The sequence below is a fragment of the Sinomonas soli genome (genome assembly GCF_054782415.1).
The window spans coordinates 117,979-230,421 of record NZ_BAAGSN010000003.1 but is presented as its reverse complement, the minus strand read 5'-3'; the positions used below and the strand labels follow the sequence as shown (position 1 = coordinate 230,421).

The following is a 112,443-nucleotide window of genomic DNA, read 5'->3' as shown; positions in this document are numbered from 1 at the left end:
CGGGACGCCTCCGCAAGCACCTCGTCATCCCTCGTGAGAAGGAACGCGTTGAGGGTGTCGGCCTTGTCCAGCGCGTCGATGCGCTCGAGGTACATCTGGGTGAGCTCACGGCTGCTGAGCTTCCCCTCACGGATGGCACGGGCCTGCTCCGTCAGCGGCGCGGCCACCTCTGCGGCGTGCGGACCAGTCTCCGCCACCCGCGGCGGGACGACCTCCAACCTGCTGGCTTGCGTCATGATTGCCTCCTCGTGTTCCCCGCTGCCGCGGCTCGGCATGGGGTTCAGAAGGAAATCTAGGCCTCTATGATCCGTGGCACATCGGCAGAAGTACGTAGTCCGGCGGCGGAAGAGCAGCAGGGCCCCCAGGTGCTCGCGGTGCGATCGACATCACCGGGCAGCGCAGGCAGCGGCCTCAGACACGGGCGCCGCGAAGGGGGCGAGTCCGCGTGGTACCGGATCGGTGGACACACGAAAAGACCCCTTCCCGATCCGCGTTTCCGTGGATCAGGAAGGGGTTGTGGTGCGCCCCCCGGGACTCGAACCCGGAACCCATTGATTAAGAGTCAATTGCTCTGCCAGTTGAGCTAGAGGCGCATCTTTGCTGCGGTCTGGGCGACCGTTTCCGGCCCGTCTCCGTGCCCCGCAACGACATGAAACTCTACAGGACGTCTTTCGAAAAGCGAAATCGATCGGGAGGCCGCACGAGTGAGGTGCCCCACACCCTGCTCGGGCCGCGCTCCCTTCTCGAGGCCCTGGGCCGACTGCGGCTAGGCTCGGTCCGTGACCACGACTGGACCCTCCCGCCGACTCGCGGCGGGCGATGCCGCCCCGGCCTTCTCGCTCCCCGACTCCGATGGAGGGACCACCTCCCTCGCGGACTTCGCGGGACAGAGGACCGTCCTCTACTTCTACCCGCAGGCCAACACGCCGGCGTGCACCCAGCAGGCCTGCGACTTCCGCGACAGCCTCGCGGCGATCTCCGGAGCAGGCCTTACCGTGGTGGGCATCTCCCCGGATCCGGCCGAGGCGGTGCGCCGATTCGCTGCAGAGCAGCACCTCGGATTCGCGCTGCTCGCCGACGAGGACCACAGAGTCGCCGAGGCCTACGGAGCCTGGGGCGAGAAGGTCAACTACGGGCGGACCTACCAGGGCCTCATCCGGTCCACGTTCGTCATCGGCACCGACGGGCGGATCGAGCTCGCGCAGTACAACGTGCGGGCCAAGGGCCACGTCGCCAAGCTCCAGCGGGACCTGAAGATCCTCCCGGTACACTGATCGAGTTGCCCCGCCAGAGGCGGGGTGCCGCGCGAGTGGTGGAATTGGCAGACACGCAGGATTTAGGTTCCTGTGTCTTCGGACGTGAGGGTTCAAGTCCCTCCTCGCGCACCGCCTCCGGCCCCAGTCCGGCCTCCTGAAGGCCGCCCGGCCGAGCAGGACGACACCCAGGGACACAAGGGCGCCGGACATGCGGCGGGAAGCGAAAGGCGTGGAACAGGTCGTGAGTGGCGCGCGGACCATGAGGCGGAGGGAACTGCTCCAGGCAGCGGCGGCGGCGGTCCTCCTGACCGGGTGCACGCCCTCGCCCAATCCCAAGCCCTCGCCCAGCGCGAGCGGCTCTGCCGCCCCGAGCGCGTCCTTCACCTTCGCCACGCCCGCCCCGCCGATCGCACTCGACCCCGCCGTCACCGCCGACATCGAGTCGTGGCGCGTCACGCGCCAGGTCCTTGAATGCCTCGTGACGAGCGATCCCGACACGGGCTCCCCCGCCCCGTCCCTCGCGACCACGTGGACGCAGAGCGCAGACCTCCTCTCCTGGACCTTCACCCTCCGGGAGGGCGTCACCTTCCACGACGGGACCCCGTTCAACGCGGCAGCCGTGAAGGCCAACTTCGACCGCTGGTACGCGTTCTCGCCGCAGTTCCGTTCGAATCACACCGGGCTCGCCTTCACCGCAGTGTTCAAGGCGCACTCCGACCAGGCCTCCCTGTCGCTCTACAAGCGGTGCACGGTGCTCGGCGAGCACGAGGTCCGCATCGAGCTCACGCAGCCGCTCACGAGCTTCCTCGCCGCGATGACCACCCCCGCCTTCGCCATCTCCTCTCCCGCCGCGCTCAAGGCCAGCACTGCCGACGTCGAGGACCAGCCCTCGTCCGGGACGAAGATCTCCCGCTACGCCCAGCACCCCGTGGGCACCGGTCCGTTCCGGTTCCGGCAGTGGACCAAGGACTCGGTAGTCCTGGAGTCCTCCCCCACCTACTGGGGTGCGCACGGCCAGATCGCCCAGCTCACCCTCGTCGTCTACGACACGCCCCAGGCGCGGCTGCAGGCGCTTCTGGCCGGGACCATCGACGGCTACGACGCGGTGACCGTCGAGAACATCGAGACCCTCGTGCGCAAGGGCCTGCAGGTGGTGCGACGCGACCCGTTCTCGGTCATGTACCTGGGGATGAACCAGGCCGTGCCGCTCCTGCAGAACGACAAGGTGCGCCAGGCCATCGCGATGGGCATCAACAAGGACGCGGTCATCAAGCCATTCTTCCTCGAGGACACGAAGGCCGCCTCCCAGTTCGTGCCGCCCAAGCTCAGCGGCTTCAACGCCTCGGGCGGCTTCCCGTCCTACGACCCGGAGAAGGCCAAGCGGCTGCTGAGCGAGGCCGGATACAAGGGCGAGGAGCTGCCCTTCTACTACCCGCTCAACGTCACGCGGCTCTACCTGCCGGACCCCGAGAAGGTCTACGCCGAGCTCTCCGCCCAGCTGACGCTGCTCGGCCTGAACATCAAGCCGGTCCCCGTCGACTGGGAGGACGGGTACCTGCAGAAGGTCACGACGGCGGGCGACCACGCCTTCCACCTGCTGGGCCGCTACGGGAGCTACAGCGACCCCGATGACTTCCTCGCACCCCTCTTCGGTGCGAAGAACGGCGAGTTCGGGTTCTTCGACGCACAGATCTTCAGCAAGATCGAACGCGCCCGGGGACTGCCGGACGGCAACGACCGGACGCAGGCCTACCAGAACATCAACGGCCAGATCGGCTCGAGCGCCCCTGCAGTGCCGATCGCCTACCCGATCTCCGCGGTGGCGGTGTCCGCACGGGTGGCGACCTACCCGGCATCGCCCGTCCTCAACGAGACGTTCAACCACGTGACCCTCGCCGCGGGCGCGTAGGCGCACCGAAAAAATGTGGCGGGGGGGTCTTGACTGTGACCCTTCAGGGATTTAGCGATCGGGGCGGCCGGGGGATATTCTGCCACTGGTCCATTTGTGCAGGGAGACTTCAGTGACCTTCATTTCCACCACCCGATCTGCCGATGTCGTTCTGGTCGGCGGGGGCATCATGAGCGCCACCCTTGGCGCTTTCCTCAAGAAGCTCGAACCGAGCTGGAACATCGTGCTCTTCGAGCGCCTCGACGAGGTGGGGCTCGAAAGCTCGGACCCCTGGAACAACGCCGGGACGGGGCACTCCGCGTACTGCGAGCTCAACTACACGCCTCAGGCCAAGGACGGCTCGGTGAACCCCGCGAAGGCGCTGGGGATCAACGAGGGCTTCCAGCTCTCGCGCCAGTTCTGGTCCCACCTCGTAGGCGACGGCAGCATCTCGGACCCGTCCGGGTTCATCCACAACGTGCCGCACATGAGCTTCGTCATCGGCGACGCCCATGCGGACTTCCTCCGCACGCGCTACGAGGCGCTCCACCCGAACCCCCTCTTCTCCACCATGGAGTACAGCGAGGACCCGGCCCAGATCGCCGCGTGGGCCCCGCTGATCATGGAGGGCCGCGGCGCCGGGCGCGTCGCGGCGACCCGGGTGGCCGAGGGCACCGACGTCGACTTCGGCCAGCTCACCCGTGAGCTGGTCCACTTCCTCGCCGGCAACGGCGTCGAGGTGAACTACGGCACTGACGTGTCGGGCCTCGAGCGCGCCCGGGGCGGCTGGAACGTCTCGACGCGGCACAAGGCCTCGGGCGAGCGCGGCAGCATCCACGCCAAGTTCGTCTTCGTCGGCGCCGGCGGCGGAGCGCTCCACCTCCTCCAGGATTCCGGCATCGCCGAGAGCAAGGGCTACGGCGGGTTCCCCGTCTCCGGCCAGTTCCTGCGCAGCACCGACGAGTCGATCGCGCTGCGGCACGACGCCAAGGTCTACGGCCAGGCCTCGGTCGGGGCGCCGCCGATGTCCGTTCCGCATCTGGACACGCGCTACGTCAACGGCAAGCGCTCGCTGCTGTTCGGCCCGTACGCCGGCTTCTCCACGAACTTCCTCAAGAACGGCTCCCTCTGGGACCTCCCGCTCTCCATCCGGCCCGGCAACATCATCCCGATGCTCGCGGTCGCGAAGGACAACATGGACCTGACGGCCTACCTCGTCAAGGAGGTCGCCAAGGGCCACGAGAAGAAGATCGAGGCGCTGCGGGAGTACTACCCCGACGCCTCGGCGGAAGGCTGGGAGCTCATCACGGCCGGCCAGCGCGTGCAGATCATCAAGAAGGACCAGGCCAAGGGCGGCGTACTGCAGTTCGGCACCGAGGTCATCACCGCGCGGGACGGCTCGATCGGCGCACTCCTCGGCGCCTCCCCCGGCGCGTCGACGGCCGTTCCGATCATGCTCGAGCTCATGCAGCGCGCGTTCCCGAAGAACTTCAAGGGCTGGGAGCCGAAGCTGAGCGAGATGATGCCCGGGTACGGCATCAAGCTCAACGACCACCCGGACCTCGCCGCCGAGATCGCCGCGAGCACCTCGGCAGCCCTCGGGCTCGCGGCCCCGGCCCACTAGGCCAGCGTCCGTTTCCGGCCCGCGTCCTCTCGCCTGAGGACGCGGGCCATTTCGCTACCAGTCCACGACTCCCGGCCACCGTCCCCGGAACGGCCGGCCTCATGTGAAAGGGCCACCGATGTTCCGGCTCGCCCGCCTGTCCATGGCGAACAGGGCGCTCATCGCGCTCATCATGGTCTTCGCCTCGGTCTTCGGGGTCATCACGGCGACGAGCCTCAAGCAGGAGCTCATCCCGTCCATCGAGTTCCCCCAGCTCACCGTGGTCACCTCGATGGCCGGCGCCTCGCCGGACGTGGTGGACAAGCAGATCGGCCAGCCGCTGGAGAAGTCGCTCCAGGCCGTCGAGGGGCTTGAGAGCAGCGCCTCGACCTCCCGCACCGGGGTCTCGACGATCCGGCTCTCGTTCCAGTACGGGACCAACCTGGACCGCGCGCGGAACCAGATCGACCGCGCCATCTCCAACGTCAAGTCCCAGCTGCCCGCCGACGCCTCCCCCAACACACTCGCCGGCAGCATCAGCGACTTCCCCATCGTCTTCATCGCCGCGTCCTCGGACAGGCCGCTCAGCCAGCTGGACACCCAGCTCATCCAGCAGGCCGTTCCGAAGCTCACGAAGATCGACGGCGTCCGCAGCGTGGACGTGACCGGAGGCGCCACGCAGCACCTCCAGATCCAGCCGGACCCGGCCGCGATGGCGGGCCGCGGCGTCGACATCGCCTCGATCCGCACAGCCCTGCAGAACAACGGCGCCCTCGTGCCGATCGGGACGGTCACCGACCAGGGGAAGTCCCTCTCGCTCCAGGCTGGCAGCCCGGTCGACTCGACCGATGCCGTCAAGTCGCTGCCGCTCACCGGGGCGAAGCAGCCGACGACGATCGGCGACGTCGCCTCCGTGACCATCGAGGACGATGCCCCGACGTCGATCACCCGGACCGACGGCAAGCCGACCCTCGCCCTGTCCGTGACGAAGAAGCCCGACGGGGACACGGTGGCGATCTCCCACGCGGTGCGTGACGCCCTCCCCCAGCTGGCCTCCGACCTCGGCTCGAACGCAAAGCTCACCACGGTGTTCGACCAGGCGCCGTTCATCGAGAAGTCGATCCGGGACCTGACCACCGAGGGCGCCCTCGGCCTCGGCTTCGCCGTCCTGACCATCCTCGTCTTCCTGCTCTCGGTCCGCTCGACCCTCGTCACCGCGGTCTCGATCCCCCTCTCGCTCCTCATCACGTTCATCGGGCTGTTCGCCGCCGGGTACTCGCTGAACATCCTCACGCTCGGCGCGCTGACGATCGCGATCGGCCGCGTCGTGGACGACTCGATCGTGGTCATCGAGAACATCAAGAGGCACCTGAGCTACGGCGAGGAGAAGACGACGGCGATCCTCAACGCCGTGCGCGAGGTCGCCGGCGCCGTGACCGCCTCCACGCTCACCACGGTGGCCGTCTTCCTGCCGATCGCCTTCGTCGGGAACCTCGCCGGAGAGCTGTTCCGGCCCTTCGCGCTCACCGTCACGATCGCGCTGCTCGCCTCGCTCGTCGTCGCCCTCACGATCGTTCCCGTGCTCGCGTACTGGTTCCTCGGCCACCGGCCCGCGGCTGGGCGGGACCGGGCCGAGATCGAGGCAGAGGCCCACGAGAAGGAGCGGCGCAGCGCCCTGCAGCGCGGCTACCTCCCGGTCCTCCACGCCACCCAGCGGCGGCCCGTCGTCACGCTCGTGGCCGGCGCGCTCCTCCTCGTGGGCACCTTCGCCCTCGCGCCGCTCCTGCCCACCAACCTGCTCGGGAACACCGGCCAGAACAACTTCACCGTCACGCAGAAGCTCGCTCCCGGCACGAGCCTGGACGCCACGAGCGCCGCGGCGGCCAAGGTGGAGGACGCGCTCAAGGGCGTGGACGGCATCCAGACCGTCCAGGTGACGATCGGAAACTCGACGACCGGCTTCAGCGCCTTCCTGTCCTCGGGCGCCTCCAACGCCACCTTCACGGTGATCACGGACGAGTCCAAGGACCAGGTGGCGCTGCAGCAGCAGGTGCGCGACGCCGTCGGCCGCCTCTCCGGGGTCGGCACGGTCTCGGTGGGCAGCCAGCAGAGCGGTTTCGGCACGGCCTCGACCGTCGACGTGACCGTGAAGGCGCCCGACTCGGCCTCGCTCGCGAAGGCCAACGACGCGGTCGTGGCGGCGCTCAAGGACGTCCCCGGCGCGACGGACGTGACGAGCAACCTCGTGGCGGCCCAGCCGGTGGTCCAGGTCAAGGTGGACCGCGCGAAGGCCGCGGCCGCCGGCCTTAACGAGCAGCAGGTCAGCACGGCGCTGGCCACGACGGTGAGCCCGGTCCCGGCCGGAACGGTGCGTTTCGACACGACCGACTACCCCGTGCGGATCGGCAAGGGCACGCAGTTCCAGAGCATCGGAGCGGTCCGGGCCATCCCGATCCCGGGCGCGCCGGGCGGCCTCACGCTGGGCCAGATCGCCTCCGTGGAGGCCGTGGACGTCCCGGTGACCGTCACCAGCACCGCGGGGCAGCGCACCGCGACCGTCTCCGTGACGCCCGGCGACGCGAACCTCGGCTCGGTGAGCGGCGAGGTCTCCAAGCGGGTGGCCGCGCTGGCGCTCGACGGCGGGGCGACCGCGTCGGTGGGCGGTGCCGCAAGCCAGCAGGCGCAGTCGTTCCAGCAGCTCGGCCTCGCGCTGCTCGCCGCGATCGCGATCGTGTACGTGATTATGGTCGCCGCGTTCAAGAGCCTGCTCCAGCCGCTCGTCCTCCTGGTCTCGGTGCCGTTCGCCGCGACCGGGGCGATCCTGCTGCTCCTGGTGACCCGGATTCCCCTCGGGCTGCCCTCGCTCATCGGCCTGCTCATGCTCGTGGGCATCGTCGTGACGAACGCCATTGTGCTCATCGACCTCATCAACCAGTACCGCCGCCCCCAGGGGGGACGCCCGGCCCTGCCGCTCGCAGAGGCGATCGAGCAGGGCGCGCGCCAGCGGCTCCGTCCGATCCTCATGACGGCCCTCGCGACCATCTTCGCCCTGACCCCCATGGCCCTGGGCCTCACGGGCGGCGGCGGGTTCATCGCCCAGCCGCTCGCCGTCGTCGTGATCGGCGGGCTCGTCTCCTCCACCGCGCTCACGCTCGTGCTGGTCCCGGTCCTGTACCGGCTCGTGGAGGGCGGGCTCGAGCGGCGGAGGCTGCTGCGCGACCTCAAGCGCACTCCCCTGCCCGAGCCGGCGGAGGAGGACGCCGCCGAGCCCGAGGGCGACTGGACCACCGGAGCCGTTCCGCGGGTGAGCGGGCGGCGCGCCGCGAAGGACTGATCCCCGGCCGCGGGAATGTCCGGCGGCGGTCCCCCGTTGAGATAGATGCAAATGCATTTATCTAGCCGGGCGACCGCCGCTCGGGTCCGATGAAAGGTCGTTTCATGCAGTTCGGCATCTTCAGCGTCGGCGACGTCACCCTCGACCCCACGACGGGCCACCTGCCCACCGAGGGCGAGCGGATCCAGGCGATCGTCAAGATCGCCAAGCACGCCGAGGAGGTGGGCCTCGACGTCTTCGCGACCGGCGAGCACCACAACCCGCCGTTCTACCCGAGCTCCCCCACCACGCTGCTGGGCTACATCGGCGCGCAGACCGAGAAGCTCATCCTCTCCACCACGACGACGCTCATCACCACCAATGACCCGGTGAAGATCGCCGAGGACTTCGGCATGCTCCAGCACCTCGTGGGCGGCCGCACCGACCTCGTGCTGGGGCGCGGCAACACGGCCCCCGTCTACCCCTGGTTCGGCAAGAACCCCCAGGACTCCCTCGAGCTGACGATCGAGAACTACGCGCTCCTGCGCCGCCTCTGGGACGAGGAGGTGGTCACCTGGACCGGCAAGTTCCGCACCCCGCTGCACAGCTTCACGGCAACTCCCCGCCCGCTCGACGGCGTGGCCCCCTTCGTGTGGCACGGCTCGATCCGCACCCCGCAGATCGCTGAGCTCGCCGCCTACTACGGGGACGGATTCTTTGCCAACAACATCTTCTGGCCGAAGGAGCACTACATCCGGCTCATCAACCTGTACCGCGAGCGGTTCGAGCACTACGGCCACGGCAGGGCGCACCAGGCGATCGTGGGCCTCGGCGGACAGTTCTTCATCCGCCCGAACTCCCAGGACGCCAAGCGCGAATTCCGGCCTTACTTCGACAACGCCCCCGTATACGGCCACGGCCCCTCGATGGAGGACTTCACCGCCCAGACCCCGCTGACCGTGGGCAGCCCGGCCGAGTTCGTCGAGAAGACGCTCGCCTTCCGCGACTACTTCGGCGACTACCAGCGCCAGCTGTTCCTCGTGGACCACGCCGGGCTGCCGCTCAAGACCGTCCTCGAGCAGCTCGACCTCCTCGGCGAGGTGCTCCCGGAGCTCCGGGCGGGCTTCGCGGAGGGACGCCCCGCGGACGTCCCGGAGGCCCCGACGCATGCGGCACGGGTGGCGGCGCGGCGCGCCGAGGAGTCCGCGGCCGGCGAGGCCATGGCAGAGGCTGCGGCCCAGTGACCGCCCAGACGCCCGCTCCCCGGGCCCCTGCCCCCTCGGTCCGCGAGGTGTCCGAGGCCTGGGAGTCCCTCTTCCGCGCCCAGGTCGCGGTGATGCGCCGGCTCCAACGCGATCCCGCGTTCCGGACGCTCGGCATCAACAGCTACGACGTGCTCTTCACCCTCAGCCGGTGCGAGGGTCGCGGACTCCGGCTCAACGAGCTCAACGACCACGTGCTCCTCGCGCAGTCGAGCCTCTCCCGCCTCGTGGAGCGGCTCGAGCGGCAGGGGCTCGTGGCGCGGGAGAGCACCCCCGCCGACGGCCGCGGCGTCGTCGTCCGCCTCACCGAGGAGGGCGCCCGCGTCCAGCGGGAGGTGGGCCGCGCCCACGTGCGCGAGATCAACCGGATCATGGGAGGGGCGCTCGACGCCGGCGACCTCGCCTCGCTGCGGGACCTCACCACGCGCGTGCGCGAGCATGTTGTGGCGGAGCACCCGCTCTGAGGCCGACGACGGCGGCCCGGCTCGGCCGACCCGGGCCGCCGCCTGCTGCCGCCGTCGGCGGCGGCGGGCCGCTCAGCCGAGCGCCACGAGCGCGGCGGGATCCTCGGCGGGCAGGTCGGCGGCCTCGGCCGTGACGGTGAGCCGGTTGAGCGTGAGCCGTCCCCCGACGGTCGAGAGGAACGCCGTGTCCGAGGAGTCCCGTCCGGCCGTGATCCGCAGCATCGAGGCCCGAGGTGCCAGCCCGGTGGGATCGAGCACGCGCCACGCGCCGTCGACGAACGCCTCCGCGACGGCGTGGAAGTCCATGGGCCGCAGGCCTGGGGCGTAGACGGCGGCGAGCCGGGCGGGGACGTCCTTGGCACGCAGGAGGGCGATGGCCAGGTGGGCGAAGTCCCGGCAGACGCCCCGGCGGTGCAGGAGCGTCTCGACGGCCCCGTCGGTCCCCCGCGAGGCCCCGCTGGCATAGGCGAGCTGGGCATTGACCCAGTCCCGCACGGCCTGGACGAGCTCGAGCCCGGCAAGCGAGCCGAAGTGCGCGTACGAGGTGGGCAGGAGGCGGTCGCTCTCCGCATAGCGGCTGGGGCGGACGTAGCGGATGAGCTCCATCTCGTCGACCGGCTCGGGGGCGCCCGTCCCCTCGACCACCGCACGGTAGTCGACCTCGACCTCCGTGGGCTCGGCGAGTTCGAGGACATGGAAGCGGCCTCCGTGGCCGTCGAGGAGCTCCCGCGGTTCCACCGTCCGGCCTCCGGCCGTCACCATGAGCTCCTCCTCGAACGAGGTGTAGCCGGGGACGCGGGCCACGGCTATGGCCATGGCCAGCTTGGTCTGCGGCGCGGTCGTGAACTTCAGGTGGGCACCGACGGTGCGCTGCATGGGGCTCCAGGAGGGCTAGGACTGCGTGAAGGCCAGCGACATGATCATGCGCTGCGCGTCGGCGAAGTCGCCCGAGTCGCGGACGTAGGCCGACGCCTGAGCAAGGGTATCGAATGAGGACAGCGGCGCAACCTGGGCCTGGGGCGACGGGGGGACTACCTCGACGGTGTCCGCGAACGAGTACCCGCCGATCCCGGCGGGGCCCGGGACGATGTTGACGAGCCGGCAGGCCTTCCCGTCCTGGGCCGAGGTGGCGAGGGCCGTGAGACCGAACGAGCCGAAGTACTTGTAGCCCTGGATCACCCGGAACACGAAGCGCGGGGTGATGACGGCGGGCCCGTCCGTGAACGGCACCGTGACGGGGACGCTGTTCAGCACGGAGTAGGGCTTGGCCTGCGCCGGGTCGCACGGTGCGGACGTGGGGACGGGCAGGCCGGTCTGGAGTGCCGCGACGAAGGTGCCGTCCCCCTTCTTGACCTCGATGTGCAGCGAGCCGGGCGCGGCGCCGGCTGCCGGGTCGGTGCTCTGGACGATCCAGTCCGCGGGCAGCTCGAACCTGACCTTCTTCGCCGGGTCCGTGTAGGTCTTCCAGGTGGCGCTCGTGGCGCCGGGCGACGGCGTTCCGGCGCCAGTCGCGGTCGCGGAGCCGCTCGGGGTGGGGCCCCCTGCGCTCGGGCCGCCCGGCGCGGCGGAGGCCGTCCCTGCGCTCGGCACACCGGTCCAGACGGGGGCGCCGGCGCCGGCGCCGCAGCCGGCGAGGAGCGCGGCGACCGCGAGCGCCGCGATCCCGCCGACGGCGCGGGAAGCACGGCCAGTGCGGGGCGCACCTACCTCGCCGACTTCGCCCGCAGCGCGCGGCCCTCTGCGGGCGAGCTGCGGGGAGCTGCGCGGCGGCTCTGGACTGCTGGCGGCGACCATGGTCCAACCCTAGCGAAGCCGCCCTCCCGTAGGCTGTCGCCATGCCCGATGAGCACCGCCCCGCTGCCCACCCGGAGGCCCCGGCAGCGGCCGGCCCCGCCACCGCTCCTCTCCCCCACGAGGTGGCCGACTGGCGCCTGCGCGTCTTCTCGCTGTACGAGGGCGTCCGGGCGGCGGCACCCCGCGCGGGCCACGAGCTGTGGCGGCACGGGCGCGACGACCTGTTCGCCACCCACCCCGCATCACCCCTGCCTCCGCACCGCCGTGCAGGCTTCCGTGGCCTGCCCGTCGCACCCTACGACCCCGCCTACCGCTTCGACACCCTGCTCCTGCCCGAGGGGGCAGGTCAGGAGCGGCGCGTCGCGACCGGCACCGACGGCGTCGTCACGTTCGTCCGCATCGGCACCTTCGAGCTGCCCGGCCTCGGCAGCCTCGCCGCGTGGGAGCACATCGGGTACGGCGGCGGGCTGTTCGTGCCGTTCCGCGACGCCACGGCGGGCCGCCCGGGCGGCTCCTACGGGGCGGGGCGGTACCTCCTCGACTCCATCAAGGGTGCCTTCCTCGGCACAGGCCGCGCCGACGCGGCCGGGCCGGCCGACACCACCAGCGGCGTGACCTACACCCTGGACTTCAATTTCGCCTACAACCCGAGCTGCGCGTACGACGAGGCCTGGGCATGCCCGCTGCCCGGCCCCGAGAACCGGCTGGAGGCGGAGATCCCGGTCGGCGAGCTCGCACCGTCGGAATCGTGAGCTCCCGGGTCTGCGCGGCGGAGCAGTTGCACCGCGGCGGCACCTTAGCAGCACCCACGGACGTTCCCGCTGGTTGACACCCGGCTGTGACGCCTGCCATAGTGTGGGACGTGAACCTGTCAGACAGCCTTACACGCGGACAGCAGGACAGCGCAACGCCGCGCCGGCCGCTCGTCCGCGTGAGCGCCGCGGAGGCTGTCCTTGCCGACCTCCGCGCCGACATCGAGGCGGGCTCCGTGCCCGTGGGCGGGAAGCTCCCCTCGGAGGCCGCCCTGGCCGCTCGCTACGGCGTCAGCCGGTCGGTCGTGCGCGAGGCCCTCCGCTCGTGCGCGGCGCTCGGCCTCACCCAGACGCATACCGGCAAGGGAACCTTCGTCGTCTCCGCACGCGCCACCGGAGACCTCGTGCTGGGCCGCTACTCGGCCCGGGACCTCACCGAGGCCCGCCCGCACATCGAGGTGCCCGCCGCCGGGCTGGCCGCGCTGCGGCGCACCGAGGAGGACCTCGCAACCCTCAAGGGCATCGTCGCCGAGACTGCCGCCGAGGACGACCCGGCGGCCCGCGTGGCGCTCGAGGCGGTCTTCCACGGCACCATCGCCAAGGCCAGCGGTAACCGCGTCTTCGAGGACGTCCTCTCCGACCTGCGCGAGGCGCTGGCCCACCAGTCCGAGACCCTCAACCTCCTCGCGGACCGCCAGGCCGCCTCCGACCGCGAACACGAGGAGATCCTCGAGGCCATCGAGGCCGAATCCGCGGAGCGGGCCGAGGCCGCGATGGCCAGGCACCTCGCCGCCGTCGACGAGGCCGTCGAACGGCTCGGCCAGCGGTGACGGTTCCGTCCGCCGCCGGGGCGCCCTGATCCCTACCGCCCCTGACAGTCCCCCCTACCCCGACCCCAAGCGAGCCATGACCTCCTCTGCCCCCTCGTCCACGCACAGCTCCGCCGCAACCGCCGCGGCGGCCCCTGCGCTTCCCGTCCATGTCCCCCTCGCCGTCCAGATCCGCGGCGGCGCGGTCGAGGGCGTGCACTACGGGACCGTCGCCGCCACGGACGGCGAGGGCGCGCTGCTCTGGGGCGCGGGCAGCCCCGAGGCCCCGTTCTTCCCCCGCTCGGCCCTCAAGCCGCTCCAGGCCGTCGCGATGGTCCGCGCCGGGCTCTCCCTGCCCGATGAGCTGCTGGCCCTCGCGGCAGCGAGCCATTCCGGCGGCGCCGCCCATCGCGAGGGCACCCGGCGGATCCTCTCGCTCCACGGCCTCGACGAGACGGTGCTCGCGAACACGACCGACCTGCCCTACGGGGTCCGCGAGCGCGAGGAGTGGATCGCCGCGGGCGGCCATGCGGACCGTGTGTGCCAGAACTGCTCCGGCAAGCATGCCGCCATGGCGGCCGTGTGCACCCTCAACGACTGGCCCACCGCGGGCTACCTCGCACCGACGCATCCCCTCCAGCGGCTCATTGCCGCCACCGTGGCGGACCTGACGGGCGAGGAGCCGGCAGGCTGGACCACCGACGGCTGCGGCACCCCGCTGCCGGCGGTCAGCCTGGTCGGCATGGCCCGCGCCTACGGCAGGATCGCGCGCGCCGCCGCAGACGGGAACGGGAGCCCGGAGGCCGCCGTCGGCCGCGCCATGAGCCTCCACCCGGAGATGGTGGCCGGCGACGGCAGGGACGTCACCGCCCTCATGCGCGCGGTGCCGGGCGCCGTGGCGAAGGACGGCTTCGAGGGCGTCCAGCTCGTGGGCCTGCCCGACGGGCGCGCTGTCGGGGTCAAGGTCGCCGACGGCGGAGACCGCGCCCGGATGCCGATCGCCGTGCGCGCGCTCGCCGCGCTGGGACTCCCCGAGGCCCGCGAGGGCGGCTCGCTCGCACCCCTCGCCACGCAGCCCGTGCTCGGCGGGGGCCGTCGCGTCGGCGTCCTCACCGCGCTCGACGACGGCCTCCCGCCCGCCGCGGTCTAGTCACCGCAGCGCAGCCCCCTTCCCCGCCCAGCCGTTCTCCCTCCCCTCCTGCCAGACCAGACCCCGCCAGACCAGACCCCGCCCTGCCAGAAAGGCACCACCATGGCCTCCCCCACCACCGCCGCAGAAGACGCCGCGGTCGCACGCGACGACCAGTCGGGCCCCACGGGCGCCGAGCTCGGCCCGGACGTGCCCGAGGGCTTCCGTTCCGAGCACGACCTGCTGGGCGACCGGCTCGTCCCCGACCAGGCGTACTGGGGCGTGCACACCCTCCGCGCCGTGGAGAACTTCCCCATCACGGGGCGCCGGCTCTCCACCAACCCCCATCTCGTGCGGGGGCTCGCCGCGGTCAAGCTCGCGGCCGCCCGGGCCAACCGCGAACTCGGACTGCTCGACGGCGAGCGGTCCGACGCGATTGAGGCCGCCTGCCAGGAGATCCTCGGCGGCTCGCTCCTCGACGAATTCGTCGTGGACGTCATCCAGGGCGGCGCCGGCACGTCGTCGAACATGAACGCCAACGAGGTCATCGCCAACCGCGCCCTCGAGGTCCTGGGACGGCGCAAGGGCGACTACGCGGCCCTGCACCCCAACGACCACGTCAACCTCAGCCAGTCGACCAACGACGTCTACCCCACTGCGGTGCGCGTCGCCACGGTGTTCGGCATCGAGGACCTTCTCGCGGCGCTCGTTGCGCTCGAGGACGCGTTCGCCGCGAAGGCGTGCGAGTTCCGCACGGTCGTGAAGATGGGGCGCACCCAGCTCCAGGACGCGGTCCCCATGACCCTGGGCCAGGAATTCGGGACCTACGCCGTGACCATCGGCGAGGACCGCGAGCGCCTGCGCGAGGCCTCCGGCCTGATCCACGAGATCAACCTCGGGGCTACGGCCATCGGCACCGGCCTCAACGCCCCCGCCGGCTACGCCGAGGCCGCCTGCCGGCACCTCGGCGAGGTCACGGGACTGCCGCTCGTGACCGCCGTCGACCTCATCGAGGCCACCCAGGACATGGGCGCATTCGTCCACCTCTCCGGCGTGCTCAAGCGGGTTGCGGTCAAGCTCTCCAAGATCTGCAACGACCTCCGGCTGCTCTCCTCGGGGCCGCGCGCCGGGCTCGCCGAGATCACCCTGCCGGCGGTCCAGTCCGGTTCCTCGATCATGCCAGGCAAGATCAACCCGGTGATCCCGGAGGTGGTCAACCAGGTCGCGTTCGAGGTGATCGGCAACGACGTCACCATCACCATGGCGGCCGAGGGCGGGCAGCTGCAGCTCAACGCCTTCGAGCCGATCATCGTCCACAGCCTGCATGAGAGCATCACGCACCTCACGGCCGCGTGCCACACGCTCGCCGACCGCTGCGTGAGCGGGATCACCGCCAACGTGGAGCGGCTGCGCAGCACCGTCGAGCAGTCCATCGGGCTCGTCACCGCGCTCAACCCGTATCTCGGGTACGCTCAGGCGACTGCCATCGCCCAGGAGGCGCTCGCGACCGGCCGCGGAGTCGCCGAGCTCGTCCTCGAGCGCGGGCTCCTCACGGCAGACCGTCTCGACGAGCTCCTCCGCCCGGAGCGGCTCGCCAACCTCGGCGCCTGAGCGCGCCCCACCGTCCAGGGCGCTCGGCCGGCCCACCGCCCGCCAGCACCCCCACGCTCCCCTCGCACCCTTTCCCACCCCGGAACGTCCCCCTGACACCGAAAGGGACCCATGTCCTCCTCACAGCCCCAGCCTCCCAGCACCACGGAAGTCGCCGATCATCTCGAGGACCACGGCCATGCCCATGTGGCTGACCATGTGATCCATGCCGAAGATGCCGGCTACCACAAGGGCCTCAAGGCACGCCAGATCCAGATGATCGCCATCGGCGGCGCGATCGGCACCGGCCTGTTCCTCGGCGCCGGCGGCCGCCTGGCCGCGGCCGGGCCCTCGCTCGTGTTCGCGTACGCGATCTGCGGCGCGTTCGTCTTCCTCATCCTCCGGGCCCTCGGCGAGCTCGTCCTCCACCGGCCCTCCTCCGGCTCCTTCGTCTCCTACGCCCGCGAGTTCTTCGGCGAGAAGGCCGCCTACATCTCCGGCTGGTTCTACTGGATCAACTGGGCCATGACCACCATCGTGGACACCACCGCCGCGGCCCTCTACATGCACTTCTTCGGCAAGTACGTCCCCTGGATCTCCTCAGTGCCCCAGTGGGCCTGGGCCCTGATCGCCCTCGTGCTCGTCCTGGCCCTGAACCTGGTCTCCGTGAAGGTCTTCGGCGAGATGGAATTCTGGTTCGCCCTGATCAAGGTCGCCGCCCTGCTCGCCTTCCTCGCCCTGGGCATCTACTTCGTCCTCTTCGGCACCCCCACCGGCGCCACCACCGGCCTGACCCTCATCTCCGACCACGGCGGCCTCTTCCCCATGGGCCTGGCCCCGATGATCCTGCTCATGCAGGGCGTCGTCTTCGCCTACGCCTCGGTCGAGCTCGTCGGCACCGCCGCGGGCGAGACCCAGAACCCGGAGAAGATCATGCCCCGCGCCATCAACTCGGTCGTGGTGCGCATCGCCGTCTTCTACGTCGGCTCCGTGATCCTGCTCTCGCTGCTGCTGCCCTACACCGCCTACCAGAAGGGCGTGAGCCCCTTCGTGACGTTCTTCGGCTCCATCGGCGTCGGCGGCGTGGACGTGATCATGAACCTCGTCGTCCTCACCGCCGCCCTGTCCTCCCTCAACGCCGGCCTCTACTCCACCGGGCGCATCCTGCGCTCCATGGCCGCCGCCGGCTCCGCCCCCAAGTTCGCCCTGCGCATGAACAAGGCCGGCGTCCCCTACGGCGGCATCGCCATCACCGCCGTCGTCTCCCTCCTGGGCGTCCCGCTGAACTACCTCGTCCCCGCCGACGCCTTCGAGATCGTCCTCAACGTCGCCTCCGTCGGCATCATCTCCACGTGGTTCACGATCGTGGTCTGCCAGATCCAGCTCCACCGCTGGGCCAAGAAGGGCTGGACCACCCGCCCCGCGTTTCGCATGCCCGGCGCCCCCTACACCGGCTACGTCACGCTCGTGTTCCTCGTCGCCGTCTTCATCATGGTGCTCGTCGACTCCCCGTGGACGCTCCTGGCCACCGCCGTGGCCTGCGTCCTCATGGTCCTCGGCTGGTACGCCTCCCGCGAGCGGATCCACGAGATCGCCGCGGCCCGGGACGGGTTCACCGGCGCAGCCCCTGTCGTCGCCAACCGGACCCGGCGGGACTAGCCTCCCGCACACGAGGCGATGGCCGACGACGGCGCCGCACCGCGCCGTCGTCGGCCCGCTTTTGTTGGGGGCTGGCCTCGCCTCTGGGCACCCCCCCGACGGCCGGACGCCACGATGGCCTGCCCCGCGTGGGAAGGGTCACACCGACGGCACAGCACAGCCACAGCGCAGCGTGAAAGGGTGAAGGGCATGGAGAATCCGCAGACCCCGCCCGAGGCCGCTGTGGACCGCTCCGCTCCGGCCAGCGCCCGGGGCCTGCGCGGGGCGGTCCAGGCCATGCTTCCCGCGTCCCTGCAGCGGTTGCGGCCGCTGCGCCGCGGCTGGTCACTGCGGAAGAGCTGGCGTGTGCCCGTGGTCCGCCAGCTCACTCGGTTCACCGGGGTCGGCGTCGTCTGCACACTCAGCTCGCTCGCCCTCTATGCGCTGTGCCGTCCGTGGCTCGGGGCGCAGACCGCGAACGCGGTGGCCCTCATCATCACCTCGGTGATGAACACGTCCCTCAACCGCCGCTTCACCTTCTTGGTCCGGGGTACCGCGAAGCTCGCCCAGGACCACCTCAATGGCCTCGTGGCCCTCGCCGTCGCCCTGCTGCTCACCGCGGGGAGCCTCGAGGGCCTGCACTGGGTGCAGCCCGACGCCGGCGTCGTGGCAGAGCTCTGGACCACGACCATCGCCGGCTGGGTGGCGACCGCGGTCCGCTTCAGCCTCCTGCGCCACTGGATCTTCCGCCGCGCCCGCAACGCCTGAGGCCTAGCCCGGCGACCGGGCCCGAGTGCCTGTTGCGAGAAGTGTCGGACCCCTCTTCTAGAGTGAGGCCATGGCGTGGGAAGACAGCTTCGACTGCTCCGCTGACGAACCGGTCGGCGAACCTCTTACGCCTCCTCCCTCGCTTCTGGCGGCTTGGGAGGAACGGGACCGCCGAGAGCCGGCGCTGGCACCGTCCGCGCGCACGGCGGCCCGGCTGGACCAGGCCGATCGGCTGGTGGACACGCTCAAGGAGCTCGATGCTGAGGAGGCCCGGCTCGCCGCCGAGCGGGCCCGGGTCCTCGCGGCCCTGACGGCCTCGGTGGGCGGGGATTCGTTGGACCCGGTCCGCCGGGCCGACGCCCCCAGTATCGCGGCTTCGGAGGTCGCCGCAGGCCTGAAGATCTCCCAGCGGACCGCGCGGGCACAGGTCGCCGAGGCCCTCGAGCTCACTGGCGGAGGACTGGAGCGGCGTCCTCGGGGCCATGGAGAGGGGACGCCTTCCGCGCCGGCGCGCCCTGGCGATCGTGGCGGCAGCGCTGCGCGTGCCCGCCGAGCGGCGTGCCGCCTTCGCCGCCGCCCTCGCGCAGGCCTGCCCACCGGATCCGGAACGCATCCCGTCGCTGGGGGCACTGGGCAGGGGGCTGCGCCGGCTCGTGGAGGACTACGTTACGGAACCGCTGAGCATCCGCAAACGCGAAGCGGCCGCGCGCCGGCGCATCGATGTGGACCCGGCGCCGGACGGCATGTGCTGGCTCACCGCGTACCTGCCGCTCGAGGTCGGCGCGGCGATCGACACGAGGCTCGAGGCGCTCGCCCGCTCGCTGCAGTCGCCCACCGAGCCCCGAGGCATCGGCCAGCTCCGCCTGGACGTCTTCGCTGACCTGCTCATGGGTGCTGACTGCGCCCCGGCGATGGTGAACGGGCGAGGAACCCCGAGCACAGGGGGCACAGGGACCGATACCCCCTGCCGCACGCCGGGCGGGACCCGCACCGAACTCATCGTCACCGTCCCGGCCGGGACGCTGCGAGGCGACTCGGAGGCCTCTGGCGAGATCATCGGGTACGGTCCGATCGACGCCGATGCGGTGCGGCTCATGGCCGCCGAGGCCGCGACATGGAGCCGGATGTGGGTCGATCCCGCCGATGGCGCCCCCGTCGCGCTGGGCCGGCGGCGCTACACGCCGACCCTCGCCATGCGCCGACAGCTCGGAGCACGCGACGCCGCCTGCCGCTTCCCGGGATGCGATGTCCCGGCGGCCGCCGCCGAGGCGGACCACACCGACGAATGGGCCGACGGCGGCACAACGGACCTGGCCAACCTGGCCCTGCTCTGCCGCGAGCACCACCGTCTCAAGTCTCTCGGCTACTGGAGGGTCCGGCAGCTCGGCCCGTCGCGGCACGGGCCCTCCCGCGCCGGTGCGGCGCGAGACCGCGGCACGGCGGCCGAGCCGCGGCATCGCGTCGCCTCGTCCGCCCCCACGGGATCCCCTCCCGCAATGCCGGCTGCCACCCGCTCGCCTTCGGTGGCCGCCCGGTCAGGGATCCTCGAGTGGACGTCGCCGACAGGGCAGAGACACCTCAGCTACCCCGAACCGGATCCTCCGCCGCCGTTCTGACGGCGCAGTCCTGACGGCGCAGTCCTGACTGCGCAAATCCTGACGGCGCAGCCCTGACGGCGCAGTCCTGACTCAGAGTTCGCTCTGAGGACGTCGTTCCGATCACGACCTCGCACCCGCAGCTCCGCCAACGGCAGGCCGTCCTTCCCGGGGCGGCGAACGTCATTCCCGGCGCGGCTACCGTCATTCCCGGCGCGGCTACCGTCATTCCCGGCGCGGCTACCGGTGGGCGATGCCGACCACCGCGGCGTAGGCCTCCTCCACCGCCTCCGCGGCCCGGGCGAGGTCCGGGGCCTCGATGGTGCCGGGCAGGGTGAAGCGCACTGCCGTCAGGGCGACCTCGGGATCGATGCCCATGGCGAGCAGCACCGACGAGGGCTCGCTCGACCCGGCAGCGCACGCGGACCCGGACGAGCACACCACGCCGCGGCGCTCGAGCTCGAGCAGCACCGACTCGCCGCTGACGCGCGGGAAGCAGAACGAGGCACTCCCTGGCAGCCGCTCGGTGGGGTGTCCGGTCAGGATCGCGTCGGGGACGAGCTCCAGGACGCGGGCGATGAAGGCGTCGCGCAGGGACGAGAGGCGGGCCGACACCGTCGTGCGCTCGGCCTCGGCGAGGCGCAGCGCGGTGGCGAGGGCCACGGCTCCGGCGACGTTCTCGGTGCCGGAGCGCCGGCCCCGCTCCTGGCCGCCGCCATCGAGGACGGGCTCGAGGGCGAGGCGGCCGGCGGCGTAGAGCGCGCCGACGCCCTTGGGCGCCCCGAGCTTATGCCCGGATATGCTCAGCGCGTCCACACCGAGCGCGCGCACGTCCAGCGGCAGCCAGCCGGCAGCCTGAACCGCGTCGGTGTGGAACGGCACCGCGGCGCCGCGGGCCACGGCAGCGAGCTCGGCAACGGGCTGCACCGTTCCCACCTCGTTGTTGGCAAACATGACCGACGCGACCGCCGTCTCCGGGCCCACGACGGCGGCGAGCGCCTCCGGCGCGACGCGCCCCGCGTCGTCGGCCGCCAGCACGTCGACGGAGAAGCCGTGCAGCCGGGCAAGGGCCCGCGCGGACTCGAGGACCGCCGGGTGCTCGACGGCGCTGACGACGACGCGCGACCGCCTCGGGTCCGCGGCTCGCCGGGCCAGGGCGATCCCCTTCACCGCGAGGTTGTCCGCCTCGGTGCCGCCCGAGGTGAACGTGATCTCGGCGCCCCTGCATCCGAGCACGCCGGCCACCTCGTCGCGCGCCGCCTCGAGCGCGTCGCGCGCGCGGGCCCCGAGTTCGTGGTGGCTCGAGGCGTTGCCGAAGTCGCCGGTGAGTAAGGGCCACATGGCCTCGAGGACTTCGCGGCGCACCGGGGTGGTGGCGGCGGCGTCGAGGTAGATCATGGCGTGCCGATGACCACGTCGAGGCCGAGGTCGAGGTTGACCACCGAGTGGGTGAGCGCCCCGACGGAGATGACGTCGACCCCGGTGGCCGCGATGGCGGCGACGGTGCCGAGGGTGACGCCGCCGCTGGCCTCGACAATCGCCCGGCCCCCGATGAGCTCGACGCCCGCGCGCAGGTCCTCGAGTGCGAAGTTGTCCAGCATGACCGTGTCCACGCCGGCGGCGAGGACGGGCTCGATCTGCTCGATGCGGTCGACCTCGACCTCGACGTGGGTCGTGTGCCCGAGCCGGGCGCGCACGCCCTGGAGGGCCTCGGTGAGCCTGACGGGGTCGCCGCCGGTGAGCACGGCGAGGTGGTTGTCCTTGGCCATGACGGCGTCGGAGAGGCTGAACCGATGGTTGCGGCCGCCGCCGCACCGCACGGCGTACCGTTCGAGCTCGCGCAGCCCCGGCGTCGTCTTGCGGGTGTCGACGATCCGCGCTCGGGTCCCGGCGGTCCGCGCGACGTACTCGGCTGTGAGGGCCGCGATGGCGCTCATGCGCTGCACGAGGTTGAGCACCACGCGTTCGGCGGTGAGGATCGCCTGCGCCCTGCCGGTGACCCGGGCCAGGACGGCGCCGGCCGTGAAGGCCTCGCCCTCCCTGGTGAGGAGCTCGACGGACGCGTCGGCGTCGTGGAACCTGAAGCCGGCCTCGACGATGGGACCGCCCGAGAAGACGCCGGCTACCCGGGCCCGCAGCTCGGCCGTAGCGGTCGCGTCGGCGGGGATCAGCAGGAGGGAGGTGAGGTCGCCGCTCGGGGCGTCCTCGGCGTACGCCGCCTCGAGCACCCGCCGCACGGCGCCCGGAGCCAGCGGGATGGGCGGAAGCGGTGGCGCGGTCGGCGCGCCGCCGCGGGCGGTGCTGGTGGCCTCTGCGGTGTGGGTCATGTCAGGCGGTCCTTCCGAGGAGTGCATGCTGGGAGGCGGGCGCCTCGGTAGCGGCGGCCCCGCCCGGGCGGCGCATGACAACCGGACGCGGCGTCCCGTGCGCCGCGTCCTCTCGCGCCGAGCTGCCGAGCGGGGCGGGGAGACGCCGGTCGGGGAAGTCGAGCCGGAAGTGCGCCCCGACGGACTCCTCCCGGGCCTCCGCCGCGGCGGCAAGGAGACGTCCGAGGAGGAGCAGGTGGGCGGTCTCCGGGTCGTCGGCGGTCCATCCGCGGAGCGTACGGGTCAGGCGCACGAGGCCGCTGCTGTCGCGGATGACCCCGCCGTCCGCCTGCATCGCATCGGCGACGAGTGCCCGCCCCGCCTCCTCCGGGAGCGCCCGGGCGTCCTCGGCCGGGAAGGCGTCCACGAGGTGCGCGTCGGCAACGTCCGGACCGCCCCACCCGCGCGGGGAGGAGCCGGAGCGAGCGGCCGAGAGTGCGTGCCGCACGGCGCGCCCGGCGAAGACGACACCCTCGAGCAGCGAGTTCGAGGCGAGGCGGTTGGCTCCGTGGACGCCGGTGCAGGCGGCCTCCCCGACGGCATAGAGGCCGGGGACGCTCGTGGCGCCGTGGAGATCGGTCGCGACGCCGCCCATCCAATAGTGCGCCGCGGGGCCGATGGGCAGGGGCTCCCGGCGCCAGTCGAACCCGGCGGCGCGGGTCATGGTGTCGAGGCCCGGGAAACGGCCCGCGAGGAAGCCGGCGCCGTGGAGGCCCTCAAGCGCGGTGGCATCAAGGTAGGCCTGGCCGCCGCCCGCCCGGGCGTGCAGCGCGAGGGCGCGGGAGACCACGTCCCGCGGGGCGAGCTCGCCGAGCGGATGGTAGTCGGCGACGAAGCGGCGCCCCGACGCGTCGCGGATCACCGCGCCCTCTCCGCGCACTGCCTCCGAGATGAGGGACGAGCGCAGGGCGCCGTCGGGGCCTGCGACCTGCAGCGCCGTGGGGTGGAACTGGTAGAACTCGAGGTCGCGGAGCGCGGCACCGGCCAGGAAGCCGAGGGCGACGCCGTCCCCGGTCGCGACCGCCGGGTTGGTCGTCTGCGCGAACAGCTGCCCCGCTCCCCCGGTGGCGAGCACCACGGCGTCGGCCCGGACGCGCTCGGGGCTGCGGTCCGCACCACGGGTGAAGGCGACCCCGGCGACGGCACCGCTGTCGAGGAGGACCTCTGTGGCCCTGGCGTCCTCGTGCACGGCGACGCGCCCCTCGGCTTCGAGGGCGCGCAGGCGGCGTATCAGGGCGCGGGTGATCCCCGCGCCGCTCGCGTCCCCGCCGGCGTGCAGGATGCGGGGGAACGAGTGGGCTGCCTCGAGACCGAGCAGGGGACGCCCGTCGGGGCCGAGATCGAACGCGACGCCCCGGTCGACGAGATCCGTGACGGAGTCCGCGGCGGACCTGCACATCAGTTCGACGGCTGGGCGCGAGCCGATCCCGGCACCGGCGGCGATGGTGTCCGCCACGTGGCTGGCGACGGTGTCCCCGGAGGCGCGCTGCCCCTCGGGAAGGACCGCGGCGTAGCCGCCTTGGGCCAGCATGCTGTTGCTGTCCGCGAGGCGCGCCTTGGTCAGGAGCACGACGTCGGCCCCCGCCTCGGCGGCCGATACCGCCGCAGTGAGGCCGGCGGCACCGCTGCCCACCACGACGAGCTGCCGGAGCCCGTCGGGGGCCGCCGCGCCCACGCGCCGCGGTGTCACGGCCGCGCCGCCAGCATGCGCTCGAGGGCCACGCGCGCGGTCGAGGCGACCTCGGTCGGGACCTCGATGCGGTTGCGCACCTCGCCCTCGACGAGGCCCTCCAGGACCCAGGCGAGGTAGCCGGGGTGGATCCGGTACATGGTCGAGCAGGGGCAGATCACCGGGTCGAGGCAGAAGACCGTGTGCTGGGGGTACTCGGCGGCGAGCCGGTTCACGAGGTTGACCTCGGTGCCGATGGCGAACACGGTGGGCTCGGTGGCCCCGGCGATCGCCTTGCGGATGTAGTCGGTCGACCCGTACTCGTCGGCCGCATCGACGACCTCCATGGGGCATTCGGGGTGCACGATCACCCGCACGCCCGGGTACTCCGCGCGGGCCTTCTCGATCTGGGCGACGGAGAAGCGCTTGTGGACGGAGCAGAAGCCGTGCCACAGGATCACGCGGGAGTCCCGGAGGGTGGCCGGGTCGTTGCCTCCCAGGGGCTTCCGCGGGCTCCACATCGGCATCTGCTCGAGCGGGACGCCCATGGCCTTGGCGGTGTTGCGGCCCAGGTGCTGGTCCGGGAAGAAGAGCACCCGCTGCCCACGCTCGAACGCCCACTCGAGCACCGTCGCGGCGTTGGAGGACGTGCACACGATCCCCCCGCGCTCGCCGCAGAAGCCCTTGAGGGCGGCGGACGAGTTCATGTAGGTCACGGGGATGACGGGCACGCGGCCCTCGGCGTCCGGCTCCGTCCCGAAGAGCTCCTCGAGCTGCGCCCAGGCCTGTTCCACCGAGTCGATGTCCGCCATGTCCGCCATCGAGCAGCCCGCGGCGAGGTTCGGGAGGATGACGGCCTGATCCGGGCGGGAGAGGATGTCCGCGGTCTCGGCCATGAAGTGGACGCCGCAGAACACGATCGCCTCGGCGTCAGGCCGGGTGAGGGCGGCGTTGGCGAGCTGGAAGGAGTCGCCCACGAAGTCGGCGTGCTCCACGACCTCGTCGCGCTGGTAGAAGTGGCCGAGGACCACGACCCGGTCGCCGAGCTTCTCCTTGGCGGCCATGATCCGTGCGTGCAGCTCCGCCTCGGTCGCCTGCTTGTACTCCTCGGGCAGCTGGCCCTGGCGCGGGGTCGACGCGGGGGCACGGTCTGCGGCCGATGCACCGGGCCCGTACGCGGGCATGCCGCGCAGCGCCTCCGCGGCGTCGAACTCCCACGGGCCCTTCGCGAGGTCGGCGCTGCACGTGCCCGCGGCGGCGGCCTCGGCCTCCGCACGGGTGACGAGGCTGATGGCGGTGGCGACAGAGGTCATGGCGTGCTCCTGGTGGATGCTGCTGGGGCTGGTGCGGTCTTGGACGGGTCGGCCGGTGATGCGGCCGCTGGGCTGGGTGCCGCCTGGGGCGGCGGGGCTGTCGTGGCGTCGATCCGCCCCCGCGCCCCGGTGTAGCGGTAGAGCCTCGGGGGACGGTGCCGGCCTCCTTCGAGGACCTCGTCGGTGGGCTCGATCTCGGCCATGCCCTTGAGCTGGCGGCGGAAGTTCGCGGGGTCGAGCGGGCGGCCGAGCACGGCCTCGTAGACCTCGCGCAGCTGGGCCAGGGTGAACTTCTCCCCGAGGAAGTGGTAGGCGATCTGGGCGTACTCGATCTTGCTGCGCAGGCGCCAGAGCGCGTAGTCCACGATCTCCCGGTGGTCGAACGCGAGCCCGCCATCCTGCTCGCCGGCGGTGTCGGCCCGGTGCCAGGCGACGTTCTCATCCTCCTCGCCGAGGAGCTCGGCCTCCGTGGCGCGGACCAGCGCCCAGTACACGATGGAGACCACCCGCTGGCTGCCGCGCTCGGGCCGGCTCGATCGGTTGAGGCCGCCGAACGCGTAGAGCTGCTCGAGGTACTCGGGCTCGAGTCCGGTGGTCTGCTGGAGGTTGCGGCGCGCCGCGTCCTCGAGGGACTCCGTCGGCGCGAGGGGTCCTCCGGGGAGCGCCCACCGGCCCTTGAAGGGTTCCTTGACCCGCCGGACGAGCGGGATCCACAGGGTGGGGCCGCCGCCCGACTCCCCCCGGGTCGATTCCGGGGTCAGGGCGAAGATCACCGTGGAGATCGCGAGTGACGGCGGCAGCTGGGCCCGCTCCGAGACGTTGGCGCCCACGGCGGCGTGCGGGCCCACGCCGGCGTGCGGGCCCACGGCGGCCGGCGCGGCGGGGGACGGGAAGATCCCGCTCATGCGCGCCTCCAGCCGTCGAGGTCAGGGCGGCACAGGTGGCCGCACTAGTTAGAGTCAAAATGACTTTAACTCATGATACGCCGCCACTGGCCCCGGCACCAAAAGGTGACGCGAAGAGGCCAGCCGGCCTCAGCTCCGCGCGGCGGCCTCGAGCAGGGGCAGAGTGCGCCCCTCGAAGTGGGTGTTGAGCACGATCACCGAGGAGGAACGGACCACCGCGCGCGTGGCGGTGACGGCGTCGAGCACGCGCTGGAGGTCGGAGTTGGAGCGGGCCGCGACCCGCGCCATGAGGTCACTGTCCCCCGACACGGTGTGCACCTCGAGCACCTCCGGGATCTCGGCGAGGGCCGCGGCGACGGCGTCGTGCCCGGAGTCCTGGTTGATCGTCAGCGAGCAGAAGGCCACGACGGGGAACCCGAAGGCGCGCGGCTCCGGATGCGGAGCCCACTGCCCGATGACGCCGCTCGCCACCATCCGGTCGAGCCGGGCCTGGACCGTGGCACGGGCCACCTTGAGGATCCGCGACGCCTCGAGCACGTTCATGCGGTGCTCGTCGGTGAACAGCCGGACAATCCTGGCGTCGAGCTCGTCGACCTTCATGCGGGCCTCCAGATCAGGGTCGGAGCGAAAGGGTCTGCGGATCAGATCGAATGCTACAGATTGATGATCCCGCGCGCATGCACTGCGCATTGTGTCAACTTCCGCGTCGCCCGGTGCGCTCTTCCTGCACATCCTGCGCAGGGGCGTGAGGTGCACCACACAGGCCTCCGCCAAAGGCGCTATGGTCAGTGGGTCCTCTGGCCGACGGCGCCCATCCTGCGACGGCGGCCACCGATCCTCCGAAAGACGGAAATGACAGCTATGCAAACGTCAGACGGCCTCGGGACCGCGTCAACGACGACGCAGCCTCCGCGGCTCGGGCCCTCGATGTCGCCGCGGCAGCTCACCATGATGGGCCTCGGCAGTGCCATCGGGGCCGGCCTGTTCATCGGCTCGGGAGCGGGCATCCAGGCCGCCGGCCCGGCGGTCCTCATCTCCTACCTCGTGGCCGGCACCCTCATCATCATCGTGATGTGGGCCCTGGGCGAGATGGCGGCCGCCAACCCCAACAGCGGCGCGTTCTCGGTCTACACCGGCAAGGCCCTCGGCGGCGTCGCCGGCGCCACCGTCGGGTGGCTGTGGTGGTGCCAGCTCGTCGTCGTGATCGCCGCAGAGGCTCTCGGCGCCGCCGGCCTGCTGGCCACGGTCTTCCCGGCGCTGCCCGTGTGGCTCATGGCGCTGGTCTTCATGGGCGCCTTCACGGCCGTGAACCTCACCGGCGTTCGCAACTTCGGCGAGTTCGAGTTCTGGTTCGCGCTGCTCAAGGTCGCCGCGATCGTCATCTTCCTGCTCGTGGGCGCCGCCCTCCTGTTCGGCTGGCTCCCGCACGCGGCCTCGCCGGGCCTGTCCCACTTCACGGCCGACGGCGGATTCGCGCCCCACGGCATGGGCGGCATAGCGACCGGCCTGTTCGTCGTCGCGTTCGCCTTCGGCGGCACGGAGATCGTCTCCGTCGCCGCGGCCGAGACGCGCGATCCCGCGCGCAGCGTGGCCCGCGCCGTCCGCACGGTGGTGTGGCGCATCCTCGTGTTCTACATCGGCTCCATCTTCGTCATCGCCGCCGTGATCCCGTGGAACTCCCCCGAGCTCAAGAGCCCGTTCGCCGGCGTCCTCGACCTCGCGGGCCTGCCCGGTGCCGCCACGGTGATCACCCTCGTGGCCGTCGTCGCACTCCTGTCCGCGCTCAACGCCAACCTCTACGGCGCCTCGCGGATGATCTTCTCCCTGGCCGAGCGCCGGGAGGCGCCGCGCGCCCTCACGTCGCTGACCAAGACCAGGGTCCCGGCCCTCGCCGTCGCGGCGTCGGTCGCCTTCGGCTTCATCGCCACGGTGCTCGAGCTCCTGTTCCCCGACCATGTCCTGCCGCTGCTGCTGAACTTCGTCGGGTCCACGTGCCTGATCGTCTGGGGTTCGGCCCTCGTCTCGCAGATCGTGCTGCGCCGCCGCGCCGACGCCGCGGGCACCGCCCTGCCCCTGCGCATGGCAGGCTTCCCGTGGCTGTCCGCCTTCGGCGTCGTGCTCCTCGCCGCGATCTTCACGGTAGGCCTCATCGGAGCGGACAGCCGCGCCCAGCTGCTGAGCACGTTCGTCCTCGTCGCCGCCATCGCCGCCGGCGCCTGGCTGCGGCGCCGCGCGGTGGCGGGGCAGCCGGCCGCGGCCAGCACGGAAGGCGAGCCCAGCCCGCGGGATCTGGCGGGCACGGGAGACGCTGACCGCTGATCCAGCCGTCTCGCCGCCGCGGGCCCGGACCCGCACCCAGCGTGGTCCGGGCCCGCGGCCGTCTCTGCCCTGAGAGCGCTTGCACATTGTGCAGTGATCCAGACCACAGCGGCCTCACGGTAGACAGATTGCTTGCTTGAGCTTGGATCGATTGCACACACTGTGCGCCCCGCGTACGGTCCTGCTATGCAGACTTCACCGACAGCACAAGCCTCCTCCGGCCGTGCGGGCCTCGCCGGGGCGCACCCGGAGCCGTTGCCGGAGCTTCCCTCGGCAGCCCCCGTGACCGACGCAGACCTCCTCGAGCTCTACCGGCTCATGACGGCGGTCCGGCAGCTCGACCTCGCCGCCGTCGCGTGGCAGCGCCAGGGCATCCTCCCCGCCTACGCGCCCGAGCTCGGGCAGGAGGCCGCCCAGGTCGCCTCGGCCCTCGCCCTGGACCTCTCGCGGGACTTCGCGTTCCCCACCTACCGGGAGCTGGGCGTTGCCCGCGCGGCAGGGGTGGACATGGTCGAGTACATGTCCACCCATCTGGCCACGTGGCACGGCGGGCTCTGGGACGCCGCCGCCACTCACGTCGCGCCGATCCAGGCCGTCGTCGCGGGCTCTGTCCTGCACGCGGTCGGCTGGGCGCATGGCCAGACCCTCGCGGGGGAACCCGGCGTCGCGATCACCTACCTCGGCGACGGAGCCTCGAGCCAGGGCGACGTGCATGAGGCCATGAACTTCGCCGGAGTCTTCAGGGCACCGGTCGTCTTCTTCGTGCAGAACAACGGCTGGGCCATCTCGGTGCCCACCGAGCGGCAGGTCGCCGGCGGCAGCGTCGCCGCGCGCGGAGCCGGCTACGGCATCCCGGCCCTCCAGGTCGACGGGAACGACGCGGCCGCCGTGCTCGAGGCGACCCGCCGCGCCGTCGCCCACGCCCGCGCGGGCCGCGGGCCCGTGATCGTCGAGGCGATGACCTACCGGCGGGGCCCGCACGCCACCAGCGACGACCCTGGCCGCTACCGCACGCTGGACCAGGAGCGTGCCGACGGCGGCGCCGACCCGCTGGTCCGACTGCGCGAGCGCCTGACGGGCGAGGGCATCGCGGACGAGGCCGAGCTCGACGCCGCCGACGCCGCGGGAGCCGCCGAGGCCGAGGCGGTGCGCGCGGGCGTCCTGGCGCTGGGCCCGCGCCCGGGCGCCGAGATGTTCGACTTCGTCTTCACCGAACCCACCGACGAGCTGCTGCAGCAGAAGGCTGCGTGGCGCGAGGAGTCCGAGCATGCCTGAGACCCTGTCCACCACCGGCGCACCCAACGCCTCGGCCTCCCGGCACGAGTCCCGCACGCTCTCGCTGCAGGGCGCCCTCAACCTCGCCCTCGACGAGCTCCTCGCCGAGGACCCGAAGGTCCTCGTCCTCGGCGAGGACGTCGGCACCCTCGGCGGCGTCTTCCGCGTCACGAGCGGGCTCGCCGCCGCCCACGGGGCCGAGCGCGTCTTCGACACGCCGCTCGCGGAGTCTGGCATCCTCGGCATGTCGATCGGCCTCGCGATGGCTGGCTTCCGGCCGGTGCCCGAGGTCCAGTTCGACGGCTTCGCCTACCCTGCCATGAACCAGATCGTCACCCAGCTGGGACGGATCCACTACCGCTCCCGCGGCGCCCTCCGCGTGCCCGTCACGCTGCGGGTGCCGAGCTTCGGCGGGATCCGCGCCCCCGAGCACCACGGCGAGAGCCTCGAGTCCGTGTTCGCGCACGTGCCGGGCCTCAAGGTCGTCTCCCCCGCGGACCCGCAGCAGGGGTACTCGCTGCTCAAGGCGGCCGTCCGCATGGACGACCCGGTGATCTTCATGGAGCCCAAGTCACGCTACTGGCAGAAGGGCGAGGTCGTCACGGAGGACGGGCACTCCGATGTCACCGGCGCGCGGATCGCCCGCGAGGGCCGCCACCTCACGCTCGTCGCCTGGGGCGCCATGGTGGCCCGGTGCCTGCAGGTCGCCGAGCTCGCCGCGGAGGACGGGATCGACATCGAGGTCGTCGACCTGCGCTGGCTCAAGCCGATCGACACCGACACGCTGGCGAGGTCCGTGGCGAAGACGCGGCGCGCCGTCGTCGTCCACGAGGCACCCCTCACCGCAGGCCTCGGCGCAGAGGTGGCCCAGCGCATCACGGAGCGCTGCTTCGGAACCCTCAGGGCACCCGTTGAGCGCGTCACCGGCTTCAACGTACCGTATCCGTCGGGGGACCTGGAGGACGAGTACATCCCGAATATCGACCGCATCCTGTTCGGCATCCAGCGAGTATTGGAGTACAAGCGTGGCTGAGATCTCCTTCCCCCTTCCCGACCTCGGCGAGGGCCTCATCGAGGCCACCGTCCTCGAGTGGCTCGTCGCCGAGGGCGACCAGGTCGAGCGCAACCAGCCGATGGTCGAGGTCGAGACCACGAAGTCGGCCCTCGAGCTGCCGAGCCCGCAGGCCGGCGTCGTCAAGAAGGTCCACGGAGCGCCCGGCGAGGTCATCAAGGTGGGCGAGCCGCTCATCGTCTTCGAGGTCGCGGACGACACCGCGGGCATCGTCGGCACCGTGCCATCCGAGGGCGCGCCGAAGCGCCGCGTGCGGCTGAGCGCCAACCTCGACGAGGATTGAGCACAGGAGCGGCACCGGCGGGCCCGAGGGGGACAGCCGCCGCGGTCGGGGACGAGGAGAGGATGGCGCACATGATGTCAGGCCAGCACGCTGGGCAGGCGGCGCACCACACGGTCGAGGGCACCGATCCCGGCCTGCACGTGGTCGTCGCCGAGCCCGAGGACCCCGCGGCGCTGCCGCCCGTCCTCCTCATCCACGGCTTCGCCTCGTCCGTGGCCCTCAACTGGGAGCAGAGCGGCTGGGTCGGGGCGCTGACCGGCGCGGGGCGGCGCGTGATCGCCGTCGACCTCCCCGGGCACGGCTCGAGCCAGGCACCCGAGGACGTCGACTCCTACACCCCGGGGCGCATCCGTGCCGACCTCCTGCAGATCGTCACTGATTCCGGCGCCCGGCCCCTCGCGGCCGGCCATCCCGAGAGCGGCCTCGACGTGGTCGGCTACTCCCTCGGGTCGCGGCTCGCGTGGGAGTTCGGGGCCACCCAGCCCGCGCTCGTACGGCGGATCGTGCTCGGCGGCCCGAGCAGCCGTGATCCGCTCGCGGAGTTCGACCTCGCCGCCGCCCAGCGCTTCCTCGCCGACGGGACGCCGATCGAGGACGCCTCGACCGCACGCCTGGTCACGATGGCCCTCGCCTCGCCGGGGTCGGACATGTACGCCCTGCTCTCCCTCGTGGAGGGGATCAAGGAGGAGCCCTTCGACGCCGCGGAGGCCGTGCCCCAGCAGCCCCTCCTGCTGGTCTCCGGCGAGAAGGACGAGCGCGTCGGGGCCCTCGAGGTCCTCGCCGAGCTCGCGCCGACCGCAACGACCGTGGTGGTCCCGGGGCGGAACCACGTCAACGTCGTGACGGCGCGCGCTTTCAAGCAGGCGGCCCTCGAGTTCCTCGCCCAGGTGTAGCGACCCGGGGGCCCCTCCTCCTCGCCCCTCGGCGGGGGTTGACGGGCCGCGTGTTCCACGGCACACTGGATCGTATACGATGATCGTATACGATCCAGTTCCCGTTTCAGGGAGCTGTCGACTCAAGGGAGAGGGACACGTGGAGCGAGCAGAACAGCGCGAGCAGCTGCGCCAGGACACCATCACGGGCGCCGGCAAGGTGATCGCCGTCCACCTGAACTACCCGACCCGCGCAGCGCAGCGGGGACGCACCCCCGCGGTGCCCTCCTACTTCCTCAAGCCCGCGACCTCGCTCGCGCTCGACGGCGCCGAGCTGGCCCGACCGCGCGGCGTCGAGCTCCTCACGGTCGAGGGCGAGGTGGCCCTCGTCATCGGGGCCCGGACCCGCAACGTCTCCCCCGAGGACGCCTGGTCCCATGTCGGGTCCGTGACAGCCGCGAACGACGCCGGCCTCGCTGACCTGCGCTGGCCCGACAAGGGCTCGAACCTGCGCTCGAAGGGCGCCGACGGCATCGCCCCGATCGGCCCGGCCCTGCTGCCGGCCCAGGAGCTCGACCCGGCCGGCCTGCGGGTGCGGATGTGGATCAACGGCGCCCTCGTCCAGGACGACTCGACCGCGACCCTCCTGTTCCCGTTCGCGCAGCTCGTCGCCGATCTCTCGCGCCTGATGACCCTCGAGCCCGGGGACATCATCCTCACCGGCACCCCGGCTGGGGCCACGGTGGCCCGGCCGGGCGACGTCGTGGAGGTCGAGGTCGACGGCGTGGCGTCCGACGGCGCGACCCTCACCACCGGGCGGCTCACCAACACGGTGGTCGACTCCGGCCTCGTCCTCGAGCCCTACGGCGCGCTCCCGAAGCTCACCGACGCAGACCGCATCGACGCCTGGGGCTCGGCCGAGGCCGCGGGGCTCTCAGCTGAGGGCGGCCCCGCGGACGGCGCGCAGGCGGCGGACGCCGGCCACCCGGCGTCGTCCGCGTCCGCGGCGGACACGCGGCCGGCGAGCGTCCTGACCCCGGAGCTCACCGAGAAGCTGCGGTCCGTCGGAACCGCGACCCTGAGCGTGCAGCTGCGCAAGCGCGGCATGCAGAACTGCCACATCGAGGGCCTGACCGCGACCCACCCGGGCGCCAAGGTCGTGGGCACGGCCCGCACCCTGCGCTACATCCCGGCCCGCGAAGACCTCTTCAAGGAGTTCGGCGGCGGGTACAACGCCCAGAAGCGCGCCGTGGACTCGCTGCGGCCCGGCGACATCCTCGTCATGGACGCACGGGGCGAGAAGGGCACGGGCACCCTCGGGGACGTCCTCGCGCTGCGCGCCCAGGTCCTCGGCGCCGAGGCCGTCATCACCGACGGCGGCATCCGCGACTTCGGTCCGGTCTCCGCGATGGAGATCCCCGCCTGGGGCGCGAACGCCCACCCGGCCGTCCTCGGGCGCCGGCACGTGCCGTGGAGCGTCGACGACACGGTCGCGTGCGGCGGCGCCGCCGTGGTCCCGGGCGACGTGATCGTGGGCGACGAGGACGGACTCGTGGTCATCCCGCCCGCGCTCGTGGCCGAGGTGGCCGAGGACGCCGTGGTCCAGGAGCGCATGGAGGCCTGGGTCGCAGACCGCGTCGCCGAGGGCCACCCCGTGGACGGGCTGTTCCCGATGAACGCCGAGTGGAAGGCAAAGTACGAGGCGTACCTCGCCGAGCAGCAGGGCACCCCCGCCCAGCAGCAGGGCACCGGGGAGCAGCAGTGACCGCACCCGCCCACGGAGCGCCGGCCCCGCCCGGCGAGCGCGCGGCGAGCAAGTCCGAGCTCGCCTACGAGTGGCTGCACGAGCAGATCGTCAGCGGCGGCCTGGCGCCCGGCGCCCGGCTCGTGCTGTCCCAGGTCGCCGAGAAGCTGGACGTCTCGGTGGTCCCGGTCCGCGAGGCGGTGCGCCGGCTCGAGGCAGAGGGCCTCGTGACGTTCGAGCGGAACGTCGGCGCCACCGTGGCCGGCATCGACCCGACCGAGTACCTGTACACGATGCAGACGCTGAGCCTCGTGGAGGGTGCCGCAACGGCGCTCTCGGCGCCGGCGGTGACGGCCCAGGACCTCGCGGCGGCTCGGGCGGTCAACGAGCGCATGCGCGAATTCCTCGCCCCGGATCCGCTGCACTTCGACTCCGTGGCCTTCACGGCACTCAATCGCGAGTTCCACTCCGTCCTGTTCGAGCGCTGCCCGAACCCGCACATCCTGGACCTCGTCCACCGCGGCTGGAACAGGCTCAAGGCCCTGCGCGGCTCGACGTTCAGCTACGTGCCGGAGCGCGCGAGCCAGTCCATCGAGGAGCACGAGGCGCTCCTTGCGCTGATCGAGCGCGGAGCGCCCACCGCCGAGATCGAGCTCGCCGCCCGGCGGCACCGCTCGGCGACCCTCGACGCCTACCTCGCCCACACGGGCGAGAACCCCGGATTCCCGACCCTCTAGTCCCTCATCCCGGACGCAGCGCGTCCACACGTCCACCCATCGGAGGATCACTGATGACCACCCATTCCGTTCCGGAGAACCTGCCTGAGCGCATCCAGCACTACATCGACGGCGAGTTCGTCGACTCGGTCGACGGTGACACGTTCGACGTCCTCGAGCCCGTCAGGAACGAGGTCTACGTCAAGGCCGCCGCCGGCAAGAAGGCAGACATCGAGCGCGCCGTCGCCGCGGCGAAGCGCGCCTTCGAGGAGGGCCCCTGGCCCAAGATGCTCCCCCGCGAGCGCTCGCGGGTCCTGCACCGCATCGCGGACATCGTCGAGTCCCGCGACGCCCGCCTGGCCCAGCTCGAGTCCTTCGACTCGGGCCTGCCCATCACCCAGGCCCTCGGCCAGGCCCGCCGCGCGGCGGAGAACTTCCGCTTCTTCGCGGACCTGATCGTGGCCCAGGCCGACGACACCTTCAAGGTCCCCGGCCGCCAGATCAACTACGTCAACCGCAAGCCGATCGGCGTCGCGGGCCTCATCACGCCGTGGAACACCCCGTTCATGCTCGAGTCCTGGAAGCTCGGACCGGCCCTGGCCACGGGCAACACCGTGGTGCTCAAGCCGGCCGAGTTCACCCCGCTCTCGGCCTCGCTGTGGGCCGGAATCTTCGAGGAGGCGGGCCTGCCGAAGGGCGTGTTCAACCTCGTCAACGGCCTCGGCGAGGACGCGGGCGACGCGCTCGTGAAGCACCCCGACGTGCCGCTCATCTCCTTCACGGGCGAGAGCCGCACGGGCCAGATCATCTTCGCCAACGCCGCCCCCTACCTCAAGGGCCTCTCCATGGAGCTCGGTGGCAAGAGCCCGGCGGTCGTCTTCGCCGACGCGGACCTCGACGCGGCCGTGGACGCCACGATCTTCGGCGTCTTCTCCCTCAACGGCGAGCGCTGCACCGCCGGCTCCCGCATCCTCGTCCAGCGCGGCATCTACGACGAGTTCGTGGAGCGCTACGCGGCGCAGGCCAAGCGCGTCAAGGTCGGCTACCCGCACGACCCCGCCACCGAGGTCGGCTCCCTCGTGCACCCCGAGCACTTCGAGAAGGTCATGGGCTATGTTGAGCTCGGCAAGGAGGAGGGCCGCCTCGTCGCCGGCGGCGGCCAGCCCGAGGGCTTCGAGTTCGGCAACTTCGTGGCTCCCACGGTGTTCGCCGACGTCAAGCCGGACGCCCGGATCTTCCAGGAGGAGATCTTCGGCCCCGTCGTCGCGATCACGCCGTTCGACACCGACGAGGAGGCCCTCGAGCTCGCCAACAACACCAAGTACGGCCTGGCCGCCTACGTGTGGACCAACGACCTCAAGCGGGCCCACAACTTCGCGCAGTCCGTCGAGGCCGGCATGGTCTGGCTCAACTCGAACAACGTCCGCGACCTCCGCACCCCCTTCGGCGGCGTGAAGGCCTCCGGCCTCGGCCACGAGGGCGGCTACCGCTCGATCGACTTCTACACCGACCAGCAGGCGGTCCACATCACGCTGGGCAAGGTGCACAACCCGACCTTCGGCAAGCAGGAGGCGCCTGCGGAGACGCACACCGCCACCGACCTCGACGACCCGGATCCCCGCTGAGCCGGCGGCCCCGCAACCACACCCCATCTCACTGAAAGCAAGGACGCTGCCATGACCAACCGCGACGACATGACCCTGACCTCGTCGGGCTTCTACGTCTCCCAGGAGGCCCCGATCTCCTGCGCCAACCCGGTCCCCACCCCGTCGGTGCCCGCCCCGGACATCCTGCGCTGCGCCTACATGGAGCTCGTGGTGACGGACCTGGAGCGCTCGCGCAACTTCTACGTCGACGTCCTCGGGCTCACGGTCACCGAGGAGGACGAGAACGCCGTCTACCTCCGCTCGCTCGAGGAGTTCATCCACCACAACCTCGTGCTGCGCAAGGGCCCGGTGGCCGCCGTGGCCGCCTTCTCCTACCGCGTCCGCACCCCGGAGGACCTCGACAAGGCCGTCGCCTTCTACACCGAGCTCGGCTGCCGTGTCGAGCGCCGCGCGGAGGGCTTCACCAAGGGCATCGGCGACTCCGTCCGCGTGGAGGACCCGCTCGGGTTCCCCTACGAGTTCTTCCACGACGTCGAGCACGTCGAGCGCCTCGCGTGGCGCTACGACCTGCACACGCCGGGCTCGCTCGTCCGCCTCGACCACTTCAACCAGGTCACCCCGGACGTCCCGCGCGCCACGAAGTTCATGCAGGACCTCGGCTTCCGCGTCACGGAGGACATCCAGGACGAGGACGGCACGGTGTACGCCGCGTGGATGCGCCGCAAGCCGACCGTCCACGACACCGCGATGACCGGCGGCAACGGCCCCCGCATGCACCACGTGGCCTTCGCGACGCACGAGAAGCACAACATCCTCGCGATCTGCGACAAGCTCGGTGCCCTGCGCATGTCGGACCACATCGAGCGCGGCCCGGGCCGCCACGGCGTCTCGAACGCGTTCTACCTCTACATCCTCGATCCGGACGGCCACCGCGTGGAGATCTATACGCAGGACTACTACACCGGCGACCCGGACAACCCCGTCGTCACGTGGGACGTGCACGACAACCAGCGCCGCGACTGGTGGGGCAACCCGGTCGTGCCGAGCTGGTACACGGAGGCCTCGCTCGTGCTCGACCTCGACGGCAACCCGCAGCCGGTCATCGAGCGCACGGACTCCTCCGAGATGGAGGTGACCATCGGCGCCGACGGCTTCTCCTACACCCGTGCCGACGACGAGTCCGGCTCGTACCACGGCCAGGCCTCGAAGGGCTTCAAGATCGGCAACCAGCTCTAAGCCATGCTGAGCGAAGAGACGATTGCGGCAATTGCCGACGAGCTCGTGGAGGCAGGGCGCACGCGCACGCCGGTGCCCCTCCTCCACACCCGCTACGAGGGCATGGACGTCGAGGACTCGTACGCCGTGCAGAAGCTGTGGGCCAGCCGCCTCGAGGCGGAGGGACGGCGGGTGGCCGGCCGCAAGATCGGCCTGACGTCCAAGGCCATGCAGGCGGCCACCGGCATCACCGAGCCGGACTACGGCGTCATCTTCGACGACCAGGTCCTCGAGAACGGCGCCGTCGTCGAGTGGAAGCGCTACACCCACCCGCGCATCGAGGTCGAACTCGCGTTCCGCCTGGGCCGCGACCTCAAGGGTCCCGGGGTGACGCTCTTCGACGTGCTCGACGCGACCGACTACGTGGTCCCCGCCCTCGAGATCCTCGACTCGCGGATCGAGATGGAGGGGCGCACCATCGTGGACACCATCTCGGACAACGCCGCGCTCGGCGCCATGGTGGTGGGCGGGCGCCCCGTGCGCCCGCACGACGTGGACCTGCGCTGGGTGTCCTCCCTCCTCTACCGCAACCAGGAGATCGTGGAGACGGGCGTCGCCGCCGGCGTCCTCAACCACCCGGCGACAGGCGTCGCGTGGCTCGCGGACAAGCTTGCCCAGCACGGGCAGGACCTCCGCGCGGGCGACCTCATCCTCGCCGGCTCGTTCACCCGGCCCATGTGGGTCTACGAGGGCGACACGGTGTACGCGGACTACGGGCCCCTGGGGACGGTGACATGCCGTTTCGTCTAGAGCCCGAGAGGACGTTCCGGCACGCCCTGGCCGCGGCGGCCGAGCCCGGCAGCGGGGCGCAGATCGGCCTGTGGGTCTGCTCCGGCAGCCCCCTTGTCGCGGAGATCATGGCGGGCTCGGGGGCGCAGTGGCTGCTGATCGACACCGAGCACAGCCCCAACTCGCTCGAGTCGGTGCTCGCCCAGCTCCACGCCGTGCACGGCTACGACGTGCTGCCGATGGTGCGCCTGCCGTGGAACGACGTGGTGCTGATCAAGCAGTACCTCGACCTCGGGGCACAGAACCTCCTGATCCCCATGGTCAACGACGCCGAGCAGGCGACGGCCGCCGTGGCCGCCGTGCGGTACCCGCCGCACGGCGTCCGGGGCGTCGGCTCGGCCCTCGCCCGCGCTGCCCGGTGGAACCGCATCCCGGACTACCTGGCCCGCGCGGACGAGACCATCTCCCTCACGGTGCAGATCGAGACGGGCGAGGCCGTGGCCAATGTCGAGGAGATCCTCGCGGTGGACGGCGTGGACGGGATCTTCATCGGCCCGTCCGATCTGGCCGCCTCGATGGGCGTCCTGGGCCAGCAGGAGCACCCCGAGGTGCGCGCCGCGGTCGAGCACTGCCTCGACGCAGCCCGGGCGGCCGGGAAGCCGGCCGGCGTCAACGCGTTCGTGGAGGCCACGGCGCGGCACTACATCGAGCGCGGCGCGCGGTTCGTGCTCGTGGGCGCCGACGTGGCGATCCTCGCCCGCTCGAGCGAGGAGCTCGCCTCCCGCTTCGCGGCGGCTTCGGACCCGGCGGACGACGGCGGACGGCCGGCGAGCTACTGAGCCTCGCCACGCAGGCTGATCACCGGAACGCCAAGCGGAGTCGGAACCTTCGGGTTCCGGCTCCGCTTCCGCGCCTGTGCGCGCATCTCGACACAACTCACGCGGGACTGGGGGCGCTTTCGCTCCGAACCTGACCTCAATGATGGCGATATGCCCGGCTGCGCTCAGCCTCCCCTGCCGCGGCCGAACCAGCGGCGCCAGGCCGGCGGCGGGCGGTTGCCGGCGTCGTCCGCCTCGTCCGCAGCGTGTGCGGCGGCCTCGGCCGCGCGGCGCTCGTGCCAGAGGGCGACCTCGCGGTCGACGTCGCGGGTCTTCGTGATGACGGGCGGCCCGCCCAGGAGCTGGCGGCGGGCCTCGATGATGCGCCGGTTGAACGCCTCGAGGCTGTCCCTGACCTGCTGCTCCGTGTAGAGCGCGTCGAGGGTGGACTCCAGCCGCGCGTCCTCGACGCGCAGGACGAGCGCCTCGGGCCCGAGGCCGGTGAGCTGCTCACGCTGGATGAGCCCCTTGAGCCACCAGTCGGGGTCGTTGACGTTGTCCAGATTGGGAATCGGCTTGCCTGCATACTGCAGGTGGTCGAACTCCCCCCGGGCGATCGCGTCGCGGAGGAGGTAGTCGGCCCGGCGCGCCGGATCGACCTCCCGGCGCCTGCGGTTGAGCTCGTCCTCCCGCTCGATCTCCTCGGCTTCCTCGGGCGTGTGGGCGATCCGGCCCGCCCGCAGTTCGGCGGCGCGCTCCATCCGGCGCCGCAGCTCCTCCTCGCCTCTGCCTCCCATGCCACCTCCCGATCGGCTCGTCCCGGGGCCGTTCCGACGCCCGGCACCGTGGCGCAGGGCGCCGCGCACGGCACCGCATCGCACGGCACACCACGGCACAGTGCCGCCACGTCCACGGTAGGACGTGACGGCACTGCAGTCACGGCGGCTCCCGGCGGGAGGCCGCGGGTCAGTCCTCCTCGTCGCCGAGGTGGTGCGCGCGGCCTTCCTCGCCGTGCCCGATCCTCGCGTACAGGGCGGGGTCCACGCGGCGGAGCCGGAGGGCCCAGAGGATGCCGACCAGGCCGGGGACGACCACGATCGCGGGAAGCACCCAGCTCAGGACGCTGGGCTCGGTGAGGCCGAGCAGTACGTCGAAGTTCGCCACGATGAGGCAGAACACGGCTGCGAGGGCCACGGCTCCGAGGGCCGGTGCGATCACGGCGGTCCAGGCACCGGCCCGGAGGGCGGGGCGGCGCCGGAAGAAGCCGATCACGGCCACCGAGACGATCGCCATGAGCAGCACGAGGCCCATCGCGCCGGCGTTGGTGAGCCAGGTGAACATGGTCAGGACCGGGTACAGCGGGCCGAGCTCGGAGCCGTTGCCCGCCATCGCGAAGGCGATGGTCACGATCACGGCGATGCCGGTCTGCACGATCGAGCCCGCCTTCGGCGCGCCGTGCCGGCTCGTGGCCTCGAGCCAGCCCGGCAGGACCCGCTCGCGGCCGAGCGAGAAGAAGTAGCGCGCCACGGCGTTGTGGAAGCTCACCAGCGCCGCGAAGAGGCTCGTGATGAACAGGACCTGCGCGATGTCCGCGGCGATCTGGCCCACGTGGGCACCGAGGAAGGAGAAGACGAGGTCCGGGCCCTGCTTGCCCGCGGCGTCGAAGAGGTGGGACGGCCCGGTGCCCACGGCCATGGCCCACGAGGAGACGGCGTAGAAGACGGCGATGATGCCGACCGCGGTGTAGGTGGCACGCGGGATGGTGCGGTGGGGCTCCTTGGCCTCCTCGCCGTAGATCGCGGCGGACTCGAAGCCCATGAAGGCCGCGACGCCGAAGGAGAGCACGGCGCCGATGCCGGGCACGAAGAGGCTCGACGGCGCGAGCGGCGCCGCGGTCACGCCCTCGGGCGCGGCGGCGAACGAGGCGATGTCGTACACGATCACGACGAGGAACTCGAGGGCCACGAGGGCGCCGAGCACCTTCGCCGAGAGGTCCACCCGGTTGACGCCGAGCGCAGCGACGACCGCGATGCACACCAGGATGGGGACCCACCACGGCACGTCCACCCCGAAGCGCTCCGAGATGAACGAGGAGACGGTGAAGCCGAAGATGCCGTAGATGCCGACCTGCATGAGGTTGTAGGACATGAGGGCGGTGAGGGAGGCGCCCACCCCGGCGGGCCGGGAGATGCCCTGCGAGACGTAGGCGTAGAACGCGCCGGCGTTGGTCACGTGGCGGCTCATGGCCGCATAGCCGACCGCGAAGACCGTGAGGATGGCGCCGAGGATGAGGAAGGACAGCGGGACGCCCAGCAGGCCGGTCACGGCGAACGTCGTCGTCACACCGCCGGCCAGGACGGTCAGCGGCGCGGAGGCCGCGATGATCATGAGGGTCACGGAGGCGACTCCGAGGCGGCGCGGGCGCGGTGAGGCTGCGGCCTGCGCCACGGTGACCTCCTTGATCCGACGCGGGGAGCTCGTCGGGATGCTCATGGGTCCTCCAAGGTCAATGAGGTGGGGCGGCCGGTGTGGCCGCCCCACCATCGTGCGATGGACGCCCTCTGCGTGACTTGTCCCACAGTGAACGCCTCTTGTCTGCCTGAGCGCTACCTGGGCGGCACTCCTCGGCGGCGCTACCGGTGGCAGTGGCCGCCGGGCGCCGGGGCGGGGACGTCGAGGACCGGGCTGCGGTCGAAGAAGCCCTCGGGGCGGATCTTGAAGCCCACGTGGTCCACCGGCATGATGGGCCAGTCCTCGGGGCGGGGGAAGTGGGTCAGGCCGAACGTGTGCCACACGACGAGGTCCGTCCCGTCGAGGTCGCGGTCCTGTGCCTGGTAGGCCGGCAGGCCGGCGCCCCCGGGGTGCTGGTTGACGAAGTCGCCGGTCGGGTAGCGCTCCGCCTCGTCGTAGCGGGTGACCCAGAGCGCCTTCGTCGCGAAGGCCGCGCGGGCCGCGACCGACGACGCCGGGTCGGCCAGGAGGGTCGGGTGGCCCTGCGGGTGGATCTTGTAGCCCACGGGTTCGCCGAGGCGGTTGAGCGAGGCGGGGTTGGAGACGACCCAGGAGCGGCCGGCCGCCATGTCGTTCTCGCGCGCCGCGTCGGACTCGCGGGCCAGGAGGGTGCGCCTGCGGGTGAAGGCGTTGCCGCGCTCGTTGCCCGGGCCCAGCGGCACACGCACGGCGTCCTCCTCCTCGACGCGGTTCGGGCCGCCGTCGAGGGCGAAGTCGAGGCGCGCGCTGAAGAGGTGCTGGTGGAACGGCGCACCCAGGCCGGGGGCCATCTCGGACGAGTACGGGTAGTCCGCCGAGGGCTGGGCGGACGTGAACACGACGCCGGTGGCCTTGGCCTCGAACTCGATGGTGCCGTCCAGGTAGAGGTACCAGTAGAAGCCGTAGTCGTAGTTGCCGATCGTGGTGAAGAAGCTGATGACGAGGCGGCGGTTGCGGCGTACGTAGCTGACCCCGCTCCACAGGTCCGAGTGCTTGGCCAGGATCGAGGCGTCCTCCTCGTGCATGCAGATCCCGTTCGCGATGGTGCGCGGGTTGCCGAACGCGTCGGCCACCACGGGGCTGAGGTAGGTGATCTCGCCGAGGCAGTCGCAGCCGAGTTCGAGGGAGTTGGCGAACTGGCCCACGAGGTACTCGCCGGTGTCGAAGTAGTTCTGCCAGGAGCGCACCGGGGACGGGTCGCCGTACGGGACCACCATCTCGGCGATCGAGGCACGGTCGAGGATGCGGCGGCGGCGCGTCGGCTTCCGGTCGCCGGGGTTGCCGGCCGCGGCGTCGTCGAACGCGATGTTGTGCAGCACGAGGCCCTCGCGCACGTCGAAGCCGACGTCGAGGCTCCAGCGCTCCCACTCGACGTGGTTGCCGCCCGTGACAGTGAAGCTCGGGCCCTCGGGCTGGGTGATCTCGATCGGCTTCTGGGTGGTCCGAACCGGCCCGGTCAGCTCGGGGTCGGTGAAGTTGCCGTGCTCGGCCGGGACGGGGACGGCGCCGAAGTCGAGGACTTGGTCGACACTGCGGCTGACGACGTCGACGTAGGCGACGAGGCCGTCGACGGGGTGGGCCCACGGGCTGTCGGAGCCGTGCTCCTGGACGAACGCCAGGCCGCGCAGGATCCTGCGGCCCTTCTCCTCGGGATACTCGAAGACGCCCGCGGAGAGCGGGGCGACGCGGACCGCCGCGGGGTCGAGCCCGCGCGCGGCGAGGGCCTCGAGCCAGCGCCCGTCGCGACCCAGGATCTCCTCGACCACCTCGAACTCCTCCTCGAGCACGGGAAGCTCGCCGGTCGCGGAGGTGTCGAGCTCGGTGTCGGAATCGATCTCGCCCCGCGTCACCGAGAGCGTGACATCGCGCGGGCGGGACCCGCCGACGTCGTGCAGGAAGATGCGGAACCGGCGGTCGACGGACGCGTCCGGTCCGGGCGCACCGCTCCCCCGCGGCGGGTCGACGAGGCCGAGGTAGGCGATGCGGGTGGTCTCCCGCCAGAGGCCAGCGTGCTCGAGGATGCCGCGGGCGGCCCCGATCTCGCCGGCAGTGGCCAGTGCGTACTGCCCGGCTGCGCCGTCCGCCGGGGAGGCCTGCTCGTGGCAGGCATGCTGCCCGGGGGCCGGGTGCTCGTGGGCCGTGGTGTCGATGCTCATCGGATCCTCCAGGGGGTCGGCGGAGTTTTTTTCTATGGACGTAGAGAATAACCGCCTGTAAGCTGAATCACAACGGTTGTAGAAAAAACCACGGGCCCCGGGCCCGCCGGGTGAAGACTGCGAGGTGGAGATGCCGAAGATCGTGGACCACGACCAGCGCCGGCTCGAACTCGTCGATGCGACGTGGCGGGTCATTGCCGAGCGGGGCCTCGACGCCGCCACGATGCGCGAGATCGCCTCCGCCGCTGGGTTCGCCAACGGCGCGCTCAAGCCGTACTTCACCTCGAAGGACGGCCTGCTCGACTTCGCGTTCGAGCACGTCTTCACGCGGACGAACCTCCGGATGGCGACCGCGACCGCCGGCCTCTCCGGGCGCGCCGCCCTCCGGGCCTACTGCCACGAGATCCTGCCGCTCGACGACGACCGGGTCGCCGAGGCGCGGGTCGCGATCGCGTTCTGGAGCAAGGCGGTCAGGGACCGGGACAAGGCCGCCCTGCACGAGCGCTCCATGGACCAGTGGCGCGCAGCGCTCGCAGACCTCCTGCGCGAGGCGGGCTTCTCCGGCGGACCGCAAGACCTCGAGCCGGCGGTCGGCGCCGTCATGGACCTCGTGCTGGGCGCCCAGATCACGGCCACACTCTCCCCCGCCCACCACGGCGCCGGCCAGCTCGTCGCCCAGCTAGACCTCCTGCTCGACGCGCTCCTGCCCGAGGAGCGGTCATGAGCGTGGCACCCTCCCCCGCGGCACCCTCCCCCGTGGCACCCTCCCCCGCGGCGGCAGACCGGACGGCCGGGCTCGAGGTGACCGTCGCCCACGACTTCGACTCCTGGCGGCGTGCCGTCTCCGCCTCGTTCGTCCCCCTGGCCGTCGAGGCGGACCGGCACTCCGCCTTCACGGGCAGCATGCGCGGCCGCCACCTCGCGGCCCAGCAGACGAGCATGATCGAGATCGCCGCGAGCAGCCACGCCGTCATGCGCACGCCCGAGCTCATTGCTGCGGCGGACCGGAAGTACTTCAAGCTCGGCGTCCAGCTCGCCGGCACGGGCCTGCTCCTGCAGGACGGCCGGGAGGCCGTGCTCACGCCCGGCAGTCTAGCGATCTACTCGACGGACCGCCCGTACACTCTCGCGTTCGACGACGACTTCCGCTCGCTCGTGCTGATGTTCCCGCACGCCGCGCTGGACCTGCCCGCCGACGCCATGGCGCAGGTGACGGCATCCGCCATCAGCGGCTCCGAGGGGCTCGGCGCCCTCGTCGCGCCGTTCCTCATCCGGCTCTCCGAGAACCTGGGCGCGGTGGCCGGCCCGAACGGCTCACGCCTCGTGGGCAACGCGCTGGACCTCGTCACCACGCTGTTCAACGGGGAGCTCGATGCCCGGTCGGCGGCCTCCCGCGACCCGCACCAGATGCTCCTCGCCCGGATCCACGACTACATCGAGGCGCACCTCCCCGACCCGGAGCTCTCCCCCGGCTCCATCGCGGCCGCGCACTTCATCTCCACCAGGCACCTCCACGACCTCTTCCGCGAGCTCGGGACCACGGTCTCCGCCTCGATCCGCGAGCGCAGGCTCGAGCGGTGCCGCCGGGACCTGCGGGACCCGGTGCTCGCCGACCGGCCCGTGACCGCGATCGCCTCCCGCTGGGGCCTGACGGACTCGGCCCACTTCTCCCGCATCTTCCGCGCCGCCTACGGGCTGCCGCCGACCGCCTACCGCGCGGGAGAGGGCTAGCCGGCAGCCGCTGGCCGCCCCGCACCCGGGGAATCGGAAGCGAGCCGCAGGGCGCAGGCACGGTTCGGCCCCCGCGGGAGATCTCGCCGCCTTCAGCCCGGAGATCGAGGCGATGTTGGAATGCACGGGGCAGTGTGCACGCCACTGCTCAAGGATCGGCTGAAGGCCGTCCCGCCCGCGTCCGGCGAGGGCACGGTGCACTGACGTTCGGTGCCCAGGGCCGGCTGCTGAGCCAGACCGTGCACCCAGAGAGGCACGATCCGAGCCGGCCCAAGCGAGACTGAGGTCCGTCAACGGGCGACGGTGCGGAACCCGCAGTTGCCGCTCGAGGAGTCGGCGGTGTTGGAGCTGCGCGCCGCCACGCGGTAGCGGTTGCAGTAGGAGTCATGGCACAGGTACGAGCCCCCGCGCATCACACGGGCCGTGCCCCGCACCGGCCCCTTCGGAGACGCCTGCGGGGACTCATGGTAGTAGCGGGCCGAAAACCAGTCGGCGCACCATTCCCAGACATTGCCGCTCGTGTCCCATAACCCGTACCCGTTCGGGGAGTAGGTGCGCACAGGCGAGGTCCCGATCCAGCCGTCGTCGCCCGTATTGACCGTCGGGAAGACGCCCTGCCAAATGTTGCAGCGATGTTCTCCGCCCGGCACGAGCTCGTCGCCCCACGGGTAGCGGGCGCCCGCCAGGCCGCCGCGCGCGGCATACTCCCACTCCGCCTCGGTGGGCAGGCGGCGGCCGGCCCACCGGGCATACACGAGCGCATCCCGGTGCGAGATGTGCACCACGGGATGGTCGGCGACGTCGCGCCAGGATGACCGTGTCCCGCCTGGGTGGGCCCAGTCCGCCCCCCGCACAGTAAACCACCATGGCGTCCCGGCCACGGGGCCGAGGACTGCGGGGGGCGGCGCCTCCACGAGCAGGTGGAACACGGCCGAGACGCCGAAGTGCTCGGCGTCCGTCCGGAATCCGGTGGCCTCGACGAAGGCGGCGAACTGGGCGTTCGTCACCGGGGCGGAGTCGATGCGGAATCCCTCGAGGGCCACGCGGTGGACGGGCTGCTCACCGTCGGCGGGGTATCCCTCGTCGAACGCGTCTCCCATGTGGAACGTACCGCCGGGGATCCACACGTCGTCGTGCCCGACCGCCGAGGGGCGGGGCCGCCGGGTCACAACGAGGTCCGGCGAGGCGGCCGCGACCACCGAGGCCGTGCCGGGTTCACCCGGTGCGGAGGCATCGGCCGGAAGGGCTGCAGACGACGGCGCACAGCACCGCGGCATCTGTTCCTCAGGTGACTCCCCTACGGGGCTGCGGGAAGCCGGATAGTGCCCGGTCATCGGCTGCTTCCTTTCCTTTCGCGGGATTGCCTATGCTCTGCGACTACGCGGCGGCGGTGGGGGCTGTGCCCTCATCGGCCAGACTCGCCATCTGGGTGACGAGGGCCTCTGTGAGACGGCGCTCAAGGGCAGCGTACTCAGGTTGGCCTGCCACGTTGTGCAACTCCCACGGGTCCAGGGCGTGGTCGTACAGCTCGACCTCGCCCGCGCCAAAGTAGCGCGTGAGGCGCCCCTCAGCGGTCACGACCGTGCGCATGCGCACTGGCCCCGGCAGCCCGGGCAGCCCGAACGGCTGATCCTCCTCGATCAGGAGAGCCGACCGGTGCACATCATCGCCCCCGTGCAGGATCGACGCAAACGAGATTCCCTGGATCCCCCGGAACTGTCCCGCTCCGGTGAGCTCCATGAGGGTTGGCACGAGGTCGGGGCTCGCCACGAGGGAGCGGCTTCGGCCTGCCGCGGACCGCGGACCAGCACTCGCACCGGGAAGCGCGACGACGAGCGGCACGTTGGTCACGGCCCTGTAGTGGCAGAAGTGCTTGAGCATCAGACCGTGGTCACCGAACAGATCGCCGTGGTCCGCGGTGAACACGATGATCGTGTCCTCGGAGAGCCCCTGCGCGTCGAGCTCCGCGAGGATCCGCCCGATCTGCTCGTCCATGAGCGTGATGAGTCCGTACTGCGCGGCCGCGGCATGCCTGTACTGCTCGGCCGTGGCCGCCCATGTCATCGTCGGATCCGTCCAAGGCTCGCCGCGGCGCGACACCATGTGGCGGATGTGTCGAGGCGAACGCGAGTGATCCTGGTCGAACCCGAGGGGAAGCGGGATGCTGTCCGGATCGTACAGCGTGTCGTACCCGGCGGGGGGCGAGAACGGATGGTGTGGGTCGGGAAACGAGACGAACAGGAAGAACGGCGCGTCGTAGCCCCCCGCGTCTTTGAGATGCTCGACCGCCTTCTCCCCGATGTATGCGCTCGGGTGGAGGTGCGCTGGGATGGCAGTGCGGTAGACCTGATCCCATCCCGGGTAGACCGCTTCAGATCCGTCGGGGCCGCCGACCGCATCGGGGTCGAGCCCTCGCTCCCGTGCCCAGTGCAGGTAGTGGCCGCCGGGGTGGTCCCCGTGGCCGACGATGAGGTCGACGTGCGAGTACCCGTAGTAGTCGGTCGGGAGCGGCACGAACGCCTGCTCGTGCCGAGCGCGGTCTTCCCAGTGGTCCCATCCGGCCGGCCCGCTGCGCGGGCGAGCGTCCTCCGCAGTCGTGTTCAGAAGGAGCGGCGCCGTCGCACGGATCTCGGCCTGTTGCTCGGGCTCGAATTCCCAGCCCATGTTCTGGTGGTGCAGCTTGCCGACGGCCAAGGTGCGGTACCCGGTATCGGCCAGCGAGCGCATGAGCGTCCGCGACGCAGGATCCAGCGGGATGCCGTTGCATCGCGTGCCGTGGGCTGAGGGCCACCGTCCCGTCACGAGTGAAGCCCGATTGGGCATGCACGTTGGATTGGCCACGGTCGCGTTCTCGAACACCATTCCCCGATCAGCAAGGGCATCGAGATTCGGCGTCTTCACCACGGTATTGCCCCCGAAGCCCAGATGGTCCGCACGCAGCTGGTCGGCGACGATGACCAAGACGTTCGGGCGCCGTGTCATGCCGGCCTCTTGATGAGGGAGAGGACCTCGGTGCGCTGCGCCGCGAATTGGGGCAGGGAGCGGGTGCCGATCTGGTCGCGCGGCGCGGGGAGGTCGACGTCGGCGATCTTCAGCACACGTGCCGGCTTCGACCCGAGCACCACCACGCGGTCAGCGAGATAGACAGCCTCGTCAATGTCATGGGTGACCACGAGGATCGTCATGCCGAAGTCCTCACGGATCTTCAGGCAGAGGTCCTCCAGGTCGAACCGGGTCTGGGCGTCGACCGAAGCGAAGGGCTCGTCCATGATGAGGACCTCCGGCCGGTAGGCGAGCGCGCGGGCGATCGCTACCCGCTGCTGCATGCCGCCGGAGAGCTGCCACGGGTACTGGTGCTCGGCGTGGGAAAGGCTCACCGCCTCGAGCGCCTCGTCGCACCGGGCCTTGAGTTCAGCACGAGGCAGCCGCAGGTGACGCAGCGGCAGGATCATATTCTTGCGGACGGTGAGCCATGGCATGAGCGAGCGGCTGTAGTCCTGGAACACGAGCGCCATCTCAGGCGGCGGACCGCTGATCACGTGGCCATCGATCCGCATCTCGCCCGATGTGGCCGGATGGAGGCCGGCCAGACATTTGAGGAGCGTCGTCTTGCCGACGCCGGAAGGCCCGACAATGCACACTACCTCGCCGGCGTCGACGCTGAACGTGAGGTCCTCGATGATCGTCTTGGCCGACGAGCCCGTCCCGTAGGCCTTGCGGAGATGCCTAACCTCGAGGCGCGCCTGCCTCGTGCTCTCTCGCTCTGCGGACGTCGTCACGGCGTTGGTTTCCATGGCATGGCCTGTCTGGGAGGTGGTCAGGGGGCTGAAGGTGGTGGGAGTCATGTACGAGCCAATCTGCGGGAGCCGATGTACCAGGCCAGGACCTTCCGTCGGACCAGGTCGAAGATGAGGTTTGCTGCGAACCCGATCACGCCGAGTAGGAGGATGCCGGACCACATGTCCGGGATCATGAAACTCTGCTGGGCGAGGAGCGTCATCGCCCCGATGCCCTGGGACGGGCCGAGCATCTCCGAGGCGATCATCACGACGAACGCCGTCTGCAGACTCACCTGGAGGCCCGAGAAGATCTGCGGTCCTGCCGCCGGAAGGAGCACCGAGAAGACGCGTTCCCCCGGACGGAGACGGTAGACGCGGGTGACGTCGATGAGACCGCGGTCCACAGCCCGCAGTCCGTCGACGGTCGAGATGAACGTGGGGAAGAACGCCGCGAGCGCGATGCTCGTGATCCGCATCTCAGGGCCGAAGCCCATGAGGGAGATGAAGATCGGCACGAGTGCGACCGGCGGGATGCCCCGCAGGAAATGGATGACTGGGTCAATCGCCCAGCGGATGGGCGACGCCAGCGCCGTCACAAACCCGACGAGGACGGCGGCGACGGCCGCGAGGACGTAGCCGACGACGAGATTGCGGAGGCTCACGAGAACGTCCGAGCCGAAGTGGTCGAAGAGCCACAGCGCGCGGAAGCGATCAAGGATGTCTGCGAGCGGAGGGAAGAATGTGTCGGTCGAACCCGCCGAGGCGATCCACCATGCCGCAAATAGAGCGGCCGGTGTCCCCACGCCCAGGACCCACAGGATGATGCGTTTCATCAGTGCACCGCCTCTCGGTAGGACTCATGCCAATGGAGCAGCCGACGTTCGGCGGCCCGTGTCCCCGCCTGGAACAGCAGCCCTAGGACGCCGAGGATCACCACCAGCGCGTACATAGTCGCGTAGTTCCCTCCCGCCTGAGCGAGGTACAGGCTCTGTCCGAGCCCGGGGCCGCCGCCGAGCAGCCCCGCCACCACCGTGATGATGAGGGCCGCCGGGGCGGTAACCCGGACTGCGGTACCGATGTACGGAAGGGCGCTCGGCAGCACGATTCGGGAGAGGATCTCCGCAGGCGGCATGCCGTAGGAACGCGCGGTGTCCCGCGCGACAGGATCGGTGCTGTGCACGCCGTCAACCGTCTGCATGATGATCGGGAGCAGGCAGCCGAGGAACACGAGGAACCACGACATCTCTCCGGTGGGCCCGAGGACCAGCACGACGAGTGGCAGGACCACGATAGGCGGGACGGGCTTGAGGAACTCCAGGACGACCCGGGTCGCGTAGCGCACCGGTTCGAAGCTTCCCACGAGGATGCCGACGGTCACCCCGCACGCCCCGGCCGCGGCCAGGCCGAGGAGTGCGATGCCGATCGTGGCGCCGGCCGCAGACCAGAAGTCGGGACTGCCGGCGAGCGAGCCGAGCTCACCGACTACCCGGCCGAGCTGCGGAAGCGAGCCCCCCGCTGCTCCGGAGAGTGCAGCGAGCTGCCAGATCAGCAGGGCTGCCGCGATGCCGGCGGCGCCGACCGCTGTGGGCTTGAAGGACGTTCTCACGGGCGGTCAGCTTCCCAGGATGAGGTCAGCGGGGAGCTTGACGGGCTCCTTGAGGTATCCGAGACTCGCCATTGCGTCATCGACGCGCTGGATATCGTCGACGGTGACCTTGTCGGGCCAGTAGTTCACCGCGCCGGCCTTGATGACATCGACCGGATTGTTGGTGATCTGGGCGCTGAGCTGCTGGGCCTCATCGATGTGCGCATTTGCGTAGGCGTTGGCCTTGTAGATCGCAGTGCGGAATCCCTCGATGGCTCTTTTCTCCTTGGCCAGCGCGCTATTGCCAGTGACCCAGAGGCCCACCGCGCCCGCTTTGAAGAAGGCCACTCCGGGTGAGGCCAGGAGGCGATCGCCCTCCGAGATGGCTTTGGATACGAATGGCGCCACGAGCGAGGCCGCGTCGACTCGTCCGGAGTTGAGGGACTGGAGGGCGGACGAGGGATCGAGGACCATCCAGTTGACCTTGGACGGGTCCCCGCCGTCGTCCTTGATGAGATTGCTCACTGTGACCTCGAGCTGCGCCTTGCGTGCTGGCACCGACACCGATTTGCCCTCGAGGTCCTTGGGACGCTGGATGGGCGAGTCCTTCGCGACGAGGAGGCCCGTGTCGTCAACCTTGGTCATGTCCTTGCTCGCCATCGCCTGGTCGGAGTATCCGTCGGCAGCCGCGACGACGGTGAGCGGGACGTTATTTCCGAGCGCATTCAGAAGGGGAACCGAAGGGGTATAGGTCAGGTCGAGCTGCCCGCTCTGGGCGGCCGCGATGCCCGCTGGCGGATTCGTTACGACTGATGTTTTGACGTCAAGGCCCTGCTCCTTGAAGAAGCCCTTGTCGACAGCGAGCTTGATGGCCGCATCGCTCCCGATGCCAATCGTGCCGACTTTGAGGGTTGTGATGCCATCGTTGCCGCCGGAGGCCGTGCTCGATGATGCAGCGCCGCCGCAGGCGGACAGCGTCAGGGCGAGGATTGCGGCCAGGGCCGCGGGGATGCTACGTCGCATGGTTCTCTCCTCGAGAGGTTTGAAGGGTGGCGTGGAAATGGGTGTCAGGCGAGCATGAAAGGGCGGCAGGCGAGCACGTGGAGCTGTCAATCCAGCAGGGCCCCTGCGTGGACCGGGATGCCCGCCGCGAGGGTGAGGACCACCTCCGTGGCGAGGAGGTCCTCAATGTCGGCGTCATCGGGCCATGGAGCGGAGAGAACGCACACATCCGCTGCCATGCCCGGAGAGAGCACGCCCTTGACGTGCTCCATGTGGTCCTGCCACGAGGCATGCGCCGTCATGGCGGCAAGGGCCTCGGTTCCATGGATGCTCTCGGGATCGCCTGGCATTCCGGGCGACGTTCGCGTTCCGCGCCGGACGGCGGCGACGATCGTCTCGCGCCAATCGGTGCTGGCCACGGGCGCGTCCGAGGCCAGCGTGAAGCGAACTCCTGTCTGGGAGGCCGTGCGGAGGGGCTGGTGCCGGGCGAACCGTTCGTCGCCGAGGATACGGCGCATCGCGTCGCCGGCACCGTGGCGGATCAGCGGATTGGTGCTGTAGCCGATCCCGTGTCGCGCCATGCTGCCGAGGGTCTCCCGGCCGCTGAAAGCCCCGTGGATGATGTAGTGGCGATTGACCCGTGCATCCGTCCGCGCGATGAGGGCTGCGACAGCGGCCTCCGTGGCCGCATCCCCTGTCGCGTGGATGCCGGCCTGCAGCCCTGCCCCATCGATCGCAGCCAAGATCTGGCCCAGTTCCTCGAGACGGTCCGCATCAGTGGCGCCAGCGATGACGAGGCTGCCGTGGGTGCAGTGGTCGCCGTAGGGCTCGTTCATCCAGGCCGTGCCGCTGCGCGGGATGCCGTCCGCGAAGACCTTGACGCCCGCGATCCGGAGCCGCTCGGGGTTGATCCCGCGGTCGGTGTACGCGTGGCCCAGCCCGCTCGCGAGGCCGGCCGTGATGGCCGTGCTGTCCGCACCCCCCGTGCCGGCGAACAGCATCAGCACCGTCGCGCGCAGGGTGAGCTCACCCGATTCTGCGAGGTCGCCGAGGAGATGGATCGCCTCGGTCGAGCCGGACCCGTCGAGGAGCCCTGCGCAGGCGGGTCCGAGGCCCGGCTCGGTGAACGAGGTGATTCCCTGGGTGTGGAGCCGGCGCTGCATCGCGAGCATCGCGTCCCTGAGCGCTGTGCGCGGGACGGGAGGGAGTGCGCGGTTGAGGAGCTCCATTGCGGCGTCCTGGAACAGGCCATTCAGCTCGCCGAGCCCGTCACGGCCGATGACGCCGCCCGCCGGGTTGTGGGCCGCCGCCGTGAGTCCCGCCCTGCGCAATGCCTCCCGGTTGGCCGCGAGCTGGTGGCCGGTCTGGTCGAAGGCGACGATCGGCGTGTCCGAGCGGACGTCGAGGATCTGGCCGGCCGCGCCGCCGATGAGCACGTCGTCCCACCCGCGGGCGCGAATCCACCCGTCGGCTCCCGGCTCCGCGCGGCGTAGGAGGTCCACAACGCCGTCCCAGCTGGGTGCCACTGCCGCGGAGATGTCGAGGTAGCCGAAGGCCGACATGGCGGCGCCGGTGAAGTGCAGGTGGGAGTCGTTGATCCCCGGCAGCACCGCCCCGCCCGACGCATCCACCACCGTGGTGCGAGGGCCAATGACGGCGGCGACATCCGCGGAGCCGACGGCGAGGATGCGGCCTTCACGGACCGCGAGCGCATCCGCGACGGGTCTGTCCGCGCTGCTCCCCCGGCCCGCGGGACCCATAGGCAGGACTTGGGCGTTAACGATCGCCATGTCTGCGAGAGGCCTCGTGTCGGTACGTCGCGCCACTGTCATCTCCTCGTCGTCTAGCGGGTACAGATGTGATCCGGACAACATCATGCACCACGACTAGATCATTTGACTAGGTCAAGTGACCAAGTTAGGTCGTAGGCTTGTCCTGCGTCCGTCGCGCCACGGTGGCACGCGCGCCCGCGCCTAGGATGGACGCTGATGACAGGGGGAGGCACCCATGCCCAGGATTCCCGCCGAGGAGCGGAGGATGCAGTTCGTCGAGGCTGCCGCGCGGGTGATCGCCGCGGAGGGCCTGCCTGCTGCGACGACGAGGCGCATTGCGTCCGAGGCCGATGCGCCGCTCGCCGCGCTCCACTACTGCTTCCGGAATAAGGACGCGCTCCTCGAAGAGGTCTACAACTTCCTGAGCCGCGACTACGCGAAGAGCCTGACCCCCATCGAGGACCTCGGTGCCGGCCTCCCCCGCGTGATCCGACAGCATGCCCAACGGATCTGGGACCGCATGCTCGAGCGCCCCCACGAACAGGTGACCACCTTCGAGCTCCTTCTCCGCCGCTTCCGCGAACCCCCCGAATCAGAGCCGGTGGCGCGGGCCCAGAACCGCTCGATGTACGAGGGATGGGTCACCTCGACCGCAGAGCTGTTCGCATCGGCGTGCAGAGCCTCGGGACAGGACGTGCCGCTCCACCTCAACCTCGTCGCGCGGCTGTTCATCTCGGGCATCGACGGCATCAGCATGCAGCACATCGCCGATCCCGACACGGAGCGATCGCAAGCGCTCATTGCACTCCTCGCGGATTCACTCGTGGAACTCCTCGCACGGTCGGACGCTGCCGCTTCGGACTCTGCCGCCAGCGGGACCTGAGGAGTCAGCGAGAGCTTCCGGACAGGAACGGCACGAGTACCTCCAGGATCGGGCCCGCCGGTGCGAGCGTCCCGGCGTGCGTCCGCCCGGGAAGCTCGACGAACCGGGCGTCCGGCATGATCCCGGCCGCGCGGCGCGAGTCCTCGAGCCGCTGCGGGTCGCGGGTGCCCGCCATGAGGAGGGCGGGAAGGGCGAGCTGGGCGAGCACGGCCTCGGGCAGCCCGGGGTCCTCCTCGGTTCCGGTGAAGCACGCGGCGAGCGCCCCGGCGTCGTTCGCGAGGAACGCCTGGCGGGTGGCCGGGTCCACCGCCTTCCCGCTGGCCTCGAGCCCCTCGACGAACGCGTGCATGCCGCCCGAGCGCAGGGCCCCGAGGTAGCCGGGGAAGAAGACCTTGGCCACCTCGCCGCGCTGGGGCCGGTACGTGCCGCCCAGCGCCGTGAGCGAGACCGCACGCGCGGGGGCCGCGGCGGCGAGGGAGAACGCCACCCGTGCGCCGAGCGAGTAGCCCACCAGATGGGCCCGGCCGATTCCCTCGGCGTCGAGGACGGCGAGGACGTCGCCGGTGTGCAGCGCCATCCGGTACGCCTCGGCGGCGGCCGGCTTGCCGCTGCGCCCGTGGCCGCGGAGGTCGATCCGCACCACTGTGAAGCCCTCCAGCGCCTTCGCGTAGCCGAGTCCGCGCCAGATCGCCTTCGACAGGGCTGAGCCGTGGAGGAGGACGACGGCGGGCCCCTCGCCAACGGCGTCGTAGGAGATCTCGGTGCCGTCGGCGGGGTTCGCGGTCGTGCTCACCGGCACACCCTACCGCCGCACCGCGCGGGGGCGGCGCCGATGTGGCACACCCCTCAGCGGGGCACGACGGCGGCGCGCGCCGTCCGCTGCCGGCGCACCCAGGCGGCGGCGAGGAGGGCGGTGCCGAGCTCGACCGCGATGATGGCGAGCATGGCCCCTGCGTGGGCATCCGCAGCCCCCGCGGACGGCTGGTGGGCGTGCGCGTGGCCGCCCCCGTGGCCACCGGAGAGCAGGAGCGCACCGTGCACGAGCACCATGCCCAGCGACATCCCGATAACGGCGCGGGCTGCGCCCAGGCTCGGCCGGCGCCAGAGGTGCCACGCGCAGGGCAGGCATGCCGCGGCCATGGCCGCCCCGAGCGCCGCCATCCATCCGCCGCCGGGGACCATGGCGAGGTGGGCTGCCCCGGCTGCTCCGGCCGCCGCGGCGGCCCAGCGGCCGGAACTCCTTGCGGGCATCGTCCTCGTGTCCATGCCACGAGCATCACAGGGACGGTGCACTGCGGGCTTCGGCCACAGCGCACCGTCCTTGACCACCCGCGCACAGCGCGACGGCGGGCCCTCCCGCGTGGGAGGGCCCGCCGTCGTGCGCCAGCGCCAGCAGACCCCAGTGCCGGCAGCGCCCGGTGTCAGCGAGCGGCCAGGGGCAACGTCAGCGAGGGGGCACGGTCAGCGCGCGGCCTCGGGGTGCTCGCTGACGTAGTCCTCGTGTGCCTCGGCGACGTGGAGGTCCACCCCCTTGGTCTCCTTCACGAGCGAGACGCCCACGAGGGAGATCACGGCGGCGACGGCGATGTAGGCGCCGATCGTCCAGGACATCTTGAACTGGTTCATGAGCATCTCGGCGATCATCGGGGCGAAGGCGCCGCCCAGGATCGCGCCGAGGGCGTATCCGATCGAGACGCCCGAGTAGCGCACCTTCGCCGGGAACATCTCGGCGTAGAGCGCGGACTGGGGACCGTAGGAGAGGCCGAGTCCGAACGTCATCACGAAGAGCGCCACGAAGTACCAGACGATGTTCTTCGTGTCGATGAGGAACCACATCGGCACCGCCCACAGGGCAAGGAAGGCGTAGCCGATCTGGAACGTGCGGATGCGGCCGAGCCGATCGGAGACCACGCCGCCCCAGAGGGTGAAGATGAGCCAGCCGAACGAGGCGAGCGTCGTCGCCAGCAGCACCGTGGGCTGGTCCATCTTGAGGTTCTTCACCGCGTAGGTGGCGAAGTAGGCGATCAGCAGGTAGCCGGCGGCGTTGTTGGCGATGAAGATGACCGCGGTGAGGGCGACTTCCTTCCAGTTGTGGCGGAAGAGCTGCCCGAGGGGGGCCGAGGACTCCTTGCGGCGCTCCTGGAGCTGGAGGAAGACCGGGCTCTCCTCGACGGCGCGGCGGATCAGGTAGCCGACGGCGATGAGGACGATCGAGAACAGGAACGGCAGGCGCCACCCCCACTGGACGAATGCCGGCCCCATCATGGTGGTGAGGATCCACAGCGTGAAGGTCGCGAGGATCATGCCGATCGGGACGCCGATCTGCGGGTAGGCGCCGAAGTAGCCGCGGCGGCCCTTGGGCGCGTGCTCGACCGACATGAGGGCGGCACCGCCCCACTCGCCGCCGGCGGAGAAGCCCTGGAGCACCCGCAGGAGGATGAGCAGGAGCGGTGCGAGCGCGCCGACCTGGGCGTAGGTGGGCAGGATGCCGATGAGCGAGGTGGACAGGCCCATCATGATGAGCGTGAACACGAGCATCTTCTTGCGGCCGAGCCGGTCGCCGAGATGGCCGGCCACGATCGCGCCGAGGGGGCGGAAGAGGAACGAGATGCCGATCGTCGCGAAGGCGATCACCTGGGACATGCCCGGGTTCTCCTTCGCTACGGGGGCGAGGAAGAGCGGACCGAGCACGACGCCGGCCGCCTGGGCGTAGATGAAGAAGTCGTACCACTCGATGGTGGTGCCGACGAGGGTGCCAGCCAGGACCCGACGCTCCTCGCGCGACATCGCGGAGGTGGGCTGGGAGGCGTTGACTGCCTGGGTCATTGGGACTCCGTGGTTCTAGGGTGCGAATGCCCCGCGGAGGGGCGAACCGTTGACGGTGGACGCCGGTGGGCGTCCCGACCGCTCGATTTACCAACCGATTGGTCGGTCAACAAAGGCAGAATACATGACTGTGAGATGGCACACACGCGGTCCGGGGAGCCGGCGTGGCGCGATGCGGCGAGCGGCGCCCGCGGCGCGCCGAACGGCGGCCTGCGTTGCCGCACCGGCCCGGTGTGCCCGATACTGAGGCGATACGTTCGATAATGGAACAGAGAGTGCTGATATCGGACAGCGCCGCGCGCGGAACGCCGCGACCCAGCCAGCTGCAGAGGATCCCATGCCACGCACCGCCGAGACCGGCCCCCACTCCCAGACGCTCTCCCGGGGCATCCGCGCCCTCGAGCTCCTCGCGGAGGCGCGCACTCCCCTGACGATTGCCGAGCTCTCCTCGGCTCTCGACGTGCACCGCTCGATCGCGTACAGGATCGTGCGCACGCTCGAGGACCACGCGCTCGTGACGCGCGACGACTCGGGACGGCTGCAGCCCGGAGCGGGCCTCGCGGTACTCGCCCGCTCGGTCTCGCGGGACCTCCAGGCGGCCGCCCTGCCGGAGCTCGGCCGGCTCGCAGCCGAGCTGCACATGACCGCCTTCGTTGCCGTCTGGGACCGCACCGACTGCATCACGCTCGCCACGGTCGAGCCCCAGCACAACGGCGCGACCCTCGCCCAGCACCCGGGGACCAGGCACCCCTTGGACCGCGGCGGCCCCGGCATCGCCATCCAGTCCGCCCTCGGGCGGGAAGAGTGGCAGCAGCGGGTGCCCGACGTGCCCTACCGTGCCGAGTCGGACGAGTCCCGCGAGCGCGGCTATGCGCTCAGCCACGACGAGGTGATCCCCGGCCTGTCCTCCGTTGCCGTCCCCCTGATCCTGCCGCACCACCGGCCCGCGGCGCTTGCCGTGGTCTACCTCGGGACCGCCGTCGAGCCGGCACCCATCGGCGCCGCCCTCCTCGCCGCGGCAGGCCGCATCGCGCACGCCGTCGGCTAGGGCCGCCGGGCACGGCCGGGGACGTCGAGCGGGGCAGAGTCGGGCGGACGCGATCCGCCGGGGCGGGAGGGCCAGCCAGAGCAGAGTCGGGCGGCCGGCAGCCGGTGAAGCGTGCTCCCGGCGGGGCCGGGCTGCAGCGGAGGCGTCAGGCCGCGGACCGGGTGCGACCGCGCAGCAGGAGCAGGGCCGCCGTGCCGAGCAGCATGAGTGCGCCGGCCGAGGCAAGGGGCGCAGCGAACGCCGCGGCCGCACCGCCGCCCTCCGCCAGCGCACCGGCGGTGCCTGCTCCCAGGGCGACGCCTGCGACGAGGCCGCTGGCGAGCGCGGTCATGGCCGTGCCCATGCGGCCGGGGGGCGCCAGCCGGCCGCCGAGGCCGTAGACCGTGACCATGATCGGGCCGACGGGCAGGCCGATCAGTAGCATCACCGCCGCCATGGCCCCGAAGGAGTGGGGCAGGAGCATGAGGAACGCCAAGGCCGTCAGGGCTCCCGCGCAGGCCGCCCAGCGCGCGGCGAGGGTGAACCCCGCAGGCCAGGCGGCAACGCTGAGTGCGGCGACGGCGGAGGTCAGGCCCAGCGCCGCGTAGAGGAGTCCGGCGATCTCCGCCGCGCCGCGCTCGCCGGCGAAGGCGGTCAGTGCGGTCTGCGTGCTGCCGAAGAAAGCGCCCATCGCGAGCATTCCCCCGACCGGCAGCGCGACAGGGCCCCAGCTGCCGCCAGACGGCGCCGTGCCCGCCGGCGCCGTGGCGCGCGCCCTTTCGGCGGCCGGGCGGACGGCCCGCACGGTCGGAGGCACCGCGTTCGCGGTGGGGTGCAGCGCGAAGGTCGTCACGAACACGGCCGTGAGGGCGGCGGCCAGGGCCAGCGGGAGCCAGGGTGCGAGGGCCGCCCCGAGGACACCGACCAAGGCGGGGCCGAGGACGAACGTCAGCTCGTCGGCCGTGCTCTCGTAGGAGAATGCGGCATCGCGCTCGAGCTCGCGCAGCGGGCGCCGGGCGGTGAGGGCCATCCACCGCGCGCGGGCGAGCGGACCGACCTGCGGAAGAGTCAGCCCCGCCGCGAGCGAGGCGGCCATGAGCGGAAGCGGTGCAGACTCGTGGAGGCCGCCAGCCGGGTAGCTGGCGACGATGACCGCCACCGTCGCGGCCGTGTTGAGGAGTCCCGCGACGAGGACTGTGCGGCGCTGGCCGTACCGGTCGGCGAGCCAGCCGAGGGCTGGCGCGCCGAGCGCCGAGCCCACGCCGACCGCCCCTGCAGCGAGGCCGCCGAGCGCGTACGAGCCGGCGGCGACCGACGCGAGGGCCAGAGTGCCGATGGTCAGCATCGCCAGCGGGAGCCTGGCCACGAGGGCGATGGGGATGAAGCCCGCCCCCGCGAGGGACGGGAGCGCGGAGTAGCGGGCAAGGAGGGAGACGCGCACGGCCACGGGATACCTCGAGGACAGGCACGGCGTCCCTGCCACCCGCCGTGCAGGACCCGGTAGCCCTCACATCCTACTGGGCCGTCTGGGGGGCGTGGGCCGTCGGGGGGACGAGCCCCACCGAGGCGATGCGGGATCCGTCGCGGCCCTTGCTTACCCGGATCTGGGCCGGGATGCGCTGCTTGAGCTCCGAGACGTGGCTCACGAGGCCCACTACGCGGCCGCCGGCCCGCAGGCCCTCGATCGCGTCCATGACCTGCTCGAGGGCCTGTTCGTCGAGGCTGCCGAACCCTTCATCGACGAACAGCGTCTCGATGTCGATGCCGCCGGCCTCGTGCTGGACCACGTCCGCCAGACCGAGCGCGAGGGCGAGCGAGGCCATGAACGTCTCGCCGCCCGAGAGGGTGGACGGGTCGCGCCGCTGGCCCGTCCACCCGTCCACGACGTCGAGCCCGAGGCCCGAGGCGGCCCCCCGGGCGGCGAGCGCATCGGTGTGCTCGAGGCTGAACCGTCCGTCGCTCATCGCCAGGAGCCGCTCGGTAGCGGCGACGGCTACCTGCTCGAGCCGGGCGGCGAGCACGTAGCTGTGCAGCGACATGCGCCGCGCGTTCTCCCCCTGGCCACGCACTGTCCTGGCCAGCTCGGCGAGCGTGCTGGCGCGGCCGCGGGTCTGCTCGAGCAGGGGCCGGCCGGCCTCGAAGGCTGCCCGCAGGGTCGCCAGGCGCCCGCAGGCCGCGGCGGTCCGCTGGGCGGCGAACTCGGCTGTCCTCGCCCGGAGCTCGGCCGCGGACTCGGCGGTCCGCGCTGCCTCCAGGGCGCTCCGGTCCGCCGCTGCGGTTCCGTGCTCGGCGTTGAGGGCCCGCTGGACCGCCGCCGAGGCGAACAGGCCGCTCAGCTGCTGTCCTTCTGCCTCGTGGGCCGCCGCCTCGGCCTCGAGCCGTGCCGCCTCGTCCGGACTCAGGAGTGCCGCGCGCGCCGTCGGCGCGTCGGCGAATGGGGAGGCGTCGAGGGCCGCCGAGAGGGCCGCGTCCGTCTGGGACAGTGCGTCCTGGGCCGCGCGGCAGGCCCCGAGGGAGTCTCCGAGCGCGGCGAGGGTGCGGGCCCGTGCCGCGACGTCGGACTGCCGGGCGGAGACGCTGGGGAAGCCGCCGCGCCAGAGCACGACGTCGGCCTGCCGGCGGTCCCGCTCCTCACCCCGGCTCCGGAGTGTCTCCTCGGCACGGATCCTCAGGCCCGTGGCCTCCTCGCGGGCCGCGAGGGCGGACTGGCGGCGGTCGGAGAGCGTGCGCAGCTGCGCGAGGACGGACGTGAGCCGGACCTCGGCCTCACGGGCATGGCGGACGGCCGCGAGCTTCTCCTCGCGCACCCGGACGGCCTTGTCCGGGTCTGTCGCTCCCCCGCGGGCCTCCACGGCCGCGAGCTGCGCGCGCGCCTCCGCCACCGCCTCGAGGGCGGCGCGCTCGCCTGCTGCCGCTGCCTCCGAGGACCTGGCCGCGTCGCGCTCCGCGTCGACGAGCAGGAGCGGATCCTCGGCGCCCTCTGCGGGAGCGGGGTGGTCGGGGGAGCCGCACACGGGGCACGGGGCATCCTGGTCGAGGTGCGCGGCCAGCTCCGCGGCGGCCTGCCCCAGCCGCCGTTCGCGCAGGCCCAGCCAGGACTCCTTGGCATCGAGGGCCTGGGTGCGGCGTTCCTCATGCTCGCGCGTGGCGTCGTTGAGCGTCCGGAGGGCCAGCGCGCGGTCCTCGACGGCCTTCACGATGTCCTCAGCGGCGTCCGCCTCGATGGTGGCGGCGCCGAGGGCTGCGGCGTCGACCGCGAGCCGCGCCCGCTCCTCCTCGAACGCGGCGAGTTCCCGGCCGAGCCGTTCCGCGTCCGCGTCCGCGCGCTCCGCGGCGGCCCGGTGTGTCCCGAGGGCCGTGGCGGCGTCCGCAAGCTGGCGCTCAAGGTCGGCGAGCTCGCGCTCGGCGGCGATGCGCTCCGCGAGCACGGCTGCCTCCGCCTCCTCGGACGATGCCGCTGCCCTCACCTCCTCGGCCGCGGGCAGCCCGCTGCGCGAATCGGTGCGCGAAGGCGTCCATCCCGTGGCAGCGGCGGCTTCCGCGAGGGCCGCGGCGTCGGCGCGCGCCCGTGCCGCCGCCTCCGACGCGCGTTCGGCGTCGGTGAGGGGCCGGCTGAGGAGAGCGGCCGCGCGGTGCGAGGCGAGGGCCTCGAGCCGGGTGGACTGCGTGGCCGCGGCCGACTCCCAGTCCACTCGGCGCCCCCGTGCGGCGGCGAGTTCTTGGGCGTCCTCGAAGGCCCGTGTGGCCTCGGTGACCGCGCGGCGGCTGTCCGCGAGCGCCGCGCGGGCGGCGTCACAGTCCTCCGCCGCGCGGTCCCTGAGCGCGCTGAGCGCCGTTTCGGACCACGCGAGCAGGTCAGCTGCGTACTCGGGGTCCAGCGGCTGGTCGGGGTCCAGGACCCGGCCCGGCCGCTGCTCCCGGCCCTGCTCGTGCCCATCCGCCTGGTCCTCACCTCGACCCTCGGAGCCCTCGCGGCCGGCGACGGACTCCTCGCGGCCGCCCTCGGGGTCCTCCCGTTGGCCCTCGGAGTCCTCGCGGCCGGTGACCTGGCGGCCCAGCTCGTCCGGCAGTTCCTCGGCGAGGGCGGTGAGCTCCGCCTCCAGGCTGGCGATCGGCCGGGCCGCGGCTCGCTCCGCGGCCTCGGCCTCGGTCCGGGCAGCCTGGGCGAGGGAGGCAAGCTGGTTCTCGACCTCGGCGAAGCGGCGCGTGCCGAAGAGCTTCTCGAGGAGCTCGGTGCGTTCGGAGGCCTTGGCCCGCAGGAACGACGCGAACTCGCCCTGGGGCAGGAGCACGACCCGGGTGAACTGCTCGCGCGCCATCCCGAGCACGGCGCCCAGGAGGGCGCCCGCCTCGTCGTTGCGCGAGGTGAGGGGCCGCCACGCTCCGTCCACGAGCTCGCGGACGTGCGTCGCGGCCTTCTGCTGGACCCACCCGGCCGCGGACCGCGCACTCGGACGCGACCATTCCGGGGTCCGGCGGACCTCGAAGCGCCGGCCCTGGGCCGTGAACTCGAGCACCACCGCGGGCTCCGCCTCGCCGGGCGCGTGATGGCTCTTGAGCGAGCGCGTCCCCTGGCGGGCCCCTGGGAGGCTGCCGTAGAGCGCGAAGCAGACCGCGTCGAGGATGCTCGTCTTGCCCGCGCCGGTGGGCCCGTTCAGGAGGAAGAGCCCATGCTCGGCCAGGGAGTCGAAGTCGATGGCCTCGTCACCGGCGAACGGTCCGAACGCGCTGATCTCGAGTCGGTGGAGCCTCACGCGCCCGCCTCCGTGAGCCGCACCGAGTCGAGCGCCCCCTCCAGGGCTGCTCGTTCGGTGGTGTCGGCACCGCGGCCGCGGACGTGCTCGAGGAATCCGCAGCACAGGTCCAGGTCGCTCCGCGCGGCGGCGAGCCGCTCGCTGTATGTTGCCGCGGCCGCCTCGTCCCGGCCTTCGGGCTCGAAGGCGAGCGCGACGGTGAGGGGGAAGCGGGCGCGCAGCCGCTCCATGGCGGCGCGCGGACGCTCCGGGTCCGTGAGGGTGACGTGGCAGTACGCGGTCTCGGCGTCCGCATGGGACGGGTCGGACAGGAGGTCCTCGAGCGGTCCGCGCAGGACTGCGAGCCGGTGCCGGCTCGCCCAGTCGACAGGTTCGATCGACGCGATCCCGTCCGGCCCGACGTCGAGCATCCACGCCCCCTTGCCCTGCCGCCATTCCGAGAACGAGTAGGCGAGCGGGGACCCCGAGTAGCGGATCGTCGGGGCGAGCTCCTGCCGCCCGTGCAGGTGGCCCAGGGCGGCGTAGTCGAAACCCTCGAAGACCCCCAGCGGCACGACGTCGAGGCCGCCCACCGAGAGCGCGCGCTCGCTCTCGCTGGGCACCCCGCCGCCGGCGAACGTGTGGGCCATGACGATCGAATGCACGGTGCCCGCGGCCCGCCGGGCCTCCAGGTCCGCCCTTGCCCTCCCGAGCGCGGCCGCGGTGACGGAGGCGTGGCCGGGCGCGGACGCGCCGAGGGCCTCTGCGACGAGGCGGGGCTCGAGGTACGGGAGCCCGTAGACGGCGAGCTGGGCGCCGCCCCCGAGCGGAAGCAGCACCGGGTCCGCGATCTGGTCCAGGCGGGTCCGCAGGTGCACGCCCCCGCGCTCGAGGAGCCGGGAACCGAAGCCGAGCCGCACCGCGGAGTCATGGTTTCCGCTGGTGACGACCACCTGCGCACCGGCGGCCGTGAGCCGCACGAGCGCCTCGTCGAGGAGCTCGACGACGTCGACGGCGGGCAGGGCCCGGTCGTAGACATCGCCCGCGATGAGGACCGCTGCGACGTCCTCGGACTCCACGTGGGCCACGAGCGCATCGAGCCACTCGCGCTGCGCCCCGAGCATCCCGACGCCGTGGAAGGACCGGCCCAGGTGCCAGTCCGAGGTGTGGAGGATCTTCATGGTCGAAACGCTAGACGGTGGCACCGACACTTCTCGCGATGCCACCGTTTTGCACTCAGCGGTCCTTATCGAAGAAGTCGCGTGCGTCGTCGTCGGCGGTGCGCTCCGGTGCCCGCTCGGTCTCCGGCGTGGGCTCAGCAGCCGCGGATCCCGGCTCGGCCGACGGGGCTTGCTCGGCCGCCGCCGCGGCAGTGGCCTCAGCCGCCGGCGCGCTCCCGGACTCCCCCGCCCCGGCGTCGCGGGCATCGCCTCGCCCGGCCTCCGCCGCTGCCAGGGCGGTCTCGGAGACACGGGTGCCGTCGTCGCGGGTCGCCTCGGCGGTCAGGTCCCCGACGCCGCCGGCGGTCGCGCCGTGCAGCTCGTCGGAGGAGCCGAAGCCCCGGAAGATGAGGCCCGTGAGGACCGCGCCGAGGACGGGGGCCACCCAGAAGAGCCACAGCTGGCCGAACGCGTTGCCCTGGGCGAACACGGCGGTCGCGGTCGAGCGGGCCGGGTTGAGGGAGGCGTTGGTGATCGGCGCGATCGCCTGCACGAGGATCGACAGGCCCAGGCCGATGGCCCACGGCGCCATGCCCTTGACGGCGCGCTTGCTGGTCACGAAGAGGATGATCGCCACGAAGACGGCGGTCGCGACGACCTCGGCCAGGAGGCCGGCAGCCATCGGGAACTTGCTCGGCGAGAGGTCGTCGAACCCGTTCGAGAGCTGGGTGAAGATCGTCTGGGAGCTGTTGCCGCTGCTCAGGCTCGGGAGCGTGCGGATGGTCACCCAGAGGATGAGGGTGCCGACCAGGCCGCCCACCAGCTGGGAGGCGATGTAGCCCGGCACCAGCCGCCAGTTGGTGCGGCCGGCCACCGCGAGCCCGAGGGTCACCGCCGGGTTGAAGTGGCCGCCCGAGATGTGCCCCACGGCAGCGATGCCCACGGCGATGCTCAGGCCGACGGCGAAGGGCGTCGGGATCGGCGCCGACGACGGGCTGCTGAACAGCGCCACGCCGAGCCCTGCGTACGCGAGCAGGAAGGTGCCGAACGCCTCGGCGACGAGCTTGGCGACGACGCTGAACTCGGCCGGCGCCTTCACGGGCGTGGGCGCAGCCACGTCTGTGGTCATGAGGTCCTCTTTCGTGGGGTGTGGAAGTGCTCACGTGGGTGCCTGAGCGGGCCGCCAGCCCCGGGGGCAGGCCTCCAGCAGACTATCGCCTCGGACGGGGTGCCCCGAAAAGCGGCCGCGCCCCCGCCGCCCGCGCGGGCCATCGGGGCCCCTGCGAACTTACTCTGGTCCCATGGACTCCCTGGACACCGGCCCCGGCGAGGCGTGGGGCCTCACCGACGTGATCACCCGACTGCGGCGCACGCTCCGGGCGGGCGTGCGGGACGAGCTGCCCTGGGAGGCCCTGCCGATGGCGCAGGTGGAGCTCCTCCAGCGGCTCGCCGACGAGCCGGGGCTCGGGGTGAGCGAGCTCGCACAGCGGCAGAACCTTGCGAAGAACACCGTCAGCAATCTCGTGGCCCAGATGGCCTCCTCGGGGCTGCTCGAGCGCCGTCCCAGCGAGGCGGACCGCAGGGCTGTGGTGCTGAGCCTCACGGACGACGGCCACAGCCGCCTGGGGCACTGGCAGCAGGCCAATGAGAGGCGCATCCGCCGCGCCCTCGCCTCGCTCGCCGCCGAGGACCAGGACACGATCAACCGCGCGCTCCCGGCGCTGCGGGCCCTCGCATCCCGCATGGAGGCAGAGGCCGCCGGGGAGGCCTAGCATCCGGTTGCGCCCCGCAGACGGCGTCGCGCCGCCCCCGCCGAGCAGCCCCGCCCCGCCGGGCACCCCCGCTCAGGCGATGTCGGAGAGCCGCGTGCGCTCGAGGAAGTAGACCACCGCGAGCGCCCCGGCCGTCGCCAGCATGGCGGGGACGAGCATCTCGGGGCTCATGCCGGTGAACTCGGAGGCGAGGATCAGGCCGGTCATCGGCGCCCTCATGGTGCTCGCGAGGAAGGCCGCCGCGCCGACGAACGCGAACGCGGCCACGGAGGTCCCGGGCGCGAACGCGTTCACGACGCTTCCGAGCACGATCCCCAGCATCGCGCCGACCGCGACCGACGGAGTGAGCGTGCCGCCCGCCGCGCCGGCCCTGATGGTGGCGAGCGTGGTTCCCGTCTTCGCCACGAGGAGGATCCCGACGAGCGCGAGCGGTGCCATCGCCGAGAACGCGGTCTGGGCCGCGGCCTTGCCGTTGCCCACCACCTCCGGCAGCACCATCGCGACGGCGCCCACCGCGCCGAACAGCAGCGGCATGCTCCACAGGATCGACCGGCCGCGGGGGCGCGTGCCCGAGGCGTAGCGGGTGAGCCAGGTGAAGCCGGCGGCGCCGAGGCCGATCAGCGGCCCCGCTGCGAAGGACCAGCCGACGAGCGCCGGGGTGAGCTCCACCGGCGGCAGCGCGTACATCGGATCGGTGGGGACCACCAGCCTGGCCACGGTCGCCGCAATCGCGGAGGTCGCGAACGCGGGCAGCAGGACCGCGAAGCTCACCTCGGCGAGGAGCACCTCCACCGCGAAGAGCGCCCCGCCGAAGGGGACGTTGTAGACCGCCGCGAGCCCGGCGCCGGCGCCGCAGGCCACGAGGATCCGCACTTCCCGGGCCGAGAGGCCCGCGGCACGCGAGACCTTCTCCGCAAGCAGCGCACCGAGCTCACGCGGTGCGGCCTCGCGGCCGATCGAGGCGCCGAGTCCCACGATGACCACCTGCAGCGCGGCGTTGGCCACGGTCGTGAACCACGGCATCGGCGTGCCCTTCGCGGCCTCCTCGACCGAGACGACCCGCCTCGCCCAGGTCCGCAGCGCCCACCAGCCCACGGCACCGACCACGCCCGCTGAGACGAGCGCCGCCAGCCGCCGCCAGGGAGGCGCCTGGGTCGCGCCGTCGAGGAGGGACCCGTGCGAATAGCCGAAGGCGAGGTGCTCGAGCCCCTGCAGGGCGAGGTCGACGGCGATGCCCACCAGCCCCGCGCCCACGCCCACGGCGACGACGACCGCTGCCAGGCGCAGCAGCCGACGGCCCTCCCGTCGGACCCCGTCGACGCTCACGGCAGCCCCATCAGCGGCCGCCGCGGACCCAAAGAAGTTCTGTCATAGAACTATTCTAGGCGGGGCCGCCGCCGTGCGCATCCCCGGCCGCGGTGCGGGCTGGATCGGCGCCCACTACGCTGTCAGCATGGACGTCCCCTCCCCCGCCTCCCGCATCCTCGGCTGCCTCGCGGGCACGGCCACGGCCGAGGCGGAAGCCCTCGCCGGATTCGGACCGGAGAGGGGCGCCGCGGCCCCCGATCAGGGCGCCACGCTGCCGCTCGGACCGGCCGGCCAGCTCACCCTCTTCACCGCCGACGCGCTGCTGGAGGCGATCGAGTGGGCCAACGACGGCGTGGCCGCGGACGAGGCCGCGTGCGTGTGGCTCGCCTCCCTGCGCTGGGCGGCTGTCCAAGGAGTCCCGCTCTCGCCCACCGCGCCCCTCGCCCAGCCCCGCTGGCTCGACGGGCAGGACGGCGTCGGGGTCCCCGCGGCCGTGCGGCCGGACTGGATCGGCTCGCTCGCCGACGGGCAGATGGGGTCTTCCTCGCGCCCTGTGGGCACGGCGTTCGACGACGCCGGCGCCGCCGCCCACGCGGCCCCCTTCGGTCTCGTCCCCCACATCCCGGCAGCCGCCGTGGTGAGGATGAGCGCAGACGGCGCCTTCCTGACGCACGGCACGCCCCGGGCGGTCCAGGCCGCCGTCGCGGTGGCGTCCATGACGCACTTCCTGTCCCTCGGTGCGGACGCGGCGACCGCGGCCGGGTCGGTGCGGGCGCAGATCGCCTCGCTGCCCACCCCCGATGCGGGCGTGCTGGACGCGTTCGACGCCGGCGCTCCCGCCGGGGAGGGCGGCGGAGCGGACGCCGCCGCGGCCCTCAGGGCTGCGCTCAGCGCGGTCCTCGCGGCCGAGAGCGCCGCCGAGGCCGGCGACTCCGAGCAGGCCGCGTTCGCCGCCGCCACCGAGCTCGCCGCGGCCGGCGGCGTCGACGCGGCCGCGATCGCGGGGGCCCTGCTGGGCACGCGCTGGGGCGCCGACGCGATTCCGGCCCCCTGGGCGGCGCGGACGGCCGGCATGGGCGCGGCCGAGGGCCTCGCGGCCCGGCTCGCCAACGCCACCGGGGCCTGACGGGTCACCCGGGCCTTGCGGGGCGACCGGCACCACCGGGGCGACCCTGGCCTGACGGGGCGGCGACCCGGCATTTCGCCGGCACCCGGTCAGGCTGGGCGGGACTCAGCGCGCGGGCCTCCGGCGGGACTGCTGCCTCAGGACTTGCGGCGCCGCAGCGCGATGTCGCTGCAGGCCTCGCACGCCGAGGCCGGGACGAGCCCTGCCAGCTGGAGGCGGCCGAAGAGCCAGCAGCCGAGGCAGAACCCCGCGAATGCCTCGAGGGAGGCCGCGACGATCAGGACGCCGAGCGCCGCCCAGGCTGCGCCCGCCAGCCCGCACGCGAACAGCACCGCCGCGGCGGTCGAGACCGCGGCCCCGATGCCCTGGGCGAAGCGCTTGGGCGGGCCTGCGACCAGCCGGGCTGGCCCGAGGCGCGGCGCGATGACGTGCACCGCGAGGCGGCCGGCCGGCGAGTAGCGCGGGCCGCCGGCCGCCCTGAGCCAGAATCCGGCGGCGATGACCCACAGGCCCCATCCGGCGCCGGTGGTGAGCCCCGTGACGAGCACCGCCGTGCTCAGCACCACGATGATCCCCGCGGTGGACCTCGCGGCGTACTCGTTGACCGGGTTCGGGAAGGCGAAGGCCCGGGCCAGCAGGGAGGGACGGGCCTGCACGGGTGCGATGAACTGGCCGCCCTGCGGCGCATCGAAGACAGACGGGGCGGCGGGGGACGTGGGTGCAGCCATGCGGATCATGCTAGGAACTCCGGCGCCAGCCCACGAAGGAATGTTGCCCCGGATGACGGAACCGGCAGGCTCAGGCGCTCGCTGCGGGCCAGTGGCCTCCGAGCATCTGGAGGAACTCGCCCTCGGAGAGCACCTCGACCCGCTGCCCCCTCTCCTGCAGCTGCAGGGCGCGCCTGGCCTTGGTCGTCACGCGGCCGGAGGCGAGGTCGGAGGCCACGAACCCGTCGCCCACCACGAGGAGCGTGGTCGCCCTCGTCACGGAGCTGGCCGGCTGCGCCCCGAGCTCGGCGGCCCGCGACTTCGCCTCGCTGCGCGGCATCCCCAGCGCCCCGGTGAAGACGATGCGGTGCCCGAAGAGCGGGTGGTGCGGGTCTGCGCCCGCGTTCGCGGGCGGGTTCGCCCCCTCCTGGGGCCACGGCGCCCAGGTGCGGCCCGAGCGGGGGCCGCCTCCCGCCGTCGTGCGCCCCGCCCCTGAGGCGAGCCCCTCGAGGGCGCGGGCCGTGGCCGGGGAGTAGGGGTCGCCCGGGACGTACGCTGCCTGGCGCGGGAGGGCGAGGCCCACGGCGCCGTAGACGCCGGCCACGGTGTCGGCGCCGTGCCTGCCGGCGATATCGATGAGGATGCCGGCACAGGCCGCGGCGTCCTCGGTGGCGTCGTGGTGGTGCTCGAGGGGCACTCCGGCCTCCCTCGCGGCGAACGGCAGCGAATGGGAGACGAGACGGTAGGTCTTGCGCGAGAGGACCACGGTGCAGGCGTAGTCGTAGGCCGGGGCCCGGAGGCCGCTGACCTCGAGGGCCGAGCGGATCACGCCGAGGTCGAACGCCGCGTTGTGGGCCACGAGGACGTCGTCGCCGATGAACCCGCCGATCTCGGCGAAGAGGTCACCGAAGCGCGGGGCCCCCGCGACCATCTCTGGGGTGATGCCGTGGATGGCGACGTTGCGGGGGTCGAACGCGTCGTGGCCTGCCGGGGGACGCATGAGCCACGAGGCCCGCTCCGTCACCCGCCCGCCGCGGACCCGGATGAGGCCGACGGAGCACGGGGATCCCCGGAACCCGTTGGCGGTCTCGAAGTCGATCGCGGTGAAGTCCAGGGCCACGCAGAGAGCTTAGCCGGGCGCCGGCCGTGCTCCGGCCACCGCCACGCGCCCGAGGCATGCAGGCCGCTGTGGGCTGCCCCACTCCCCCGCCGCGGTGCGCCCCGGCCGGTACCCTTGGAGGGTGATCCCTGCTGCCCTGGCCGATGCCGCCTCCGTCCTGACGCTCGCCGTCCAGCCCAAGACCGCCTCGTTCCTGCCCGACTGGCTCAACCCGGATGTGTTCCTGCGCGACTCGCCGCTCGGCCCCTGGGTGGTGCTCGTGGTGTGCGGGATCATCTTCGCCGAGACGGGCCTACTCGTCGGGTTCTTCCTCCCCGGCGACTCGATGCTCTTCACTGCGGGCCTGCTCGTCGCCACCGGCGCGATCCGGTTCAACCTGTGGCTCCTGGCCCTGCTCGTTGTCGTCGCGGCGATCATCGGCAACCAGTGCGGCTACCTCATCGGCGCCAAGGCCGGCCCCGCCATCTTCAACCGGCCCGACTCCCGCCTCTTCAAGCGGGAGAATGTCGACAAGGCCCACGCCTTCTTCGCCAAGCACGGCGGCAAGGCGCTCATCCTCGCCCGCTTCGTGCCGATCATCCGCACGTTCGTGCCCGTGATCGTGGGCGTGGCGGGCATGAGCCGCACACGGTTCTTCCTCTACAACGTGATCGGCGCCGTCTTCTGGGGCGGCGGCGTCACCCTCCTGGGCGCCTGGCTCGGCCAGTACGCGTGGGTGGGCAAGAACATCGACCTCATCTTCGTCGCGATCGTACTGGTCTCGGTGCTCCCGATTGTCATAGAGTTCCTCCGCGGCCGCTCCGCCAGGCGCCAGGCGGCCGCGTTCGGCACGGACCCGGTGGACGAGTTCATCGAAGAGCACGAGCCGGTCGAGGAGCGCAAGACCAACCCCGACTGGAAGTAGCCCGCCCGGGTGCTGCGCGGCTCAGCCGCGCAGCACCTCGACGATGGCCGGCAGCAGCGCCCGGAACGCGTGCCCGCGGTGGCTGATCTCGTTCTTCTGCTCACGGCTCAGCTCCGCGACACTCACCTCCAGGCCCGCGGGCAGCAGGATGGGGTCGTAGCCGAAGCCGCCCTCGCCGCGCGGCTCGCGCAGCAGCGTGCCGGGCATCTCCCCCAGCTCGACCGTCTCGTAGCGGGTGCCGCCCTCCCCGGGCACGGCGAGCGCCGCCGCGCACACGAACGCCGCCTGCCGGTGCTCGTCCCGGACGTCGCCGAGCTGGGCCAGGAGCAGCTCGAGGTTCGCCCGGTCGTCGCCGTGGCGGCCGGCCCAGCGGGCCGAGAAGATGCCGGGCGCCCCGCCGAGGACCTCGACGGCCAGGCCCGAGTCGTCAGCGATGGCGGGCAGGCCCGTCGCCTCGGCCACCGCGCGTGCCTTCTTCAGCGCGTTCTCGGCGAATGTCACGCCGTCCTCGACGACGTCGGGGCCGCCCACCGCGCCCGCGTCGACCACCTGGGTGTCCACGTCGAGGCCGGCCACCTGGCCGCGCAGCAGGTCGCGCAGCTCCTTGAGCTTGCCCTGGTTGTGGGTGGCGAGCACGAGCCGCGGCGCCGCGACGGACGACGGCGAGCGGTCGCCGTCGTGCGCAGCGCCCACCGCAGTGCCTCCCTGCTCTTCCGCACCGGCTCCGCCGGTGCCGGCAGCGCTCACCGCAGTGCCGCCCTGCTCTTCCGCACCGGCTCCGCCGGTGCCGGCAGCGCTCACCGCAGTGCCTCCGACAGGGTGTCCCGCTGGATGTCCGCCAGCTGGGCGGTCCCCAGGAGGGCCAGGTCCAGCAGGCTGTTGAGCTCGTCACGGTCGAACGGGGCGCCCTCGGCGGTGCCCTGGACCTCGACGAACTTTCCCGATCCGGTGACCACGACGTTCATGTCCGTCTCCGCCCGCACGTCCTCGACATAGGGCAGGTCCAGCATCGGCACGCCGTCGATGATCCCCACCGACACGGCGGAGACCGTGTCCACGAGCGGCTCGGCGCCGCGCTCCACGAGGCCCTGCTCCTTCGCCCAGCGGACCGCCTCGGCGAGCGCCACGAAGGCGCCGGTGATCGCGGCGGTGCGGGTGCCGCCGTCGGCCTGGAGGACGTCGCAATCGAGGACGATCGTGTTCTCCCCGAGCGCCTTCGTGTCGATGATCGAGCGCAGCGACCGGCCGATCAGCCGGGAGATCTCGTGCGTGCGGCCGCCGATGCGGCCCTTGACCGACTCGCGGTCCGAGCGGGTGTTGGTGGCCCGCGGGAGCATCGCGTACTCGGCCGTGACCCAGCCCCGGCCCTCGCCCTTGAGCCAGCGCGGCACACCCTCGGTGAACGAGGCGGTGCACAGCACACGCGTGTTGCCGAACTCGATCAGGGCCGATCCCTCGGCCTGCTTCGACCAGCCGCGCGTGATCGAGATGGGCCGGAGCTGGTCGGGCGTGCGGCCGTCGGCGCGCGCGACGGAAGGACTTCCAGGGGTGCTTGGGGTCATGGGACCAGCTTATAGACTCGCCGCATGGTCGCCGAAGTCCCCACCCTCGCCCTGCCCAACGGAACCGAAGTCCCCGTGCTCGGCCAGGGCACGTGGTACCTCGGGGACACGCCGTCGGCCAGGGCCGAGGAGGTCCGCGCCCTCCGTTCCGGCCTCGACGCGGGCCTGACACTCATCGACACGGCCGAGATGTACGGCGACGGGCGGGCCGAGGAGCTCGTCGGGGAGGCCATCGCCGGCCGGCGCGACGAGGTGTTCCTCGTGAGCAAGGTGCTGCCGTGGAATGCGACGGCCCGCGGCACGGCCGCCGCGCTCGAGGCCAGCCTCCGCCGGCTCGGGACCGACCGGCTCGACCTCTACCTCTACCACTGGCGCGGGAGCGCTCCGCTGGCCGAGAGCATCGGGGCGCTCCGGCAGCTCCAGGAGGAGGGCAAGATCCTCGCGTGGGGCGTGAGCAACCTCGACCCGGACGACCTCGACGAGCTCGCGGCCCTCCCCGGCGCCGCCGGCCCGTCCGGCGTCCAGACCGACCAGGTCCTCTACAACCTCGGCCGGCGCGGGATCGAGGCGGACCTCCTGCCGCGCCTGCGGCGCGAGGGCGTGCCGGTCATGGCGTACTCCCCCATCGAGCAGGCCCGGCTGATCGGCCATCCCGCCCTCGCGGCCGTGGCGGCCCGGCACGGCGTCGACGAGGCAGCCGTCGCGCTCGCCTGGGTGCTGCGGGGCCCGGGCGTCATCGCGATCCCGAAGGCGGGCACCGCCGAGCACGTGCTCTCCAACCGGGCTGCCCTCGAGGTGGTGCTCGACGAGGCGGACCTCGCCGAGCTCGACGCCGCGTTCCCGCCCCCGCCTGGGCCCGTCCCGCTGGAGATGCTCTAGCGCCGGGTTCGGGTGCCCCTCCGGGCTCAGACGGTGTAGTGGACCCCCGCGACGGCGACGGCGATCGGGCCCCCGTACGCCTCCTGCGCCTCGGCCACGGAGCGGTTCGCGTCGTTCCACACCGGAAGATGGGTCAGCAGCAGGCGCTTCGCGTCTGCGTCGTGCGCGGCCTGCCCGGCGCGCAGGCCGGTGAGGTGGACGCCGTCGATCGCGTCGTCGCGGCCCTCGTGGTAGGCCGCCTCGCAGAGGAAGAGGTCGCACTCCCGCGCCGCCTCGATGAGCCCGGCGCACGCGTCGGTGTCGCCCGAGTAGGTCAGGACGCGCCGCTCGGCGCCGCCCGCGCCGCCGGGCTCGGTGCACTCGATGCGCAGCGAGTACGCCTCGTCGATGGGGTGCCGTGCCGGGAACGCGGTGAAACGGAAGGGGCCGAAGTCGACCGGCTCCCCCGCGGCCCAGTCGTGGAACTCGAAGTCCTCGTCGAGGTCCATCTCCGGCTGCATGTCGATCGCGGTCGTGATGCGCTTCTTCGTCGCCGCGGGCCCCCACACCGGGATCCGGCCGGCCGCCCAGCCGTTCGGGTTCCAGTGGACGGCCACGTGCAGGCCGGTGAGGTCCATGCAGTGGTCCGGGTGGAGGTGGCTCAGGAGGACCCCGTCGACGTCGCTGAGGTCGAGGTAGCGCTGGAGCACCCCGAGCGCGCCGGAACCGAGGTCCAGTAGGATCCGCCAGTCCCGCTCGCCGTCGTTGGCCGTGACGAGGTAGCACGAGGCGGGCGAACTCGGGCCGGGGAACGAGCCCGAGCAGCCGACAATGGTGACCTTCACGGTGCCATCCTGCCCGCGTCGCGGCGGGCGAAGTGGGAGATCCGGGCCGACCCGCCGCGCGCCCGCGCCTCCTCGAGCATCGCCGGGGTGATGGTGGCCAGGCTCGCCGTCGGGTAGCGGGCCGCGACGTGGTCCGCGTGCTCCACGCCCTGGACCTCGGGCCCGAGGAACCGGCGCGCGAGCGCCTCGAACTGCACGGGGTCCCCGGTGGCCACGAAGCGGTGCACGGGCGGGGTGCTGCCGGTGCGGGCGAGTCCGTGCCGCATGAGCGCCCGGTAGACGTCCTTGGCCGTCTCCTCCGCACTCGAGACGAGCGTCACGCCCTCCCCCATGACGTAGGAGATGACCCCGGTCAGGAGCGGGTAGTGGGTGCAGCCGAGCACGAGCGTGTCGACGCCGGCGGCCTTGAGCGGGGCGAGGTAGCCCTCGGCTGCCTCGAGGAGCTCGGGCCCGGTCGTGACGCCCGCCTCGACGAACGGGACGAAGTCCGGGCACGCGGCTGAGGTGATCTGCAGGTCAGGGGCCGCGGCGAACGTGTCCTCGTAGGCGCGCGAGCCCACCGTGGCGCTCGTGCCGATCACGCCGACCCGGCCGTTCCGGGTCGCGGTGACGGCGGCGCGCACCGCCGGCTGGATCACCTCGATGACGGGGATCCCGTACCGCGCCGTGTAGCGCTCGCGCGCGTCCCGCAGCACCGCCGCGGTCGCAGAGTTGCAGGCGATGGTCAGCGCCTTGACGCCGGAATCGACGAGCTCGTCCATGACCCCGAGGGCGAACGCCCGGACCTCCGCGATGGGCAGCGGCCCGTAGGGGCCGTGTGCGGTGTCGCCCACGTACACGATCGACTCCTGCGGCAGCTGGTCGATGACGGCACGGGCCACGGTGAGGCCGCCCACGCCCGAGTCGAAGATGCCGATGGGGCGCTCCGAGCGCGGCAGCTCGCCCAGGGGGCCTGGCTCGGCCGGGGATGCGGGCTCACTCATGGCCGCTCCCTTGGGAGCGCACCCGGCGGGCGTCGAGCATCGCCTCCACGAGGGTCGTCTGGAGCCAGGTCACGAAGTTGTACACGAGAGCAAGGTACGCCTCGACGTCCTCTGCCGCCGACCAGTCCGTGATCGCGTGGACCTTCTCGGCGTCCTCCTCGCTGCGGATCCCAAGACGCGAGGCGAGGACGAGGCGGACGTCGTTGAGCGCCGTCGACCAGTGCTGCGCGGCGGCGGCGTCGAGCACGAGGTGGCGGGATTCGAGGGAGAGGGAGGCCGCGCGGAGGGCGCCGGCCTTGCCCTCGCGCAGGGACCGCTCCGTCAGGCGCCGGAAGTCGAGCGCCGCCTCGGGGTCGTCCTTGAAGGCGTTGGGCAGCAGCCGGGCGAGCGCGGGGTCCTCCGGCTCGGTGGCATGGGGGGACAGCCCCACGAGGGCCTCGAGGGGGTCCTGCTCGCCGGCGCCCGGATCGAGCATGCCGATGACGTCGTCGAAGAGCCCGCGCAGGAGCTCCCGCTCCGGCTCCTCGAGCCTGCCGGTGATGCCCCGGCGTCCGTAGGTGAACGGCTCAGCCATGCTCGCCGGACCTCTCCACCGTGGCCCACAGGCCGTAGGTGTGCATCGCGACCGCATGCTGCTCGACCGTCTCCTTCGATCCGTGGCTCACGATCGAGCGCCCCTCGGTGTGGACCTGCAGCATGAGGGCGTCGGCCTTGGCCTCGGAGTAGCCGAAGTAGGACTGGAACACGTAGCTGACGTAGCTCATGAGGTTGACCGGATCATTCCAGACCACGAGGTTCCACGGGGTCAGCCGTGCGGCATCCTCCCGCGCCTCGATCTGCCCGGCGACCTCTTGGGAGGGCTCGGTGGCGACGCTGATGCTCATGCGCTCCATTCTAGGCAGGCCCTCCGACGCCCCGGCGGCCGTCGCGGCCGGGGCCGGCCGGAGCCCGCCCTATAGAGTGGCACCGTGACCGATCCGAGTCCCTGGGCCCCGCCCCGCACGTCCCTTTTCACGGACCACTACGAGCTCACGATGCTCCAGGCCTCCCTCCACTCCGGGGCCGCCCACCGGCGCTGCGTCTTCGAGGCGTTCGCCCGCCGGCTCCCGGACGGGAGGCGTTACGGGGTCGTGGGCGGCACCGGGCGCCTGCTCGAGGGCATCACGGCGTTCCGCTTCACCGACGAGGAGCTCGGCTTCCTCGAGCGCGCGAACGTGGTCAACGGCCAGACGCTCGACTACCTCGCCGGCTACCGGTTCTCCGGTGACATCTACGGCTACGCCGAGGGCGAGGCATACTTCCCCAACTCCCCGATCCTCATCGTCGAGTCCACGTTCGCCGAGGCCTGCATCCTCGAGACCTACGTCCTCTCGGTGCTCAACCATGACTCCGCGATCGCCTCCGCGGCCTCCCGGATGACGACGGCGGCCGGCGGCCGCCCCTGCATCGAGATGGGCTCGCGGCGCACGCACGAGGAGGCCGCCGTCGCCGCCGCCCGGGCAGCCGTGATCGCCGGATTCGCGAGCACGTCCAACCTCGAGGCCGGGCTCCGCTACGGCATCCCGACCGTGGGCACCGCTGCCCACTCGTTCACGCTCCTGCACGACACCGAGCGCGACGCGTTCGAGGCCCAGATCGCCTCCATGGGGCCGGGCACCTCGCTGCTGGTGGACACGTACGACGTCGAGCGGGCCGTGCGCACGGCGGTCGAGATCGCCGGCGAGAGGCTCGGGGCCGTCCGCCTCGACTCGGGAGACCTGATCGAGCAGGCGCACTGGGTCCGCCGGCTGCTCGACGAACTGGGCAACGTCAACACCCGGATCATGGTCACGTCGGACCTCGACGAGTACGCCATCGCGGCGCTCCAGTCCGCGCCCGTGGACGCCTACGGGGTCGGGACCTCGCTCGTCACGGGGTCCGGGGCGCCCACCGCGTCCATGGTGTACAAGCTCGTGAGCCACACCGACGAGGCGGGGCACGATGTCTCGGTCGCCAAGGCCTCGAAGAACAAGGCCAGCGTCGGCGGCCGCAAGTACGCCCTCCGGCGGCTCGACGACCGGGGCCGGGCGACACAGGAGATCATCGGCGTGGGGCACCGGCCGCACGACGATGGCAACGACCGGCCCCTGCTCGAGCACTTCATCGCCGAGGGCGAGCTCAAGCCCGGGTGGACGGGGCCGGAGGGCGTGGCCCGCGCCCGCGAGCGGCACGCGGCCTCCCTCGCCGAGCTGCCCTCGTCGGTCCAGCGCATGCACCGCGGCGAGGCGGCGATCCCGACGGTCTACGAGGAGTCCTGACCCGTCTGGGAGTCACCGCCTGAGGGTCAGCTCCTGGGAGTCACCACCTGAGGGTCAGATCCTGCCGTCGCGCGGCCAGAGGTCAGGCGAGGGCGATGCCGGAGGCCTCGAGCTCCTCGTACGTGGGAGCGAGGTCTTCGGCGATTCCGGCACACAGCCCGGTGAGCACCCGGGTCGCATAGCCGGACCGCGCGGCGTCGAGCGCCGTGGCCCGCACACAGTAGTCCGTGGCGATCCCGGCAACGTCGACTGCAGCGACGCCGTGCTCGCGCAGCCATGCGTCGAGGCTCGCCGAGTCATCCGAATCTCCGGCTGCGTCGCCGTACTGGGCGAGGTGGCCCTCGAAGCCGGAGTAGGCGGCGGCGTACTGCCCCTTCCGGAACATCGCGTCGGCGCCTGCAATGTCGAGATTCGGGTGGAACTCGGCTCCACGGCTTCCAGCCACGCAGTGCGGCGGCCACGAGTCCACGAAGTCCGGGTGGTCGGAGAAGTGGTGCCCGGGATCGATGTGCCAGTCCTGCGTGGTGACCACGGCGTCGTAATCCGACGCGTGCTCGGCGAGGAACGAGGTGATCCGTGCGGCGACGGCCGCTCCGCCGTCCACCGCGAGGGACCCTCCTTCACAGAAGTCGTTCTGGACGTCGACGATCACGAGTGCGCGGGAGGTGCCCATGGCACCATTGTGGCCCTTCAGCAGGGCCGAAGACCCGCGCGACTGACTCCCAGGAGATGACCCCAGAGGGTGACTTCCAGGAGGTGACTCCCAGAGGCCTGGGGGCCGGGGGTCAGGTGCGGCCCACGAACCAGTCGGCCAGCTTGGAGAGCCTGGCCTTGAGCTGCGCCTCGTCCGCCTGGGCCACGGCCGGCCCGCCGCACAGCTCGCGCAGCTTGTTGTGCACCACGCCGTGCGGGGTGCCAGTCCGCGCGCTCCACGCCGAGACGTTCTTGGCCAGCTCGTTGCGCAGGTCCATGAGCCGGCGGTGGTCGGGCACGCCGGCGGGCGAGGACGTGGGCCTGGAGCCCCGCCGGGACACCTGCTCCTGCTGCCGCTGCCGCAGCAGCGTGGCGACCTGGTCGGCGTCGAGGAGGCCGGGGATGCCGAGGAAGTCGAGCTCGTCGTCGGAGCCGACGTCGCCGCCCATCCCGAACTCGCCGCCGTCGAAGAGGACGCGGTCGAACGCGGCCTGGGACTCGAGCGCCTCGTACTTGCCCTTGACGAGGGTGTCGGAGGCCTTCTCCTCGCGATTGGCCTCGTCCATGAGGGACTCCTCGAGGTCCATGAGCCCGTCCTCGCCGCTCGAGGGACGGTCGAGGGCGTGGTCCCGCTCGGCCTCCATCGAGTTGGCGAGCGCCATGAGCTGGGGAACGGAGGGGAGGAAGACCGACGCCGTCTCCCCCCGCCGCCGCGCACGGACGAAGCGTCCCACGGCCTGGGCGAAGAAGAGCGGGGTCGAGGTGGAGGTCGCGTAGACGCCGACCGCGAGGCGCGGGACGTCCACGCCCTCGGACACCATGCGCACGGCCACCATCCAGCGCTGCGTCCCGGCGGAGAACTCCTCGATCTTTCCCGAGGCCTTGGCGTCGTCCGAGAGGATGACCGACGGCGACTCGCCCGTGATCTTCTTCAGGAGCCCGGCGTAGGCGCGGGCGTCCTCGTGGTCGGTCGCGATGACCAGGCCGCCGGCGTCGGGCACCGTGCGCCGCACCTCGGTGAGGCGGCGGTCCGCGCCGGCGAGGACGGCGGGGATCCACTCCCCCTGCGGGTTCAGCGCGGTCCGCCATGCCTGGGCTGTGACGTCCTTTGTCACCGCGGCCTCGCCGAGGGAGGCTGCCATCTCCTCGCCGGCGCTCGTGCGCCAGCGCATCTGGCCCGAGTACGCCATGAAGATGACCGGCCGCACCACGTGGTCCCGCAGGGCCTCCCCGTAGCCGTACGTGTAGTCCGCCTTCGAGCGCCGGATGCCGTCCTTGTCCTCGGCGTACTCGACGAACGGGATGGGCGAGGTGTCGGACCGGAAGGGGGTGCCGGTCAGCGCCAGGCGCCGCACGGCGGGGTCGAAGGCCTCGCGCAGGCCGTCGCCCCACGAGAGGGACTCGCCGCCGTGGTGGATCTCGTCGAGGATGACGAGCGTGCGCGCGGCCTCCGTCTTGGCCCGGTGCAGGAGCGGCTTGCTCGCGACCTGGGCGTAGGTGACGGCGACGCCCATGAATCCACGCCCGTGCTGGCCGTCGGCATTCTTGAAGTTGGGGTCGATGGCGATCCCGACGCGGGCCGCGGCGTCCGCCCACTGGCGCTTGAGGTGGTCGGTGGGGGCGACGATCGTCACCCGGTTGATCTGACCGCGCTCGATGAGCGTCGAGGCGACGCGCAGCGCGAAGGTGGTCTTTCCGGCGCCGGGCGTCGCGACCGCGAGGTAGTCCTTGGGCGCGCGCTCGAGGTACTTCTCGAGCGCCTCCTGCTGCCAGGCACGCAGCTTGGGGGCGGTGCCCCAGGCAGCGCGCTCGGGATAGGCAGGGGGGAGGGCGGGAGAGGCCTGCGGGAGGGCGGGAGAGCCCTGCGGGAGCGGGGCGCCGCCGTCAGCCGCCGAGGATCCGGCGTTCGACGACGACGGCCCACCGAAGAGCGTTTCCCTCACGCGAGGTCCTCATCGGTCGCCGACGCCACGGCCGAGGGCACGGCGGATCTCGCGCCGGCGAAGGCCGACAGGAATGCGGAGAGGGTCAGGGCGGCGGCCAGGAGGGCGAAGACGCCGGGCCCGGGAACGGCCTCCGGCGTCAGCAGCAGCGAGTACAGCGTTCCAGCTCCGGCGGTTCCCATCACTCCACCGAGCATATCGGCCATCTGCAGCGAGGCCGAATTGCGCCCCCGGTCCGCGGCCTCGCTCAGGTCGAGGACGAGCACGGAGGTCGTGGTCGTGGCGAGCCCCATCCCGCACCCCGCGAGGAACCACGCGACGGCCAGGAGCCACGGCGCGGCGGCTGCGGCGACCACGCCCGCGATCGAGCCGAGCCCCACGGTCAGGACCACGGAGCCGAGCACGAGGAAGGTCGGCTTGCCCAGCCAGCCGCGCGCCTGCACGAACGAGCCGACGGTCCAGCCGAGCGCCCCGCCGGTGAGGGCGAGCCCGGCAACCGAGGGCTCGAGCCCGTAGGCGTCGACCAGCATGAGGGGGATGAACGCCTCGGCGCCGAAGAAGGCGAGCGTCAGGAGGCCGCGCACCACCATGACGGCGGGCAGTCCCCTGGCCACTCGGGCCACCCCGCGCGGCATGAGCCGGGGCGCCGTCGCCGCGACCGCGGCCACCCCGCAGAGCACGACGGCGGCGAGCAGCGCCGGCGGGACGGTGGCCCGCGCGCCGGGGTCGGTCCAGGACTGGGCGGCCCACTGCGCCGCCGCGACGCCCGCGGCGAGGACCACGCCCAGGAGGGCGCGGCGTCGCCCCTCGCCCGGCGCGAGAGAGGTCTCCTCCGGCGCCCCGAGCCCGCGGACCCGCGGCCAGACGAGCACGACAGCCACGATGACGATGGGGGCGACGCCGAAGAACACCCACCGCCAGCTCGCATGCTGGGCGAGCAGTCCGGAGATGTAGGGCCCCACGAGGGACGGGAGGACCCAGGCGGCGGAGAACCAGCTGAACAGGACGGGCTGGAGGGCCGAGGGCAGCGCCTGCCCGATGATCACGTAGAGCGGGACGATCATGAAGCCGGTGCCCGCGCCGGAGACCATGCGCCCGAGCGTGAAGACGCCGAAGTCCCACGCCCCGCCGGCGAGCAGGAGGCCGCCGGTCATGAGGACGAGCCCGACCAGGAGCGAGGGCCGCGGGCCGGCCCGGTCGCACCACGGGCCCGCGGCGGCGGTGGCCGCCAGGGACGCGGTGAGGAACAGCGAGAAGGCGAGGCCGTAGGCCCGCTGCCCGCCGAGGTCGGCGGCGACCACAGGCATTGCGGTCGTCACGGCCATCGCCTCGAAGGCGCTGCACGTGACGATCGCCAGGAGCCCGACCACGAGGCCCCGGTACGCGGCGGACAGGAGCCCCCGCGGGCGCGGCGAGGACGCGTCAGGCCCGTGGGGCCCCTCCCCCACAGGCGCCGTCACGGGGTCATGGCTGGTTGTCGTCGTTGCTCGGGCGCAGGCCCTCGTAGATCTCCTTGCACGTGGGGCACACGGGGAACTTCTTGGGGTCCCGGCCGGGCGTCCAGACCTTGCCGCACAAGGCGATCACGGGCTCGCCGGTGAGGGCGGACTCCATGATCTTCTCCTTGCGCACGTAGTGGGAGAAGCGCTCGCGGTCGCCCGGCTCGAGTTCCTCGCGCAGCTCCTCGCGCTCGATCGTGGCGGTGGAGCCGCCGAGGCCGGGGTCGCGGGGGTCGTCGGCGAACGGGTCCGGGGGCATGGTGCTCATGGGGTCCATGCTAGCCCCGGCGGGCGGGGCCGCCCCAGTCACAGGCCCTGCCACGAGGGCTTGTTCTCGTAGATGTGGCGGTAGTAGTCGGCGAGGTCCAGCGCGGAGGCGGCGGCCTCGTCCACGATCACCGTGGTGTGCGGGTGGAACTGCAGGACGGACCCCACGCACATCGCGGTGACCGGTCCCTCCACGAGCCCGTGCACGGCCTCGGCCTTGAGGGCACCGGTCGCCACGAGCACCACGTGGCGCGCGGCCATGATGGTCCCGACGCCCTGGGTCACCACGTGGCGCGGCACCTCGTCGAGGGAGGAGAAGAACCGCGCGTTGTCGCGTCGGGTCTGCTCGGTGAGGGTCTTGATGCGGGTGCGGGAGGCCAGCGAGGACCCCGGCTCGTTGAAGCCGATATGGCCGTCGGTTCCGATGCCGAGGATCTGGAGGTCCACTCCCCCGGCGTCGACGATGGCCTGCTCGTAGCGGATGCACGAGGCCTCGAGGTCGGCCGCGGCCCCGTCGGGGCTGTGGACGCGCGCGGGGTCGATGTTGACGCGCCCGGCGAAGTCGCGGCGGATCACGGAGCGGTAGGACTCGGGCTGGTCCGCGGGCAGGCCTACGTACTCGTCCAGCGCGAACCCCCGGGCGCGGGAGAAGTCCAGCCCCTCCTCGGCGTGGAGGCGGGCGAGCTCGTCATAGACGGGCAGGGGCGAGGACCCGGTCGCGAGGCCGAGCACGGCCTCGGGCCGGCGCCGCAGCAGGGCGGCGACGGCGGAGGCCGCTGTCCTGCCGACCTCGCGTGCGTCCTTGACGATGACGACTTCCATGGTGGGTTCTCCCGTCGCTCGGTGGCGTTGCATCCCGGCCGGTGCTGGGCGATCACCGCCCCCGGACGAGGCTCGCGTACAGCTCGGGGCCGCGGGCGTCCATGAGGTGCCCGCCGAGGACCACCCCTGCGGCGAGCAGCGCGCCGCCGAGCAGCACGCCGGCGCCGAGGGCTGCCCAGGCGAAGCCCGCGGCGCCGGTCGCCGCTGCGAGCACCGTGAGGATGATCTCGGGTGCCGCGAGGACCCCGAGTGCGGCGATGCCGCCGAATTGGACGAGGAAGGTCTGGGCGCTGTTGCCGGCGGGCTTCTTGAACGGGCTCTCCCCGGGCAGCGGCACGGCCACCGTGTAGCGCGCCGAGACCACGGAGGACAGCCCGATGCCGCTGAGCAGCACCCCGAGGGCCAGCCCGAGGAGCGCGGGGAAGAGGCCCCAGTCCCCCGCCAGGGCGAACGGGACCGCGCTGATGAGCGCCACGGCGGGGAGGGCGAACAGCAGCAGCGCCCCGGCGCGCCCGAGCCGGTCGGCCCAGCCGCGCACCCCCGCCGCCAGGTGCATCGAGAAGGCCGTCGAGTCGTAGGAGACGTCGGCGGAGATGGACCAGGCCAGGACGAAGGCGGAGATGGGCCCGGCGAGCGGGAACGGCCCCTCGAGCACCGAGCCGGAGCTGTGCCGGCCGGCCACGGAGGCGACGTAGAGCACCACAGGCAGCAGCGGCACCACGATGAGCCCGGTCGTGTACCTCGGGTCGCGGATCCAGTAGGTGAGCGCGCGGGCCGCGACGGCGCCCGCCGGCGAGGCGGGCATCCAGCCGAAGGCGCCGAGGCCGCGGCGCGGGGCCGGCGCACGCCCGGAGGCGCGGCTTCCGGGGTTCTCGAGGGCGCGCGCGAGCGCCCAGGACCATCCCCAGGCCGCGAGGAGGAGCGCTGCGGCGGTGATCAGCAGCTTCGCGGCCGCCTCCCCCAGCCTGCCCTCGGCCGCGGCGGCCGGCGCCGAGAAGGCCGAGCCGAGCGGCGTCCAGCCGAGCACGGCCGCGGCCCGGGCGACGGCGGTGCTGCCGCCCTCGCCGATGCCGCGAGCGAGCAGCGAGATGCCGGGGCCGAGGAACATGATCGGCACGATGAACAGGATGCGACTCACGTCGCGGAACCGGCGCGAGGAGGCCAGCTCGGCCGCGACGCTCGCCACGAGGCGGCTGGCCACCACGCACAGCGCGAGCGCGAGCAGCGCCCCCAGCACGGCCACGGCGACGACGAGGCCGCCTCGGGCCCACGTCACGATCGTCCCGGCAAGGGCGAGCGCGGTGCACACGCCCGGCACGCCGATGAGCCCGGCGGCGGCCTGCCCGACGAGGAGCTGCCGCAGCGGGATGGGGTACAGCGCGAACCGTGCCGGATCCAGTGTGAGGTCGATTCCCGAGAGCAGGATGGGGGTCAGCGCCCAGCCCACCACGAGCAGGGAGCCGGCGAGCACCAGCACGGTCTCGGCGAGGGCGGTCGGGACCGCCCTGAGGGCCACGAGTCCCACGAGCGCGAGCGCGAGGATCCAGAGCCCGTACAGGGCGCCGACGATCACGCCCACCAGCTGCCAGGGGCTGCGCCGGAGGCCGTTGCGCAGCAGGGTCAGCTTGAGCCGGATCAGGTGTGCAACCACGACAGTCCCCCCGTCCGCCCGGGTCCGCCCACGAGCTGGACGAACCGGTCCTCGAGGGAAGCCCCCGCGCGGACCTCGTCCACGGTCCCGGCCGCGAGGATCCGGCCCTGGGCCACGACCGCGACGTGGTCGCACATGCGCTGCACGAGGTCCATGACGTGGCTCGAGACGACGACGGTGCCGCCCGAGCGCACGAAGTCGGCCAGGATGCTGCGGATCCCGGAGGCCGAGACGGGGTCCACCGACTCGAAGGGCTCGTCCAGCACGAGGACCCTCGGCGCGTGGACGAGGGCCGCGGCGAGGGCGATCTTCTTCGTCATGCCGGCCGAGTAGTCCACCACGAGGGTGCGGGCGGCGTCGGTGAGGTCGAAGGCCTCGAGCAGGTCGCGGGCTCGCCCGGCAACGGTGGCACGGTCCATGCCCCGCAGGAGCCCCGCGTACGTCAGCAGCTGCTCCCCGCTGAGCCGGTCGAAGAGGCGCACGCCGTCCGGAAGCACCCCGAGCAGGCGCTTCGCGCCGAGCGGGTCGGCCCAGACGTCCACGCCCAGCACGGCGGCAGTGCCGGCGTCCGGACGGAGGAGCCCCGTGGCCATGGAGAGCGTGGTCGTCTTCCCCGCCCCGTTCGGCCCGACCATGCCGTAGAACGAGCCGGCGGGCACGTCGAGGCTGATCCCGTTGACGGCGGGCTTGCCGCCGAAGGTCTTCACGAGGCCCCGGAGGGAGAGCGCGGCGGCCGCGGCCGGGCTGGGAGCTTCCATGCCACCACGCTAGCAAGGCCAGCCGCGCCGGGGATGAGCCCCGAGGATGAGGATCGGCTCAGCCTTGAGGATGACCCCGCGCGCCGGCTTCAGAAGTGGATGGCTTCAGAAGAGGATCAGCTCCAGAGGAGCTCGGGCCTCAGCGGAGGAACAGGCTCAGAGGAACAGGCTCTCAGAAGAGCGCCCGGGCGAGCTGCTGCCGCGCCGCGGCCACCCGCGGATCGGCGGCACCGATCACCTCGAAGAGTTCGAGCAGCCGGACGCGCGCGGCCTCCCGGTCCTCGCCGCCCGTCCGGGAGATGAAGCCCACGAGGCGCGAGAAGGCATCGTCCACGTGGCCACCGGCCACGTCGAGGTCCGCGACCTGGAGCTGGGCGGCGAGGTCGTCGGGCGATGCCGCGGCGGCTGCCCGGGCGGCGTCGGCCGCCGGCTGGTCCACGTCCGCCACCCGGGCCATGAGCTGGACCTGGGCCAGGCCCGCCTTGGCCTCGCGGTCCGCGGGCTGTTCGGCGAGCGCCTTGCGGTACGCGGCCTCGGCAGCGGCGAAGTCGCCCCGGTCGATCGCGTCGAAGGCCTCCTGGTGCAGCGGCGGCAGCTCCGGCTCCGCCTCGGCCGCGGGGACGCCGTCCGCGGTGCCCGTGACGCCGTTGGCCGCGGCGACCCGCAGCAGCTCATCGAGGAGCTGGCGGACCTGCGGCTCGGACGCCGCGCCCTGGAACAGCGGGATGGGCTGGCCCTTGAGGATCGCGACGGCGGTCGGGACGGCCTGGGCCTGGAACGCCTGGGCGAGCTGCGGGAAGGCCTCGACGTCCGCCGCGGAGTAGAGCAGCCGCCCGGAGTATGAGGAGACGATGGTGCCGAGCTCGTCGCGCAGCCGCTGGGACTCGGGCGAATAGGAGGCCCACAGGAGCACGACGACGGGCACGGTCGCCGAACGCTGGACGACCTCGCCGAACGTCCGCTCGTCCAGCTCGATCCAGCCCGGGGCGCCGGGAGCCGGCGCGGCCGGGGCCGCCGGCTGCCCCGAGGGGGCCGGCGCCGGGTGGGAGGCGGAGGCGGGCGGGGCCGCCGTCGCGCGCGCCTTGAGGGCCGAGAGGTCGACGGCGCCGCGGAAGTTCAGCTGCGGCTGGGGCTGGCGAGAACCGGGAACGCTCATGGGTCCAGCTTAGCGAAGCGCCCGAACGGCGAGGGCGGGGCCGCACCGCATGGGTGCTGCCCCGCCCCGGCCGGTTCGGCGCTGGACGTCCGGCGTCAGCTCACGCTGGCTCCGGAGAGGTTCCGGGTCGCCCCGATCAGGGTCACCTGCTGCGGGCCGCCGTCCTTGGGGAGGTAGAGCATGACCGACTCGCGGAACGTGAGGGTCGCCTTCTTCGTGGCCTCCTTGCCGCCGGCGAGCGCCGCGGCGTCGTCCTGCAGCGTGACCTTGTCGCCGGAGGCCTTCGGCGTGCCCTCGACCGTGAAGTCGAGGGGGGCGATCACGATCGCGCCGCCGTCGGCCGCGCGGAAGGCGGCCGCCTCGTTGCCCACGGGCGTGTGCTTGAAGGTGAACGTCGCGTCCGCGGCCTTGGCGATGTCAGCCTGGTAGCCGAAGGTGTCCTTGATGTAGGCGTTGTCCGGGATCCTGCCCTTCCAGGCGCTGTTGGCGTTGGAGAGCCGGTCCGCGATGCCCGCGATCGCGTCCTTGGGGCTCACCGCGAGTCCCGCCTTGTCGTCCAGCGAGAGCTGCTCGGCGCCGGACTTGGGGGTCCCGGGGAAGGTCGCGCCCGGCAGGAGCGGCGCGGCTTCGATGAGCTTGTAGTTCTCACGGGCGGACGCCTGGCGCAGCGTCAGGAGCTGCGGGGTGGTGTTGCCCTGGCCCTGGGTGACCGCGATGACCGTGCGCGGCCAGGACCTCTGAGTGGTCACCACGGTGGTGAGCAGCTTGGACGAGCGCACCGGGGCGATCGCCGGGGCGCTGGAGACGGCCGCGCGCACCTTGTAGTTCTGCTGGCGCGCGAGCAGCGCGGAGCCGTCGACTCGGGCGCCGAGCTTGCCGGCGTCCTTTGCGTCGTCGCCGGCCTGGACCGCGTTCGCAGTCTGGTCGAGGATGCGCGTGAGCTGGTCCTCGACCACCACGCGGGTCCCGGCCTCGGCCGGGCTGGGGGCGGGCGCGGTCGCAGCCTGCGCCGGGACTGCGGCAAGCCCGCCCAGGCCGAGCACGGCCGCGAGGGCCGCCGAGGTGCGGGCAGCCCGCGGGCGACGGCGTGCGGGCTGCGCCGCGGTGCGCTGCGCCGTGCCGGGTGCGGCGCCCGGGGCGGCGCCGGGCGCCTGGCCGGGCGCTGGGGGGATCGCGGTCGTCGCGGGCCCGCCGTCCGCGGAAGCACGACGCCGGTCGCGGCCCTCCGCGTCCGGCCCGCCTGCGCCCGGGCCCGGGCGGCGGGGGCCGCCGCGCAGCCGCGGCAGCAGTACCAGGGCCGCGGCCGCGAGGATGAGGAGTGCGCCGATGACGATGAGCGGGACTGCCCACGGCATGGTCGCGTGGCTCGGCCACGTGATCGTCACATCCTGGGGCGCCGGGGCCTTGCCGTCGCTCGCCAGGAGGAGCTGCCAGTCACCGGAGTCCGGAAGGTCCCAGTGGTAGTCGAGGGTGCCGTTCGCGTTCTGGGTCGTGGCGAACAGGTCGGCGCCGGCCGGGTTCGGCGAGGTGGCCTCGCCGTCGGTGTGGGTCGCCTTGAGGACCTTGCCGTCGTCTGAGGCGCCGTCGATCGTCGTGTGCGCCGCCTTGCCGACCCAGGCGGCCATGTCGTCCGGCCGCGCCGCGGCCAGCACGAAGTTGCCGTTGCCGTGGACGGTCAGCGTCGCCTCTCCCCCTCGGAGGTCCTTGAGCTTCGCATCGATCACGGTCAGTGGGGAGGCCGGGGTGCCGGCGGGGACCGTGGCGGTCACCTGATCGGCGGGCGCCCACCAGGTGAGCTGGCCGATGCCGGCCACGAGGGCTACAAGGCCGAGCAGCAGGAGCGCGGCTGCGGTCTTCAATCGCACAGGAAATACCTCACGTCGGGGGAAGGGAACCTGTCCATGGTAACCAAATCGTGACCATCGGGTCAGATCGGACCGGCTGGTAGGGTGTGCGCAGTGGGCCCGGGGGCTGCAGTCCACCGCAGCCGAACCCTCGGCGCCGGTCGTCCTCCGGCCCGTCCGGACCCTAGAAGAAGGCAGAGGCGTGGGAGAGAACCACCAGCCCGAACCAGTCGAGCCGGAGTCTCCCTCCGCTGCGGGGACGAACCCCCCGGTGAAGCATCCGGTGATCGGCGGCGGCGACCCCGCCGAGCACCATGGCGGCAGGGACTTCATGCGCAGCGTTGCCCAGCGCCTGCGGACCCCCCTCCCGGGCGCCCAGCCGCGGGTGCGGTTCGAGATGCCGCCCCTGGCGGAGACGGAAGAGGGCAGCCCCCTCGCGCCCCTGTCGAGGGACCGGGGCCTCGGCGAGCCGGGACCGCGGGTCTCGACCCGGAACCCCGTCTACATGGGCTTCATGGGGACCGTCGGCGTGGGCATCGCGCTCGCGCTGTACTACATCGCGGCGCACACCACCCAGCTGCTGCTGTGGATCCTCGCGGCCCTGTTCATCTCCCTCGGGCTCGACCCCGTGGTGCGGTGGCTCGAGTCTCACCGCGTCCCGCGCGCGCTCGGGATCGCCGCGACGATCCTCGCGCTCCTCGCCGTGCTGGGCGCGTTCTTCGGCACGCTCATCCCCACGATGGTCGACCAGATCTCGCAGCTCGTGAACAACGTGCCCACGTGGATCAACGACTTCCTGGCCTCGGACTTCTACAAGAGCATCGACGAGCAGTTCGGCATCAAGACCCGGGTGACCGAGGAACTGCAGAAGTTCGGCCAGGACTCGACCGCCGTCACGAACCTGTTCGGCGGGGTCCTGGGCTTCGGGACGACCGTGGCGAACTCCCTGTTCGGGGTGCTCATCGTCGTCGTGCTCAGCCTGTACTTCCTCTCGGCCATGCCGGCGATGAAGCAGTGGGCCTACCGGCTCGCGCCCCGCTCCCGCCGGGTGCGGGTGCAGGCGCTCAGCGAGGAGATCACCCGGTCGGTGGGCAACTACGTGATCGGGCAGGTCTGCGTCGCGGCCCTGAACGCCGCCTTCGCCTTCATCGTCATGACCGTCCTCAACGTGCCCTTCGCCGCGCTGCTGGCCTTCATGGTCGGCTTCCTGGCGTTCATCCCGCTCGTGGGCGGCGTCGTCGCCGGGACGATCATCTCCCTCGTCGCGCTCACGTCGGGCTGGCAGACGGCGGTCATCATGGCCGCCGCCTACTTCGCCTACCTCCAGTTCGAGGCGTACTTCATCTCCCCGCGCATCATGCAGCGCGCGGTGGCGGTGCCCGGCCCGGTCGCGGTGATCTCGGTGATCGCCGGCGGCAGCCTCCTCGGCGTGCTCGGGGCCCTCATCGCGATCCCCACCGCGGCCTCGGTGATGCTGCTCATGCGGGAGGTCTTCATCACGCGGCAGGACCAGCACTAGCCCGAGCATCCGGCGCGCGGCCTAGGAGGCGGTCGCCGTCGGCCCCTCCCACACGGCGGGAAGCTCGCCGGAGGTGCCGAGCACGTCGTCGACCACCTCGCCGAGGACCCGCTGCACGAACTTCTCCCCCACCCAGAGGTGCTTGGCGCCCTCGACGCCGACCACCCGCGCCTGGGGCACGCGCGCGAACCGCTGGGCAGCCTCCACGGGGCGCAGGTAGTCGTCGAACTCCGGGACGAGCACCGTCATCGGCTTGCCGCACGCCGCCCACGCGTCGAGGTCGGCGTCGCCCGCGCGGTGCAGCGGCGGCGAGAGCAGGACTGCGCCTTCGATCTGGTCCACGACCGGGGCGACCGCCCCGTACTTGAGCGCGAGCTCGGTGCCGAAGGACCAGCCCACGAGCCACCGGCGCGGGAGCCCGCGGTCGGCCGCGAAGCGCACGGCGGCCTCGACGTCGGCCCGCTCGCCGATGCCCTCCTCGAACCGGCCGCCGCTCGTCCCGCGCGGGCTCGAGGTCCCGCGGGTGTTGAACCTCAGGACGGCGATGCCCGCGAGCGCGGGGAGCCGGAAGGACGCCTTCCGGTAGACGTGCGAGTCCATGAAGCCCCCGTGGGTGGGGAGCGGGTGGAGCGTGACGAGCGTCGCCACCGGCTCGGTGTCCTGCGGCAGGGCGAGCTCGCCGACGAGCGTGAGCCCATCCTCGGTGCGCAGCTCGATGTTCTCGCGGCGGGCGGGCAGGACCGTGTTGGCGCGGATGGCCGCGGGGCCGTCGGGCGCCGTGAACACGTACGAGGAGGGGTCGAAGCTCATGGCCCCCACAGTATCGAAGGGGCCTACCGGTAGCGGTACGTGCGGGTGCGCCAGCAGTGCGTGTGCCAGTGACGGCGTTCCGCGATGCCGGCCTCCTCGCCGAAGAGGTGGTCGTCGGCCCACACCACCAGATGGGCCGTCCCCGGCGGGATGCTGCGCGAGCAGCCGGGGCACGTGTAGACCTTCGCCGCGCTGCGCGTGGTCACCTGCCGGACGCGCCAGTCGCCATCCGGAGCCGACTCAAGGCGGGCGAAGCCGGCGAGCACACGTTCGGGATCGACGTCGTCCCGGCCCTCGCGCGCCTCCGCGGCGTCCCTGTCGCTGCGGGGGGCGGCAGGGCGGCGTCGGGGGCGGTTCGAGCGCGGCATGGCTCCATTCTGCCGTGCCCGGCGTCCCATCCCTGCTCCATCGGGCGCCCTTGGCCCTCTCCCCGGGCTGCCCGTCGCCCGCGCCCGGGCGGCCGCGGCCGCCACGGTAGAGTGCTCGGGTGCGACTCGTCATTGCCCGGTGCTCCGTCGACTACGTGGGCCGCCTGAAGGCCCACCTGCCCCTCGCGACCCGTCTCCTCGTCGTCAAGGCCGACGGCTCGGTGCTCGTCCACTCGGACGGCGGGTCGTACAAGCCGCTGAACTGGATGAGCCCGCCGGCCACGCTGCGCGTCCTCTCCCCGGCGGAGGCCGAGCTCGAGGAGGGCGTCCTCGAGCAGTGGGCCGTGCAGTCGGCCAAGACGGACGACCGGCTGATCGTCAACGTCCACGAGGTCCTGCACGACTCCTCGCACGAGCTCGGCGTGGACCCCGGCCTCATCAAGGACGGCGTCGAGTCGGACCTCCAGCGGCTGCTCGCGGAGCAGATCGAGACCCTCGGGCCGGGCTACAGCCTGATCCGCCGCGAGTACTTCACCGCGATCGGCCCGGTCGACATCCTCGCCCGTGACGCGACAGGCGCCACCGTCGCCGTCGAGCTCAAGCGCCGTGGCGACATCGACGGCGTCGAGCAGCTCACGCGCTACCTCGAGCTCCTCAACCGCGACCCGCTGCTCGCGCCGGTGCGGGGCATCTTCGCCGCGCAGCAGATCAAGCCCCAGGCGAGGGTCCTGGCGGCCGACCGCGGGATCGACTGCGTGACGCTCGACTACGACGCGATGCGCGGTGTGGACGACGTCGAGTCGCGCCTGTTCTGAGCCCCGCGGAGGCCCGCCCCGGGGCGCCCACCGGCCCCGCACGGCGGCCGAACGGCCGCGCCGGGGCGGGCGCATCGCGGCGGCACTCGCCTAAGGTAGTGGCATGACGACCGCCGAGTCCGCTGCCCCGGATCCCACCGCCCCGACCCGGCTCACCCTGAGGGGGCGGATCGTGAGCGACGGCGCCGTCCTCGAGGACGGCCTGGTCGCCGTCGAGGACGACCGCATCGAGTACGCCGGCCCGGCCGCGGACTTCGACGCGGCCGAGTTCGGCGGGGAGCCCGTGCCCCTCCCGGACGGGGCGCTGCTGCTCCCCGGGCTCGTCGACCTGCACTGCCACGGCGCCGGCGGCGTCGACTTCCCGAGCGCGGACGAGGAGCAGGCCCGGCGAGCGGTCGCGTTCCTCCACCGCCACGGCACGACCACGCTCCTCGCGAGCCTCGTGACGGCCTCCCGCGAGGACCTGCTCCGCGGGGTGGGGCTCTTCTCGCAGCTCGACGACGAGGGCCTCGTGGCGGGCATCCACGCGGAGGGGCCGTTCCTCTCGCACGCACGCTGCGGCGCCCAGAACCCGGACTTCCTGCTCGAGCCGGACGTCGACTTCACGATGGAGCTGATCGAGGCGTCCGAGGGCTCGCTCGCCACCATGACCTACGCGCCCGAGCTGCCGGGGGCGTCCGACGTCGTCGACCTCCTCACGGCGCACGGCGTCACCCCCTCGCTCGGGCACACGGCCTGCGACGACGCCACGGCGGAGGCCTCGCTCGAGCAGGCGCGGGACGGGCTCACCGCCGCGGGGTTCGACGGGGCCGAGGGCGTGCCCACCGTCACACACCTCTTCAACGCCATGCCGCCGCTGCACCACCGTTCCCCGGGGCCTGTCGGGGCCTGCCTCCGCGCCGCCGCCGCCGGGGCGGCGGTCGTCGAGCTCGTGGCCGACGGCGTCCATCTCGCCGCCGCGACCGTCCGCACCGTGTTCGCGCTCGTCGGCTCGGCCAACGTCGCCCTCGTCACCGACTCCATGGCTGCCGCAGGGCTCAGCGACGGGTCCTACATGCTCGGCCCGTCCCCCGTGACCGTGGCCAGCGGCGTCGCAACCCTCGATGCGGACGGATCGATCGCCGGGGGGACGGCCACCCTGCTCGAGGTCGTGGCGCGCACCGCGGCCGCCGGGGTGCCGCTCCCGGACGCCGTGCTCTCGGCGACGGCGGTGCCCGCCGCCGTCCTCGGCCGCTCGGACGAGTTCGGCAGCCTGCGCCGCGGCCTGCGGGCGGACATCGTGGCCACGGACGCCGACCTCGGCCTGGCCGCCGTGGTCCGCGCGGGAACCCTGCTCACCTCCCGGCGCTGACGCTGGGCGGCCGAATTCGCCATTCATGGCCCGCCACAGGCCGACTGCGGTGCGTTTTCCGTCCGTTCTCCTGAATTTCTCCCCGCCGTCGCGCCCGAATCGGCGTATGCCGTTGACCGTGAATGCGCGGCATGATTGGCTAGAGCCAGTCTTGATGTAGATAGCAGTGTTTTCCATGCAATGCAGGCTCGCAAGACCGTTGCGAGCGTGGAGTTTCCCGGCCCACACCGGACTCCCCGCGGAGTAACCCGGCCGGCACACAAGTGCCGGCGTCTCGTTGCAATACACAGGAGAACGCAGGACATGGCACAGGGGACCGTCAAGTGGTTCAACGCCGAGAAGGGGTTCGGCTTCATTACCCCGGATAACGCCGAATCGGACGTCTTCGTCCACTATTCGGAGATCAAGGCGAATGGCTTCCGCACGCTGGAGGAGAATCAGCGCGTCGAGTTCGAGATCGGCCAGGGGGCCAAAGGCCCGCAGGCCACCGGTGTCAGCGCCATCTGAGCAGCTGCGCACCGGCGCGTGACGCGCGGGAGGGGTTCCGGACTCGGAACCCCTCCTTTTTCTTGACCGATTACTGACCGCGGCTGTTAATATTCATCGCCCATGCCGGATTAGGTGACCATCTGCCGCAGGATACGCATGCGGTGGCGCATGGTGAGGCCGGGAAGGTAGGCCTGGGCGAGCGCCTGGCCGATGGCGGGAAGCTGCAGCGGGTCCTGATAGTACATGTACAGGGCGTGGTACTCGGGCTGGAACCTCGACTTGAACTTCGCGAGCGAGCGGAAGCCGTAGACCGGCTCGAGCGCCTGGCCCACGGCGTTGAGCAGCCTCGAGAGGAGCTCGTCCCCCGCGTCGACTTCGGCGCGCTCCCCCGCGGGGTCCGCGGCCAGAGGAGACCCGGACAGCGAGATCCACTCGACGCCGCTCCTCAGCTCTGTCACGGCCGAGGCAATGAGGAACTCCATCACGCCGGGGAACGCCCCCGGGCCGCGACGCATGAAGTCGAGCGTCCATCCGACGATCCGCGACTCCTCGTACACCGGCAGCCAGCTCGTCACGCCGTGGATCCTGCCCTCGGCGTCGACCGCGAGGCACACGAGCACCTCCGGGTCGTCGAGCTCGTCGAGGCCCCCCAGGGTGAATCCCATGGCCGGCAGCGCCTTCTGCGCCGACCATTCCTCGGAGAGCGCGCTGAGCTGCTGGCGCTGCGCGGGACTGAGGAGGTGGTACCTCGTCCAGACGGCGCCCACGCCCAGCTTCGCGGCGCGGTTCACCGCGGTCCGGACGTTCTGCCACTCCTTGCCGACGAACTCGAGCTCCCGGACCTTCAGCCGGGTCTCCTGGGCGACCTCGACCCGGTGGAACCCGCGCGCCTGGAGCACCGGCCACAGGTCGGCGGACAGCGAGTAGAAGCACGGCACGAGGGCCGTGCGCGCGCAGTGCGCGATGAACTCCGTGACGGCCTCCGCGCCGCGGCCCGGGACCCCGATCGGCCCGCCCACCGAGAGCGCCACCCGGCCGTGCAGCTGGAAGGCCAGCCCCGCGGTCTCGTGCTCGTCGAACCAGAAGCGGTTGGGCGGCCACAGGGTCATCCACGACAGGGATCCGCCGCCCCGCCGCACGAGGCTGCGGGCGAGCTGGAGGCTGTCGTCCCTGGCTCCCACCGACTGCCGCCCGCGGAGCACGACGACGGCCGCCAGGACGAGCGCGACGAGCCACAGGATCAGGCCGCTGTGCGTGAAGAGCCACAGCTCCGCCCCGCTCCGGTTCCGGAACAGCGCAGCGTAGCTGCTCGGGATGGGCGAGGGCAGGTACTGGCGGACGAGTTCGACGAGGAGCCCCCAGGCTGACTCCCGCCGCCCCAGTCCCCCGCCCTGCCACCACAGGAGCGTGTAGGCGGCGAGGAGGGCGCCGGCGACCGCCCCGCCGACGGCACCGAGGCGCCTGCGCATGCCCCGCTCCGTCTCCACCGGGAAGAGGCCGCGGTTGGTCCACAGGATCGCCACGAGGGCCACCGCGGTCAGGGCGATGGGGAGCAGGTGCACGAACCCCGAGGCCAACACGGTGAACCGCGGCGCACGGGACGTCGGCGGCATCCTGAGGAACAGGGCGAGGTAGCCCACCGCGAGCGTCCCGACGGCCAGCTGGACCGCGATCGCGAGGCGCAGCGCGACCTTCCGGCCGCGCCGCAGGCCCTCCGCGCAGATGAGGAGGATGGCCATCGGAACGAGCGAGGTCACGTACCCCTCGGGCGAGAGGAAGGCCGGCTGTGCAGCCTGGAGGCAGGCCGTGTCGACCATCCCGCCGCAGTCCTGCTCGAGCTGGGCGAAGACGGGCATGGGGTTCAGGACCATATCGCGGACGAGGGCGAGGGGCCCGGAGGGGCTCCGGGTCAGGGCGGTGAGGACCGGCCCCACCGCCGCGAGGGTGACGACGACGACCACGATGTTGCGCCGCTCGCGCACCGACGGCAGGGCGAGGTGCGAGTCGTGGCGCCATCCGGAGGACCACCAGGAGGCGGCGATGCCGAGGAGGGCGCCGATGAGGCCGAGCACGGTCTCGGAGTGGCCCACGTAGAGGGTGAGCATGGCGGCGATGCCGACCACGGCGGTGCGGAGGCGGCGGCGCCAGAGCACGCCGAGCGCCGGGGCAGCCGCCATGGCGGTGAAGACGGCCGCGGGGTAGGGCCCGAGCACGGGATCGCCGACCATGGACCCGAGCCACCCGTCGCCGCCGATCCGGGCCAGCTGGGTGACCGCGAAGAACACGGTGACCGAGGCGAAGTCGCCGAGGAAGAACAGGGCCGCGGCCCGGAGGGAGCCGTAGGCCGTCTCGGCCACGGCGACGAGGGTGCCCACCACCGCGGTGGCGGCGAGATAGGCCACGGGGTTCGTGACGAAGAAGATCGACGTCACGGCGCCCCACCACTGGCCGGAGCGGAGGGATCCGAGGTCGCCGCCCACCACGTCGAGCACCGCCGGGGGCGGCCCGGAGAGGATGCTGCCCGTGGCAATCCCCGCGATCCACAGGACCGCGATGACCGAGAGGGTGAAGGGGATGCGGCGGGCGCCGCGGACGGCGGCGCGCGCGGCGCGCGCGGCCCTGCCGACTCCGTTCACCGCAGCCTCCATCGGGACACGGACAGCTCGAGCCCGGCGGGCATCGATGGTGCCATCATCTCGCGGGAGGAGGCCCCGGAGCTCAGCGCCACGTCCCGATGCCGATGACGGGCCCGGCCTCGAGCCACGAGGCGAGGCCGGCGTAGGCGTTGAAGTCCATGGCGAAGCGGACGCTCGCGCCCTGGTACTGCAGCTCGACGATTACGACGTCGGCCTGCACCCTGGTCCGCTCGGCCTCGGTGGGCGAGCGGCGTCCGAGCAGCTCCAGCGAGCTGCGGGTGAACCGGTGCCGCGCGCGGGGGCTGAGGGAGAGGAGGTTGAACCATTCGAGCTCGGTGTCCTGATAACGGCATACCCCCATCCGCCATGGCCCTGAGGCCATGGAGATGGAGGCATCAACCGTGCCCAGGGTGCGCCGCAGGACGACGCGGCGCACCCCGAGGGCACAGAGCAGGGCTGCGAGGAGAACGAAGACCACTGCCAGGACGATGAACGGAATGGCGGAGTCGTCCATCGAGGTCTGGCTAACGAGTCCCCGCGGCCGATTCGCCGATCTGGGCGTTGTCGGCGACGATCACGACCCGGTCGGAATCGACGGAGAAGAACCCGCCGTCCACCGTCGCCGTGATCCGCGAGCCGGAGACCGGCTCGATCACAATGTCGCCCGCGTGCATGATCGCCAGGACGGGCGTGTGGCCGGGGAGGATCCCGATCTCGCCGTCCGCCGTGCGGGCCTTGACCATCTTCGCCGGGCCGGACCACACGAAGTGGTCCGCCGCGACGATCTCGACCTCGAGCTCAGCCATGCTACTTGGTCTGATCCTGGATCTTCGCCCAGTTGCGCTCGACGTCGTCGAGGCCGCCGACGTTGAAGAACGCCTGCTCGGCGATGTGGTCCAGCTCGCCGTCGCAGATGGCCTTGAAGCCCTCGATCGTGTCCTTGATCGAGACGGTCGAGCCCTCCACACCGGTGAACTGCTTCGCGGTGTAGGTGTTCTGCGAGAGGAACTGCTGGATGCGGCGCGCACGGGCCACGACGATCTTGTCCTCTTCGGACAGCTCGTCGACACCGAGGATCGCGATGATGTCCTGCAGCTCCTTGTTCTTCTGGAGGATCTGCTTGACCCGCACCGCGGTGTCGTAGTGGTCCTTCCCGATGTACTGCGGGTCGAGGATGCGCGAGGTCGACGTGAGCGGGTCGACGGCCGGGTAGAGGCCGCGCGAGGCGATCTCACGCGAGAGCTCGGTCGTGGCGTCGAGGTGCGCGAACGTCGTCGCCGGGGCCGGGTCGGTGTAGTCGTCGGCCGGAACGTAGATGGCCTGCATCGACGTGATCGAGTGCCCGCGCGTCGAGGTGATGCGCTCCTGGAGGAGGCCCATCTCGTCGGCCAGGTTCGGCTGGTAGCCCACGGCGGACGGCATGCGGCCCAGCAGGGTCGACACCTCCGAGCCGGCCTGGGTGAAGCGGAAGATGTTGTCGATGAAGAGCAGCACGTCCTGGTTCTGGACATCGCGGAAGTACTCCGCCATGGTCAGGGCCGAGAGCGCGACGCGCAGGCGCGTGCCCGGCGGCTCGTCCATCTGGCCGAACACGAGCGCGGTGTCCTTGAGGACCCCCGCCTCGTCCATCTCGACCCAGAGGTCGTTGCCCTCGCGGGTGCGCTCGCCCACGCCGGCGAACACGGAGGTGCCGCCGAAGTTGCGGGCCACACGGGTGATCATCTCCTGGATGAGCACCGTCTTGCCCACGCCGGCGCCGCCGAACAGGCCGATCTTGCCGCCCTTGATGTACGGGGTGAGCAGGTCGATGACCTTGATGCCGGTCTCGAGCATCTCGGTCGAGCCCTCGAGCTGGGCGAACGAGGGCGCCTTGCGGTGGATGGGCCAGCGGTCGGCCGCCTGGATCTCCGACTCGGCGACGTCGAGCGGCTTGCCGAGCACGTTGAAGATGTGGCCCTTGACGCCGTCGCCGACGGGGACCGAGATCGGGGCGCCGGTGTCGACGACCTTGGTGCCGCGCACGAGGCCGTCGGTGGCCTGCAGGGAGATCGCGCGGACGAGGTTGTCGCCGAGGTGCTGGGCAGTCTCGAACGTGATCTCGCGGGTGTGGTCGCCGAGCGTGATCGTGGTCGTCAGCGCGTTGTAGATCTCCGGGATCGCGTCGGCCGGGAACTCGACGTCGACAACCGGCCCGATCACGCGGGCAATGCGGCCCGTCGCGCCAGCGGTCGCAACCGCTTCAGAGGCAGTGGCAGTCATCTCTCTCACTTCTTCAGTAGATGGCGTGTATTCAGTCTAGGTGGTGTGTACGAGCGCGCCCGGGGGCTCACGCGTTGAGGGCGTCGGCGCCGGCGATGATCTCCGTGAGCTCCTGCGTGATCTCCGCCTGGCGGGCGGTGTTGCGCAGGCGCGTGTACTTCTTGATCAGCTCGGTCGCGTTGTCGCCGGCGTTCTTCATGGCCCGCTGGCGCGAGGCGAGCTCGCTCGCCGCGGCCTGGAGCATCGCCGCGAAGATCCGCGACTCGATGTACCGCGGCAGCAGCGCGTCGAGCACCTGCTCGGGCTCGGGCTCGTACTCGTAGAGGGGCAGGATCTCCTTCGCGTCCTTCGCCTCCTCCTCGACGACCTCGAGGGGAAGCAGCCGGATCACCGTGGGCTCCTGCACCACCATCGACTTGAACTGGGTGTAGACGACGTGGATCTCGTCGACCCCGCCGTCCTCGTAGGCGGTCGCGAAGGCGTCGAGCAGCACGCGGCTGATCTCCTTGGCCGTCGCGAACTCGGGGTTGTCCGTGTTGCCGCTCCACACCCGCTCGTAGGGGCGGTTGCGGAAGTCGAAGTAGGCCTGGCCCTTGCGGCCCACCAGGTAGGTGGCGATCTCCTTGCCCTCGGAGCGGAGGAGCTCGGCGAGGGACTCGGCCCGCTTCATGATGCTGGCCGAGTAGGCGCCGGCCTGGCCTCGGTCTGCCGTGAGGACCAGCACTGCCGCGCGCCGCACCTGGGTGGGCTCGGTGGTCAGCGGGTGGTCGATCTCGGACGAAGAGGAGACTGCAGAAACGGCGCGGGTAATGGCATTCGCGTACGGCAGGGATGCGGCCACACGGGCGCGCGCCTTGCCGATGCGGGAGGTAGCAATCAGCTCCATCGCCTTGAACATCTTGCGCATCGACGACGTCGAGGCAATCTTCTGGCGGTAGACCCGGATCTGGGCTCCCATTCTTGTCCTTTCCTCACCCTCGCCGACCGGCCGGGCCGGAACCGTGGGCCCGGGCCCGGCCGATCAGCTGCAGGGAATCAGCGCTTCTGCTTGACGATCTTTTCCTGGTTGACGTCGCCCTCGGCAAGAGCATCGTGCTCCTCGTGCCCGGCGCCGACCAGCAGGCTGTCGCCCTCGCCGAAGAAGCCCTTCTTGAACTCCGTGACGGCGGTCTTGAGAGCCTCGACGGTGTCGTCCTCGAGCTTGCCCGTCTGGGCCAGCGTCGTCAGGATCGACGTCTTGCGCTTGAGGTAGTCGAGGAAGTCCGCCTCGAAGCGGCGCACGTCCTCGACGGGGACGTCGTCCAGGTAGCCGCGCGTGCCGGCCCAGATGGACACGACCTGCTCCTCGACCGGGAACGGCGAGTACTGGCCCTGCTTGAGCAGCTCCATGAGGCGGGCGCCACGGGTCAGCTGCTGGCGGGACGCCGCGTCGAGGTCGGACGCGAACATCGCGAACGCCTGCATGTCGCGGTACTGGGCGAGGTCCAGCTTGAGCGTGCCGGAGACCGACTTCATCGACTTCACCTGCGCGGCGCCGCCGACGCGGGAGACCGAGATGCCGACGTCGACCGCGGGGCGCTGGTTGGCGTTGAAGAGGTCGGACTGCAGGAAGATCTGCCCGTCGGTGATGGAGATGACGTTGGTCGGGATGTACGCCGAGACGTCGTTCGCCTTCGTCTCGATGATCGGCAGGCCGGTCATCGAGCCCGCGCCGAGCTCGTCCGAGAGCTTCGCACAGCGCTCGAGCAGACGGGAGTGCAGGTAGAACACGTCGCCGGGGTACGCCTCGCGGCCCGGCGGGCGGCGCAGGAGGAGGGAGACGGCGCGGTACGCCTCGGCCTGCTTCGAGAGATCATCGAAGATGATGAGGACGTGCTTGCCGCCGTACATCCAGTGCTGGCCGATGGCCGAGCCGGCGTAGGGGGCGAGGTACTTGAAGCCCGCCGGATCGGACGCCGGGGAGGCCACGATCGTCGTGTACTCGAGGGCGCCGTGGTCCTCGAGGGTCTGGCGCACGGCCGCGATCGTGGAGGCCTTCTGGCCGATTGCGACGTAGATGCAGCGGACCTGCTTGGTGGCATCGCCCGAGGCCCAGTTGGCCTTCTGGTTGATGATCGTGTCCACCGCGATGGCGGTCTTGCCGGTCTGGCGGTCGCCGATGATGAGCTGGCGCTGGCCGCGCCCGATCGGGATCATCGCGTCGATGGCCTTGAGGCCGGTCTGCATCGGCTCGTGGACCGACTTGCGCTGGGTGACGCCGGGCGCCTGGAGCTCGAGCGCGCGGGTTCCCTCCGCGGCGATCGGGCCCAGGTCGTCGATGGGCGCGCCGAGCGGGTCCACCACGCGGCCGAGGAAGGCGTCGCCGACCGGCACGGAGAGGATCTGGCCGGTGCGGTGCACCTCCTGGCCCTCCTCGATGCCGCCGAAGTCGCCGAGGACGATGACGCCGATCTCGCGGACGTCGAGGTTCTGGGCCAGGCCCAGGGTGCCGTCCTCGAAGCGGAGGAGCTCGTTCGCCATGACCGAGGGAAGGCCCTCGACCCGGGCGATGCCGTCGCCGGCGCTCGTGACGCGGCCGACCTCGACGCGCTCAGCCGTGCCGGGCTGGTAGGAAGCCGCGAAGTCGTTCAGCGCGCTGCGGACGTCGTCGGCATTGATGGTCAATTCGGCCATCTTCAGTCCTGCTCTCTTGATCTCGTGGTCATCGAAAGCGGTACTGCTGCGATGACCGGATTGTCTTGTACGGAGTGTGCTGATGCCTCAGCGTGCCTGGGCGGCCAGCTGACGGCGCAGCTCACCGAGCCGCGTCACCGTCGAGGCATCGAGCACCTCGTCGCCGACCGTCACGCGGAGGCCGCCGACCAGCGACGGTTCCACGGTCGTGTTGATCTTCAGCTCGCGCCCGTAGAGGGAGTTGAGCCCGTCCTGGAGCCGCTGCAGCTGCGCCTGGGTGAGGGGACGCGCGACGGCGACGTCGGCGATCCAGCGCTTCTGGCGCGCCGCGGCGAGGGACGCGAACTTCTCCACGAGGGCCGTCGGCTTGGCGCCGCGCGGGGCGGTCACCGCCTGGTCGATCAGCAGCCGGGCCTCCTCGGACGCCCGCGGCACGAGCCGCAGGGCGAGGGTGCGCCGGGCCTCCGGGGAGGCCTGCTGCTCGGTCAGTGCAGCCTGGAGCTCGTGGCTGCCCTCGACGGTGCTGTTGAACGCGAACAGGTCGTTCTGGAGCTTCTCCAGCCCGCTGAGCCCGCTCGCCGTCCCTGCGCCCTGCTCGGCCACGGCGCATGCCACGGTCGAGGCGACGGTCTCGAGCGCATCGCTGATGTCGCGCGCTCCGGCCCACCGCGAGGCGGCGAGCTTGGCCGTGATCTCGACGGCCTCGCCCGAGGCCTTGCCGTCCAGCAGGCTGTGCACGAGGGCCGACTTCTCCGCGCCCTCACGGGACGGATCGGTCAGCGCGCGGCGAAGCCCGGCGGAGCCGTCGAGGACGGCGAGGATGCCGAAGAGCTCCCGCGCCAGCGACAGCGAGGCCGTGGGCAGCGTGGTCTCCAGGTCCGCCAGTGCGGCGGCCAGCGATTCGCTCGATGCTCCTGCCATTACTTCGCCGCACCTGCGTTCTGGGACTCCAGCTCGTCGAGGAAGCGGTCCACCACTCGGGCAGCGCGCGCATCGTCGTCGAGGGACTCGCCGACGATCCGGCCGGCCAGGGTCGTGGCCAGGGTGCCCACCTCGGAGCGGAGCGACGCAACAGCCTGCTGGCGCTCGGCCTCGATCTGGACATGCGCCTGCTCAGTGATGCGGGCGGCCTCGGCGGCAGCCTTCTCCTTGAGCTCGGCGAGGATCTGGGCGCCCTCGGAGCGGGCCTCCTCGCGGATGCGGTTGGCCTCGGTGCGGGCGTCGGTGAGCTGCTGCTTGTACTCCTCGAGGGCTGCGGACGCCTCCGCCTGGGCCTTCTCTGCCTTGGCGATGCCCCCCTCGATGGCCTCGGCCCGCTCCGCGAACGTCTTCTCGAACGCCGGGACGACGAACTTGACCACGATGAAGAGCAGGACGGCGAAGCCGACGGCAACGACCAGGATCTCCCACCAGCTCGGCATGAGCGGGCTCTGGGCGCCCTCGGTGGCGGCGCTAACAATGAACTGATGCATGTGTTGCACCCCTCCTATCTACTCGGTTCTGGCTGTGTGTGCCGTGTTCTGGGTCAGAGAACGAAGGCGAACACGAGGCCGAGGATCGCGAGCGCCTCGGTGAGCGCAAGGCCGAGGAAGGCGATCGGCTGGAGCACGCGCTGCGCCTCCGGCTGGCGGGCCACGCCGTTGATGTAGGCCGCAAAGACGAGACCCACGCCGATGGCACCGCCGATGGCGGAGAGACCGTAGCCGACGAGGTTGAGGTTGCCGGTCATTGTGTTCCTTTCAGGCTGCCCTGGAGGGCGGGTTGAGTGATCGGTTCATCCCCTGTGGAGGGGAAGTCTCAGTGGGCGTCCGCGTGGAGCGCGCCCTGGATGTAGATGGCGGTCAGAAGTGTGAAGACGTACGCCTGAAGCACCATGATCAGCGCCTCGAGCATGTACATCGCGGTCGCGCCGACGAGGACGAGGAGCGAGGTGCCCTTGAGCAGGACGCTCTCCTGCGCGATGAGGAACGCGATGCCGGACCCCGCGAGCGCGACCACGAGGTGGCCCGCGAGCATGGTCGCGAAGAGACGGAGGCTGTGCGTCATCGGGCGGACGATGAAGTTCGAGATGATCTCGATCGGGACGACGATCGGGAGGATGTACCACGGAACGCCTGCCGGGACCACGGTGAGCTTGAGGAACCGCGGGCCGAACTTCTTCAGGCCGACGCCGATCCAGGTCACGTAGACCAGCGCCGCGAGGAAGTACGCGCCGCCGACGTGGGACATCGTCGGCAGCTGGAAGAACGGGATGGCGCCGTAGATGTTGTTCACCAGGATGAAGAAGAACAGCGAGAAGAGCAGGGGCACGAACTTCATGAAGTCCTTGCCGCCGATGATGTCCTTGCCGATCGAGTTGCGCACGAACCCGTAGAGGTACTCGCCGGCGAACTGGAGCTTGCCGGGGACCAGCTGGCCCTTGCGGGAGGCTGCGATGAAGAACCAGGCGATGAAGACGACGGAAAGCAGGACCATGAGCATCTGCTTCGAGAAGCCCTCGTGCGCGCCCCAGGGGAAGATGGCCGGGAGGTGCATGTCCTCGAGGGTGGGCGGGGTGAAGGCGCCGGAGTCTTCGGCCGGAAGCGTGAGCGGGGTCAACGCGATTCCTCTCTGCAGTGTCCATCGTCGGGCAGATGCTGGGGCGAGTGGCTTCGACCCCCACATGTGAAATTTTTCGGGTGCTCCATCAGCGACGGTCCGCCTCGGCGTCATCGCCTGGATCCCGAGGCTCAGCGGGGCCCGTTCGGTGCGTGAAGAGCCCATGCTTCATGGTCAGGTAGATGCCGCCGGCAATCCCCACCAGAGCGCCAGCGAGCACGAACCAGCGCGTTTTCAGGAGATTGTCCAGCCCCCACCCTATCAAACTCCAGACAACGATCCCGCCAATCACGTAGCTGAAGACCGCCATTCCGGAGTTGTAGCCGCCGTCGCCCTCGGGCTCCGCGGGGACCGGCCGGCCGGGGGTGTCCTCACGCATGGGGACCCTCCTTCCCGGACGACGGCGCGGCGTCGCCGCCCGCGTCGCCGGGGGCCGGGGCGTCGTTGAAGATCTGCAGGCGGAGCCTGCTGAAGCCGTAGAGCTCGGCGGCCTGCCAGACGACGACACTGGCAATTCCGGCGGCGCCGAACCAGGGCCGCGAGATCCAGGCCGGGGTGCCGATCCAGAGCAGGATGCCGGCGAAGCCGACGATCTTGAGCACGTAGACCACGGCGAACACCCCGATGGCCCCCGAGGGGTTCCGCCGCCCCACAAGATGTCCCGCGAGGAGGCTCAGGGCGAAGAAGGCGATCACGATCACGGCCGCGAAGGCCACACTGGCGGCGGCCGGAGGGCCGGTGAAGGCCAGGGCCGCAGCCGCGAGCAGGACCGCCGCCGCCGCGGACGCCACCGTGCAGGCGCCGGCGAGGCCGAGCCACGGGGTGCGTCCCGGATCGGATCGGCCGACGCGGGAACGGCCGAAGAAGCCGTGCCGGTGCGTCATGGGGTCCATTTCATGCCAATTCGTCGGCGGCCTGCTGCCAGGAGGCCGGCGGGGGTGGGTGCTCCACTATTCTACACAGGATAGAAGAGGGTCGTGCCGCCCCCCGGCGGGACGGGGGCGTGCGCCGTCAGGGGGTCCGGCGCGCGCGGCGGGCGCGCAGCCAGGACGGGGACGTCAGGTAGGCCACGAGGACAGCGGCGGTCACAACCTGCGCGGCAAACACCCCACCCGAGGACGCGGTCGCCGCGTAGAAGCCGGCGAGGCCGGTCAGGACGGAGGCCGCCGTGACCAGGAGCGCGACCTCGAGGTGCCCCAGCCCGTTGTCCGTGAGCCGCTGGTACACGTGTTCCCGGTGCGAGGCGTACCAGCGCTTGCCCTGCAGCGTCCGCCGCACGAGGGTCGCGAAGGTGTCCGCGAGGTAGACGAGCACGGGCGAGAAGACGTACTCGAGCGGGAGCTGGGCCAGGAACGCGGCCACCGCGGTGAACGAGATCCCGGCGCCGAGGAGGTAGCTGCCGACGTCGCCCATGAACATCGACCCGCGCAGGACGTTCCACGGCAGGAAGCCCGCGAAGGCGGCCGCGAGCAGCACGCCGGCGACGACGAGCCAGCCGTGGCCGGTGGCCGCGCCCGCCGCGGCGTAGAGGACGCCCACGGCGACGGCGTGCAGCCCCGAGATCCCGTTGATGCCGTCCATGAAGTTGGCCACGTTGATGTAGGCCGCCACGGCGACCATGCCGAGCGGGAGCCACCACAGGCCCTTGCCCGTGACGAGGATGATGGCCAGGGTGCCCGCGAAGCCGACCGCAAGCTGGAGGCCGGCCCGGCTCGCGATGCGCAGGCCCCGCAGGTCCTCCGCCCACCCCACGGCGGCGGCCGCGACGGTGCCAGCCACGACGCACGCGGCCAGCCCGGCGCCGTCGTCCGCGAGGCCCGCGCCGAAGGCGACGGCCCAGCCCGCGAGGAGGCCGATGCCGACGGTCAGCCCCAGCCCCCGCACGGTGGGGCGGGTGTGGGAGGACCGCTCCCCCGGGACATCGATGACGCCGAGGCGGGTCAGCACCGGCCGGGCGAGGACGGGCAGCGCCGCGCTGACAGCGAACGCCAGCGCCGCGGCGACCGCGATCACGCCGCCCCCGACCCCGGAACGGCCTCGTGCGAGAGCTCGGTCTCCTCCTGCACCTGGGCCTCGATCATCGCCTCCTCGGTGCGGGCGCACTCGGCGAGCCAGCGGTCGTAGTCGAGCCGGTCCGGGGCGATGCCGGACGAGGTGGCGTGGGAGATCTTGGGGTGGAGGGGGCGCACGTCGGCGACGTCCGGGTCCACGAGGTCCTCGTGCAGCTTCTCGGCCGGACGCAGCCCGGTGAACACGACGTCGATGTCCTTGCCGGACATCGCGATCATGCGCTCGGCGACGTCGAGGATGCGGACCGGCTCGCCCATGTCCAGGATGAGCACCTCTCCCCCGCTGCCGATCGCGCCGGCCTGGATCACGAGCTGGCAGGCCTCGGGGATCGTCATGAAGAACCGGGTGACCTCGGGGTGGGTGACAGTGACGGGGCCCCCGGTGCGGATCTGCTCGGAGAAGAGCGGCAGCATCGAGCCGCGCGAGCCCATGACGTTGCCGAAGCGGACCGAGACGTAGCGCCGGCCGGTGCGCCCCGCCATCCACGCCGTGAGGCGCTCCGCCATCCGCTTGGAGTGCCCGAGGACGGTGGTGGGCGCCGCGGCCTTGTCGGTGGAGACGTTCACGAAGGCCTCGACCCCGACGGCCTCGGCCGCCCGCAGGACGTTGAGGGTGCCGACGACGTTGGTCTTCCAGGCCTCGGCGGGGTACTGCTGGAGCAGGGGCGCGTGCTTGAGCGCGGCGGCGTGGAAGACCACCTCGGGCCGCCGGTCGCGGAAGACGCGGGTGAGCCCGTCGGCGTCGCGGATGCTCACGAGCACGGTGTCCCGGCCGTCGAGCAGGCCCCGGCCGGTGAGGGAGATCTGGGTGGCCTGGAGTGCTGTCTCGTCGTGGTCGACCATGATGAGCTCGGCCGGGGCGAAGGGGTGGATCTGGCGGCAGAGCTCGGAGCCGATCGATCCGCCCGCGCCGGTGACGAGGACGCGCTTGCCCGTGATGTACCCGGCGATCTCCTCGACCTTGATGTCCACGGGCCGGCGGCCGATGAGGTCCTCGACGGCGACCTCGCGGAAGTCGGTGACGCTGTGCGCGCCGCCGCCGAGCATGTCCTTCAGCGGCGGGAGCACGAGCACCTTCACCCCGAGCCCCGCCACGCGGTCCGAGACCCCGCGGATGAACGCCGCATCGGCGGCGGCGAAGGCGAGGATGAGCGCCGTCGACCGCGTGCGGCGGATGAGGTCGGGCAGATCCTCGCCGGTGCCGAGCACCTGGACCGAGGAGACCCGCAGGTGCTTCTTCGCGGGGTCGTCGTCCACGAAGCCGGCCGGGTAGTACGGCGACTTCGGGTCCTGCATCATGCGGGTGACGAGGTTCGAGCCGAGGAAGCCAGCACCGTAGACGAGGGCCTGCTGGGCGTTCTCGCCGGGCTTCTGCCGACTCTCGACCCACATGCGCTTCGCGTAGCGGCTCGCCGCCATGAACAATGCGGCGAACGGGAACGCGATGACGCCGGTGCTGCGCGGAATCTGGAGGCTGAAGCCGAGGAACGTGCTCAGGAGCACGAGGATCGTCGCCACGATGAGCGTGACCGAGACCAGGAGCCTGGCCTCCTCGAACGAGCCGAAGCTGTAGCGGCCCTGGTACAGGGCCATGCTGAAGCCGACGACCGCCTGGCACAGGATCGCGAGCAGGCTGAAGGCCGCGACACCGTTGGGGGTGAGGGTCTGCTCAGTGAGCTCGTAGCGGAGGACGACGGCGACGAGGATGGCCAGCGTCCATGCTCCGGCATCCAGGACGAACTGGATCCAGCGCCACAGCACCGGCCTCGGGGCCTCCGGCGTTGGTGCGGAGAAGCTCATGCGCGTTTCAGTGACTCTCTTCCGTGGGGGCGTCCGGCGTGTGCCCCGCGTGCGTGTCCAAGATACTCTGCCGCGCCGGACGGCACGTTCAGGCTCAGCTGCGCGGCGCGACCATGCGGCGGTACCGCCCGGCGCGCACCGACGTGGGCAGGAAGCGGTACACCGCCCGGATGCCCACGTTGCGCAGCCAGTCGGCCCGCGTGATGAAGCCGCCCGCGAGGAGCTGGTCCTGGGTGGCGACGTCGTTCGCGAGCACCCGCAGGCCGCCGCGCCGCTCGTAGGCTCCGCCCGAGACGCGGTAGCGCACGAGCGGTTCGGCGAGGTTGCGCACCGCCGCCCCCGCCGCGATCATCCGCGCCCACAGCCAGTAGTCCTCGGCGGCCGGCACCGACTGGTACCCGCCCACCGCCTCCGCGGCGGCGCGCCTGAAGACCACTGTGGGGTGCGAGATCGGGTTCCGGGCGCGGGCGGCCGCGCGGATCTGCGGCGGAGAGGTCGGGACCGATCGCGTGGCGAGGACTGCCGCCTCGTCGTCGCCGATCTCCTCCATGGCGCTGCCCACCAGGTCGGCGCCGGCCTCGATGACGGGAAGCTGGGCGGCGAACCGCCGCGGCAGCGAGATGTCGTCCGCGTCGGCCCGGGCGACGACGGCGTGGCTGCAGGCGGCCAGACCGAGGTCGAGGGCCGCGGTGATGCCGACGTTGGCCGGCAGCGCCAGCACCCTGACGGCGGTCGCCGGCCCGGCGATGGCCTGCGCGTCGTCGAGCGCGGCCTGGAGCTCGGCGTGCACCGGCCCGTCGCGGACGATGACAACCTCCGCCGGCGGGCGCTCCTGCTCGGCGGTGCTCGAGGCGAGCGCGCGGCGGAAGCGGCCGGCGGTGTCGCCGTCGTACACCGGCAGCAGGAGGCTGAAGGGCTCGCCCGCCGGCAGCGGCGCCGCGGGCGGGAGCTCCGGCACGGGGCGGAGCGGGTAGATGCCCGCGAGGACCTCTGCGTTGCTGCGCGGCGCGCGGAGGGCGTCCCGCATGCCCCGGGCGAGGCACCCCGCGAGGAGCCGGCGGTCGGAGGACTTGGCGAAGGTCCTTGCCCAGATCCGCGCGGTCGCGTACGTGTACGCGAGCCGCTCCCAGGGAGCGAGCGAATGCGTGCGGCCGTAGAGCCAGAACCGGTTGCGGACCTCGTAGTAGAACCGGGGGCCGGGGTCAACGTCGGTGGTGCCGAACTTCTTGGTGTGGTGGGTGACCACGGAGCCCGGGACCTGGATCGCGTCATGGAAGCGGGCGAGCCGCGTCGTGTACTCGAAGTCGTCGCCCCAGAGGAAGTAGTCCGCGACGGGCAGGCCGAGCGCCCGCACCGCGTCGCCGGCGAGGAAGCACGAGACGAAGGAGGCGCTGCGGATCGGGCGGGCCCCGACGGCTGCGGCGCGGCGGCGCTGGGCGGCGGTCACGCCGAGCCGCTTGCGCATGGAGTTCATGGGATGCTCGCGACCGTCGGACCAGACCACGTGGCTGGCGAGCACGGTGGGGCGGTGCTCGGGTGCCTGCGCGTACCGCGTCCACGCGTCGACGGCCGCGGCGAGGGTGTCGGCGTGCGGCTCGGTGTCGTCGTCCATGACCCAGACGAGGTCCGCGCCGTGGTCGAGCACGGCCCGCTCGATCCCGACGGTGAAGCCGCCGGCGCCGCCCACGTTGGTGCCGAGCTCCACGAGGTCGATCGCCAGCGGCGTCTCGAGCGTGCGGACGAACTCGGCCGAGCCGTCCGTCGAGGCGTTGTCCACGACCACCACCGCCGCGGGCAGCATGCTCCCGGACGCGAGGCCCGCGAGGGTGCGCGCGAGCAGCTCGCGGCGGTTGAAGCTCACGACGACGGCGACGACGCGCGGGGGCGCCTCCGCGGTCCCGGCCTCAAAGGGTGCAGGGGCGGATTCCGTGGCGCTCATGCGGGCGGGAGCTCTGCCTGCTCGCCGGTCCCCGGGGCCTTGGCGGCAGTCTCCCCCGCCGGGGCCTCCTCGGCCGAGGCCTCCGCCGGGAGGTCCTGAGGGGCGTCCGCAGGTGCCGCCTCAGCCGGCGGCTCCTCGGCCGGGGCCTCCGCAGGTGCCGCCTCAGCCACGGGCTCCTCGGCCACGGGCTCCTCGCCGAGGCCCAGCACGTCGGGGGCGACCTCGCGGATCGCTTCGAGGCTGAGCGCGCCCTGGCGCACGATGCGCAGGTGCTCCCCCGTGCAGTCGATGATGGTCGAGGGCAGTCCCGCGGAGCCGGCCCCGTCCCCGCCGGTCGGGCGGAAGCCCTCCTCGAGGTAGACCTCCACGCTCTCGGCGAGCTGGTCCCGGGCCTCCGCGGCGGTCTGGGCCGCCGCGTGGCCGGTGCGGTTCGCGCTCGAGACGGCGAGCGGGCCGGTGATGGTCAGGAGCGCCTGGGCGAGCTCGTCGTCGGGGATGCGCAGGGCCACCGTGCCCTTGGTCTCCCCCAGGTCCCAGGTCAGCGAGGGCTGCGCGTGGAAGATGAGCGTGAGGGGCCCGGGCCAGAACTTCTCGGCGAGGGCGCGGCCGGCGGCCGGCACGTCCGTGGCGAGGCCGTCCATGGTCTGCAGCCTCGGGATCAGCACGGGCGGGGGCATCGAGCGGCCGCGGCCCTTGGCGGCCAGGAGCGTGGCGACGGCCTGGGCCGAGAAGGCGTCGGCGGCGATGCCGTAGACCGTGTCCGTCGGCATCACGATGCACTGCTTCTGGGCGATCGCGCGCTGGGCATGGGCGAGGCCCTCGGCGCGCTGCTGGGGATCGGTGCAGTTGTAGGTCGCGGTCGTCACGGCGACCATTCTTCCACGGGCTCTGCCGTGCCCTGTCCGGGCCTCACCGGCGCACGGCGCTCGTGGCGCGCGGGAGGCCGTTGAGGTCGTTGTGCGAGCGCACCGCGGTCCAGTGCGGGCTCGAGGCCAGCCGTCCGGCGATGCGCCCGGCCTGCACCTCGGCGTGCTCCATGACCAGGAACCCGCCGGGGACGAGGAGCCGCGCGGCCGTGGCCGCAGCGGCCAGCGGAAGCTCGAGGCCGCCGTCGGCTCCCCCGTAGAGGGCCATCTCGGGGTCGTGCAGGGCCGCCTCCGGGTCCCGCGGGACCATGCCCGGCGGGATGTACGGCGGGTTGGTCACCACCACGTCCACGGCGCCGTCCAGCTCCGGCAGTGCCGTGCGCAGGTCGCCGCGCACGAGCCGGACGCGGCCGCCCACCTCGGGCAGCGCGAGGTTCCGCGCCGCCCACGCGTGCGCGAGCTCCGACAGCTCCACCGCGTGGACCGCGGCGCCGGGCACCTCGTGCGCCACGGACGCGGCGATCGCCCCCGACCCCGTGCCGAGGTCGACGACGACGGGGCGCCGGCCCGTGCGGGCCGGCCCCTCCGCGTCGGGCGCGTCCCCCGGGGCGGGAGCGAGCGCGGCCGGGAAGTGCTCCGCGATCCAGTCCAGGGCCACCTGGACCACGCCCTCGGTCTCGGGCCGGGGGACGAACACGCCGGGCCCCACGGCGAGCGTGAGGTGGCGGAAGGGTGCCCTGCCCGTGAGGTGCTGCAGCGGCACGCGCCGGGCGCGCTCCGCGACGAGGTCCCAGAAGCCGTCAGGGACGGGATGGCCGGCAATCGCAAGCGCCCGCAGGCGCCCCAGGCCCCCGCCGCCCAGCAGGTCCCCCGCGGGCGCATGGGCGAGCAGGTGCTCTGCGAGGAGCTCCGCGTCGACGCGCGGGCTCGGCACGCCGGCCTCGGCCAGGATCGCGGCTGCGCGCCGCAGCGCGGCGCCGAGGTCGCCCTCGGCCTCCGGCTGCGCTCCCCCGCCGGGCCCGCGGCCGACCCCGTCGGTCATTCGCCGAGCGCCTCGAGCCGGTGCTGCTCGTCCATGTCGATGCAGGACTGGATGACCGGGCCGATGTCCCCGTCCATGACCGCGTCGAGGTTGTACGCCTTGTACCCGGTGCGGTGGTCCGCGATGCGGTTCTCGGGGTAGTTGTAGGTGCGGATGCGCTCGGAGCGGTCCATGGTGCGCACCTGGGACTTGCGCGCCTCGGCGTTCTCGGCGTCGATCTGCTCCTGCTGGTGCGCGAGCAGGCGGGAGCGGAGCACGCGCATGGCGGCCTCGCGGTTCTGCAGCTGGGACTTCTCGTTCTGCATCGCCACCACGATGCCCGTGGGAAGGTGGGTGATGCGCACGGCCGAGTCCGTCGTGTTGACACTCTGTCCGCCGGGACCCGAGGAACGGTAGACGTCGATCTTGAGGTCGTTGGCGCCGATCTCGATCTCCTCGGGCTCGTCCACCTCGGGGAAGACGAGGACGCCGGCGGCGGAGGTGTGGATGCGGCCCTGCGACTCGGTGACGGGCACGCGCTGGACGCGGTGCACGCCGCCCTCGTACTTGAGGTGGGCGAACACGCCCTCAGCCGGGTCGCTCGAGCTGCCCTTGACTGCGATCTGGATGTCCTTGTACCCGCCGAGGTCGGACTCGGTCGAGGAGAGCACCTCGGTCTTCCAGCCCTTCGACTCGGCGTAGCGCGTGTACATGCGGGTGAGGTCGGCGGCGAAGAGCGCTGCCTCGTCGCCGCCCTCGCCGCCCTTGATCTCGAGGATCACGTTGCGGGCGTCGTTGGGGTCCCGCGGGATGAGGAGCCGGCGCAGCTTCTCCTGGGCGTTCTCGTGCCCCTCCTTGAGGACCGGGACCTCGGCCGCGAACTCGGGATCCTCCTCGGCCATCTCCTCGGCCGCCTCGAGGTCGTCGCCGAGCTGCTTCCAGCGGTTGTAGGCCTCGACGATGCCGTTGAGCTGGGCGGATCGCCGCCCGAGCTTCCGCGCCTGCGCCTGGTCCTGGTAGACCGCGGGGTCGCTGAGCTGCTTCTGGATCTCGGCGTGCTCGTCCAGCAGTCCTTGCACGGACTCGAACATGTGAGGGCCTTTCTGGGGACGGTGCAGGAGGAAGGGGTGAGCCGGTACCGGCTCAC

Annotated in this window: 101 protein-coding genes and 2 tRNA genes (1 of these 103 only partly in view); 38 read left to right on the top strand and 65 right to left on the bottom strand. The window is 72.1% G+C overall.

All coding sequences use genetic code 11. The annotated features are described in order from the left end of the window. Both ACYVKZ_RS02215 and ACYVKZ_RS02210 read right to left on the bottom strand, forming a co-directional pair. Positions 1-236 carry the 5' portion of an amidase gene (locus ACYVKZ_RS02215; RefSeq protein WP_460990385.1) on the bottom strand. It extends 1,282 nt beyond the left edge of the window, so the window shows 236 of its 1,518 coding nt (coding positions 1-236); it begins with the start codon at positions 234-236; its stop codon lies beyond the left edge, outside the window. 281 nt (positions 237-517) lie between these two features. Further along, positions 518-593, bottom strand: a tRNA-Lys gene (locus ACYVKZ_RS02210). Between the two features lie 186 nt (positions 594-779). On the opposite strand from ACYVKZ_RS02210, the gene bcp reads away from it, so the two are divergent. The 7 genes from bcp to ACYVKZ_RS02175 all read left to right on the top strand — a co-directional run bounded on the left by bcp (position 780) and on the right by ACYVKZ_RS02175 (position 9,786). Beyond that, positions 780-1,274, top strand: coding sequence for a thioredoxin-dependent thiol peroxidase (bcp, locus tag ACYVKZ_RS02205; protein WP_460990384.1), 495 nt, complete (start codon positions 780-782; stop codon positions 1,272-1,274). A gap of 29 nt (positions 1,275-1,303) precedes the next feature. After that, positions 1,304-1,385: transfer RNA gene (locus ACYVKZ_RS02200), tRNA-Leu, on the top strand. Positions 1,386-1,515: 130 nt separating this feature from the next. Next, entirely contained in the window at positions 1,516-3,165 is a 1,650-nt protein-coding gene (locus tag ACYVKZ_RS02195) for an ABC transporter substrate-binding protein (RefSeq protein WP_460990383.1), read from the top strand. Positions 3,166-3,277: 112 nt separating this feature from the next. Next, complete coding sequence (locus ACYVKZ_RS02190; RefSeq protein WP_460990382.1) at positions 3,278-4,768, top strand: malate:quinone oxidoreductase; 1,491 nt, start codon at positions 3,278-3,280, stop codon at positions 4,766-4,768. A gap of 118 nt (positions 4,769-4,886) precedes the next feature. Beyond that, positions 4,887-8,081: an efflux RND transporter permease subunit gene (locus ACYVKZ_RS02185; protein WP_460990381.1), complete on the top strand. Its 3,195-nt coding sequence runs from the start codon at positions 4,887-4,889 to the stop codon at positions 8,079-8,081. Between the two features lie 104 nt (positions 8,082-8,185). Beyond that, a complete protein-coding gene (locus tag ACYVKZ_RS02180) occupies positions 8,186-9,304 on the top strand; it encodes a CE1758 family FMN-dependent luciferase-like monooxygenase (protein ID WP_460990380.1) in 1,119 nt (372 codons plus the stop codon). Next, entirely contained in the window at positions 9,301-9,786 is a 486-nt protein-coding gene (locus ACYVKZ_RS02175) for a MarR family winged helix-turn-helix transcriptional regulator (protein ID WP_460990379.1), read from the top strand. Before ACYVKZ_RS02180 ends, ACYVKZ_RS02175 begins: the two co-directional genes overlap by 4 nt. 72 nt (positions 9,787-9,858) lie before the next feature. Here ACYVKZ_RS02175 and ACYVKZ_RS02170 read toward each other — a convergent pair whose 3' ends face one another. Continuing rightward, a complete protein-coding gene (locus ACYVKZ_RS02170; protein WP_460990378.1) occupies positions 9,859-10,662 on the bottom strand; it encodes a transglutaminase-like domain-containing protein in 804 nt (267 codons plus the stop codon). A 15-nt stretch (positions 10,663-10,677) separates the two neighbouring features. Further along, positions 10,678-11,580, bottom strand: coding sequence for a hypothetical protein (locus tag ACYVKZ_RS02165; protein WP_460990377.1), 903 nt, complete (start codon positions 11,578-11,580; stop codon positions 10,678-10,680). Positions 11,581-11,621: 41 nt separating this feature from the next. Between ACYVKZ_RS02165 and ACYVKZ_RS02160 the strand changes: the two genes are divergently transcribed. From ACYVKZ_RS02160 to ACYVKZ_RS02130, 7 genes are all read left to right on the top strand, one after another. Continuing rightward, positions 11,622-12,332, top strand: a complete 711-nt coding sequence (locus tag ACYVKZ_RS02160) for a DUF1684 domain-containing protein (RefSeq protein ID WP_460990376.1) — start codon at positions 11,622-11,624, stop codon at positions 12,330-12,332. A gap of 110 nt (positions 12,333-12,442) precedes the next feature. Beyond that, entirely contained in the window at positions 12,443-13,162 is a 720-nt protein-coding gene (locus ACYVKZ_RS02155; protein ID WP_460990375.1) for a FadR/GntR family transcriptional regulator, read from the top strand. A 76-nt stretch (positions 13,163-13,238) separates the two neighbouring features. Beyond that, complete coding sequence (locus ACYVKZ_RS02150; protein WP_460990374.1) at positions 13,239-14,291, top strand: asparaginase; 1,053 nt, start codon at positions 13,239-13,241, stop codon at positions 14,289-14,291. A gap of 102 nt (positions 14,292-14,393) precedes the next feature. Next, positions 14,394-15,881: an aspartate ammonia-lyase gene (aspA, locus tag ACYVKZ_RS02145; RefSeq protein ID WP_460990373.1), complete on the top strand. Its 1,488-nt coding sequence runs from the start codon at positions 14,394-14,396 to the stop codon at positions 15,879-15,881. A 111-nt stretch (positions 15,882-15,992) separates the two neighbouring features. After that, positions 15,993-17,519: an amino acid permease gene (locus tag ACYVKZ_RS02140; protein WP_460990372.1), complete on the top strand. Its 1,527-nt coding sequence runs from the start codon at positions 15,993-15,995 to the stop codon at positions 17,517-17,519. 189 nt (positions 17,520-17,708) lie between these two features. After that, the gene (locus ACYVKZ_RS02135) at positions 17,709-18,266 is read left to right on the top strand and encodes a GtrA family protein (protein WP_460990371.1); all 558 of its coding nucleotides are present in this window, start codon (positions 17,709-17,711) and stop codon (positions 18,264-18,266) included. A 482-nt stretch (positions 18,267-18,748) separates the two neighbouring features. Then, the gene (locus ACYVKZ_RS02130; RefSeq protein WP_460990370.1) at positions 18,749-19,882 is read left to right on the top strand and encodes an HNH endonuclease signature motif containing protein; all 1,134 of its coding nucleotides are present in this window, start codon (positions 18,749-18,751) and stop codon (positions 19,880-19,882) included. A 219-nt stretch (positions 19,883-20,101) separates the two neighbouring features. Here ACYVKZ_RS02130 and ACYVKZ_RS02125 read toward each other — a convergent pair whose 3' ends face one another. The 6 genes from ACYVKZ_RS02125 to ACYVKZ_RS02100 form a co-directional block, all read right to left on the bottom strand. After that, entirely contained in the window at positions 20,102-21,259 is a 1,158-nt protein-coding gene (locus tag ACYVKZ_RS02125) for a cysteine desulfurase family protein (protein ID WP_460990369.1), read from the bottom strand. Continuing rightward, complete coding sequence (gene nadC, locus ACYVKZ_RS02120; RefSeq protein WP_460990368.1) at positions 21,256-22,188, bottom strand: carboxylating nicotinate-nucleotide diphosphorylase; 933 nt, start codon at positions 22,186-22,188, stop codon at positions 21,256-21,258. Before nadC ends, ACYVKZ_RS02125 begins: the two co-directional genes overlap by 4 nt. A 1-nt stretch (position 22,189) precedes the next feature. Beyond that, positions 22,190-23,917, bottom strand: coding sequence for an L-aspartate oxidase (nadB, locus tag ACYVKZ_RS02115; RefSeq protein ID WP_460990367.1), 1,728 nt, complete (start codon positions 23,915-23,917; stop codon positions 22,190-22,192). After that, positions 23,914-25,209, bottom strand: a complete 1,296-nt coding sequence (nadA, locus tag ACYVKZ_RS02110) for a quinolinate synthase NadA (protein WP_460990366.1) — start codon at positions 25,207-25,209, stop codon at positions 23,914-23,916. Before nadA ends, nadB begins: the two co-directional genes overlap by 4 nt. Continuing rightward, the gene (locus tag ACYVKZ_RS02105) at positions 25,206-26,114 is read right to left on the bottom strand and encodes an NUDIX hydrolase (protein WP_460990365.1); all 909 of its coding nucleotides are present in this window, start codon (positions 26,112-26,114) and stop codon (positions 25,206-25,208) included. The genes nadA and ACYVKZ_RS02105 overlap by 4 nt, the downstream gene beginning before the upstream one ends. Positions 26,115-26,243: 129 nt before the next feature. Beyond that, complete coding sequence (locus ACYVKZ_RS02100; RefSeq protein ID WP_310078388.1) at positions 26,244-26,714, bottom strand: Lrp/AsnC family transcriptional regulator; 471 nt, start codon at positions 26,712-26,714, stop codon at positions 26,244-26,246. Positions 26,715-26,975: 261 nt separating this feature from the next. Between ACYVKZ_RS02100 and ACYVKZ_RS02095 the strand changes: the two genes are divergently transcribed. From ACYVKZ_RS02095 to ACYVKZ_RS02045, 11 genes are all read left to right on the top strand, one after another. Next, the gene (locus ACYVKZ_RS02095) at positions 26,976-28,433 is read left to right on the top strand and encodes an amino acid permease (protein WP_460990364.1); all 1,458 of its coding nucleotides are present in this window, start codon (positions 26,976-26,978) and stop codon (positions 28,431-28,433) included. 318 nt (positions 28,434-28,751) lie between these two features. Next, positions 28,752-29,708 (top strand): thiamine pyrophosphate-dependent enzyme, encoded by a 957-nt coding sequence (locus ACYVKZ_RS02090; RefSeq protein ID WP_460990578.1) that lies wholly within the window; start codon positions 28,752-28,754, stop codon positions 29,706-29,708. Next, complete coding sequence (locus ACYVKZ_RS02085) at positions 29,701-30,741, top strand: alpha-ketoacid dehydrogenase subunit beta (protein WP_460990363.1); 1,041 nt, start codon at positions 29,701-29,703, stop codon at positions 30,739-30,741. Before ACYVKZ_RS02090 ends, ACYVKZ_RS02085 begins: the two co-directional genes overlap by 8 nt. Continuing rightward, positions 30,734-31,063 carry a biotin/lipoyl-containing protein gene (locus tag ACYVKZ_RS02080; protein WP_460990362.1) on the top strand — a complete coding sequence of 110 codons (330 nt, stop codon included), beginning with the start codon at positions 30,734-30,736 and terminating at the stop codon, positions 31,061-31,063. Before ACYVKZ_RS02085 ends, ACYVKZ_RS02080 begins: the two co-directional genes overlap by 8 nt. 74 nt (positions 31,064-31,137) lie before the next feature. Further along, a complete protein-coding gene (locus ACYVKZ_RS02075) occupies positions 31,138-31,956 on the top strand; it encodes an alpha/beta fold hydrolase (RefSeq protein ID WP_460990577.1) in 819 nt (272 codons plus the stop codon). A gap of 79 nt (positions 31,957-32,035) precedes the next feature. Beyond that, positions 32,036-33,700, top strand: coding sequence for a fumarylacetoacetate hydrolase family protein (locus ACYVKZ_RS02070; RefSeq protein ID WP_460990361.1), 1,665 nt, complete (start codon positions 32,036-32,038; stop codon positions 33,698-33,700). Next, positions 33,697-34,416 carry a GntR family transcriptional regulator gene (locus tag ACYVKZ_RS02065; RefSeq protein WP_460990360.1) on the top strand — a complete coding sequence of 240 codons (720 nt, stop codon included), beginning with the start codon at positions 33,697-33,699 and terminating at the stop codon, positions 34,414-34,416. The genes ACYVKZ_RS02070 and ACYVKZ_RS02065 overlap by 4 nt, the downstream gene beginning before the upstream one ends. 53 nt (positions 34,417-34,469) lie before the next feature. Then, positions 34,470-36,020, top strand: coding sequence for a 5-carboxymethyl-2-hydroxymuconate semialdehyde dehydrogenase (hpaE, locus tag ACYVKZ_RS02060; protein ID WP_460990359.1), 1,551 nt, complete (start codon positions 34,470-34,472; stop codon positions 36,018-36,020). Between the two features lie 51 nt (positions 36,021-36,071). Continuing rightward, the gene (gene hpaD / locus ACYVKZ_RS02055; protein ID WP_460990358.1) at positions 36,072-37,238 is read left to right on the top strand and encodes a 3,4-dihydroxyphenylacetate 2,3-dioxygenase; all 1,167 of its coding nucleotides are present in this window, start codon (positions 36,072-36,074) and stop codon (positions 37,236-37,238) included. A 3-nt stretch (positions 37,239-37,241) separates the two neighbouring features. Next, on the top strand, positions 37,242-38,027 hold the full coding sequence (hpaH, locus tag ACYVKZ_RS02050; protein WP_460990357.1) for a 2-oxo-hept-4-ene-1,7-dioate hydratase: 786 nt from the start codon (positions 37,242-37,244) through the stop codon (positions 38,025-38,027). After that, positions 38,012-38,845, top strand: a complete 834-nt coding sequence (locus ACYVKZ_RS02045; RefSeq protein WP_460990356.1) for an HpcH/HpaI aldolase family protein — start codon at positions 38,012-38,014, stop codon at positions 38,843-38,845. Before hpaH ends, ACYVKZ_RS02045 begins: the two co-directional genes overlap by 16 nt. 164 nt (positions 38,846-39,009) lie before the next feature. On the opposite strand, the gene ACYVKZ_RS02040 is transcribed toward ACYVKZ_RS02045, so the two are convergent. From ACYVKZ_RS02040 to ACYVKZ_RS02030, 3 genes are all read right to left on the bottom strand, one after another. Next, positions 39,010-39,621, bottom strand: coding sequence for a DnaJ family domain-containing protein (locus tag ACYVKZ_RS02040; RefSeq protein ID WP_460990355.1), 612 nt, complete (start codon positions 39,619-39,621; stop codon positions 39,010-39,012). Positions 39,622-39,790: 169 nt separating this feature from the next. Next, a complete protein-coding gene (locus ACYVKZ_RS02035) occupies positions 39,791-41,317 on the bottom strand; it encodes an APC family permease (RefSeq protein ID WP_460990354.1) in 1,527 nt (508 codons plus the stop codon). A 140-nt stretch (positions 41,318-41,457) separates the two neighbouring features. Further along, positions 41,458-43,470, bottom strand: coding sequence for a primary-amine oxidase (locus ACYVKZ_RS02030; protein WP_460990353.1), 2,013 nt, complete (start codon positions 43,468-43,470; stop codon positions 41,458-41,460). 130 nt (positions 43,471-43,600) lie between these two features. On the opposite strand from ACYVKZ_RS02030, the gene ACYVKZ_RS02025 reads away from it, so the two are divergent. Together ACYVKZ_RS02025 and ACYVKZ_RS02020 are read left to right on the top strand one after the other, a co-directional pair. After that, on the top strand, positions 43,601-44,194 hold the full coding sequence (locus ACYVKZ_RS02025; RefSeq protein WP_460990576.1) for a TetR/AcrR family transcriptional regulator: 594 nt from the start codon (positions 43,601-43,603) through the stop codon (positions 44,192-44,194). Next, entirely contained in the window at positions 44,191-45,201 is a 1,011-nt protein-coding gene (locus tag ACYVKZ_RS02020; RefSeq protein ID WP_460990352.1) for an AraC-like ligand-binding domain-containing protein, read from the top strand. Before ACYVKZ_RS02025 ends, ACYVKZ_RS02020 begins: the two co-directional genes overlap by 4 nt. 290 nt (positions 45,202-45,491) lie before the next feature. Here ACYVKZ_RS02020 and ACYVKZ_RS02015 read toward each other — a convergent pair whose 3' ends face one another. The 7 genes from ACYVKZ_RS02015 to ACYVKZ_RS01985 all read right to left on the bottom strand — a co-directional run bounded on the left by ACYVKZ_RS02015 (position 45,492) and on the right by ACYVKZ_RS01985 (position 53,357). Beyond that, positions 45,492-46,478 carry a formylglycine-generating enzyme family protein gene (locus ACYVKZ_RS02015; RefSeq protein WP_460990575.1) on the bottom strand — a complete coding sequence of 329 codons (987 nt, stop codon included), beginning with the start codon at positions 46,476-46,478 and terminating at the stop codon, positions 45,492-45,494. A 100-nt stretch (positions 46,479-46,578) separates the two neighbouring features. Beyond that, positions 46,579-48,183 (bottom strand): sulfatase family protein, encoded by a 1,605-nt coding sequence (locus tag ACYVKZ_RS02010; protein ID WP_460990351.1) that lies wholly within the window; start codon positions 48,181-48,183, stop codon positions 46,579-46,581. Next, a complete protein-coding gene (locus tag ACYVKZ_RS02005) occupies positions 48,180-48,995 on the bottom strand; it encodes an ABC transporter ATP-binding protein (protein ID WP_460990574.1) in 816 nt (271 codons plus the stop codon). The genes ACYVKZ_RS02010 and ACYVKZ_RS02005 overlap by 4 nt, the downstream gene beginning before the upstream one ends. 47 nt (positions 48,996-49,042) lie before the next feature. Continuing rightward, on the bottom strand, positions 49,043-49,813 hold the full coding sequence (locus ACYVKZ_RS02000) for an ABC transporter permease (protein WP_460990350.1): 771 nt from the start codon (positions 49,811-49,813) through the stop codon (positions 49,043-49,045). Further along, complete coding sequence (locus ACYVKZ_RS01995; protein WP_460990349.1) at positions 49,813-50,586, bottom strand: ABC transporter permease; 774 nt, start codon at positions 50,584-50,586, stop codon at positions 49,813-49,815. The genes ACYVKZ_RS02000 and ACYVKZ_RS01995 overlap by 1 nt, the downstream gene beginning before the upstream one ends. Before the next feature lie 6 nt (positions 50,587-50,592). Continuing rightward, the gene (locus ACYVKZ_RS01990) at positions 50,593-51,588 is read right to left on the bottom strand and encodes an ABC transporter substrate-binding protein (protein ID WP_460990348.1); all 996 of its coding nucleotides are present in this window, start codon (positions 51,586-51,588) and stop codon (positions 50,593-50,595) included. Between the two features lie 86 nt (positions 51,589-51,674). Next, positions 51,675-53,357, bottom strand: a complete 1,683-nt coding sequence (locus ACYVKZ_RS01985) for an amidohydrolase (protein ID WP_460990347.1) — start codon at positions 53,355-53,357, stop codon at positions 51,675-51,677. A 217-nt stretch (positions 53,358-53,574) separates the two neighbouring features. Here ACYVKZ_RS01985 and ACYVKZ_RS01980 point away from each other — a divergent pair, with 217 nt between their 5' ends. Beyond that, positions 53,575-54,222, top strand: a complete 648-nt coding sequence (locus ACYVKZ_RS01980) for a TetR/AcrR family transcriptional regulator (RefSeq protein WP_460990346.1) — start codon at positions 53,575-53,577, stop codon at positions 54,220-54,222. Positions 54,223-54,226: 4 nt separating this feature from the next. Here the strand turns inward: ACYVKZ_RS01980 and ACYVKZ_RS01975 are convergent, their stop codons facing one another. The 3 genes from ACYVKZ_RS01975 to ACYVKZ_RS01965 all read right to left on the bottom strand — a co-directional run bounded on the left by ACYVKZ_RS01975 (position 54,227) and on the right by ACYVKZ_RS01965 (position 57,048). Next, the gene (locus ACYVKZ_RS01975; RefSeq protein ID WP_460990345.1) at positions 54,227-55,015 is read right to left on the bottom strand and encodes an alpha/beta fold hydrolase; all 789 of its coding nucleotides are present in this window, start codon (positions 55,013-55,015) and stop codon (positions 54,227-54,229) included. 53 nt (positions 55,016-55,068) lie between these two features. Then, positions 55,069-55,488, bottom strand: coding sequence for a hypothetical protein (locus ACYVKZ_RS01970; RefSeq protein ID WP_460990344.1), 420 nt, complete (start codon positions 55,486-55,488; stop codon positions 55,069-55,071). A 195-nt stretch (positions 55,489-55,683) separates the two neighbouring features. Further along, positions 55,684-57,048, bottom strand: coding sequence for an MFS transporter (locus ACYVKZ_RS01965; RefSeq protein WP_460990343.1), 1,365 nt, complete (start codon positions 57,046-57,048; stop codon positions 55,684-55,686). 337 nt (positions 57,049-57,385) lie between these two features. On the opposite strand from ACYVKZ_RS01965, the gene ACYVKZ_RS01960 reads away from it, so the two are divergent. Beyond that, positions 57,386-58,096 carry an IclR family transcriptional regulator gene (locus tag ACYVKZ_RS01960; RefSeq protein WP_460990342.1) on the top strand — a complete coding sequence of 237 codons (711 nt, stop codon included), beginning with the start codon at positions 57,386-57,388 and terminating at the stop codon, positions 58,094-58,096. A gap of 145 nt (positions 58,097-58,241) precedes the next feature. Here the strand turns inward: ACYVKZ_RS01960 and ACYVKZ_RS01955 are convergent, their stop codons facing one another. The 4 genes from ACYVKZ_RS01955 to ACYVKZ_RS01940 all read right to left on the bottom strand — a co-directional run bounded on the left by ACYVKZ_RS01955 (position 58,242) and on the right by ACYVKZ_RS01940 (position 65,097). Then, complete coding sequence (locus ACYVKZ_RS01955) at positions 58,242-59,516, bottom strand: MFS transporter (RefSeq protein WP_460990341.1); 1,275 nt, start codon at positions 59,514-59,516, stop codon at positions 58,242-58,244. A 73-nt stretch (positions 59,517-59,589) separates the two neighbouring features. Beyond that, positions 59,590-62,829: an AAA family ATPase gene (locus ACYVKZ_RS01950; protein ID WP_460990340.1), complete on the bottom strand. Its 3,240-nt coding sequence runs from the start codon at positions 62,827-62,829 to the stop codon at positions 59,590-59,592. Next, complete coding sequence (locus ACYVKZ_RS01945) at positions 62,826-63,989, bottom strand: exonuclease SbcCD subunit D (RefSeq protein WP_460990339.1); 1,164 nt, start codon at positions 63,987-63,989, stop codon at positions 62,826-62,828. Before ACYVKZ_RS01945 ends, ACYVKZ_RS01950 begins: the two co-directional genes overlap by 4 nt. A 55-nt stretch (positions 63,990-64,044) precedes the next feature. After that, on the bottom strand, positions 64,045-65,097 hold the full coding sequence (locus ACYVKZ_RS01940) for an aquaporin (protein WP_460990338.1): 1,053 nt from the start codon (positions 65,095-65,097) through the stop codon (positions 64,045-64,047). Between the two features lie 172 nt (positions 65,098-65,269). On the opposite strand from ACYVKZ_RS01940, the gene ACYVKZ_RS01935 reads away from it, so the two are divergent. Then, positions 65,270-65,740 carry a MarR family winged helix-turn-helix transcriptional regulator gene (locus ACYVKZ_RS01935; RefSeq protein WP_307003720.1) on the top strand — a complete coding sequence of 157 codons (471 nt, stop codon included), beginning with the start codon at positions 65,270-65,272 and terminating at the stop codon, positions 65,738-65,740. 72 nt (positions 65,741-65,812) lie between these two features. Here ACYVKZ_RS01935 and ACYVKZ_RS01930 read toward each other — a convergent pair whose 3' ends face one another. Beyond that, entirely contained in the window at positions 65,813-67,066 is a 1,254-nt protein-coding gene (locus tag ACYVKZ_RS01930) for a chloride channel protein (protein ID WP_460990337.1), read from the bottom strand. Positions 67,067-67,193: 127 nt separating this feature from the next. Here ACYVKZ_RS01930 and ACYVKZ_RS01925 point away from each other — a divergent pair, with 127 nt between their 5' ends. Beyond that, complete coding sequence (locus ACYVKZ_RS01925; protein ID WP_460990336.1) at positions 67,194-68,174, top strand: ADP-ribosylglycohydrolase family protein; 981 nt, start codon at positions 67,194-67,196, stop codon at positions 68,172-68,174. A gap of 137 nt (positions 68,175-68,311) precedes the next feature. Here the strand turns inward: ACYVKZ_RS01925 and ACYVKZ_RS01920 are convergent, their stop codons facing one another. Continuing rightward, positions 68,312-68,902 carry a DUF4395 domain-containing protein gene (locus ACYVKZ_RS01920; protein WP_460990335.1) on the bottom strand — a complete coding sequence of 197 codons (591 nt, stop codon included), beginning with the start codon at positions 68,900-68,902 and terminating at the stop codon, positions 68,312-68,314. Positions 68,903-68,972: 70 nt separating this feature from the next. Further along, complete coding sequence (locus ACYVKZ_RS01915) at positions 68,973-70,001, bottom strand: 3'-5' exonuclease (protein WP_460990334.1); 1,029 nt, start codon at positions 69,999-70,001, stop codon at positions 68,973-68,975. Positions 70,002-70,122: 121 nt separating this feature from the next. On the opposite strand from ACYVKZ_RS01915, the gene ACYVKZ_RS01910 reads away from it, so the two are divergent. Continuing rightward, positions 70,123-70,905 (top strand): VTT domain-containing protein, encoded by a 783-nt coding sequence (locus tag ACYVKZ_RS01910; protein WP_460990333.1) that lies wholly within the window; start codon positions 70,123-70,125, stop codon positions 70,903-70,905. A gap of 21 nt (positions 70,906-70,926) precedes the next feature. Here ACYVKZ_RS01910 and rdgB read toward each other — a convergent pair whose 3' ends face one another. Together rdgB and rph are read right to left on the bottom strand one after the other, a co-directional pair. Further along, on the bottom strand, positions 70,927-71,598 hold the full coding sequence (gene rdgB, locus ACYVKZ_RS01905; RefSeq protein ID WP_460990573.1) for an RdgB/HAM1 family non-canonical purine NTP pyrophosphatase: 672 nt from the start codon (positions 71,596-71,598) through the stop codon (positions 70,927-70,929). A gap of 104 nt (positions 71,599-71,702) precedes the next feature. Beyond that, positions 71,703-72,467: a ribonuclease PH gene (rph, locus tag ACYVKZ_RS01900; protein WP_460990332.1), complete on the bottom strand. Its 765-nt coding sequence runs from the start codon at positions 72,465-72,467 to the stop codon at positions 71,703-71,705. A gap of 24 nt (positions 72,468-72,491) precedes the next feature. Between rph and ACYVKZ_RS01895 the strand changes: the two genes are divergently transcribed. Further along, on the top strand, positions 72,492-73,346 hold the full coding sequence (locus tag ACYVKZ_RS01895) for an aldo/keto reductase (protein ID WP_460990331.1): 855 nt from the start codon (positions 72,492-72,494) through the stop codon (positions 73,344-73,346). A 26-nt stretch (positions 73,347-73,372) separates the two neighbouring features. Here the strand turns inward: ACYVKZ_RS01895 and ACYVKZ_RS01890 are convergent, their stop codons facing one another. From ACYVKZ_RS01890 to clpS, 4 genes are read right to left on the bottom strand one after another with little or no spacing between them, the layout of a single operon-like run. Further along, a complete protein-coding gene (locus tag ACYVKZ_RS01890) occupies positions 73,373-74,170 on the bottom strand; it encodes an MBL fold metallo-hydrolase (RefSeq protein WP_460990330.1) in 798 nt (265 codons plus the stop codon). Continuing rightward, on the bottom strand, positions 74,167-75,153 hold the full coding sequence (gene murI, locus ACYVKZ_RS01885; protein WP_460990329.1) for a glutamate racemase: 987 nt from the start codon (positions 75,151-75,153) through the stop codon (positions 74,167-74,169). The genes ACYVKZ_RS01890 and murI overlap by 4 nt, the downstream gene beginning before the upstream one ends. After that, on the bottom strand, positions 75,146-75,727 hold the full coding sequence (locus tag ACYVKZ_RS01880; protein WP_460990328.1) for a DUF2017 domain-containing protein: 582 nt from the start codon (positions 75,725-75,727) through the stop codon (positions 75,146-75,148). The genes murI and ACYVKZ_RS01880 overlap by 8 nt, the downstream gene beginning before the upstream one ends. Further along, positions 75,720-76,037 carry an ATP-dependent Clp protease adapter ClpS gene (gene clpS / locus ACYVKZ_RS01875; protein WP_460990327.1) on the bottom strand — a complete coding sequence of 106 codons (318 nt, stop codon included), beginning with the start codon at positions 76,035-76,037 and terminating at the stop codon, positions 75,720-75,722. The genes ACYVKZ_RS01880 and clpS overlap by 8 nt, the downstream gene beginning before the upstream one ends. Before the next feature lie 84 nt (positions 76,038-76,121). On the opposite strand from clpS, the gene ACYVKZ_RS01870 reads away from it, so the two are divergent. Then, complete coding sequence (locus tag ACYVKZ_RS01870; protein ID WP_460990326.1) at positions 76,122-77,450, top strand: nicotinate phosphoribosyltransferase; 1,329 nt, start codon at positions 76,122-76,124, stop codon at positions 77,448-77,450. 82 nt (positions 77,451-77,532) lie between these two features. On the opposite strand, the gene ACYVKZ_RS01865 is transcribed toward ACYVKZ_RS01870, so the two are convergent. From ACYVKZ_RS01865 to ACYVKZ_RS01825, 9 genes are all read right to left on the bottom strand, one after another. Next, entirely contained in the window at positions 77,533-78,123 is a 591-nt protein-coding gene (locus ACYVKZ_RS01865; protein ID WP_460990325.1) for an isochorismatase family protein, read from the bottom strand. Positions 78,124-78,235: 112 nt separating this feature from the next. Next, positions 78,236-80,086, bottom strand: a complete 1,851-nt coding sequence (locus tag ACYVKZ_RS01860) for a DEAD/DEAH box helicase (RefSeq protein WP_460990324.1) — start codon at positions 80,084-80,086, stop codon at positions 78,236-78,238. Beyond that, positions 80,083-81,546 carry an MFS transporter gene (locus ACYVKZ_RS01855; RefSeq protein ID WP_460990323.1) on the bottom strand — a complete coding sequence of 488 codons (1,464 nt, stop codon included), beginning with the start codon at positions 81,544-81,546 and terminating at the stop codon, positions 80,083-80,085. The genes ACYVKZ_RS01860 and ACYVKZ_RS01855 overlap by 4 nt, the downstream gene beginning before the upstream one ends. Before the next feature lie 4 nt (positions 81,547-81,550). Beyond that, positions 81,551-81,862, bottom strand: coding sequence for a DUF3039 domain-containing protein (locus tag ACYVKZ_RS01850; RefSeq protein ID WP_460990322.1), 312 nt, complete (start codon positions 81,860-81,862; stop codon positions 81,551-81,553). A gap of 29 nt (positions 81,863-81,891) precedes the next feature. Next, positions 81,892-82,674, bottom strand: coding sequence for a glucosamine-6-phosphate deaminase (nagB, locus tag ACYVKZ_RS01845; RefSeq protein ID WP_460990321.1), 783 nt, complete (start codon positions 82,672-82,674; stop codon positions 81,892-81,894). Positions 82,675-82,726: 52 nt separating this feature from the next. Next, entirely contained in the window at positions 82,727-84,325 is a 1,599-nt protein-coding gene (locus tag ACYVKZ_RS01840) for a transporter (protein ID WP_460990320.1), read from the bottom strand. Further along, on the bottom strand, positions 84,310-85,083 hold the full coding sequence (locus ACYVKZ_RS01835; protein WP_460990319.1) for an ABC transporter ATP-binding protein: 774 nt from the start codon (positions 85,081-85,083) through the stop codon (positions 84,310-84,312). Before ACYVKZ_RS01835 ends, ACYVKZ_RS01840 begins: the two co-directional genes overlap by 16 nt. A 172-nt stretch (positions 85,084-85,255) precedes the next feature. Continuing rightward, entirely contained in the window at positions 85,256-86,239 is a 984-nt protein-coding gene (locus ACYVKZ_RS01830) for a co-chaperone YbbN (protein ID WP_460990318.1), read from the bottom strand. A 95-nt stretch (positions 86,240-86,334) separates the two neighbouring features. Then, the gene (locus ACYVKZ_RS01825; RefSeq protein ID WP_460990317.1) at positions 86,335-88,104 is read right to left on the bottom strand and encodes a hypothetical protein; all 1,770 of its coding nucleotides are present in this window, start codon (positions 88,102-88,104) and stop codon (positions 86,335-86,337) included. Between the two features lie 181 nt (positions 88,105-88,285). On the opposite strand from ACYVKZ_RS01825, the gene ACYVKZ_RS01820 reads away from it, so the two are divergent. Then, positions 88,286-89,602 (top strand): AI-2E family transporter, encoded by a 1,317-nt coding sequence (locus tag ACYVKZ_RS01820; RefSeq protein WP_460990316.1) that lies wholly within the window; start codon positions 88,286-88,288, stop codon positions 89,600-89,602. Between the two features lie 21 nt (positions 89,603-89,623). Here ACYVKZ_RS01820 and ACYVKZ_RS01815 read toward each other — a convergent pair whose 3' ends face one another. Both ACYVKZ_RS01815 and ACYVKZ_RS01810 read right to left on the bottom strand, forming a co-directional pair. Continuing rightward, on the bottom strand, positions 89,624-90,412 hold the full coding sequence (locus tag ACYVKZ_RS01815) for an alpha/beta hydrolase (protein WP_460990315.1): 789 nt from the start codon (positions 90,410-90,412) through the stop codon (positions 89,624-89,626). 23 nt (positions 90,413-90,435) lie between these two features. Further along, positions 90,436-90,780, bottom strand: coding sequence for an ATP/GTP-binding protein (locus ACYVKZ_RS01810; RefSeq protein WP_460990314.1), 345 nt, complete (start codon positions 90,778-90,780; stop codon positions 90,436-90,438). A 119-nt stretch (positions 90,781-90,899) separates the two neighbouring features. Here ACYVKZ_RS01810 and nucS point away from each other — a divergent pair, with 119 nt between their 5' ends. The 3 genes from nucS (at position 90,900) to ACYVKZ_RS01795 (ending at position 93,453) form a co-directional block, all read left to right on the top strand. Then, positions 90,900-91,595: an endonuclease NucS gene (gene nucS / locus ACYVKZ_RS01805; protein WP_460990313.1), complete on the top strand. Its 696-nt coding sequence runs from the start codon at positions 90,900-90,902 to the stop codon at positions 91,593-91,595. 103 nt (positions 91,596-91,698) lie between these two features. Next, positions 91,699-92,946: an N-acetylglucosamine-6-phosphate deacetylase gene (locus tag ACYVKZ_RS01800; protein WP_460990312.1), complete on the top strand. Its 1,248-nt coding sequence runs from the start codon at positions 91,699-91,701 to the stop codon at positions 92,944-92,946. Between the two features lie 303 nt (positions 92,947-93,249). Beyond that, the gene (locus tag ACYVKZ_RS01795) at positions 93,250-93,453 is read left to right on the top strand and encodes a cold-shock protein (protein ID WP_066498529.1); all 204 of its coding nucleotides are present in this window, start codon (positions 93,250-93,252) and stop codon (positions 93,451-93,453) included. Between the two features lie 110 nt (positions 93,454-93,563). Here the strand turns inward: ACYVKZ_RS01795 and ACYVKZ_RS01790 are convergent, their stop codons facing one another. The 18 genes from ACYVKZ_RS01790 to prfA form a co-directional block, all read right to left on the bottom strand. Further along, the gene (locus tag ACYVKZ_RS01790; protein WP_460990311.1) at positions 93,564-96,071 is read right to left on the bottom strand and encodes a bifunctional lysylphosphatidylglycerol flippase/synthetase MprF; all 2,508 of its coding nucleotides are present in this window, start codon (positions 96,069-96,071) and stop codon (positions 93,564-93,566) included. Between the two features lie 82 nt (positions 96,072-96,153). Beyond that, on the bottom strand, positions 96,154-96,585 hold the full coding sequence (locus tag ACYVKZ_RS01785; protein ID WP_460990310.1) for a DUF2550 domain-containing protein: 432 nt from the start codon (positions 96,583-96,585) through the stop codon (positions 96,154-96,156). Positions 96,586-96,595: 10 nt separating this feature from the next. Beyond that, a complete protein-coding gene (locus ACYVKZ_RS01780) occupies positions 96,596-96,877 on the bottom strand; it encodes a F0F1 ATP synthase subunit epsilon (protein WP_066498545.1) in 282 nt (93 codons plus the stop codon). Between the two features lies 1 nt (position 96,878). Further along, complete coding sequence (gene atpD / locus ACYVKZ_RS01775) at positions 96,879-98,330, bottom strand: F0F1 ATP synthase subunit beta (protein ID WP_460990309.1); 1,452 nt, start codon at positions 98,328-98,330, stop codon at positions 96,879-96,881. A gap of 67 nt (positions 98,331-98,397) precedes the next feature. Further along, positions 98,398-99,288: a F0F1 ATP synthase subunit gamma gene (locus ACYVKZ_RS01770; protein ID WP_460990308.1), complete on the bottom strand. Its 891-nt coding sequence runs from the start codon at positions 99,286-99,288 to the stop codon at positions 98,398-98,400. Positions 99,289-99,365: 77 nt separating this feature from the next. Beyond that, positions 99,366-101,003, bottom strand: a complete 1,638-nt coding sequence (gene atpA, locus ACYVKZ_RS01765; protein ID WP_460990307.1) for a F0F1 ATP synthase subunit alpha — start codon at positions 101,001-101,003, stop codon at positions 99,366-99,368. 87 nt (positions 101,004-101,090) lie between these two features. Next, on the bottom strand, positions 101,091-101,924 hold the full coding sequence (locus ACYVKZ_RS01760; protein WP_460990306.1) for a F0F1 ATP synthase subunit delta: 834 nt from the start codon (positions 101,922-101,924) through the stop codon (positions 101,091-101,093). Next, a complete protein-coding gene (locus tag ACYVKZ_RS01755; RefSeq protein ID WP_460990305.1) occupies positions 101,924-102,475 on the bottom strand; it encodes a F0F1 ATP synthase subunit B in 552 nt (183 codons plus the stop codon). Before ACYVKZ_RS01755 ends, ACYVKZ_RS01760 begins: the two co-directional genes overlap by 1 nt. 53 nt (positions 102,476-102,528) lie before the next feature. Continuing rightward, positions 102,529-102,732 (bottom strand): ATP synthase F0 subunit C, encoded by a 204-nt coding sequence (atpE, locus tag ACYVKZ_RS01750; protein ID WP_066498570.1) that lies wholly within the window; start codon positions 102,730-102,732, stop codon positions 102,529-102,531. Between the two features lie 68 nt (positions 102,733-102,800). Further along, the gene (gene atpB / locus ACYVKZ_RS01745; protein ID WP_460990304.1) at positions 102,801-103,601 is read right to left on the bottom strand and encodes a F0F1 ATP synthase subunit A; all 801 of its coding nucleotides are present in this window, start codon (positions 103,599-103,601) and stop codon (positions 102,801-102,803) included. An 88-nt stretch (positions 103,602-103,689) separates the two neighbouring features. Further along, positions 103,690-103,980, bottom strand: coding sequence for an AtpZ/AtpI family protein (locus tag ACYVKZ_RS01740; RefSeq protein ID WP_460990303.1), 291 nt, complete (start codon positions 103,978-103,980; stop codon positions 103,690-103,692). Further along, positions 103,973-104,485 carry a hypothetical protein gene (locus tag ACYVKZ_RS01735; protein ID WP_460990302.1) on the bottom strand — a complete coding sequence of 171 codons (513 nt, stop codon included), beginning with the start codon at positions 104,483-104,485 and terminating at the stop codon, positions 103,973-103,975. The genes ACYVKZ_RS01740 and ACYVKZ_RS01735 overlap by 8 nt, the downstream gene beginning before the upstream one ends. 127 nt (positions 104,486-104,612) lie before the next feature. Beyond that, complete coding sequence (locus ACYVKZ_RS01730) at positions 104,613-105,614, bottom strand: MraY family glycosyltransferase (RefSeq protein ID WP_460990301.1); 1,002 nt, start codon at positions 105,612-105,614, stop codon at positions 104,613-104,615. Beyond that, positions 105,611-107,470 carry a polysaccharide biosynthesis protein gene (locus ACYVKZ_RS01725; RefSeq protein ID WP_307003786.1) on the bottom strand — a complete coding sequence of 620 codons (1,860 nt, stop codon included), beginning with the start codon at positions 107,468-107,470 and terminating at the stop codon, positions 105,611-105,613. Before ACYVKZ_RS01725 ends, ACYVKZ_RS01730 begins: the two co-directional genes overlap by 4 nt. A 94-nt stretch (positions 107,471-107,564) precedes the next feature. Next, positions 107,565-109,409, bottom strand: coding sequence for a glycosyltransferase (locus tag ACYVKZ_RS01720; RefSeq protein ID WP_460990300.1), 1,845 nt, complete (start codon positions 109,407-109,409; stop codon positions 107,565-107,567). Continuing rightward, positions 109,406-110,275, bottom strand: coding sequence for an L-threonylcarbamoyladenylate synthase (locus ACYVKZ_RS01715; protein WP_460990299.1), 870 nt, complete (start codon positions 110,273-110,275; stop codon positions 109,406-109,408). The genes ACYVKZ_RS01720 and ACYVKZ_RS01715 overlap by 4 nt, the downstream gene beginning before the upstream one ends. A 43-nt stretch (positions 110,276-110,318) precedes the next feature. Then, positions 110,319-111,317 (bottom strand): N5-glutamine methyltransferase family protein, encoded by a 999-nt coding sequence (locus ACYVKZ_RS01710; RefSeq protein ID WP_460990298.1) that lies wholly within the window; start codon positions 111,315-111,317, stop codon positions 110,319-110,321. Further along, entirely contained in the window at positions 111,314-112,387 is a 1,074-nt protein-coding gene (gene prfA, locus ACYVKZ_RS01705) for a peptide chain release factor 1 (protein ID WP_460990297.1), read from the bottom strand. The genes ACYVKZ_RS01710 and prfA overlap by 4 nt, the downstream gene beginning before the upstream one ends. Positions 112,388-112,443 lie beyond the last annotated feature (56 nt).

Coding starts and splice junctions, on each gene's coding strand:
- ACYVKZ_RS02195 (WP_460990383.1), top strand. CDS start 1,516: ATGAGGCGGAGGGAACTGCTCCAGGCAGCGGCGGCGGCGGTCCTCCTG.
- ACYVKZ_RS02185 (WP_460990381.1), top strand. CDS start 4,887: ATGTTCCGGCTCGCCCGCCTGTCCATGGCGAACAGGGCGCTCATCGCG.
- ACYVKZ_RS02180 (WP_460990380.1), top strand. CDS start 8,186: ATGCAGTTCGGCATCTTCAGCGTCGGCGACGTCACCCTCGACCCCACG.
- ACYVKZ_RS02170 (WP_460990378.1), bottom strand. CDS start 10,662: ATGCAGCGCACCGTCGGTGCCCACCTGAAGTTCACGACCGCGCCGCAG.
- ACYVKZ_RS02165 (WP_460990377.1), bottom strand. CDS start 11,580: ATGGTCGCCGCCAGCAGTCCAGAGCCGCCGCGCAGCTCCCCGCAGCTC.
- ACYVKZ_RS02160 (WP_460990376.1), top strand. CDS start 11,622: ATGCCCGATGAGCACCGCCCCGCTGCCCACCCGGAGGCCCCGGCAGCG.
- ACYVKZ_RS02150 (WP_460990374.1), top strand. CDS start 13,239: ATGACCTCCTCTGCCCCCTCGTCCACGCACAGCTCCGCCGCAACCGCC.
- aspA (WP_460990373.1), top strand. CDS start 14,394: ATGGCCTCCCCCACCACCGCCGCAGAAGACGCCGCGGTCGCACGCGAC.
- ACYVKZ_RS02140 (WP_460990372.1), top strand. CDS start 15,993: ATGTCCTCCTCACAGCCCCAGCCTCCCAGCACCACGGAAGTCGCCGAT.
- ACYVKZ_RS02135 (WP_460990371.1), top strand. CDS start 17,709: ATGGAGAATCCGCAGACCCCGCCCGAGGCCGCTGTGGACCGCTCCGCT.
- ACYVKZ_RS02130 (WP_460990370.1), top strand. CDS start 18,749: ATGGAGAGGGGACGCCTTCCGCGCCGGCGCGCCCTGGCGATCGTGGCG.
- ACYVKZ_RS02125 (WP_460990369.1), bottom strand. CDS start 21,259: ATGATCTACCTCGACGCCGCCGCCACCACCCCGGTGCGCCGCGAAGTC.
- nadC (WP_460990368.1), bottom strand. CDS start 22,188: ATGACCCACACCGCAGAGGCCACCAGCACCGCCCGCGGCGGCGCGCCG.
- nadA (WP_460990366.1), bottom strand. CDS start 25,209: ATGACCTCTGTCGCCACCGCCATCAGCCTCGTCACCCGTGCGGAGGCC.
- ACYVKZ_RS02105 (WP_460990365.1), bottom strand. CDS start 26,114: ATGAGCGGGATCTTCCCGTCCCCCGCCGCGCCGGCCGCCGTGGGCCCG.
- ACYVKZ_RS02100 (WP_310078388.1), bottom strand. CDS start 26,714: ATGAAGGTCGACGAGCTCGACGCCAGGATTGTCCGGCTGTTCACCGAC.
- ACYVKZ_RS02095 (WP_460990364.1), top strand. CDS start 26,976: ATGCAAACGTCAGACGGCCTCGGGACCGCGTCAACGACGACGCAGCCT.
- ACYVKZ_RS02090 (WP_460990578.1), top strand. CDS start 28,752: ATGACGGCGGTCCGGCAGCTCGACCTCGCCGCCGTCGCGTGGCAGCGC.
- ACYVKZ_RS02085 (WP_460990363.1), top strand. CDS start 29,701: ATGCCTGAGACCCTGTCCACCACCGGCGCACCCAACGCCTCGGCCTCC.
- ACYVKZ_RS02075 (WP_460990577.1), top strand. CDS start 31,138: ATGTCAGGCCAGCACGCTGGGCAGGCGGCGCACCACACGGTCGAGGGC.
- ACYVKZ_RS02070 (WP_460990361.1), top strand. CDS start 32,036: ATGATCGTATACGATCCAGTTCCCGTTTCAGGGAGCTGTCGACTCAAG.
- hpaE (WP_460990359.1), top strand. CDS start 34,470: ATGACCACCCATTCCGTTCCGGAGAACCTGCCTGAGCGCATCCAGCAC.
- hpaD (WP_460990358.1), top strand. CDS start 36,072: ATGACCAACCGCGACGACATGACCCTGACCTCGTCGGGCTTCTACGTC.
- hpaH (WP_460990357.1), top strand. CDS start 37,242: ATGCTGAGCGAAGAGACGATTGCGGCAATTGCCGACGAGCTCGTGGAG.
- ACYVKZ_RS02045 (WP_460990356.1), top strand. CDS start 38,012: ATGCCGTTTCGTCTAGAGCCCGAGAGGACGTTCCGGCACGCCCTGGCC.
- ACYVKZ_RS02040 (WP_460990355.1), bottom strand. CDS start 39,621: ATGGGAGGCAGAGGCGAGGAGGAGCTGCGGCGCCGGATGGAGCGCGCC.
- ACYVKZ_RS02035 (WP_460990354.1), bottom strand. CDS start 41,317: ATGAGCATCCCGACGAGCTCCCCGCGTCGGATCAAGGAGGTCACCGTG.
- ACYVKZ_RS02030 (WP_460990353.1), bottom strand. CDS start 43,470: ATGAGCATCGACACCACGGCCCACGAGCACCCGGCCCCCGGGCAGCAT.
- ACYVKZ_RS02025 (WP_460990576.1), top strand. CDS start 43,601: ATGCCGAAGATCGTGGACCACGACCAGCGCCGGCTCGAACTCGTCGAT.
- ACYVKZ_RS02020 (WP_460990352.1), top strand. CDS start 44,191: ATGAGCGTGGCACCCTCCCCCGCGGCACCCTCCCCCGTGGCACCCTCC.
- ACYVKZ_RS02015 (WP_460990575.1), bottom strand. CDS start 46,478: ATGCCGCGGTGCTGTGCGCCGTCGTCTGCAGCCCTTCCGGCCGATGCC.
- ACYVKZ_RS02010 (WP_460990351.1), bottom strand. CDS start 48,183: ATGACACGGCGCCCGAACGTCTTGGTCATCGTCGCCGACCAGCTGCGT.
- ACYVKZ_RS02005 (WP_460990574.1), bottom strand. CDS start 48,995: ATGGAAACCAACGCCGTGACGACGTCCGCAGAGCGAGAGAGCACGAGG.
- ACYVKZ_RS02000 (WP_460990350.1), bottom strand. CDS start 49,813: ATGAAACGCATCATCCTGTGGGTCCTGGGCGTGGGGACACCGGCCGCT.
- ACYVKZ_RS01990 (WP_460990348.1), bottom strand. CDS start 51,588: ATGCGACGTAGCATCCCCGCGGCCCTGGCCGCAATCCTCGCCCTGACG.
- ACYVKZ_RS01985 (WP_460990347.1), bottom strand. CDS start 53,357: ATGGCGATCGTTAACGCCCAAGTCCTGCCTATGGGTCCCGCGGGCCGG.
- ACYVKZ_RS01980 (WP_460990346.1), top strand. CDS start 53,575: ATGCCCAGGATTCCCGCCGAGGAGCGGAGGATGCAGTTCGTCGAGGCT.
- ACYVKZ_RS01970 (WP_460990344.1), bottom strand. CDS start 55,488: ATGGACACGAGGACGATGCCCGCAAGGAGTTCCGGCCGCTGGGCCGCC.
- ACYVKZ_RS01965 (WP_460990343.1), bottom strand. CDS start 57,048: ATGACCCAGGCAGTCAACGCCTCCCAGCCCACCTCCGCGATGTCGCGC.
- ACYVKZ_RS01960 (WP_460990342.1), top strand. CDS start 57,386: ATGCCACGCACCGCCGAGACCGGCCCCCACTCCCAGACGCTCTCCCGG.
- ACYVKZ_RS01945 (WP_460990339.1), bottom strand. CDS start 63,989: ATGAAGATCCTCCACACCTCGGACTGGCACCTGGGCCGGTCCTTCCAC.
- ACYVKZ_RS01940 (WP_460990338.1), bottom strand. CDS start 65,097: ATGACCACAGACGTGGCTGCGCCCACGCCCGTGAAGGCGCCGGCCGAG.
- ACYVKZ_RS01935 (WP_307003720.1), top strand. CDS start 65,270: ATGGACTCCCTGGACACCGGCCCCGGCGAGGCGTGGGGCCTCACCGAC.
- ACYVKZ_RS01925 (WP_460990336.1), top strand. CDS start 67,194: ATGGACGTCCCCTCCCCCGCCTCCCGCATCCTCGGCTGCCTCGCGGGC.
- ACYVKZ_RS01920 (WP_460990335.1), bottom strand. CDS start 68,902: ATGGCTGCACCCACGTCCCCCGCCGCCCCGTCTGTCTTCGATGCGCCG.
- rph (WP_460990332.1), bottom strand. CDS start 72,467: ATGACCCCAAGCACCCCTGGAAGTCCTTCCGTCGCGCGCGCCGACGGC.
- ACYVKZ_RS01895 (WP_460990331.1), top strand. CDS start 72,492: ATGGTCGCCGAAGTCCCCACCCTCGCCCTGCCCAACGGAACCGAAGTC.
- murI (WP_460990329.1), bottom strand. CDS start 75,153: ATGAGTGAGCCCGCATCCCCGGCCGAGCCAGGCCCCCTGGGCGAGCTG.
- ACYVKZ_RS01880 (WP_460990328.1), bottom strand. CDS start 75,727: ATGGCTGAGCCGTTCACCTACGGACGCCGGGGCATCACCGGCAGGCTC.
- clpS (WP_460990327.1), bottom strand. CDS start 76,037: ATGAGCATCAGCGTCGCCACCGAGCCCTCCCAAGAGGTCGCCGGGCAG.
- ACYVKZ_RS01865 (WP_460990325.1), bottom strand. CDS start 78,123: ATGGGCACCTCCCGCGCACTCGTGATCGTCGACGTCCAGAACGACTTC.
- ACYVKZ_RS01850 (WP_460990322.1), bottom strand. CDS start 81,862: ATGGACCCCATGAGCACCATGCCCCCGGACCCGTTCGCCGACGACCCC.
- nagB (WP_460990321.1), bottom strand. CDS start 82,674: ATGGAAGTCGTCATCGTCAAGGACGCACGCGAGGTCGGCAGGACAGCG.
- ACYVKZ_RS01835 (WP_460990319.1), bottom strand. CDS start 85,083: ATGGAAGCTCCCAGCCCGGCCGCGGCCGCCGCGCTCTCCCTCCGGGGC.
- ACYVKZ_RS01830 (WP_460990318.1), bottom strand. CDS start 86,239: ATGAGCGTTCCCGGTTCTCGCCAGCCCCAGCCGCAGCTGAACTTCCGC.
- ACYVKZ_RS01815 (WP_460990315.1), bottom strand. CDS start 90,412: ATGAGCTTCGACCCCTCCTCGTACGTGTTCACGGCGCCCGACGGCCCC.
- ACYVKZ_RS01810 (WP_460990314.1), bottom strand. CDS start 90,780: ATGCCGCGCTCGAACCGCCCCCGACGCCGCCCTGCCGCCCCCCGCAGC.
- ACYVKZ_RS01800 (WP_460990312.1), top strand. CDS start 91,699: ATGACGACCGCCGAGTCCGCTGCCCCGGATCCCACCGCCCCGACCCGG.
- ACYVKZ_RS01795 (WP_066498529.1), top strand. CDS start 93,250: ATGGCACAGGGGACCGTCAAGTGGTTCAACGCCGAGAAGGGGTTCGGC.
- ACYVKZ_RS01785 (WP_460990310.1), bottom strand. CDS start 96,585: ATGGACGACTCCGCCATTCCGTTCATCGTCCTGGCAGTGGTCTTCGTT.
- ACYVKZ_RS01780 (WP_066498545.1), bottom strand. CDS start 96,877: ATGGCTGAGCTCGAGGTCGAGATCGTCGCGGCGGACCACTTCGTGTGG.
- atpD (WP_460990309.1), bottom strand. CDS start 98,330: ATGACTGCCACTGCCTCTGAAGCGGTTGCGACCGCTGGCGCGACGGGC.
- ACYVKZ_RS01770 (WP_460990308.1), bottom strand. CDS start 99,288: ATGGGAGCCCAGATCCGGGTCTACCGCCAGAAGATTGCCTCGACGTCG.
- atpA (WP_460990307.1), bottom strand. CDS start 101,003: ATGGCCGAATTGACCATCAATGCCGACGACGTCCGCAGCGCGCTGAAC.
- ACYVKZ_RS01760 (WP_460990306.1), bottom strand. CDS start 101,924: ATGGCAGGAGCATCGAGCGAATCGCTGGCCGCCGCACTGGCGGACCTG.
- ACYVKZ_RS01755 (WP_460990305.1), bottom strand. CDS start 102,475: ATGCATCAGTTCATTGTTAGCGCCGCCACCGAGGGCGCCCAGAGCCCG.
- atpE (WP_066498570.1), bottom strand. CDS start 102,732: ATGACCGGCAACCTCAACCTCGTCGGCTACGGTCTCTCCGCCATCGGC.
- ACYVKZ_RS01740 (WP_460990303.1), bottom strand. CDS start 103,980: ATGCGTGAGGACACCCCCGGCCGGCCGGTCCCCGCGGAGCCCGAGGGC.
- ACYVKZ_RS01735 (WP_460990302.1), bottom strand. CDS start 104,485: ATGACGCACCGGCACGGCTTCTTCGGCCGTTCCCGCGTCGGCCGATCC.
- ACYVKZ_RS01725 (WP_307003786.1), bottom strand. CDS start 107,470: ATGAGCTTCTCCGCACCAACGCCGGAGGCCCCGAGGCCGGTGCTGTGG.
- ACYVKZ_RS01720 (WP_460990300.1), bottom strand. CDS start 109,409: ATGAGCGCCACGGAATCCGCCCCTGCACCCTTTGAGGCCGGGACCGCG.
- ACYVKZ_RS01710 (WP_460990298.1), bottom strand. CDS start 111,317: ATGACCGACGGGGTCGGCCGCGGGCCCGGCGGGGGAGCGCAGCCGGAG.
- prfA (WP_460990297.1), bottom strand. CDS start 112,387: ATGTTCGAGTCCGTGCAAGGACTGCTGGACGAGCACGCCGAGATCCAG.